Here is a 115,343-nt window from a genome sequence, read left to right as displayed (position 1 = left end):
TCATCCCAACTGGCCTCCCCGTACCCATCCCCTGACGCTTTTGACCGCAACACGCCGGGGTCGCCGGTCAAAACCGTCAGCACAGCGCATCAGTCAACTCCAGCCCGCTCCAGTCCTTGACAGTATTGACCGCAACACGCCGGGGTCGCCGGTCAAAACCGTCAACGCACCACACCAACCAACACCAGCCCGCCCCCACCCCTGACACTTTTGACCGCATAACCCGGCGCGTCGCGACCAAAAACGTCAGCACAACACACCAACCGGCACCAGCCCGGCCCCACCTCTGACAGTATTGACCGCAACACGCCGCAGGCGCCGGCCAAAAACGTCAGCACAGCGCATCAGTCAACTCCAGCCCGCCCCAGTCCTTGACACTTTTGACCGCATAACCCGGCGCGTCGCGACCAAAACCGTCAACACAACACACCAACCGGCACCAGGCCAACCCGACCTCTGACACTTTTGACCGGCGACCGCGGCGTGTTGAGGTCAAAACCGTCAACGCAGCACAGAAAGAGGGACGAGGATGAGAGACGGACAGATAGAACAAACAGACAGGACAACCACCAGGAACAAACAAACAGGAACAAACAAACAGGAACAAACAAACAGGAACAAACAAAGAGACAGAACAAACAGACAGGACAAACAGGCTGGCTGAAGATACGAAAAAGGCCCTCGGAGGGAAATCCGAGGGCCTTTGGTAAAGCCGTAAAGCTTTAGCGCTTCGAGAACTGCGGAGCGCGACGAGCCTTGTGCAGACCAGCCTTCTTGCGTTCCACGACGCGGGCGTCGCGGGTCAGGAAGCCGGCCTTCTTCAGGGCGGCGCGGTTCGCGTCACGATCGATGGCGTTCAGAGCGCGGGCGACACCCAGACGGATGGCGCCGGCCTGTCCGGTGGTGCCGCCACCGTCAACGAGGACGATGGCGTCGAACTTGCCTTCGAGCTTGAGCAGCACGATCGGGGAGTTCACTTCACGCTGCAGCAGCTTGGCCGGGAAGTACTCTTCCAGAGTGCGGCCGTTGATGCTCCACTTGCCGGTGCCCGGAACCAGACGGACACGGGCGACGGCTTCCTTGCGACGGCCGGTGCCGTAGCCCGGAGCGATCGTGGAGGTGCCGGTGCCTGCGCCGGAGTTGGTTTCGGTGGTGTACGAGGTGAGCTCCTCTTCGGTTTCGAGAACCGCGGAGTTGTTGGTGTTTTCAGCCATGTTTCTCTATCTCCCTTCGGTTCACTTACCCTGCTGCGAGACCTGAGTGATCTCGAAGACCTGAGGCTGCTGAGCAATGTGCGGATGTTCGGCGCCGCTGAAGACGCGCAAGCGGCCCAGCTGCACCTTGGACAGACGGTTCTTCGGCATCATGCCCTTGATGGCAGCGGTGATGATGCGTTCCGGCTTGTTCTTCAGCAGCTCGGCGTAGGTATCACGACGCAGGCCACCCGGACGACCGGAGTGCATGTACAGTTCCTTGCCCATCTTGTTGCCGGTCAGAGCGATCTTGTCGGCGTTGATGATGATCACGTGGTTGCCAGAATCAGCGTGCGGAGCGAAGGTCGGCTTGTTCTTGCCGCGCAGCAGAATGGCAGCCTGGCTGGCAAGGCGTCCGAGCACAACGTCGGTGGCGTCGATAATGTACCAGTCGTGAGTCAGATCAGCTGGCTTCGGTGTGAAAGTTTTCACGATGTACCTTTTCTATTCATTGTGTTCCGGGCTTAACAACATGGCCTTCGCGTTGAAAGGGACGCTCAGACGATCTGTAAAGCCTCATTATCCGTGGGCTCCCTGAAAGTCCTCGATGGCGAGTGGGAAAGCGCTTTGAAGGACCCCGTAGGGAAACACAACAATCTATTAGTGTATCGCCTGCCTTGACATTCGGCAAGCCGTGCCGTCCTGCGCGACATGCCGAATGCCCGGGCGATGCGGGGCCCGCAATCAGCCGCGCATGATTCCGGCGATATGCTGCAGACGAGGATTGTCGAACAGTGATTCCAGCGGCACGACATTGCCGTGGCCGTCCGCCAAAGGAATACGCCAGTTGGCGTATTCGTTGTTGGTGCCGGGCTGATTCTGCGCGCGCTTTTCGCCGACCGCGTCGACGATGGAGGCGGCCAGCAGCTTGCAGGACGATCCCTTCAGGCCGCGGTACAGGGCGTCCACGATTTCATCTTCGTTGGCGATTTCATCGTCAAGCATCGACTTGTCGAGATAGCCGTTTTCGACGAGCATGTCGAGCATCGCGTTATGTTCGGCCGTTGCCGAAGCCTGGAATTCCTCGACCGGGCCGGTGAGCAGTCCCAGACGTTCGCGCAGCTTGACGTGCTCATATTCCAGGTAGCCGGCCGCCGGCGGCAGATCATGCGTGTTGACGGATGCCAATGCGTACGGACGCCAATCCTTCGGGGCTCGGAATTCGCCGTCGAACTGTTCGAACCATTCGACGGCGCAGCCCAGGATGCCATGGGACGACAGCGACTTGGCCACATACGACGGCACGACGCCCAGATCCTCGCCGACGACGACGCCGCCCGCACGGCTGGCTTCAATGGCGAGGATGCCGAGCATGACATCGGAATCGTAATGCACGTATGCGCCGTCCGTGGCCTGCTTGCCCGACGGAATCCACCACAGGCGGAACAGGCCAAGAATATGGTCGATGCGCACTGCGCCCGCATTCGAGAACATGCCGTGCACCATATCGCGATACACGCGGTAGCCGGTGCGTTCCAGTTCGATCGGGTTGAGCGGAGGCTGGCTCCAATCCTGCCCCTGCTGGTTGAACATGTCCGGCGGAGCGCCGACCGTGGCGCCCTTGGCGAAACGTTCCGGATACCACCATGCGTCGGCGCCGCACGGATGCACGCCGACCGCCATATCGGCCATGATGCCGATGCGCATGCCGGCGTCGCGCGCGGCCTGCTGCGCGTCATGCAGCTGTTCCACGGCCACCCATTCCATCCAGCGATAGAAGTCAAGCGTATCCGGATACTGTTCGCGCAGACGGGCGACCTCGGGCGAATCCTTCGTCAGACGCTGCGTCCATCCGGCGTTCTCGCCGTCGCCATCGGGGGCGCCGAGCTTGTCGTAGCACAGGCACCAGGTCGCATACGCTTCCAATTCGTCGCCGCACGCCTGCTTGTAATCATCGAATGCCTGCTGGCGTCCCGCGCTGCGGCCGGCCTTGTAGATCGTCCACAATGCGCGCATCTTCGCATGCCACATCGCATCGCGGTCGATGATCTGCGCGTCGCCGTTCAACGGCTCGACGTCGCCGTGCAGCGCGTCGATCTGCGCCTTGTCCCCGTCGGACAGCATCGCATATTCGGCGATATCCTCCGGATGGATGTATGTGAAATTCACGAAACGACGCGACACCGGCAAATACGGCGACGGCGTCAGCGGCGACACCGGTTCGGCCGCGTGCAGCGGATTGATCAGCATGAAATCGGCGCCGGTCTTGCGCTTGGATTCGACCAGCAAAGTCTTCAGATCACGATAATCGCCGACGCCCCAGGAAGCGTCCGAACGAATCGAATAGAGCTGACTCATCCAGCCCCACAGCGAGCCTTCCTTCATCGGATCGAGCAGGTCGATCTTTTCGGGGGCGCTGATCAGCGTCACATCCTGCGTACGCCAGCCGGCGCGGACATGCAGGGTGTGGTAGCCCATCGGCAGGTCGGCGGGAAGATGCACGGCCGCCGTGGCCATGAAGGTGCCGTTCATGTCGAACGCCTGTTCGGCGCTGCCTGGCCCGATCTTGATCGCGCCCGGATATTCCTCGCCGTTTTCCAGCGTGATGCTCGCCGTGGGCACATCCATGATGGCCGTGTTCACCAGAACGGTGTCGTCGTGGCCGACGATATGCAGCGCGGTGGGCGCAAGCAGACGCTCGTGACGCTCTTCATGCAGGGCTTCGAGCGAATCGTCCACCGCTTTGTCGTCGGAGGCGTCGATGCCCAATGCTGCGAGCACGGCAATCAGAACATCATCGTCGATTTCGTGATAGTCGTTGCTCATTCCGACATAGCTGGTTGCGATTCCGGCCATTTTCGCCAGTCGAATCAGCGGCCGGGCGAGTCGCTGCTTGCTTTCGCTCTGCTGTACGTTGTCATTCTTCTCTGTCATACACACCAGTGTATGCCAAACGCGGCCCGTCACGACATTTCGCAACGCTGTGCGGACATCAGAATGACAACGTATGCAGCAATCCGGCGGATTCTGGATATCCGGCGGATTCTGGAAATCCTGAAGATCCAGAGATTCCCGAATATCCACAAAATCCCGAATATCCGGAAAATCCGGAATCTTAAGGAATCCGGAATCTTCTGAAAGCCTGAATATCCAAAAAATCAGCGACGGTTTGCGGCGTGCACCACTTCCGGCGACTGATCGGATTTCAAGCGTTCCAGCGTCTCCTGCGAAGCGTTGGGATTCAACGCGACGGCGCGACGCACCATGGACGACAGCACGACAGGCGCGTCCGGCTCCAGTTCAGCGCCCAATTTCGACAGAAAATCAAGCGTCTCCGCGTCGGTTTCCGTGCTTTGCGCGCCTTCCAGTCGCATCTTCCATGATGTGCGCTTGTTATGCAGTGCGATGGTGCGCGTCTCATGGTCGGAGTCCTTCGTCAGGCGGCCCACCAGCCAGTTCTTGTCGTCCGTGTTGGCGGCCACCGCGCGGCGCACTTCCGGCGATTCGTCGGCCGACAGTTTGACCAGCACATTCGGGAACGGCATGGTCCGGGCCAGGAAAACGCGATCCTCCAGCGGCGTATGCGGATTGCCCGCGACGGCCTCCAGCAATGCGGTGGCGCGCGAGAATCCCGCCTGGTCGGAACGGTCCGGCAGCGGGCGGCGAGCGAATTCGCTGAGCTCCGCAGGATCGGTGGAATGACGCAGCCGCTCATAGGTGGCCGTCAACGGCTCGAACCCTTCGGGGGCCGCATCGGAGGTTTTCGCGTTTTCACTGATTTCGCTGGTATCGCTCATACACTCCACCTTATCCTCTACACCCGCACCGGGCGACTCAGCATGTCGACCGGATCGGGAATCACGGCGGCATTGAATGTCTCGCGTACGCGCATTGCAAAATCAGCGCATCTGTCTTTGGGAACGATCGCGCTCATCACGATGCGGTCGGTATACCGCTCATCGGCCTGCTCGCCGTCGCAACGTGACAGAATCTGCTGGAACGCTCCCAGCTGCGCGTATTCCAAGCGCACACGATACCGTTGGCAGGGCACGATCGCCGCGATCTCTGCGGCCTTCACCGCAATCGACGCGCCGGTCGAATATGCGCGGATCAGACCGCCCGATCCCAGCAGAACGCCGCCGAAATATCGCGTGACGGCCACCACGCAATCCGTCAGGTCATTGGCGCGGATCACGTCAAGAATCGGCTTGCCCGCAGTGCCGGAAGGCTCGCCGTCGTCGCTCATGCGTTCGCTCAGACGCCCGTCCGCGCCGCCGCACACCGCCGCATACGCGACATGACGCGACTTGGGATGCCGTTCGCGAATCGTCTCGACGAACGCGAGCGCCTCATCCAGGGAATCGATGTGGCAGGCGTCGCCGATGAATTCGGATTTCTTTTCGACGAACGCGTCGTGCGCCGGCTGTGCGGCGGCGTTCATGATTGTGCGCATTGGCGGCCTTCCGGGATGTGAGGATTGTGCGGGATGATTTTGGGCCGATCCGGGCGAAGTCGGATCATCGCTGATTGCGTTCCGTTCCGATCCGGTGCAGGTTGATTCAAACCGATGCGGACCGATTCAGATCGGATCGGATTGAAACGGATTGGATCGGAGGACTTGAGGATTATCGCAGACCTCTTCAGACGACGGCGTTGTAGTCGCCGCCCGTGAAGAACGATGCGACCGCTTCGACGACCTGCTTGGTCAGATTCGCATAGGCCCCGTCGGAACGCCATGCGACATGCGGCGTCAGCACAAGCCCGTCGATGGCGCAGAGCGGGTCGTCGGCCGCAAGCGGTTCATGCTCGTACACGTCGAGCGCGGCCGGAATGTCGCCACGCTGCAGACGGGCGAGCAGCGCCCCCGGCTCGATCACTTCGGCGCGGGCCGTGTTGATGAACAGCGTGCCGGGACGCAGCGCTTCCAAATCGGCTGCGGTGATGATGCCGCGCGTCGCCTCCAACAGCGGCATATGCACGGAGACGACATCGGCGCCGGCGATCAGCTCGCGCATATCGTCCACAGGCGTGGCGCCGCATGCTTCGAACGCGCCGGCGGGAACATTGCTGCTCCACGCGGAAACCCGCATGCCATAGGCGCCGGCGATGCGCGCCACCGTCTGCCCGATGCCGCCGAGTCCGATGATCGCAAGCCTTTTGCCGTACAGGTCGAAGCCGTCTTCGCCATCCCAATTGCCGGCCCGCACCTGCGCGTCCAAACGTCCGACGCGGCGCGTCAATTCCATCAGCAGCGCCATCGTATGCTCGGCGACGGCATGGTCGCCGTAATGCACGACATTGCATACGCGAACGCCCATATCGCGCGCCAGATCAAGATTGATGTAGCTGGCGACGCCGGTGCCGCCGAACGCGAAGCATTTCGCATGCGTGCCGAGCGTGCCCAGAACGCGGTCGCCGCAATGGATGCCGATCACGATGATCGCGTCCGCGTCTTCGCAGCGGCGGATGATCTCATCCTCATCCAACGTGTAATCCGTGAACATGCGCAGGCGGGCGACGTTTTCCAGCAGGATCGCCCAACGCCGGAACGGTTCGATCATCGCTTCGAAAACGGCCGGCATCACCACCAGCGGCAGATCGGTGCGTTCCGGCTGCGTTTCGACGATCCGCGGATATGCGGCGGCGCAATCGGACGCCGCCGCGCCACCAGACGTTACGGCGCGATCAGACGTTACGGCGTTATCGGACATGCAGGCCCCCTTCGCAATGCGTGCGGCAAAACGCGCGCAACCACGCCATACGACCGCAGCGCGCGCAAACATACTGTCATTATTGTCGCAGCGGGCAAGACCATGCATGCGACGCACGAACGTCGACATGAACGCGCCGACATCATTCGTCAGCGATATTCCACTCGCGCACGATCGCTTCATCGGCGCCATGAGAATAGATCACGGTGCGAATGCGCTCGCGCACCTGCGCATCATAATCCTGCGACCAGCACACGTCGGCGTCATCCGTCAGAGGGCACCACTGATACTTCCCCTGATGCTCGTTCGCCGTGGCAAGCCAGTCGATACGGCTTACGCGCCATGATCCTTCCACGCCGCGCTTTCCTGCGAACTGCACGCGTGCGGTGACGCCCTGATTATTGACGATGGTCTGCGGCGTGTTCGCCGATTCGGTCACCGCATTGCCAAGACCATAGATGATCCACGTATCGTTGTAATACTCGATCGGCTGCGCGCAATGGCATCCGGCGCCGTAGATCAGGTCGAAAGCGCCGGTATCGGCCAGTTCATGCGCTTCCGTGACCTGCCAGGAATCGGCGTAGTCGATGTATTCCTGCACCGAATGCATGGCGATCGCTACGATGTCGGCGCCCTGCTCGCGCGCAGCCTTCGCCTTCGTGACGGCCTTGTCGATATCGCTCTGATGATTCGGATCGCCCTGCTCGCGCAACCGGTCGACGCGCCATTCGGTGTCGGCTTCCATGCCGTTAAGCGACACCGTGCCTGCGATCAGGCCAAGCTTGCCGCCGCCCGTGGGCGAATCGATGACCAGCGGCTTCCACGAATCCTCTTCCGTCTTATACGAACCGGTTTGGACGATGCCGTTCGCCTCCAACGTGTCCCACAGACGCGCCACGCCTTCCGCGCCCTGATCCCAGGAATGATTGCTGGCATGAGTGCAGGCGTCATAGCCGACATTCGCGGCGGCATCCGCCACTTCGGCGGGAATATTGAAAATCGGATAGGCGGAATACGGGCCGCCACGCTGCGCGATCGGCGTTTCGAATTCGCAGATCGCGATATCGGAAGCGTCGATATATTGGCGCATCGGCTCGAACAGATCCGTGAAATCAAAGGCGGTGCCGTCAGTTGCCGTCGGATTGACCGCATACTGATTCCACAGGCCTTCATGGAACAGCAGATCGCCATTCACAAGAACGGCGATGCAGTCATCATCCGGGCAATCCGGGGAATTTCCAGGATGCTTGACGACGGGATCGGGAGCGGAAGAGGATTTTTCAATATTCTGCGATGATGCCGCGGAATTCGACGACGCGTCATTGGGCGCCGCCGAATCCGGCTGCTTTCCAAACGAAAGCCAAGCCAAAGCCACGGCCAGCACGATCAATATGCCGACAATGATGGCGCCTGCAATGATCGCGGGATTCGCCGTTCCATTATGCAAGACACGCGCAGAGCGGCGTGTCGCATGCTGTGGACGCACCATATCTTCTCCAAATCTCCCTATTTATGCGCAATCGGGTGCGCCGATATATTGGATGCACCGATATTGCACGATGAAATCAGATTACCGCCTTTTCTTGCCATGATTCCAATTGAAGCGCAGGTAAAATGAAACGCAGGAGACGGAGACAACGGCGTCCCCCGCCTCCGCTTAATGTTGCGCCGATTGTTGCGCTGATTGCGCGCCGATTCCGCGGTTTGCCGGCATCCGGCATCTGAATTGGGCAGCCCCCAATTCACATCCGATTGCGCGCGCAATTTTGCGTCCGATTTACGCATTCAAAGAAGGCGCGGCACTGTCAGTGTCACAAATCCGTAGATGAATCATATGATTTGCGACACTGACAGTCGCTCAGTGAAACATTTTCGAAGGCGGGCCTAATAATTTGTGACGCCTGGCCGGGAAGACGGATTATCAGCGATTGGGCCGGCATACGGGCCTTATGGCATGTAAGCAGCATGTAAGCCGCACACGCTGCAGGCATCACCTGTTTCGGCGTTGAACCGTTAGCAGGACGAGGCCTCCGGCCAGCAGGACCATCAGCCCTACGATGAGGCCCGTCACCATCATGCCCGTTTCCGCCATCGTCGTGTCTGCCGGCTTCCAGGAGAGCGCGAACGGGCCATACCCGTCCGTGTCGACATGGAATCTGATTCCCGTCCCCGTGTTTTCCACGTCCACATCCGTAAGCTCAGTGTCAGAGAACGGGGTTATAGGCCAAAATATGTGTCCGGAATGGCTCCCCGTGCCTTGTCCCGGAATGCGTGTCGGGGATTCGAATGTCCGCGGGGGCACTTTCGAGGTCGGCCGGAAAGTGTGTCCGGAACATCGTTCCGCCCTTACTGCCGAAAGGGATCGGGCCGGTTCGAATGCGCCTGCTGCCGTACGGTATGAACACACCACGATGCGGCGCCTGCGGGGCGGACATGAAGAAAAACGGCAGGACCGGCGGCGGGCGGACCCGATGGCGATGCAAGAACCGTGAATGCGGCGCCGGCACCAGCCGCACGTACGACAGGAAGGCGTCCGACCTGAGGGTTGGGCTCGACCGGCCGTTCTCGAAACAGTCCCAGGCCGAGCACCCGCTGCCCGCGCGCACACTGCGGCGCCGCTGCGAGGCGATGTGGAGGATATGGCCGCCGGTGCCCGCGGTCGACGGGATCCATCACGTGGTGCACGTCGACGGCATCCATCTGCGCCGGCTCGCGGCGGTGCTCATCGCCGTCGCCGACGGGCACGTGATCGGCTGGCATGTCGCCAAAAGCGAGCGGAGCGCCTCATGGTCGAGCCTGATGGGCAGGATCGCGCCGCCCGACGTGCTCGTCTGCGACGGCGGCGGCGGGATCCTCAAAGCCGCGGCCGCCGTCTGGCCCGGCACCGGGATCCGGAGGCGCCTGTTCCACGTGCGGTGCGACATCCTCGAGCCGGCCGGCATGAGGCCGCGCCTCGAGGCCGCGAAACGGCCGCGGGGAATCGCGGAACGGCCCGCCGCCGTCACCAACGCGGACGAGGCCGCCGCGTGGCTCGTCGACTGCAACCAGTGGGAACGGGACTTCGCGGCGTTCCTCGACGAGAGGAGCAGGCTCGCCGACGGCGGCGTCGCCGACACGCGCCGCCGCATGGTCAAGGCCAGGAGGATGATCCGCCGGCGGATAGGGGAGGGCCATCTGTTCACGTTCCTCGACGAGACGCTGACGGCGGCCGGCCCGGTGCCCTCGACGAACAGCCTCATCGAATCATGGAACGCGCGGCTGCGCGACATGCTGCGCCGCCACCGGGGGCTGCGGCTGGAACGGCGGCTGAAGGCGGTCTGCTGGTGGCGCCACCAGCACACCGAACGGCCCGGGTCCGACGCGTGGCTCGTCGCGCACGCGCCGGACGACGATCAGGTGAGGGATTTGTACCGCAAGGCGTGGGAACGTTCCCCCGAGGGCGTCCATGAGACGTTCGGCATCCCGATGAGATACGGTACCGGCGTCGACTGGAACGATTTCCATATGCCGGGTAAGTGATCGGAACGGCTGTGTCCGGCCACACCACCGGACACACTTTTTGGCCTATAACCCCGAAACCCCTGCAATTCCAAGGGTTCAGAAACGGCGAAGGGCTTCAAGCAAGCGCTTGAAGCCCTTCGGAAGCGGAGTCAGAGGGATTCGAACCCTCGAGCCGCTAAACACGACTAACACCTTAGCAGGGTGCCCCTATCGGCCACTCAGGCATGACTCCATGTTTCACCGTATACGCGGCGCAACAGCATGTGACTATATCACATATCCAAAGACGAAACACCGGCAAACAATTTTTCCATATTCAATTATCTTTCGACCGCATCGATCCCGCCATCATCGCATCTACATGTCGCCATATGACGCGCAAGCCGCCCGCACCGACTTCGCGCCCGAACGGCGCCGGCATAATCAGCAGGGAAAATGACGCAAAACACTCCAAGATCACAGATTAATTGCAAGACCAGCATCCCCACAAATCTTCGACGGCGACGCCTCTTCCGCTTCAACCCAAAAGCAGATCGGCGACATCAGCGATTTTCCAATCCTCCGGATTCCGTCTCAGCAAATCGTCAACAGCACCACCATCCCTACAGCTATCTTGCAGGATTGGCGTCGCCGGAGAACGTCACGATGACGGCGGCGATCACCAAGGAGACGCCGACGCATTCCCAAATTCCGGGAATCTCGCCGAAAACCAGGCCAATGGCGGTGGCCACGGCCGGATTGACGGATTGCATGACGGAGAACGCGCCGGAAGTGGTGCGCCGCATCACCACTTGGTCGGTCAGATACGGAATGAATGACGCACAGAAGGAAATCACAAACAACAATCCCAGCAATTTCAGCGATCCGCCCGGCTGCAACGCCCATGTCGCGCTTTCCTTCGGATGAATCACATGCGCGATGGCGCCGGGCGCCAAAACCACGGACTGCAGAATCCAGCCGATCGTGATGCCGACGCACAGATTATCCAACGAATTGCCTCTTGCCGCGATACGACGGCCCAACACAATGTAGACGCCCCACATGGAGCCGCCGATAAGAATGGCGATCAGTCCGATCAGGAAACGATCGCCAGCGGTACCGTTCAATGAGACGCCCGCCAACAATACGACACCGCATGCGGCGATGACGATGCCGAGACGCTCGCGCCAACTGCGACCGATCAGCATGGCGACCGTCAACGGGCCGACGAATTCGATGGCGACCGCCATACCCATGTTCATATTGCTGATGGCGACATAGAACATGGTGTTCATCAGCACGACGGCGACGCCGCAACCGGCGACGACAAGCCAGCCGCGGAGGCTCGCCGGAAGGCCTGCACGGCGCGAGGCACGCCATGGGCGGCGCCATAGCAGCATGAGCACGGCCATGAATCCGACGCGATACCACACCGCATACAACGGGTCGAGCTGCTCGAACGCCGCTTTCGCGAACGCCGTCGCAACATACACGGCCAGCGCCTCGCATACGACAACGGCGAACACCGGCATACGATTCATGATTCCTACAATCGCCTTCTTCACGGCGAACACTTTACTCCGCAGGCGGCATGGGCGGCGGGCCAACGACGGGATGGGCGGAGCGAATGGCACGAAGCGCGAAGCCCCTCCTCTTCTGCCCCTCACGGCAACGCCGCAAGAGGCAGTCACGCAACAAACAACCCCGCAACGCAGGTCGCAGATCCCCCGCGCCCCGTCTCAAACTTCACAAACGGCAATGGATTCCGCAATTCGATGCGTCTGATCCGTCAGTGCCGCAAATCCGTAAGCGAATTCTTTTCAGCAGTACACTGACGGGCTCTCAGCGTGCTGCTGAAAAGAATTCGCCTACGGATTTGTTACGCCGAGGAACTTCGGCATCATGGCTGTTAACGCCGGCCGCTCAGCGCAGCGCGTCGTGGAAGAATGCGTCAATGTCTTCAAAGGGGATGCGGTCGACGCGATCGTACAGGTCGATATGTTCGGCATCGTCGACGACCAGCATGCGCTTGGGCTCCTGCGCGGCTTCGAACGCGGCATCGCTGAAGAATCGCGAATGCGCGCGGTCTCCGACGATGAACAGGATCGGACGCGGCGCAATTTCGTCGATATGTTCGAGCAGGCTGAAGTTCATGAACGCCAGTGCACTGGTGGTGGTGAAACCGCCAAGCGCATTCGGATGGTGGCCGCGGGGCACCGCGTAGAAGCGGAACCATTCCGCGTCCGGTTCAGGCATGTCCGCCGGAGGCTCCGCGAGGGGCCGCTCCGGGAAGCTCGGAACGTATTCCGGGTATCCGTTCTCGGCGTCGGCCCAGCGCTGGCGAGCCATCCGCTCCTTGGCTGCGGCTATCTGGTCGGGGCTCATGTTCAGGCGGGCCGCGGCGCTCATGTCGTACATCGAAGCGGTGGCAACGGCTTTGATGCGCGGATCCATCGCGGCGGCGGACAGTGCGAAGCCGCCGGAGCCGCAGATGCCGATGGCGCCGATGCGCTCCCTGTCCACGAAGGATTGGAGCCCGAGATAGTCGACCCCTGCGGAGAAGTTCTCCACGAACAGGTCGGGCGACGAGACGTTGCGCGGGAATCCTTCGGATTCGCCCATATAGCACGGATCGAAGGTGAGTACGACGAAGCCGCGATGCGCCAGTTCGCTGGCATACACGCATGGACCCTGCTCCTTGACGCCGCCGTACGGCGCGCCGATGACGATCGCCGGTTTTTGCTCGCCGGCATCGGATCCTTTCGGCGTATAGAGGTCGCCGGCCAACCGTAGGCCGTACCGGTTCGGATAGAATACGTGACGACGGTCCACGTCGTCCGCCAGCGGCGCGATATAGTGATTCTCGGCCACAGCCATCATGTTGGTTTCCTTTCGTCCGGACGCCGCCGGTCGCGTCATATGCACGCCATCCGTTCGACGCCATTGCCATGCCAGGTCTTGACCATGCCGATCGTAAGATTTGAAGTTAACTTCAAGTCAAAGACAGCGGCGTGTCCCCGATTCGCCCCAGAGCTTCCGAATACACACAAGCACCCACTGAAACATGACGACAGCGTCAGCGATAAAGCCCGCCGCCGGTTCGCGGATACGCATAAGCACCCGTCGCCAACACGACACACATTCGAACATTTGTTCCAAAAATGACCGCCCTTGCGCGTAGGATGATGCCATGAGCACAGCACCACGCGTCGAAGCGGCCAAGCGGGATTGGGGCCATGACGAATCCGGCTGCGTCGTGCTGCATATCGACATGGATGCGTTTTATGCATCGCTGGAAGTGGCGCGGCATCCCGAACTGCAGGGCAAGCCGGTGATCATCGGCACAGGGCCGCGGTCGGTGGTGTCGGCGGCGAATTACGAGGCGCGCAAATACGGCATCAATTCGGCGATGGCGAGCGCCCACGCGCAACGTCTATGCCCGAATGGCGTGTTTCTGCCGGTGGATATGGCGTATTACCGGTCGAAGTCGCATGAGATTTTCCGTGGCGTGCTCTCGCAGATAACCGACCGGATCGAGCAGGTGTCGGTGGATGAATGCTATATGGACGTATCCGGCGCGCTGCTGCGCTGGGGGTCTCCGTCGGCGATTGCGCGTTGGATTCGCCGCGAGGTCGAGTCACGTTTCCATGTGACCTGTTCGGTTGGCATCGCCGGCAACAAGTTGGTGGCGAAGATGGCGTCGACGAATGCGAAGCCGAACGGCATGCTGCTGATCCCTCTTGACAGGCATGCCGAATTCGTGCAGATGATGCCGTTGCGCGGCATTCCAGGAATCGGCCCGTCGCTGGAACGCCGTCTTAACGCGTGGGACGTCGGTTCCGTCGCCGATTTGGCGCAGTTGGATGAGCCGACATTGACGCGGGCGGTGGGCTCCGCCACTGTGGCGCATGACCTGTGGCTGGCCTCGCATGGTGTGGACCATCGCAAGGTGACGCCGTATACGCCGGAGAAGTCGATTGGCGCGGAACGCACGTTTACGGCAGATACGCGTGACATGCGCCAGGTGTGCGACCTGCTGCGGCGATGCTGCGATGAGACGGCGTCTTCGCTGCGTCGCCGCAATCTGATGGCGCGCACGTTGACGGTGAAGCTGCGTTTCGATGATCTGAGCCATCGCACGAAAGCGCATACGATGCCGCGTCCGACGGATGCGGCCAGCATGCTGTACCCGCTTTCGGTCGGTTTGCTGCGTGAAATGCTGATGATTGCCGCCGATACATCCGACGACGTTCCGCTGCCGCGCCCGATCAGGCTTGCCGGCGTCAGCGCAAGCGGCCTGTGCGATGCGAAGGCCGCCGTCGTGCAGCCTTCATTGGATGATCTGCTGGAAGAATCGACGGCGCCGCAAGGCAGTACGCGTTCCGAACGCATGCGCGATGCGGAGGAGGCGTTGGATGCGATACGACGCCGTTTCGGAAAATCCGCCGCAGGATTCGGAACCTAGCCAGTCAAGACCAACCGGTCAAGCCCCATACGATTGGCCCTGACCGCCGATCAAGCCCGATAGGCCTGATGAAAGGAGACAGCCAGCCGACAAAATTGCCGCCGGTAGTATAACAGGTGATACGACCGGCTGCACATTCGGGTACACAGCCGGCTATACGGCCGCCCATAAAACCGGTCACATAACCGGGCATACAGCCGGGCACATCACCAGCCCGCCGAACGGTTCAGCGCGCCAAACGTTCGGCGGCGTCCGCGATCGCCTCGTCGCTGGCGGTGGCGGAAAAACGCAAGTATTCCGGCGCGCCATAGAATTCGCCCGGGCTTGCGATGATGCCGATCCGCGCGAGCGCGGCCATATCCTGCCAGCAGTCGCCGGACTTCGCCTTCACCCACACATACAACGCGCCCGACGGCATGTCGGTGCAGTATCCGTACGCGCGCAAGCCGCCGACCAAAGTGGCGAGGCGCTCGCGGTAGCGGTCATGCTGGTCTCGTACGGCCTGCAAATCCTGCAATCCCGCAGCCATCGCCGCCTGCACCGGTCCCGGAATGATCTGACCGATCTGCTTGCGGTAATCGATCATTTCCCCGATCAGCCTGGCATCGCCGGCGATGAAAGCCGTCCTGTATCCGGCCATATTGGACTGTTTGCTCAACGAATACAATGCGAGGACGCCGTCGGCGCGGCCTTCGCAGATATCGGAACGCAACATGCATGGCGCGTCGGCGATGCCTGTGGCGCTGCGGGCTTCTCCCGCATCCCAATGCATCAGCGCATAGCATTCGTCGGACAGCACCGTTGCGCCGATACGGCGTGCGGCTGCGACGATGCCGGCCATCCGCGCCGCAGTCAGGGTCTCGCCCGTCGGATTGCACGGCGAGTTCACCCACACCGCCTTGACGCCGGGCTCATGCTCCCAGCTTTCCGTATCGGCGACGTCGTCGACCTTCATGACGCGCGCACCGGCCAGCTGCGTGCCGATCTCGTATGTCGGGTAGGAAACGCGCGGCTGCACGACGACGTCGCCCTCCCCCAAATGCAGCAGGGAAGCCATCAACGCGACGGCTTCCTTCGAACCGACCGTCGGAACGACGCCCGCGCCGATCGCGTCAAGGCCGACGCCGCGCGTATCCGCGAACCAGGTGCCGATCGCCTTGCGCAGTTCGGGCGTGCCGATCGTGGCGGGATACCCGTACGCGTTCGCGTCGTCGGAGGCGATTGCCAATGCCTTGCGCACCGAATCCGGTACGGGATCGACCGGAGAGCCGACCGAAAGGTCGATCATGCCGCCGAATGCGGCTTTGGCGGTACGCTTGTAGCGCGCGATGCGAGACCAGTCATACGGGGATGAGAATTCGCGGAATCCCATGATGATCGACCTTTCCACGTTAACGGAAGAACAAACACTATACGGAACAATCGTAATATGGCAAGGCCTCCCGGAATTCGGGAGGCCTTGGCGACAATCGGCAAGCGTCAGGCGCTGCGCGAAGGAAGCGCGGCGACCTGCTCCGGATCCTTGCCGAGCGGGCCGGCTGCGGAAGCGCCGCCCAGGTCGCCGACTTCGGCGAAGAAGCTGACGGCGGCGTCCTTGTACCATGCCCACTCATCCGGCAGATCGTCCTCGTAGAAGATCGCTTCGGTCGGGCACACCGGTTCGCATGCGCCGCAATCGACGCATTCGTTCGGATTGATGTACAGCGAGCGCGCGCCCTCATAAATGCAGTCGACCGGGCATTCGTCCACACAGGCCTTGTCTTTGACGTCCACGCACGGTTCGGCGATCACGTATGGCATGGTTACCTCCTTATATCACGTTCAAGGGTACTCCGAAGCCTTGTCGATTGCGGTTTCGACAAGGCCGGCGCCAGTCGCGGTCCGCGATGGTTCCCGCCTGTCACGGCTTGCTTTGCGTGTTTTGCGCGCTTTCCGCCCCCTGCTTGTCACCGGCGGCATCGACGGCGCCGGCATTGCCGGCTATCCTTCCCAGCAGCGCATGACGATACCCGTAGGCGAAGTAAATGACGAAGCCGACCAGCAGCCATACCACGAAACGAATCCACGTCACCACCGACAGGTTCAGCATCAGCCACAGATTGGCGACGGCGATCAGAATCGGAATCCAAGGATTGCCCGGCATTTTGAAGGTGCGCGGCAGGTCGGGGCGACGCTTGCGCATGATCGGAATCGAAACGGCCACCAACGTGAACGCCGACAACGTACCGATATTCACCATGTCGGACAGCACCGAAATATCGAAGCAGGCGGCGATGATCGCGGTGAACACGCCCATCGCGATCTGCAGGCGGGCGGGAGTGCCGTGCTTGCCGGTATGGCTCAGTCCACGCGGCAGCAGGCCGTCGCGGCTCATCGCGAAGACGACGCGCGTCACGCCGAGCAGCAGCACCATGACAACCGTCGCCAGTCCGAGCACGATGCCGAAGCTGATGATCTTCGCCGCCCAGGTCGCGCCGACCAGTTCGAAGGCTGTGGCCAGCGACGGGTCTTCGACGGCGGCCAGATCCTTATATGACACCATGCCGGTGGTCACGATCGCCACCAGCATGTACAGCACGATCACCAGAATCATGCCGACGCCGATGCCCAACGGCACATTGCGCTTCGGGTCCTTCGTCTCTTCGGAGGTCGTGGCGACCACGTCAAAGCCGATGAACGCGAAGAACACGAGGGCCGCGCCGGAAAGAATGCCGGGAATGCCGTAAATGGATGGGGTCATGCCGGTGACCCACTGCCACAGCGGTTGGTTCATCACCGCTTCGGATGATGCGGCAGGCTCGCTCGGCGGAATGAACGGGGTGAAATTCTCCGCCTTCACGAAGAAGAAGCCGACGATGACGATGAACAGCACGACGGCGATCTTCAGCACGGTCATCGCGCCGTCGACGCGCGCGCCCAGCTTCGTGCCGAACACCAGCAGCGTCGTGAAGAACGCGACCACGACGACCGGCGCCAAATCAACCGTCAGCGGCCCGACATGAACGTTCGTGTCGAAGCCCCAGCCCATCAGACCGAAGAAATCATTCAGATACACGCCCCAATATTTGGAGATCACCGACGAGGCCATCAGCATTTCCAGGATCAGATCCCATCCGATGATCCATGCGACGATTTCGCCGACCGTCGTATACGTGAACGTGTAGGCGGAGCCCGTCACGGGAATCATCGACGCGAATTCCGCATAGCACAGCACGGCGGCGCCGCACACGATGCCTGCGATAAGGAAGCTGATGATCACCGCGGGGCCGGCATGGAAGGCCGCGGCCTGCGCGCCCACCGAAAAGATGCCGGCGCCGACGGCGACGGCCACGCCCATGATCGCCAGATCCCACCATGAAAGGTCGCGTTTGAGCGCATGGCCTTCCTCGCCGGCCTCCGCCAGCGTCTGTTCAACTGATTTCGTGCGAAACAGCTGCATAATGATACCTTCTTCTGCTCTTGACGCTGATCGGGCCTGCTTTCGGATCGCCGTCCGGCGTTCAGCGCCGCTCTTGACCGCGGCCAAGTATAGGCAGATGAGGATATGCGTGCAGGAAAAGTCCACCAATATGGACGGCGTGGCCGGATTGCCGTGCGGCCACGCCGTCCGCAACTGTCCCGTCTACGGCCGTTCCGTCCGCACCCGTTCCGTTTACAGCCGCATGCCGATGACGACGGGCTCCGGGATCAGGCGTACGCCGAATGCCCGTTCGACGCCTTCCTGAATGGCATGGGCCAATGCCGCGATGTCCTCGGCGGTGGCATCGCCGCGATTCGTCAATGCGAGCGTATGCAATGTGGACAGGCCTGCGGCGGCATCCGGCGTGACTTTATATCCTTTATGGAAGCCTGCATGATCGATCAGCCAGGCCGCAGACGTTTTCACGCCCGGCGTGCCGTCCGGCAGCGCCGCCTCGAAACGAGGCGCGTCCTCGGGAAGGTTTTCCGCTTGGTCGATGGTCAGGATCGGATTCATGAAGAAACTGCCGCAGCTGTGACGGTTGAAATCGACCGGGACGCCGCCATCGGCGGCCTCGTCGCCGGCGGCTTCGTTGACGGCGGCTTCGGCGGAGGCGAGGCCGTTGCACTGCGCCTTCAATCCGATTGCGATCTGGCCGTCGCGCTTCGTGCCGCGCATCGCCGGCAGCATGTAACGCGTCGCGTCCTCCAGCATGCCTTTTGACGCGCGCACCCGCAGCACCGCGTTGCGGATATCGGCGACATTCATGCGGTCGCCGACTTCGACGCCGAGCGCTTTGGCGAGCTGCCCGTAGCCGACGACGCCGGTTTCGCTGTGGCGCAGCGCGAACGTCACCGACAACACGATATAGCGGGGCGTCGGGAAGAATTCGTCCGCCGGCACACCGGGCGCCGCATACATGCTGGATTTGAGCGCGCTCGCACGGTAGCCGAAACGCAGCTCTTCATTGCTCAGATCGCAGGTCCGCTTCGTCGCGCGGTCCCACGCCTCCACCGATTCGATGCCGGAGGCGACCTCCTGGCCGTATGCGCCGATATTCTGCACGACCGACGCGCCGACGGTTCCCGGAATGCCGGAAAGCCCTTCGATGCCCTCCAAGCCGAGTTCGACGCAGAATGCGACGAAATCATCCCAATTGCAGCCCGCCTCCGCGTTCACATGCACGATGCGTTCGCCGTTTTCCACCGGGGCGGCCTCGTCGAGCACGCTGATGGTGTGGCGGGCGTCGCGTACGACGACGCCGTTGAACGGCTCGTCGGAGACCAGCATGTTGGAGCCCCCGCCGATCACGCACAGCGGCAGCCCTTTGCGATCGGCTTCCTCAACGGCTTCGATAACGCCCACACGACTGGTCGGCTCAATAAAACGCGCGATTTCGCCGCCTACGGCGATGGTGGTGATGTCGGCAAAACGTGTCATACGCCCCAGCATACACATATGCGAAGGCTGCCCGAAACCATACGAGAAAACAAAAAACCCGACCTGTCGGTCGGGTTTTGAAGCTTATTCAGCGGGTCTCGCGATGCACGGTCTGCTTGCCGCAGCGAGCGCAGAACTTCTTCAGCTCAAGACGATCCGGCGTGTTACGGCGGTTCTTCGTCGTGATGTAGTTGCGTTCCTTGCACTCGGTGCATGCCAGCGTGATGCCCGGACGAATGTCGGCGCTCTTGCTTGCCATTGGGTTCACCTCTTGTGGTTCGTTGTCTACCGACGTATGCCGGCCTTTAGTAGCGAGAAAGAGACTCGAACTCTTGACCTTACGATTATGAGTCGTACGCTCTAGCCAGCTGAGCTATCCCGCCATGAGAGCCTCGAGTGAGAATCGGACTCACGACCTCTTCCTTACCAAGGAAGTGCTCTACCACTGAGCTATCGAGGCGTGGCGGATAGTGGATTCGAACCACTGAAGCACGAAGCGACTGATTTACAGTCAGTTCCCTTTGACCGCTTGGGAAATCCGCCATGCTACCAGTTCTTGGTTGAACCCCGCAACCGGCAACAGGTGATAGTATGCACGAAACGACCGAGCCGCGCAACTTCGGCGTGTCGCGCAAGTCACAGACCTTAAAAACGGCCATTTTCCAATGTTTTCAGCCTTCTTTCATCCGCAAGCGCACATCGGCGAAAAAGAAAACCGCTCTACTCCCCTTTCCACCATGAGGCCGGCCACATGCGGCGCAGGCGGGATATATGCAGGGCCGCCCGCACGCGTTCGACGCGCCGCCATAATCCGCCCGGGCTCTCCGGTCTACCGCCGAATGCGGCTCCGGCGGCCGCGGCGCCGATCAGGCGTATGTCTTCCGCATATTGCGGGATCGACGTGTCCGATGCGGCGTCGGCCGCAGTGTCCGACGCAACGTCCGTCCCGACGGCCGACGCGGCCGCCGTGCGTTTCTCGGCTGCGGCCCGCCCTCGTTCGGCGACTGCCTGCGTCGACTCCCGGTTCCTGCTTGCGCAGTATTCGCCGATCGCACGCGCAATGTCGGCATCGCTGTCGCTTGCGCGCCAGCGCATTCCCGCATCCCACGCGCTGTCCGCGATTTCGCGCCAGGCGGCGCGCCACGCCTCCCCCGCACGTTCCGAGGAAGGCGACGCGGCATCGCAATCCGGCGTGGCATCGTCGAATCCGACCATCACATCACGCCGGCGCCGCCGTTTCCGCCTGCGCGCCATTGCGGGAGTCGACAGAAGCAGCAGCACAAGAGCGGCGCACGATGCCGCGACCGCAATGACGGAAGCGTGTGATTCCAGCAATGCTGACACGATATTCCGCGGTTGCGCCGCATTCGCGACGTCATCGGATTCGGTGATATCCCGCGCATCATCAGCGTTCGCATCATCAGTATTCGCATCATCGGGCGACGTCGCATCCGTGTCGGCCGCATCGGACCGATCCGACGGCGCGTTCCCAGCGGACGCCGCAGACTGCCCGTCCTCATCACCGGCGTCATCGGATTGCGCGGATGCCGCGGCATCGCCCGCATCATCGCCCGCCGACGGCGTCACGTCAAACGGCACCCAACCGACATCGTCGACATACGCCTCCGTCCACGCATGCAACTGGTTCGACGAGACCTGATACCAGCCGTCCGCGTCTTTTACGGGACTCGCGCCGTATCCCAGCACAACGCGCGTCGGCACGTCCATGGCGCGCCCCAATACGGCGAGCGCCGTCGCATAGTGCGTGCAGTATCCGGCGCGGGAGGCGAGGAAATCGTTGATGACTTCCATATTGTCGCGCCCGTTGCCGTCGGGCGAACGCAACGTGTAGGTGAATCCTTCGTCGGGATCGGTGAAGGTCTTCACCAGGTATCGCATTGCCGCGATCTGCCGTGATGTCTCGTCGGATGAGGATGTCGATTCGACGTTCACGCCATCCTGAACGGCCTGGTTGACGAAGGCGCGCACATTGTCCGGCAATGTGTCGGGAAGTTCGAGGTAATGTTCGTGCGCGTATTCGTTCGCACCGCCGATGGCGCGCGTGAACATCGCGTTGTCGTCGCCGTCGACCGCGGCCGTCCGCCCTGGCCACATGCTCATTCCGACGGAATTCGTGACATGTTGCTGGATGATGTCGGTTATTCCTTGCATGCTGACGGCGTCCAGCGTCATGCTTGATGACATGTTGGCGTCGATGCCGGCATCGGCGTCGGATTCGTCGCCCGCGGAAACCGACTGCGACTCCGCCTGCAGCGCCTCCATGGGCAGTACCAGCACGTCGTTCCCGTCAGCGCCGTACACCATGACCCGCCATTCGTCATCGCCGACGTATGCGCGCTGCAGGAAATCGTCCGTGAATTCGTAGTCGTATGTCGTGCGCTCCGTGCCGTCGGCGGCGGTGAACGAGCCGGCCGGCTGCCGCATCAGGGTCGCCGCGATGCTGCCGTCCGACAGTTTTATGAATCCGCCCGGCTCATCCATGGTCACGGGAATCGCCAGCACGCCGTCCCACTGTTCCGCCAGCCCGTCCGCGATCAGCTGCTGGCGCTGCACGGCGCGCTCCTGCCATGTCGCATATTCGCCTTGCTGCTGCGGCATCAATTTCCGGTACGCCTGCAACGCGGCATCCACCTGATCGAAACCGGCATCGTCGCTGATCGGCTGCATGTACAGGCTGTCCATCGAATATGACATGCCGTCAAACGTGCTGGATGTGCGGCTGTATCTGCTGCCGTCCTCATATGGCCGCCAATCCGACAGTGATGCCCCTTTCAGGCTGGCGAGCTCGCTCGATACGCCGAGCATCGGCATGAACCGGGAGACCAGACCGCGGATTTCCACGGTGCCGTTCACATGCAGATTCTGCAGGATGGCTTCATCCTCGCCTTCCCCGTTCAGGCTCGATACGAGGGAGGCGTACAGCGGCCAGGGGTTGCGCAACAGCGTCCTCATGCCCGCGTCGCCCGTATCCGACGATGGGTCGCCGACGGTTCCCAGCCGGAAGCCGGAACCGTAAAGATCGGCGGCCTGCGCGATGGTGTCGTCGAATCGCCATGTGTCGCCGTCGAAATCGCCCAATGTGCCGAGGCGGAGGTATTGCGGCGCGTCCGTTTTGTATCGCAGCGCGATCCGCGACGAGCCGCGCGTCAGCGAGCGCCGCAGATCGACGATCGGATTCACCATATTCGACGAGAACAGGCCCGTCGATTCGCCGAACGACAGCGGGACGCCGTACGCCATTTCCAGCATTGACGGCGTGCAGCATAGGCTCAATGCCGTCACCGAAATGGCAGCGGCACCGCGGATTACGACGCCGGCATCGCATGGCCGCACCGTCCCCAACAGCACGATCCAGGCCGCGATGATGATCGCAAGCCACCACCATGGCGCGTTCTGCCCGACAAGCAGCGCGCCCGCCGGCACGGCCACGGCCGGCAGCATGCCCATAAGCGGTCTCGATATGCGCAATGCCAGCAGGATGCGCAATATGATCGCCGCGCAGGCCACCGCGATGACGAGCACGACGTCTGATTGCCATTCCACCTGTACGGGCGGCAGTTGGCGGTACAGGTCGTCGAATCCCGTATTCACGATCGACGCGGCCTGCGCGAGCCAATCCGTCTGCCGGTTCAGCACGAGGCCCGCCGCCTGCCGTTGGCTTTCGGTGGGCCAGAACATCCACATTCCGGTATGCCGTGCGGACAGGCCGTTTGCCGATACGATCGCGGCGATGATCGCGAGCACTGCGACCAGGACGCAGCGCAATGCGGAAACCAGCGCGTCGCGCATCCGTGCGGATTTTCCGTCGCGTCCGCAATGTGCGGGAATCACGGATTCGACCGCAACGAACGCGAACGTGCCGTATGCGAACGGCGTCCACGTTCCAGGCTGCACAAGCGTTGACGCTGCATGGATCGTGGAGACGAACATGATATACAGCGCGATGGCGGTAACGCCGCAGTTCAGCGGCGTCGCGCACTTGCCACGTGCTGGCGTAGGACGCCGGGACTGCCGCGATGCCGCGGATTGCCGGCCCCGCCGCGTCGCCGCCGGCCGGGATGCGATGTATTCCAATGGGACCGGCGTTGTCGGCTCGGTGACGATATCCGTTGTGATTCTGGATTGCGCGATATGCCATCGCCCGGCCAGTCGCGCGGCGATATCGGGATCGGGACTGATCGCCACGACCACTGTCTGCGGATCGGCGAGCGCGGCCCGCAATGCCGCGGGCATGGACGCGGTGGCCGGCGCGGACGCCCGCGCGACGGCGGAACCATCATTATCGGCGAGGCCGTCATGATTGTCGCGATCGTCCCGCCTGATGCCGCCGGCATCATCGCCATAGCCGGCGCAGGCGAGGAGTCGGATGACGTCGTCGCCGGTCTGCGCGACGGCGACGCCATCGCTGACCATCGGCTGGGATGAGGCCGCATGCCGCCGCCACATCGCAGCGCGCGCCGCCATCACGTCGATGAGGGTGCCGTGATTCCCGTCGTCATGATTCCGACTACCAATTCCTTGGTCGCCGCCGCCTTGGGGGCGTTCATCACGCGTTCGGCCATGCCGGTTTCGCAGTTGCCGACGCCGCACCGCCTCACCGCCTGATGTCGGCGGCGCGTCGTGCAATGCGGCTGCGGCATCCAGCCAGATGATCATGTTCCCGCGCTTTTGCCGGTTCTCGTCGCGGACCATGAGGTCGTCGTAACGGGCGGAATGATGCCAGACGATGTGCCGCATCGGGTCGCCGGCCGCATACTGGCGGATCATGCCGGACTGTTCATCATCATGCCGCAAGGCGTCATGCTGATTGCGCACGCCCGCCTGCACGCATGCCGCGCCGCCGCCATTCGGCTTCGGCACGACACAGGTCGCGGCGTCGCCCGGCATGGCCCGGCGCGCCTGCCACAATCCGAGCGGCCCATGCCAGCGGAACACCGTGTATTCGTGGACGTAGTAGCCGCGTTTTTCCGGAATTCCACGCAGGACGGGGCCGACGGGCCGATCCCGGAAATCGCAGGCGCGGTAATACGGCTTCGCCTGCGCACGACGAGGCCACCATATGCCGCGCCAGCCGGCAGGCCCCGCCATACGCCGTCCGATCCGACCGCCATCATCATCCTGCAATGGCCGCGCCTCATCATACTTGGCCCAAATCCGGCATCCGCAATATTGCACGACGACCATCAGCAATTCCGCGATCATCGCGATGCTTGCCGCCAGGGCCGCGGCGACGACGGCCCGCTCATCCAGCAATAAAGCGGCATACCATAATCCGACCGCACCGGCGGCGACAAGCAGTCCGGGCAAGGTGGGCGCGACCAACGGCCACGCCGAAACAGGGCGACTTGCACCGCACTTCCGCGCCGTCCTATTTTTCCGTCTCATAATGCGCCCGCCTTGCCGTTCCAGCCCAACGCCGACGTCTTCAGCGGCCCGCGGCGCGCGGTACCGGCAGATCGCGCAGAATCGTTTCAATGATCGCAGCGACCTGCGTGCGGGCATGCGACGTCGCATAACGGTCGCGCAGAATCAGACGATGCGACAGCACGGATGCCGCGACCGCGCGAACGTCATCCGGCAGCACGTAATCACGCCGCCGCAGCGCGGCATGCGCGCGCGCCATCGTCGCAAGATGCAGGCCGGCGCGCGGAGAGGCGCCATACACAAGATCGGCGCGATCCCGTGTGGCCGCGGCCAAGGCGACGATATATTCGGCGACGGGCCGCGCGACGGTGATGCCGTCGATCGCATTGCGCAACGCAACGATATCCTGCGTGGAACACACCGGCTTCATGCCAAGCAACGGATCGCGCCATTGCGGATTCATCACCATGTCCGTCTCGGCGTCGGCCGTCGGATACCCCATGGAAACGCAGGTCATGAAACGATCCAACTGCGCTTCAGGAAGCGGATACGTGCCCTCCGTCTCAATCGGATTCTGCGTCGCGATCACCAGCAGCGGATCAGGCAAGGCATGAGTGACGCCGTCCACGCTGACGGCTCCCTCCCCCATCGCCTCCAGCATCGCGGACTGCGTTTTCGGATTCGCTCGATTGATTTCGTCGGCCAACACCACATTCGCGAACAGCGGGCCGGCATGGAAGGAGAACGCGCCCGCGCCCCTGTCGTATATGGACACGCCGGTGACATCGCCCGGCAGCAGATCCGGCGTGAACTGGATGCGACGGGTGACGCCGTCGATGCTCTTGCTCACCGCACGGGCCAACGTCGTCTTGCCCACGCCCGGCACATCATCCAACAGCACATGCCCGCCGGACGCCAACGTCATCACCACGGTTTCACGAACTTCACGGGAGCAGGCCAGCCGACGGCCCAACTCGTCGACCAGCGTGTCCATCAGCGAAAACACTTCCATCGCGTCCCCCGAATCCTTCAACGGATATGCCTTGCCCTTCTTGGCAATATTGTAGGCCCGCGAAGACCCCCGCACGGATCACATGCACGAAAAATGAGCATGAAAACAAAACAAAACCGCCCGCCAACAAACATGTTGACGGGCGGTTCCACGGCTCTTTAGGACCGCAAGGCCCCGGACTCGGCCACCGCCTGCGATCCCTCGCAGACGAGCAGCGGAATCAGCCGATGATGGCCAGGATGTCGCGGGCGGCGACGATCAGGTAATCCTCGCCCTTGTAGTGCACTTCGGTGCCGCCGTACTTGGAATACAGCACCTTGTCGCCGACCTTGACATCCATCGGGATGCGCTCGCCGGCGTCGTTGCGTCGGCCCGGGCCGACGGCCAGGACTTCGCCCTGCTGCGGCTTCTCCTTGGCGTTGTCCGGAATGAACAGACCGGATGCGGTCTGGGTTTCGGCTTCGGCCTGCTTGACGATGATCTTGTCTTCCAACGGTGTGAGTGAGATCGACACTGTGGACCTCCTCTTTCTACAGAGAAATCAATACTTTCCGCGCCGGGACCCGCTTGCAAGAGGCTGACGATCACTTACGGCGTCGTCCTTTCGCGCTGAGACTTATCGTAGCGCGATTATTAGCACTCTGCCAACTCGAGTGCTAACGCTGTGAGAGAAAAATCGGAAAAACGATGGTTTCAGGCCGCAAAACGCCAGCGCAACACCAAGGGCGATGCGTCCGGTCAGGCGACACGGCGAGCCAGAATGGCTTCCAAACCAGTGCCCAACGATTCAGTGGTGACGGCCGGGGCTTCGACGTCCGCTTCCATTTCGGACTCGTGGAACGCCTCGCGGGCGGCTTCACGGGCGGCATCGGCGTCGGCATCCACGTTTTCGCCCTCGCCGGCAGGCGCATCCAGCGCATCGTCTTCGCTTTGCGCGCCTTCGATCAGAGGCTCGACCGGAACCGCCTTCGCGACCTGACGGGACGACTTGATCTCCAGGCTCTGCGGTTCCGCGACGGCAGGCTCGTTATCACCGCGGGAAGCACCGAGCGAGAAGGAGATCAGGTCCTGCGAGTTCGCGCTGTCCAACATGCCCTGTACACGGGTCAGGGTGAGCCGGCTCATTTCAGCGGTCCAATCGCGGTCGTCCTCGGACGACGCGCGTTCATCGCGTTCGTCGTGCACCGACAATCCCGACTCGGCCGCTCCCCGCCGGGTCATATCCGCAGCATCCGCTTCGGGTTGCGCGGCGGATTGCGCCTGGGGCTGCGCGGCAGAGGAGCCATCGTTTCCGGAATTCTCCACCAATTGTTCCACAACTTGTTTCACGTCATACGACTGCTGTTCGCGGCGCACCATCGCCTCCGCCTTCTCCAAGCGGCTCAGCTCGATCGCACGGCGGATCTCGGTCTGTTCCATCACATCGGTCGGATCGTTGTTCACGTTCGACCAGGTCGCGGAATCCGCCCGCGATGCCTGCATTTTGGCGATACGCGCTTCAAGAAGGGCCTTTTCGGCATCCTGAGCGGCATGATCGTTTTCAAAACGCGGACGACGGCTCTTCGCCCCTTGAGCGGCAAGCTCGGCGTCATGCCTACGCCGCGCCGCACGGATACGCGCCACACGCGCCTCCCACCGACGGGCCTGCCGCGCGGCACGGATGCCCAACGCCACCACACACACGGCGGCGGCCGCGGGAATCAGCGCGAACAATGCGCTGAAATGCAAAGCGAACGACAACGCCAGCACCACGATCGTGGCGACCAGCAGCAGAACGACGATGCGACGGCGACGCTGTGTGGCGGCATGACGCTCCGCACGCACCTGAGCGATATGTTCCGAAGACAGCCCTCCCTTGCGTGTCTCGTTAACCGGCATGCCTGCCCCTTTCGCCTGCATCGTATGCGTGTCGGAGAATCGCGTTCCACTGTCCGCATCCACCAGATGCAAGGACGACGAAAGACGATCCCCGCGGTGTTCAGCCACTCGCCTCATGCCGTTGATCGTCTTTTTTGGCAGCCAACAGATCATGAGGATGGCCACAATCACCAGAACGACGATTGCGCTGAGTGACTCGTAACCCATAGTCAACAAGCATAAAAGACATGCCGACAATCATTGCCTATTGGAATAAGGCGTGTCGGCGGCATTGCGGGCGGATGCGCGCAGGCGTGCCGCGCGGGCTGGCATAGCGTCGGAAGCGGCGTTTCATGAATCCCGGCGAACCGAGGCGAGGCCTCGCGCGCGGGCGCGTACGTCGGCGTAACGGCGGGCGAAGCCTTCGCCGGCATCCTCCGCAAGCAACGCGAAGGTCTCATGGTCTTGCCAGCTACCGTCCACATACATATATCCTCGCCGCAGCCCCTCATGGACCGCGCCGATCTTCCGCACGACCCGCAGCGAACGCTTGTTGTGCGGCATAATCGCGATTTCCAGACGATGCAGTCTCGGTCCGACAGGGCTTGCCAACGCCCAATCGGCGAGCATGCACACCGCCATCGGGGCGAAGCCGTTGCCCGCCTGCCCGTGGTCCACCCAATAGCCGACGATGCCCGTGCGCATTGCGCCGTAGCAGATGGCGCCCACCGAGATCTGGCCGACGATACGCCCGTCATGTTCCATCGCGAATACGGCGCCGACGCCTTCACGCTCATTCATACGCATGCAGCGGATCCACTGGGCGTAGGTCATGCCGCCGTCATGCATCGGATCGCCGGATTCCCACGGGCTCAGCCATGCGTCATTGCGCCACCTCACTTCGCTCCATTCCGCTTCGTCGCCCATAGTCAGCGGGCGCAGGATGAAACGCATGCCTGTATCCGGGCAACGCAGGGCGTCCGGCATGCGGATCGCGTTCACACCGGACGACGATGACGATGCGAGCGTGAACAGATTGCGCAGTCGTTCCAGTAGCATGCCTCTATTGTGCGTCAGAATTCGCCTTACGCGGTATTACGACTTACGCAAGTCACAGGACGGGCTAGGATAGTCGAAGCGAATTCATACGTGACGAATGCCGCATACATATGCGACGCATATGGAACGGATAGTTTGAACAGATAAAGAGGAAGAACGTTGCCCACTTATCATTACCGTTGCAAGAACTGCGACTATGATTTCACCATGCAGCAGTCGTTTGCGGACCAGCCGATCACGGTCTGCCCGCAATGCTCCGAGGAGCAGGTGCACAAGGTGTATTCCGCGCCGTCGATTGAATTCAAGGGCAGCGGCTTTTACCGTACGGATGGGGCGAAGTCGTCGAAATAGGATCATGGTATCCACAGTTTTCCACCGACAACACGCCGTAATGTGAATAACTCATTCTCTGCGCCCACAAGCCACGGATTCGATTGCGGCAACCGAGGGCATAGGTCATCATGCTTGCATGGTGACCTTTTTTCATACCCCGCATACGACGTCGAAGCATCGTGCGAGGCCGCCGACATTGCAGGAGCGGCGGCACAGGAATCGCATGCTGCATATCGTCACGTCGTTATGCGCTTTCTTCATGGTGTTTGCGATATGCCAATGCGTGGCGGCCTCGTCGCGGACACAGCCGATTGTGGTCGCCGCGATCGATATCGCAAGAGGCGAAGCCATTGCGGATTCGGACGTGTCGATTGCCTGGATCCCCGCGCATATGGCGTTGCGGTCCGTATGCAAGAGCGAGCAGCAGGCCGTCGGACTGACGGCAAGCATCGATATCGCGCGGGGAGATGCGATATATCCGTCGATGATGACGGACATGCCGGCCGTGCCGTCCGGATACACGGTGCTGAATGTGCGCATCGCCAGTGACGCCGGTGACATTGCGCCCGGTGACATGCTGTCGCTGATGTCGTCGATTGGCTGCGCCGAAGGCGAGACGGCCTGTACGGTAAGCGGCAACAGCATGGCCATGGATATCGCGCGGGAAGACGATTCCGGAATGACGATGCTGCCTTGTGCGATGCCGGCGGACGAAGCGGCCGGCATCCTGGCGATACAGGATGCCGGCGCGATCATCGCCGTGCGTCGGCCGCCTTAAAAGCGGCTGTGACCGGCAAAGGCGAATTGCGGTTTCTTGCGGTAGCGCAAGACGAGAATGCGGCGTTGCCGGTTCGGTCAGCGTTTTTCGTTGAACACGGCCCAATGCGGCGGCAGCTCGCCAAGGATGCGTTTATCGTCGTCAGCCTGACGCTGTTGTTCGGTGAGCACATCGCTGGGTTCGAGCTTGACGCCGTCGGCATCGAAGCGTTCCGTCCCCTGACGGACGACGCGCTTGTGCTTTCTTGGCGTACGACGCTGCGATGAATACTCGCTCACTTGGCCTCCTGGTACAACTCGCCGAGACGGGCCACGATACGGTCCACTTCCTTATCGGGGTTCACGAACGCACCCACGCTCCAGACCGTCATCACGGCCCAACCAAGGGATTCCAGGTTCTGCATCAGCATGCGGTGACGGCTGCGGGTGGATTGCATTCCCATGAAGCGGGCATCGTCCGTCAGCACCGCCAAAGCGAACGGCCTGTCGTTGACGCCGACCACCAAAGGAAGCCGCATGCCGTTGTCGAAACCGTAGTCGACCGCAACGTTCAGGCCGCGGGCGCGAATGCGATCGGCCAGGTCGTTGAACAGAACGTTATCCGACGTGTCGCGGGGTTCGGGGCGTACCGCATCGTCAGACAGGCCTTCCGCCCAGGTCAGCATCTTCTTCAGCAGCTGCGGGCCGGACTGGTGCAGACGCTCGTCGTCCATATCGGATGACGTGAACGAGGAGACGATGTCAAGGTGTCGCTCGGGCAAAGCCAGGGCGTCAAGCAGCATGCCGCGTCCGCCTTCGCCTTCCAAAGCGCCGAACTGCTGCAGCAGACGACCGTGCATGGTCTTCGCATAGCAGGTTGCGATTATCACGTCCGTGGCCTGGGCTCCGGCCACGTCGACGATATCCACCAAACGGACATGGCGCAGGAACTGATTCATCGACTTGCTCTTGAGCGACAGCGACTTCAGTTCGGCGCCCAGACGTGTGCGGAAGCTGGATGTCAGGGTCACCACGGTCAACGTGTAGGAAGGCGGCACAATCGTGAATGTGGCGGCACGCTGCATGATCAGGTTGACTACCGTTTCGATTTCCTGCTGGCTGCTTTCCACCAATCCGGTGGACATCACCGGCACGCCGCTGGCCTCGTCGACATGATGGTAGCGCACCTCGCCCTGCATATTCGCGCGGGCGATATCGCACGATACTTCGCCGTACCCTTGCTCGTTCAGCAATGCGGCAAGCTGCGGCGCACGACGCACCGGGCGATCCGCGATGCGCACGCTCGGCAGCATGCCGATCAGCAGCCGCAGGCTTTCGCAGGTCACCGTCTCGCTATGCGCGATCACCACGACCTGCTTGGCCCGGCAGACGATGCTCATCAGCTGGATCGCGGGCATATGGGCGCCGGCGTCGATGATGGCGACGTCGGCAAGCGGAGCCGGATTCGTCACTGCGGCCAGAGTGGCCGGGGTGGCGATCAGGATCGGTTTGGCCGCGGACAGAATCTGACCGTGTTCGCGCCGCAGCCGGTCCAGCGTCATGTTGCCGCCGCCTGCAAGCATGGTATGCAGCAGGTTCGCCTCCTGCGTGCGGGAGAACAGCATGTCGCACAAGCGACGCATGGATTCCTGGGCGACCATCGGGCCGACGGAACGAACATGCTCGATATCGACCTGTGCGAAACGGTCCGCCGCAGCCTGCATGGCCGAACCGTCCTGGTTCGAGATGATCGCCGACGAACGCACGATGTCCTCGAACACCGTGGTCCACCATGCCAGCTGCAATTCCCCGGACACGGCTTCGGTGTCCACGCGCCGATTACGCAGATCGTCGATCAGCCCGGTCAGGCCGGCCGTGGCGAATTCACGTTCCAGACGGCTGCGCTCCGGCAACGTATCCAACGCCTTGTGGTCGTCGTACAGCGCCTTCAGACGGTCTTCGAAGTGGTTGAAGTCAACCGCTTCCAGATTGCCGCCCTGCGGAGTCGTGGCCAGAACGACGTCCAAGGCGGTGATGCTCCGGGTCATCGCCTCCTGGGTTTCCAGGATGTCGTCCAGCTTCGCCGGAAGCACGGGCCATCCGCCATGCGGCACGAACATATGCCATTGGTCGGCCTGCTTCGACACGACCTTCAACGCCTCGTGCAGGTTTTCGACCTGTGCGCCGACACGCAGCAGACTCTTCGCTTCCTTTATGTGACGGCGCCGCTCCCAGAAGCCCATCGACGAGCCTTCGGCCTTGCGTTCCGCCTTCGGCTTGGTCGCTTCAATCATCGATGCGATATCGCGTTCGAAGATCTCCGGCTGGAATACGTCAAGCACTCGACGCAGATTCTTCAGCACCGTCACCTGACGAGACCACTCCTGGGCGGTGTTCGGCACGGGGAATCCGCAGCTCTGCACCGTATTGGCCACCTGTTCACGAGTGGTCGGCAGCAGCTTGCGCAGCATATCGACCACATGCTGGTAGGAGCTGACCGCTTCATCCTCGGTGAAAATGGAAGCCTTGAACCAGGCGGTGTCGTCAGGGCCAACCGTATATTCGCCCAATTCACCGGCGCGTTGCAGCTTTTCCGCCCACTTGTCAAGCTGACCGGCGATATTGTGCGCGGCGTCATTGCTCAGGCGCACGCGCGTGGCCGGATGGGTCGGCATAACCGTGATCTGCGCCAGGTTCTGAATGGTCTGGTATGCGGAAACGCCCCACTGCTGGTTCACGCCATGCAGGTCGCCCAAATATCGTGTCAGGCGGGAGCGCACGCCCACCAACTCATCAGCCAACTGGTCGAAACGCGACGTGGCCACGCCGGATTGGAAGCCGACCGCGGCGATCAGCTGGCGATCGATCGCCTGGTTGATGCCGTCGTCGGAGATATCCAGCATCTGGCCGTTAAGCTCATTGGCGTTGATGTGCTGCACGAAACGACGCTTCTGGTCGGCCACGCATGGCACATACAGCACGGATCGGCCGCTCATCACACAGCGCGACGCGATAGCCGCCGCCTGTTCGGCCGTATCGTTGCAGGCCGCGCTATCGACGAACAGCGAATGGCCCGCCGCCGCGATATTCGCTGCGTAACGCACGGTATTGTCGACATCGCCGATTTCATATTCGGTATGAGGATCGCTGTCGAACGGACTGAACTGATTGACGTCCGCACTTGCGATCGCATTGATCGCGGCCTCGTCGCCGACCAACGCATCCAGCACGGTATTGCCGGTGGCGCCGTTCTCCAATTGGTCGATGATCTGGCGGCTCTCCACCAGCATCTGCGATGCGGGATCCATAAAACACCCGAGCACGATATGACGCTCGATATCAAAATCCGTGAACTCACGCGACGCCTGTTCGCCGATCGCATGGAACACCGCAGAGGTGTCGGGCACGCCGCTGGCGTAATGCGAGCCGTCGAACAGCTCATCTTCGTGCAAGAAGACGCCATGTTCGCGCATGGCGCTGACGAACGCGGCATTCAAACGCACATGGCCCGTGAAGGCGATGACAGTATCGCCGTCAATCACCGAACGGTCGTTACGCACTTCCACCGGGTACAGCAGCACGGGCACCTGATTGCCGGTCCATGTGGCGACGCCCACCACCAGCGACAGTTCGGCTACGCCGCTGACGCGCCCCTTGTTGGTTTTGTCTTCGATAACGCGTTCCAGACGGCGACCTGCGGCACGCAGCATGCCGTTGTCGCGGAACAGCGAATTCAACGTCACATGACCGCTGGCGAACAATTGGGCGATGCCGGACGGATGCGCATGCGTAAGGTCGAGTTCGGCGGCAAGCTGCGTCACGTCCTCCAGGGGGGAAGGCGCCAGCCCTGCACGATATTGCTCACGCCAATTCCGAACGCGATCCAACGAACCGGAGACACGCTGGGTGCTTTCGCTCATCTCTAGGCTCACTTCCCTACCGCTTTACGGTATTCCTGATATCCCTCATTATTCGCGAGTGCCGCATCGACATCCTGATTGCCCTGTGCCGCCAACCACGCGTACAAATCATCGTACAGCGACGGGTTCATCGCCAGGAACGGCAGCAGCTGCGGATGACGGGCCATTTCGAACTGCACGGTGAAATCGGTGGTCCGCTTCGCATCGTCGGAGGTGTATCCGTCGACCTTGATCACCGGCTCGGGCTGCGCGAAACCGCCCTTGGACACGCGTTCGAATACCGAGCCGGGCTCGAAAGCCGGGGAATACCGGGATTGCGCGTCGTCTCCGGTTACCGATGCGGACTGGCTGTCGTTCTGCGAGGCCGGGAACGACCACTGGTCGGATGCATTCACGAGCGGCTGTTCGGCGCGGGCCGACCGTTCGATAGGCACGGTGCTTTCTTCGGCCGGCCAGGCATCCGCCTCCGGTTCGGCATTCAATGGTTCTTCAACCGGCTGTTGGGCGGACAGCGGACCGTTCTGCCCCGACTGACGGTGCACACTGCCACCGAACAACGCCGAAACCGGGATGACGTCATCCTTCGGCTTCGCGAATTGTTCCGGCTGGGCCTGCGCGTCCGATCGCGCCGGCTGCGCCTGTTCGTCCTCGATATCGGCGCCAACGGCAGACATCGCATCCGCTTGGGCCACGGCGGCGGTGAGTTCGGCATCGGCCTGATCCATTTGAGACTGGATATCGGCCTGCGACTGGGCATCGGCGAACAGATCACGTGGGGAAGGCTCTTCATGAACGGTCTCCTGCGTGAAATTCAACGGCATGGAATGATGGTCTTCCTCGTGCTTCTCCTCACGAGCAGGCTCAAAGGACTGCACTTCCGCGGCCCTGAGCGCATTGACGCGATGGGCGACGTTACCGGCGCTGAACAATGCCGTCGGCTCGCCGGCGCGCAGATCGAGAATGTCATCAACCGACATATCGGCGGCATCCGGCTCCTGCTTGGCTTCGACAATGGCGTAGTCGAACAGGTCCGCAATGGCCTCCTGCGAATCGGTCTCATGCTCCACTCGAATACAATCAATGGGGACATCGCCGAATTGCATACGAATCGCAGTGCCCGGCAATGTGAAATCCACATCCGCCGGCAGACGCATCAAGTCACCGTTCGGACGAACGATATAGGTTCCGTTCGTGGAATTCAAATCGTGTATGATCGCGTCACCCTGCTCGTTGACAGTGAACAATGCGTGACGCTTCGACATGGAACGCTGCGGATCCGAGATATCCAATCGTTCGTAACCATCATCAATCAACGGTCTGAGTGGTTTGCGACCGATTTCGACCGCCTGGCCCGGGTCGATGCTTGCGATGTCGATTCCATCGACCTTCAGGACCCATTGCGATGAGATTCGCTGCCCCTCGTTCACCGTCTCAGCCTTCCTTTCATGACTGGATACGCGATACCTGCCATTGTGTCATGATTCCGCGCAATTGCCGGGATTGTACCGGACTTTCGCCGGTCGTCGTCCCATTTTCGCCCTATCGTGCACCATAGCACGATTCATGTTCAGATGCCCGTGCAAAGGAAAATCTACATATTTGCCTGCATGCATGATATGCGCGAAACCGCCCGAATACAGCGGAACCCCGCCGCTCGACGAGCGACGGGGTTTCCGGGTTAAGTTCAGTGATGCGGCCTATGCCGCGCAAATCACTTGAGCTCGACGGTGGCGCCAGCTTCTTCCAGCTGAGCCTTGGCCTTCTCGGCGTCTTCCTTCTTGGCGTGCTCGAGAACCGGCTTCGGAGCGCCGTCGACCAGAGCCTTGGCTTCGGCCAGGCCCAGGGAGGTGATGCCACGGACGGCCTTGATGACCTGGATCTTCTTGTCGCCAACGGCGGACAGGATGACGTCGAACTCATCCTTCTCTTCCTCGGCGGCAGCGGCGGCGGCCGGAGCGGCGGCGACGGCGGCAACCGGAGCGGCGGCTTCGACGTCGAACTTCTCTTCGAAGGCCTTGACGAACTCGGAGAGCTCGACGAGGGTCATTTCACCGAAAGCTTCCAGCAGCTCTTCGTTGGTGAACTTAGCCATGATGGCTTCCTTTCTTTTGTGGCGGCGGACGTTGTGATGTTCCCGCTGCCTAACATGTGTTTTCTATTGTTCCGAATTGATTTTATGCGGCAAGCCGCACGGCAATCAGGCGGCCTTTTCCTGCTTCTCGCGCAGAGCGTCGATGGTGCGCACGGCCTTGGTCGGCAGAGCGTTGAGCAGGTAAGCGGCCTTGGACATGGTGCCCTTGAGGGCGCCAGCCATTTCGGCGAGCAGTTCCGGACGAGACTTGAGGTCTGCCAGCTGCTGAGCACCCGCAGCGTCGTAAACGGTTCCGTCTGCGTAACCGCCCTTGACGATGAGGGCCTTGTTGGTCTTAGCGAAGTCACGCAGGGTCTTGGCAGCCTCAATGAAGTCGCCCTTCACGAAGGTGACGGCGGTCGGGCCGGCGAGGATCTCATCGAGACCTTCGATGCCCGCTTCCTTTGCGGCAATGCGGATCAGCGTGTTCTTCGCCACGGTGTAGGAAGTATCGCGGCCTAGCTTTTCGCGCAGATCGGAGATCTGCGGAACGGTAAGCCCGCGGTACTCGGTCAGGTAGATAGCATCAGCGTTACGGAATTGCTCCGTAAGCTGAGCGACCACCACTTCCTTTTCGGGCCTCTTCATGGCGTTCCTTCCTTACTGGGCCGTTGAGAAATTCAGTAAGGACAAGCTTGCTTCAGGGCAATAAAAAAGCCCTGCGCACAGGCAGAGCAACATTCGACCGCTAAGCGGCATACCCTTGACGGGCGTATGTTCTTCAACCTGCGCTGGCTTGGCGAACCAAACTTCGAAAGCCTTCCGGCTTTAACCAACGGTCTGTGGTTTACGAGGGAACAATCTACGCGAAACACTGGACTGATTCAATCCGGGCGTGTCGCGATATTGCGACCACCCCGAATATATGTTATTGATAATCATTATCAATTTAAAACGGATATCACGCCAGTCAGGAACACAGGTATTCATAAATGCCCATCTGACTGAAACGGCGTCACATTGGCGGCGGACGATACGGGACGGCCGCCAGACATCAGCACGACCAAGGAGCCTCATCATGCGCAAGACCGCCCTGACCGCCGCCGCAACCATCACGGCCGTAGCAGCCCTGAGCGCCTGCACGCCGGACGGCACCGCAACCGAAAACGCGGCGTCATCCGACGGCATCACCGTCGTCGCGTCCATCAACCAATGGGGCACGCTCGCCGAACAGATCGGCGGCGACGCGATCGACGCGACCAGCATCATCACATCGACCAGCGCGGAAGCCCACGACTACGAGCCCACCACCGCCGACATCGCCGGCATCCAGCAGGCCGACATCGTCATCGTCAACGGCGCCGGCTACGACGAATGGGCCGTCAAAGCGGCGGAATCATCATCGGCGGCGATCATCAACGTCGCGGAGCTGTGCGACGTGGAGCATGGCGACAATCCGCATATCTGGTTTTCCTCGAATTGCCGTGAAACGGCCGCCGACGCCATTCTTGACGCGTATCGGCGCCTCAGCCCCGGCGACGTCGACGTTTTCGAACAAGGATTCGCGGCATGGCGGAGGGAAGAAAACGACCTGTCCGGCATCATCGCCGACGCCAAGGCCCTTCTTGGCGGCACGACATATGCCGCGACCGAATCCGTCGCAGAATACCTGGCCGACGAACTCGGCCTTGCCGACGCCACGCCGACCGGTTATAGGCAGGCAAGCGCGAACGAAAGCGAGCCGACACCCGCGGATCTGGCGCAATTCACGGATGCGCTGCGCTCCGGCGGCATCGATGTGCTGGCATACAACCTGCAGGCGCATGGCTCGCTGACGGAAAGCATCGTGCAGGCGGCCGAGGACGCCGACGTGCCGGTCATCGCCCTGACCGAGCAGACGCCGCGGGAATACGCGAGCCTCGCCGAATGGATGGGCGCCCTGGTCGCGCAATTCACCGGCAAAGGCGACGGTTTCCACGCCGACGCCGTCCGGGATCATGAGACCCATGACGATCACGACCACGACCACTGATCAGTGAGGCCTATTTCGAAAATCCGTCCTCTTAAACGGCATCCAAAACGGAAGACAAGTGCGAGGATCACGGCTTTTGGGGAAGGTGCGGATACGGCAAAGGGCGCCGCCTGATGAGACGACGCCCTTTTAGCTGATTACGGCGTGGATTCGCCGATCATGTCAGCGTCCGGAATGGCGGCGACGAATGACCAACACCACCACGCCCACTGCAACGAGCACAAGCACGACCACAGCGGCGCCGGCGACCGCCACGCCGGTGTCGGACAGCGATTCAAGTACGTTCTTGATGTCGTCGGAATCTGCTTTCTGACCGGACGGGCCCGTATTCGAATCATCGCCGTTCTGGCCTCCTGCGGAACCGTCACCTTGACCGCCCGTGGAACCGCCGTTCTGGCCGCCGCCGGAACCATCACCGGAACCATCACCGGAACCTCCGTCAGACGAATCCTTCAGGGTCACCGTCACACCGGCCGGCAGACCGGCATCACCCTGCTGCATGTCAGCCACAAAGCCATAGCCGGCATCCGTGACCTGCAGGGAGGTGACGCTGACCGTCATTTCAACGCCTTCGGCGGCATCCTCAGCGGCGACGCCGTCAACGCTCAGCACGCCGACATCGACTGTGCCGTCTTCGGCGATCGCGGTATCGCCGCCGGAGAGCACGACATCCGTCGCGACGGAGCCGTCGGCGGCGTCGGCCGCAACTGCGATGGCCTGTCGAACGGCCGCCTTCTCCGTCATCGCATCGGAAAACGTCATCGTCGGATTGGACAGCGCGTAATCCGGGCCGGCGGACACTGCGATGCGAGCGCGCACCGTATGCGCCTCGCCGACGCCCGTCAGCTTCACCGACATGGACGAGGCGGAGACGGATGCGACCTCCAATCCGGGCGACAGCGCCTCCTCGGCCGCGGCGCCGGACGCGCCCATAACCGCCAAAGGCAGCACGGACGCGGCCAGCAGGGTCAGGCAGCGGCGAGCGATACGGCCAATACGCTCCCCGACACGCGCACTGTCATGCACGGTATCATGCGCGGCAATTCGATGCACAGGAGTTCCTTTCATGGTCTTAACGTTTCCGTTGTCCGTTTTCACTGTGAGATTCACCGTGTTGTCCATTGCGCCGCTCACTTCGTTTCGACTTCGATTTGCGGCAGGGACTCAGGCAACGCCACCGGCAGCGTGTCGGCCACCAGACGTTCGCCCCTGAGTGTTTCGGCATCATCCACGCGGTACAGCTCCGCACGTACCGAAGTCGGCAGGTTGAAGCCTTCCAGCCGATCCGGCTCGATGTAATACACCCAGCGTCCGTCGGCGGTTTCGCCCAGCTCGCCGTGTTCGGGGACCTGCGCGAAGATCACCTGCGTGCCTTCGATGATGTTGCCGTCCTGGTCGTACAGCTTGATGGCGTTGTATGCGGGGTTGCCCTTATACGCACCGGTGAACACCAGCGAGCCGGCGGGGATCTTCTCCCCCGCCTCTTCATCAAGCAGCAGGTCTTCCTTCAGATAGCCGATTCCGTTATCGATGAATTCGATGTCGTCGCCGGTGGCGCCGAGCACATCAAGTTCGGCGATGGATACGGCCTTCTGCGCAGTGGCGACCACACGCAGATAGCCCACGTCGTAGGTGTACAGCCAATCGTCGCCGTCCTTGCTGAAGTGGACGGTGACGCTGCCGCCGTCCTTCAGCTCGTCCTGGTCGAAGGTGCCGGTCTTGACGGTCTGCCACTGCGTGCCGTCTTCGCTGACCTGGATTTCATAATCGCGAATCGGATTGCCGCCGCCTGCGCGATACTTCAACGCGGTCACAGACAGCACATCGTTGAACGACAGGGTCACCTGCGCCTGCTCGCCTGCGGCGGAGGACGACAGCTCGCCCTCATAGACGGAGTCGTTGTCGCCGTCGATGACCTTGGCCACGGCCTTGGACGGAACCGGCTCGCACGGATCGTGTTCGTCGCCCACCATGGCGTCCTCTTCCGACGTCATATTCGTGGAAGCGGCCCAAGCGGCCTTGTCAAGCGAACCGTCGGTGGAGATCTTGACCGCGTCGAGCGTCGCCGTTTCGGTGCGGGCCAGGGTCTTGTCGACGCCGGTGACCGTATAGGTGAACACGCGGTTGTTGATCGTGGCGATCGTGTCGGTGAACACCGTGGCGCCGGACCGGTCTGCGGTCACGAAGCCCACGACCTGGCCGTTGCGGCTCACCTCATAGCCGAGCATGCCCTGCTGGGCGGCCGCATCATTCGTGATGGTGATGTCGACCTGTGAGGAATTGTCGGCATGGGAGAGTTCCGCCTTCACCTGCGCGTCCGCCGCGACGGAAGCGCCGTTTTCGATGCGGTATACGCGGGCGTTGTCCGTGATGTACTGAATCGGACGGGTTTCCGGCTCGAACTGCGCGACGTACGCCTTGGTGGCTTCGTCCGGCGTCATGCCCCATGCCTTGAAGAAGGAGGTCAGGTCCTTCTGCGTGGCGGCTGCGATCAGACGCATCAGATTGTTGTCGGTGTCGCCGTCCAGAGTCAGCTTGACGCCGCCCGGCGCAGGGGCGTTGCCCGTATTGCGGGCGTAGGCGTCGACGCGGGCGAAGACCAGGTTCTCCATCTGTTCGGCGTACGTGTCGTACGTCTTGTAGTTGTAGCCGTTGTCGTAGGCCAGGTGCAGCTGCCAGTACATGGCCAGCTGGGTGAACACGTCGGACGAGGCGCCCTTCGTGCCGCTGGTCACCTTGTTGTAGACCTCGTCGTAGCTCCAGCGCACGGAATCGTCGGAATCCTGGGCCAAGGACAGCTGGGAGAAGTAATTGTTCGTCACTTCCGCCACCGTGTACTGGCTTTGGTTGATTTCGTGGCCGATCTCATGGGCGATGCCCCAGCCGAAGTAGGAACCGGACTCGTACTTGCCGCCGGCGTCCGCGATCACGCCCGGAGACGTGACGACGGCCTTGGTCTGGTCCCATTCGACGCCGATGTGCTTGCCGCCGGCGTACATGAAGGCTCCGGCGAACATGCGCATGTAGCGGATGTTCTGGCGGGAGGTCGGCAGCGCGTTCCTCGAACCGTACGCGGCCGTGTCGGCGGAGGTCGGATTCGAGCCCAGGCCCTTGTGCTGGTAGAACAGCGTCATCATGTCGTCGGCGGAATCCAGCGAAGCGACCAGCTTGGCGGCGCGCTCCTCGACGGAGCCGTCGCCCAAGCCCGACAGCACCTGCGAGGCGGGCACCGAATGCATCATGTATCGAGTGACAAGATCGGTGGCGTTGAAGACGCAGTTCCGCTCGTCATACTCGTCGAAGTCATCGCCGTGCGCGTCCTCATGGGACGCCTGCAAAGCGTCGACATAGGCATCCAGCTTCTTGACGTATGCCGTGGCTCGAGCGAGCTTTTCGGCATCATCGGTGACGTTGTGCACGTCAAGCACGGGAATCTCGGTGCCGCCGACGACGCGGACGGCATACTGCTGACCGGACTTGTTGCCCTTGTATTCCACGTACAGGGCGCCGCCCCTTTCGACACCAAGCGAAGTCAGCGAAGGGATCGTCACTTCGTTCGCGCCGACCTTCAGCGTCTCCACAACGGTCTTGCTCCAAGCCGAGGATTCGGCATGGTACTGGGTGGCGATCAGACGCAGTTCGGAATTGCCGCCGGGTGTCTTGCCGGACCCACCGACATACACCTTCAGCTCATCGCCTGCATTGGCGGCGATGCCCAACGGCTGCCAGGCATTCAGACCCTGCGAGCCGACGTGGCCGTCATATGCGGAGGACACCGCGGTATCGATCTCCACCTGTTCGCGCAGCCCCTGCTGGTTCAACACCTTTTCGGCGTTGTCGAGGTCGGCGAGCAGCAGCGTCCTTTTCGGCGTGGTCTCGCCGGAAATCCCTTCCGGAGTGTTCACGGCCTCGCGCAGGCCGTCGATGTCGGACTGCTTGATGCCGTCCCTGAGCGTGACGTGCATGTCGTCCGCCCACAGCGCTTCGATATCGTCTTCCAGCGGGTCATGCTCATAGAACGCGAGTTCGGACATGCTGACGGTGTCGGAATAGTATCGGGCGAAGGTGACCTTGATCTTCTTGACTTCGGTCGCTTCGAACGTGGCCTTGAAGGTGTTGGCCGCACCGGAGACGCCGGCGACGCCGGCCGTGCCCGCACGGGATTCGAAGAAACGCTCGTTGCCGTCGGCATCCCATGTGGTGATCTGCACACCGGACTGGCTGGACCAGCCGTCGCCCAGATACGTGGTGACGGCCACGCCGTCCATCAGATATTCCCGATCGAATTCCACGGTGGCGCCCCTGAACTGGGCGTTCGCGGAGGAATACCACACCGTGTTGTAGTCGCCGTCCACGACCCACATCGGATCCATGACGCCGTCCGGATACTGGTCGGCCTTCCAATTGTCGACGGAAACGCCGGTGATATGCGATTCAAGATCCTTGGACTGCACCGTACGGTTGATCAGCCTATACCACGGGACCTTCACGTTCTTCGCGACGGTTGCGCCCTGATACACCGCGGAGTTCGGCGAGGTACCGACCGCGTTGGTGCCGGTCATGTACACGTCGTACGTGGTGGTGTCGGCCAGGCCTTCCAACGTGTACGACGTGCCGGTGATCCGCGCGTCGACTTTCCGGTATTCGGTTTCGCCCTGCGCGCGGTAATACAGCGTGTAGAAGTCGGTGTCGTCCATCTTCTTCCAGCTGACGGCCAGCGCACGGTAGCGGCCGTTGACCGTGATGCCTTCCGGCGCCGCCGGGGCCTTGGAGGCCTGCGGCGTCACGGTGATGGCGTCGCTGTATGGGCTAGACCATTCGCCGTTGACGGAACGCACCGAAACGGTGTATTCGGTGCCGTTGGCGAGCTTCCTGCCGTTCAACGTGGTGATGGTGATCGTCGGCAGCACGCTCGGCACGGTCTGTTCGGCTTCGCCGTCGGAAATCCTCACCTCATAGCCGGTGATATTCGTCTGCGCCTTCCAACGCAGGGTGAACTCCTTGTCGCCGACGGTGCCGGTCACATCCGTCGGCACGTTCAGATCAGGTGCCGGAACGCGGTTCTCCATATCGTTCAGGAACACCACCGAAGCGATATCGGCAAGCTTGGTGGACGACGTGCCGGTCACGCGGATCGTGATCTTCTTCACCGCGATCTGGCCGCCGAAGTCCACCTTCACCGTGCCGTCGGGCGCAATGGTGGCCTGCGCGGTATCCAGAGCGCGCGCCGCGTGGGCGTTCCCGTCGGAGAACGCGATCTCCTGCGTGGCGCCGTCTTCCGGTTCGACGATGATCACGCCGGCGGTCGGCTTGTTCTGCGAGTCTTCCGGAACGGCGATGACCATATCGCTGATTCCCGCACCGCCGGTGACGATGCTGATTTCCACAGGCGACTGTTCGGAAATGACTTCCGCCCCGGCCGGCTTCAACGTGATGGTTTCGCCGTTCTGCAGCATGTCATCGACGGTGACGCCGCCTTCCGCCGCCGTGCTTTGCGGCATTTCCGCAGTCATGCCGGCGGTGTCGATGGGCTTGATGATTTCGGCCTGCGCCTGCACGCGTTCGGCGGCGACGGTCGTCGCGAACACCTGCACATCGCGGATATCGACGGTGCCGTCTTCCGACATGTCGTATTCGGAAACATTGTCATCGGCGTCGTTCACAATCGTCTGCGCCAGCAAAGCGGCATCGGCGTCGTTCATCGCGCCGTCGCCGTCGAAATCGCCGTATGCCATCAATCCGTTGACGCCGCCCGCGGCCGCGCCTCCGGCATTGTCGGCAAGACGAATGGTCGCCGACGAGAATGCCGGCAAATCAATGGTCTGCGTATAGGTCTCATAGCGCGATCCGCGCACGGCAATCGTGCGTCGGCCCGACTTCCGTGACGTCACGACGGCCTGCCAGGTGCGTCCGTTGTCCGTCGTGGTCATATCCTGCGCGGCCTCGCCGTCGAATGCGACGGTCAGTCCAGCGTCGCCGGCGCGCCGCTCGGTGGTGGTCAGCTTCACGGTAACGCTGACGTCGCCGGACACGGCATCGTTCGACGGATCCGCATCAGCGTCGCCGTCGCTGTTGTTTTCGGCGGCGTCGCCGTTATCGGCGGCACCTTCGTCAGAGGCATCCTTGCCAGCGACGTTTTCGTCGGCGGCTTCGCCTTCCGGGCCGGCGTCATCCGCGCCTTGGGCATCGGGCTGCACGTCTTCCGACATGCCGTTCCCGTTGTCCGATTCCGTGGCGGATTCATCCGCCGCCCCATCCGACGTGGCGTCTGCATTCGAATTGCTTTGGCTCTCCTGCGCTTGCTCTGTCACATATTCGACGGTCCGGTCATCGACGGTCAACGCCGTCGCCGTCGCACACGGTGCCACAAGGAAGGCGAGAGCGACGCACCACATAATGGCCCGCGTCAGTCGTCCTCGGTGCTGCACTGGTATCTCTCCTTGTTCAGCCTGCGAAAATCCGTTCGCAGAGGTGTTGAAAATGCCAACGCAAAAGGACGGCATCACCGTCCGGCGTTGTCATACTGTCATCGCGTAGTCTACCGAAGAAAGGACGCTAAAAATCGTAGTTCATCGAAGAGCGCATAATTTCTTGACAACCCATTACGAATCCGCTGCAGTCTTCCCGTCGGAAGCATGGACGGCAGCGTCGGCTTCACGAAAGGCCGCGATGCAAAAGGGCCGGCCGATTCGCGAATACGGAATCGGCCGGCCCGGTCGGGATCAGCACGGCTGCAGCGTCGCACGTATTGCATCGGCATGCGCGCCGCAGGCCCGCGTGCCACTACAGCAGCGCGTTCAGCACAAAGTCGAGGATGAACAGCACCGCGACGATCCAGATGATCGGGTGCACTTCCTTGGCCTTGCCCTTGCAGGTCTTCACCAGGCAGTACATGATGAAGCCGCCGGCGATGCCGTAGGAGATCGAGTAGGAGAACGCCATGAACACGGCGGCGAAGAAGGCCGGGATGGCTTCTTCGATGTCGTTCCATGCGACTTCCTTCAGCGAAGCGGCCATCATGCAGCCGACGACCACCAGCACGCCCGCGGTGGCGGCGGACGGAATCGCGGAAATGAACGGGGACAGGAACGCGGACAGCGCGAAGCAGATCGCCACGACCACGGAGGTCAGACCGGTGCGGCCGCCGGCGGCGATGCCTGCGGAGGATTCCACATACGTGGTGGTGTTCGACGTACCGCAGATGGCGCCGATGGAGGTGGCGACGGAATCGGCGAACAGCGCGCGGTCCATCTTCGAGCTGAAGCCGGAGCCGTTCTCCAGGCTCTTCTCGTCCTCTTCGGAGAAGATGCCGGTGCGACGGCCGGTGCCGATGAAGGTGCCGATCGTGTCGAAGGTGTCGGACATGGAGAACGCGAAGATCGTCACCAGCACCAGCGGGATGCGGGAGGCGTCGGAGAACAGCGACGGGAAGCCTTCAGCGGAGAAGATCGCGCCGAAGGTCTGCGGCAGCTGCGAGAAGGTTTCGCCGATGGACAGCGAGTTGGCCATCGTGGTCTGGCCCATCGGGATGCCGATCACCGCGGTGATGGCGATGGCCAGCAGCATGCCGCCCTTGATGTTGAGCACGGTGAAGGCGACGGCCAGCACGAGGCCGATGAGGAACAGCCACAGCACGGGATTGTTGAAGGTGGCCAGGCCCGGGGTGGCGCCGACGGCGGACGTGGTTTCCTTATCCGGGGTGAAGGTGATCAGGTCGACGTTCAGCATGCCGACATAGGCGACGAACAGGCCGATGCCGCCGCCGATGGCGTGCTGCAGCATTTCCGGGATCGCCTTGATGATCATCTTGCGAATCTTGGTGACGGTGATGAGAATGTTGATCAGGCCGCACAGGAACACCATGCACAGCGTTTCCTGCCAGGTGAAGCCCAGACCGAAGCACACCGTATACGTGAAGAATGCGTTAAGGCCCATGCCGGCGGCCTGAGCGTACGGCACGTTCGCGAACAGGCCCATGATCAGCGTGCCGACGATGGCCGCGATGATGGTCGCGAGGAAGACGCCGCCCCACGGCATGCCGGTGGACGACAGGATCTGCGGATTGACGACGATGATATAGGCCATCGCGAAGAACGTCGTCAGACCGGCGAGGATTTCAGTGGAGACGGTGGTGCCGTTCTCCTTCAAATGGAAAAACTTCTCCATGCTCTTCTTTCCTTGGGTTTTGCGAGGCCGTGCGCGGATTGCGCGGTCGGCCTCAACGAGAATTGCGACTCGTTGCCGAAAGCCTTTTCGGACGTTGGACACCTTACCATCCGCACGTCATATCGGCTTGGGGTTCGGATTCGGCGTCGGCCGGGATGCACATGCGGCGCCGCCGTCGCGGCATTGCCGTCATGTCCGGCGCATAACGAAAACCCCGCCGTGGGGCGGGGTTTTCGCTGCCGATCAGCCGAAGCGGCCGGAGATGTAGCGCTCGGCCTCTTCGTTCTGCGGATTGTTGAACATGGTGGTCGTATCCGCGAAATATTCGAGGTGGCCGGGCTGCCCGACGGCCTTCAGATTGAAGAAGGCGGTGTAGTCGGCGATGCGGGCGGCCTGCTGCATGTTGTGCGTCACGATGACGATCGTGTACTCGTTCTTCAGCTCGTTGATCAGATCCTCGACGGCCAGCGTCGAAATCGGGTCAAGGGCGGAGCACGGTTCGTCCATCAGCAGCACCTGCGGGTGGACTGCGACGGCGCGGGCGATGCACAGACGCTGCTGCTGGCCGCCGGAAAGGCCGATGCCCGGATTGTCGAGACGGTCCTTGACCTCGTTCCACAGGTTGGCGCCGCGCAGGGCCCATTCGACCAGGTCGTCGGCGTCGGACTTGCTGATCTTGCGGTTGTTCAGGCGGACGCCGGCGAGCACGTTCTCTCGGATGGACATCGTCGGGAACGGGTTCGGGCGCTGGAACACCATGCCGACATCGCGGCGCACGGCCACGGGGTCGATGTCCTTCGCATACAGGTTGCGGCCTTCCAGCAGCACCTCGCCTTCGCAGTGGGCGCCCGGAATGATCTCGTGCATGCGGTCGAGCGTGCGCAGCACGGTGGACTTGCCGCAGCCGGACGGGCCGATGAAGGCGGTGACCTTGTTGGCCTCGATGTTGATGTTCACGTCTTCCACGGCGAGGAAGTCGCCGTAGTAGATGTTCAGATGGTTGACGTCAATACGCTGTCCCATTGGTTTTCCTTACAGTTTTCTGATGATCGTCGTCTTGCTGGTTTGCCGGGCCTCTCAGCGCTCCGTCTTGACGGCGAAGACCTTCGCCACCAGACGTCCGATGAGGTTGAGGATAAGCACGATGAGAATAAGCACCAAGGCCGCCGCCCAAGAGCGTTCCATCGGGATGGTGGTCACGCAGGAGGCGTCGGCGTTGGCCGGGCAGTTGGCGCGCAGCTTCGAATACTCCTGGTACACGTACACAGGCAAGGTGGTCATGCGGCCCGCGAACAGGTTGAAGTTCGTGGAGGCGATGTAGCCTGCGGTCATCAGCAGCGGTGCGGTTTCGCCGATGACGCGGGCGATTGCAAGGATGCAGCCGGAAACGATGCCGGGCAGTGCGGTGCGCAGCACGATCTTCGTGATGGTGCGCTGCTTGGTGACGCCAAGGGCGTAGGAGGCTTCGCGCAGATCGTGAGGCACGATCTTAAGCATTTCCTCGGATGATTTGACCACGGTCGGCAGCATCAGCAGAGACAGTGCGACGGAGCCTTCGATGCCGCTGATGGTGCCGGGGCCGAACACGATGGTGAACATCGAGTAGGCGAACAGGCCTGCGACGATGGACGGGATGCCGCTCATCACGTCGACCAGCAGCGTGATGCTCTGGGCGAGCTTGCTGCGATTGGAGTATTCCACCAGATAGACGGCGCACATCAGGCCGATCGGGATGGAGATGACCATGGCGCCGAGCGTGATCTCCAGCGTGCCGATGACGGCATGCAGGATGCCGCCGTAGCCGCCGGACGGAGTCGGGTTGCCGCCGACGACGCCGGTCATGTTGTAGCTCAGGAAGTTGAGGTTCAGACGCTTGATGCCGTTGGAGATGACGGTCCACAGCACGGAGATCAGCGGGATCAGCGCGACGATGAAGGCGACCACGACCAGGACGCGCATCGCCATTTCCTTGCGCTTGCGCGCGGCGATGAAAGAGCGGGTCGGCTTGAACTTATCGAAGTCGATGACGGGAGCGTTATCCATGGGGCTTTGTTCTGTACTAGTCATCATGCGGCCACTTTCTGGGTGATCTTACGTGCGATGAAGTTCACCACGAAGGTGATCAGGAACAGCACCAGACCGGTACCGATCAGAACGCTGACGCCAAGGTCGTTCGCTTCCGGATACTGTGCGGCGATGTTCGCCGCGATCGTCTGGTTCTGCGAAGCCTGCAGCAGCTTGATCGAATAGTTGAGGCCCGGGGAAAGAATCATCAGCACCGCCATCGTCTCGCCCAAGGCACGGCCCAGGCCCAGCATGGAGGCGGAAACGACGCCGGAGCGGCCGAACGGCAGCACGGCGAGTTTGATCATCTCCCACTTGGTGGCGCCCAAGGCGAGGGCCGCCTCTTCCTGAAGGCGCGGGGTCTGCAGGAAGATGTCACGCGACATGGAGGTGATGATCGGCAGGATCATCACCGCCAGCACCACGGCGACGGTGGCGACGGTGCGGGACGGATTCGAGGCGGGGCCGGCAAACAGCGGAATCCAGCCCAGATACGTGGCCACCCAATTCCAGAACGGATAGATGGCGGGCACCAGCACCAGACCGCCCCACAGACCGTAGACGACGGACGGGATGGCTGCGAGCAGGTCGATGACGTAGCTCAGCGCGGTGGACAGCTTCTTCGGCGCGTAATGCGAGATGAACAGCGCGATGCCGACGGAAACGAAGAAGGAAATCAGCAGTGCGAGCGCGGCGACCAGGATGGTGCCGAACAGCATCGGGCCTACGTAGCCCCAGAACGTGTCGGTTTTGCCGCCGGCGAAGCTGGAGATGGTTTCGGCGTTGGCCGTCTGATCGCCGCCGATCAGCGGCCATGCGCGAAACAGCAGGAACAGTGTTACTGCGGCAAGCACGACAAGAATCAGGATGCCGCAGCCGTAAGCGATGCCCTTGAACACCTTGTCGGCATGTTTGCCGCCGACCGGCCGGGCAACCGTATTGTCTTGCGAACTCACAGGTTCTCCTTGGATATTGTTTGCGTGTAGGCGATATGTCGACGCCGTGTCGGGAACGGACGTGCCAGGAGCGGCATGCCGGCTGACATATCGACGGTTCTAACGGTAGCAGGTGCAGACCCGATTCAAGCCGCAGCCGCGATAATGGCGACTGCGGCTTGAATTCACGAGCCTCATGATTTCATGAGCGGGCTATCACTCGGTTTCGATGGCGTCGATGGAGGCGGTGACCTTCTCGACCAGGCTGCTCGGCAGCGGGGCGGTGCCGGCTGCGGACTGGGCGGCCTGCTGGCCTGCATCGCTGGTGACGTAGGTGAGCCAGGACTTGACGAACTTGGCGGTGTCGGCGTCCTTGTAGGCCGGGCATGCGATGTCGTAGGAGACCAGCACGATCGGGTAGGCGCCTTCGGCTTCGGTGTTGTGGTTGATGGTCACGTTCACGCGGTTGCCGTCGGTGACGACTTCGGAATCGTCGATGACTTCGGAACCGGCTTCGGCGGAGATCTCATTGTAGGTGTCGCCGACCTTGACGGCCACGGTGCCCAGGTCGCCGACCTGTGAGAAGTCGGCGTAGCCGATGGTGCCGTTGGCCTGCTGGACGGTGGAGACCACGCCGGAGGTGCCCTTGGCGCCCTGGCCGACCTCGTTCGGCCAGTTCTCGGACAGCTCATAGGTCCAGTCGTTCGGGGCGGCGTCCTTGAAGTAGCTCACGAAGTTCTGCGTGGTGCCGGACTTGTCGGAACGGTGCACGACGGTGATGTCGAGGTCGGGCAGTTCGATGTCCGGGTTCTGATCCTGGATGGCCGGATCGTTCCACTTGGTGATCTTGCCGTCGAACACCTTGGCGATGGTGGAGGCGTCCATGTTCACATGTTCGCCCGCGTCGGAGATGCCTTCGAGGTTGAAGATGACGGCGATCGGGGAGATGTAGACCGGGATGTCGAAGGCGGTGCCGGAAGCGCACACGCTTTCGGACTGCGCGACCTCGTCATCGCTCAGGGTCTTGTCGGAGCCGGCCCAGGCGGTGGCGCCGGTCAGGAAGGTGCTCACGCCGGCGCCGGAGCCGGACGGATCATAGGAGATGGCGGCATCCGGGTTGTTCTCCTGGAAACCGGCGATCCAGGCTTCGACGGCGGCCTGCTGGGAGGAGGCGCCCGCACCGGCGAAGTCGCCGGAAATCGCATCAGCGGTGTTAGTGGTCGCGTTGTCATCGGCGGTGGTGGCGGTGTTGTCGCCGCAGGCTGCGACGGAAGCCAGCATCGCAATGCCGGAGATGGCGGCGAACGAACGAATGAGAAGATCCTTACGCATGATTGTTTCTTTATCCCTCTTAATCACCGGCGACCCGTCCTATCCGAGCCGCCGCTTTCAATGACATTTCCAAGCGTATTGGTGTTTGCGCCATGCGATGACCAAATATGGTGAACGGAAGATGAACAATTGCTGATCAATCCCACCCTTCCAAGGACGCGCAGGCCGCGGGCCTTACGACATGAAGGCCAGAAGACGGCAAAACCGTAAAACCCGGGGGCTTTACGGTTTTGAGGCTTGACGAGGCGGACCGTCCTATTCGGCCGGGGTATCGATCTTGTAGCCCAGGCCTCGCACGGTGGTCAGATACTTCGGATGTGCTGGGTCTTCTTCGATTTTGGAGCGCACGCGCTTGACATGCACATCCAGCGTCTTCGTGTCGCCCACATAATCGGAGCCCCAAATGCGATCGATCAGCTGATGACGCGTCATCACACGACCCTTGTTCTGCATCAGATATTCCAGCAGTTCGAATTCCTTCAGCGGGAAGAACACGTCCTCACCGCGCACGCTGACCTGATGCTGGCCGACCTTCATCGAAATATCGCCGCACACCAGCGGCACATCGTCATCGGCGCCGGCGGCGGCATCGCCCATCCCCTGGTTGCGGCGCAGCACCGCCCGGATGCGCGCCAGCAATTCGCGGAAGGAATACGGCTTCGTCACATAATCGTCGGCACCGATCTCCAAACCGACGACCTTGTCGATTTCCGCGCTTTTCGCAGTCAGCATGATGATCGGCACACGGCTCTGCTCGCGAATGCGGCGGCACAGCGCAGTGCCGTCGATGCCGGGCAGCATCAGGTCGAGCAGCACCAGATCGACGCCGCCTTTGGTGAACAGCTCCAGGCCGTCCTCGCCGGTGGCGGCGGCGGATACGTCGTATCCTTCGCGCGTCAGCTGGTAGACCAGCGGCTCGCGATACGATTCCTCATCCTCCACAATAAGAATGCGTGTCATTTCAGCCTTCCTCGCCCCGGACAGCAAGTCCGCGCGCTCTCGTTTCCAATATCAAATCGTAGCGTTTACGCAACCGAATCGTCAGCAGCCGTCAGGATTCCCGCGGCATCGACTGCGGCAACGGCATCGTCGGCGACAGCGCTCCCGGTGCCGACGCCGTCGCTGTCGGCACCGTCGCTTCCGGCACCGTCACCGTCATCTCCGTCATCGTGGTAGGCGGGCAGCTCGATCGTGAACGTGGAGCCTTCGCCTTCGCGCGACCACACGGAAATCGTGCCGCCGCAATCCTGCACGCAATGCTTCGTGATGGCAAGCCCCAATCCCGTACCGCCCGTCGCACGCGAGCGAGCCGGATCGACGCGGTAGAAGCGTTCGAAAATGCGGTCAATCGACGCCGCGGGGATGCCGATGCCCTGATCGACGACGCGGATGACGACCTTGCCGCCTTTCACTGCGATGCCGACCGCGACCGTCGTATGTTTGGGCGAATAGTGGATCGCGTTTTCGACCAGATTCTTGACGGCCGTTTTCATCGAGGATTCGTCGGCCATGATCGCAGCATCGCATGCGGCGATGTTTCCGTTGCCGTTTACGCCACCATTCGCAGCGTCATCATTCGCGACGCCGCCGTTCAAGGCGGCCTTCGCCGACCGCACGCCGCCATCAGGTCCCGCATCGCCTGCGGCATCGCCGGCATCCGGCGCGTCGTCCGAATCCGTCTCCAACGGCAGCGCCATACCGTTGAACGACAATTTGATCGCGATATCATGATCCTTCGCCTGCACCATGTTCTCGCCGATCGCCTCACGCACGACTCCGACCACCGACAATCTGCGCGCATTCAGCATCGCCTCGGCGCTCTGCGCCTTCTGCAGGTCGATCAGACGATGCAGCAGTTCGGTCAAACGGGCGCTTTCCTTCAAAATGCGACCCGAAAAATACTTCACCGCATCAGGATCGTCGGGCGCGTCCGAAATCGTTTCGGCAAGCAGCGAAATCGCGCCGGCCGGCGTCTTCAGCTCATGCGACACATTGGTCACGAAATCGCGGCGCATCGCCTCGAAACGCCGCTGCTCGCTCATGTCCTTGATGAACATCGCATACAGATCGTCGGTGAGCTGTCCGATGCGCACACGAAGATAACGCAGCGAGGACGGCGCATGCTGCCCCGCCTCCACGCCCCTGCCGTTGCTGTGCACGGCGGGGACGCGTTGCGTGCGGTCAATCGGCAGCACCACCTCGCGCTCGCGCACAACACCATCGGACGCCACCAGCGACAGCGTGTCGATGATGTCGGGCGCCGTCACCGCACCGCCTTCCGCCAGGCCAAGCTGTTTGGCTCCGGGACTGCAATAACCGATCACGCCATCGGCATCGGTGACCATCAAAGCGTCCGGCATGACGGCGATCAGCTGCTGTTCGGCCACCCGCACCGGCACATCATCACCGAAAATGGAACGACAGTCATCGGAATTCCGATCCGCCGGAATCACACGATTCCCGACGCGACGCCCGCAAACATAGGCGACGGCCAGCAAAGCGACGGCCGATACGATCGCCGCAGCCGACAGCATAACGATCTGCCACCACTCCATAAGTGTTCACCTTCCGATAATCCGCAGGTCAGATACCACACTAGCGGCTCGGCGCAACGCCACCCGGCGCATCGGCATACTGGTAACCACTTGTTTGCCTAGCGTTCATCCAATGGCGGCGCCGACATTGCGGAAGCGTCGCATGCCGCGCGCTCACACGCGACGCTCACATACCGCACTCACATACGGCCGACGATGCCGACCGCGATCTTCGCCGCGGTATCGGCGTATTCGGAGATGTCGAAATCCTTGAATTCCTCGTAATCCGTGTCGGCGTTGTCGCTCATCGCGCGAATCACCAGCGCGGGCACGTCGTTGCGGGCGGCGACATGCGCGACGGCCGCGCCTTCCATTTCGACGGCGTCCGCCTGCGTTTCGGCGATGACCTGCGCGACCTTTTCGGCGCCGTCGACGAAATAGTTGCCGGATGCGATGACGCCGGTGATATGCGCGATGCCCATGTCGTTCAGCGTTTCGTCGGCGATGGCCAGCAGCTGCGGATCGGAATGGAACTCCTCAGTGCCGGGCTTCCACTGGCCGACCAGTCGCATGTCGGTATCGAGATAGCGCAGCGTACCGCCGAGCACGACGTCATTGATGTGCAGCGCTTTGTTGAGATTGCCTGCGATGCCGGAGAAGATGACGGCATCCGGCCGGTATACGTCGATCAGATGCTGCGTTGTTGCGGCGGCGTTGACCAGTCCCATGCCTCCTACGGTGGCGACGACGGTGATGGCCTCGCCGTTGCGCGTCGTCATTGTGCCACGGCTGACGGTGAGGCTGGCCGCTTCGTTGACGGTGACGTCGATGAGCGAGGCGACGATGTGCGCGATTTCCTCGTCAAGGGCGCCGATGATTGCGATGGTGGACATGGTTGGCCGTTCCTTCCTGCGTTTGTGCCGCTGCCGTTGGCGGTTTCTCGTTGGCCGGTCTGCCGGCTGGCTGTTTCCTGCCGGCTGCCGCCGATTGGCCGCCCAAAAATCAGCCTTCATTGTACGGTGAGCCCCATGATTGGCACTGTGCCGCCTTGTCGGTGATTATTTGCGGCGGGCGGCGACGGCGTCGGCCAGCTCGCGCAGGAGCGTGGCCGTGTCATGCCAGCCGATGCAGCGATCGGTGATGGACTGGCCGTACACGAGGTCCGCCAGCGGCGCTTCCGGCTGGTTGCCGTTTTCGATGAAGCTTTCCATCATCACGCCGGTGACGCCCCGCTCCCCCGCCGCGATGCGACGCGCGATGTCACGCACCACTTCGATCTGGCGACGCTCGTCCTTGCCGGAATTGCCGTGCGAACAATCGATGATGAGGCCATGCGCGGCGGCGGAATCGGACGGCATCGCCGCATTGATGGCCGTCATCGCCTCACGCACGGAGACCTCATCATAATTCGGTCCGTGCGAGGATCCGCGCAATACGACATGGCAGTCGGGATTGCCCAGCGTTTCGACGGCGCAGGCGCGTCCCATATGATCGATGCCGAAGAAAGTGTGACGCTGTTCGGCGGCGACACAGCTGTTGACGGCCGCCTTGACCGATCCGTCGGTCGCGTTTTTGAAGCCGATCGGCATGGACATGCCGGATGCGAGCTGCCTGTGGACCTGGCTTTCGGTATTGCGAGCGCCGATCGCGCCCCAGCTGACGGCGTCGGCGATGAATTGCGGGCTGGTCGGTTCCAGGAATTCCGTCGCCGCCGGCAGTCCTTCATTCAGTACGCCCAACAGTGTGCGGCGCGCCAGCAGCAGGCCTTTTCGGATGTTGTGGCTTCCGTCGATGTCGGGATCGTTGATAAGGCCTTTCCATCCGACGGTGGTGCGCGGCTTTTCGAAATACACGCGCATGACGATGAGCAGTTCGCCGGCGGTCTCCTTTGCGATTGCCGCAAGGCGATGCGCATAGTCGAGCGCCGCGTCGGGATCGTGCACGGAGCAGGGGCCGACGATGACGAGCAGACGATCGTCCTGCCCGTACAGGCATGCGCGGATCGCGTCGCGCGATCCGGCGACGAGATCCTGCATCCGCTGTGTGAGCGGCTGCTGCTGCAGGACTTGTGCAGGCGTCGGCAGCGGCTCCAATTCAACGATGCGACGGTTGATGATGCGGTCGACGCCGACCTGATCCTCCCAACGCGGCACGTCGGTGGTCAGCAGCGGATTGCGTCCTTCGCTCATCGCCTTGCGGATCGTCGCAAGATCTTCCGGCGTGTTCAGCGGCTTCGGCTCGGCGCAGTGTACGTCCTGCTCGTTCATGTCCCTCTCCTTGGCTTTACTCCCCAAGAATACATAAGAGGCGTGGAGAGGCAAGACATCGCTACAGCGCGCGGCGGACGGCGACGGCGTCGGCAAGCGCGTGCAGCAGTTCTTCGGTGCGGTCCCACGGCACGCAGGCGTCGGTGATCGACTTGCCGTATTCCAGCTGTTCCAAAGGCGCCGGCTTCTGATGTCCGCCTTTCAGGAAGCTTTCCATCATCACGCCGAGAATGCCCGGTTCGCCGCCTGCGATGCGCGCGGCGATCTCTTCGACCACTTCGGCCTCGCGCACTTCGTCTTTGCCGCAGTTGCCGTGCGCGGCATCGATAATCAGACCATGTTCGCTGGGCCCGCTCGCCTTGGAGGCCTTCAGATCGCGCAGGGCCGCCGCCACGGATTCGGCGTCGTAGTTCGGCCCCGAGCTGGAGCCGCGCAGCACCAGATGGCAGTCCGGATTGCCTTTGGTTTCGGCGGAGATCACACGGCCGTCCAGATTGATCGACAGGAAATGATGTTCGAAAGCGGCGGCGAAGCAGGAATCGGCGGCGGGCTTGACCGAACCGTCGGTCGCGTTCTTGAAGCCGACCGGCATCGACAGGCCGGATGCCAGCTCGCGATGCACCTGGCTTTCCGTATTGCGAGCGCCGATCGCGCCCCAGCTGATCAGATCGCAGATATATTGCGGCGTGATCGGATCGAGCCATTCGGTGGCCGTCGGCAATCCCAGCGACAGCACGTCGGTGAGCACTTTGCGCGCCAGCCACATGCCTTTACGGATATTGAAGCGCCCGTCCAGATCGGGATCGTTGATCAGGCCTTTCCAGCCGATCGTCGTGCGCGGCTTTTCGAAATACACGCGCATGACGATGACCAGCCGGTCCTCCAGCTCACGTTTGAGCGCGGCGAGACGTTCGGCGTATTCGTGGGCGGCCTTCGGATCATGGATCGAGCACGGGCCGACGATGACGAGCAGTCGGTCGTCGCGACCGTGCAGGATATCGCGGATCTCCTGGCGCGAGCGCAGCACCAGGTCGCTCATTTCGTCGGTGAGGGGCAGTTCTTTGAGGAAATATCGCGGTGCGGGGATCGGGTCGAGCTGACGGATGTTGACGTCGACGGTTTCCGGGAACACTGCGCGATCGTCCAGGAGACGTGCGTCATTCGAACTATCCGGGCCACGCAGACCTGCCATGTCGTTCCTTCTTCCTCTCGTTCGTTCCCTATCGGTTACACCGGTCGTCAAGACGATGAGCTCCCCGTACTATAAATGATGCCATCCCTCCCTGAGGCGGGATGTATCATCCATTGGTATTCCGGCATCGGCGTCTCCCGTTCATTGACGGATTGCGCCCGTGCCGCCTTATGAAAACGGGAGGCCGGCCCGAAGGCCGCCCTCCCGTCATTCATATCATCATCACGTCACGCCATACGTGTCGTCTCAGGCGAGAGCGCCCATCGGATCCCACGCCGGCAGCATCGTGGCCGGCTCTTCCAGAGCGGCCTGGTATTCGGCCGGCAGCATCGCCTTCGGGACGGCGACTTCGTAGACGTATTCGGTGAACCAGTCGTCGCTCATCGTGAAGTAGCCCTTGTCGGCGATCTGACCGCCCCAAGAGTTCTCGACGCGCCAACGACGGGTGGTGGTGCCGTCTTCGGCGGTGTCGACGCCGACGAAGGCCATCGCGTGGTTCATCGCGGAATCGGCGAAACGCACGCGCTGTTCCTTATCCATATCGAAGTCGACGTCGTACACCTTGCCGTATTCGAACAGGTCGGTGGCCCAAGCGCCGTTCACACGGTCCATCATCGGATGGCAGTCGGCGCCGAACCAGACCGGAATGCCCTGCTCTTCGAGGATCTGACGCACGCAGTCCTTCATGAACTGGTTCGGCACGTTCAGGTATTCGGTCGGATCGCCGCCTGCGACGTTGCCCAGATGCTCGATGCCGATCTTCTTGCCCTTGACATGCTCGGTGCGAGGATCGTCGACCAGGCAGACATAGCTTTCCAGATCGGCGGAACCGACGTACTTGTTCCAGAATTCGACCGGCGTGATCTCGCCGTCGCGATGGAACACGTCATCCTTGTCGGTCCACTCCCAGTCGAAGCTCTTCGGCGGCTCGCCCAGGTGGATCGTCAGAATGCGATGGCCGGCCGCGGTGGCGTCGGCGATGATCTCGTCGATCTTGGACGGATCGGCATACATGTGGGCCACGGCGGTGTGCAGCATGCGGCGCAGCTGGGTGTTCATCTCGCCGGTGTTCTTGGAGGATTCGGTTTCCGGGAACAGGTCCTTCGGAACGGCGCCGTACTTCTTGTACACGTTCATCGCCATCGTCCACTGGCCGCCGTCGCCCATCACATCGTTCAGCAGGTGCTGCACGAGACGGGAATCGGACGGTTCGCCGGCCTCGATCAGGGAGGCGATGTCCTTCAGGAAGTAGTTGACGCGCTCCAGCTTGTCGAAGTACATCGCATAGTTCTGGGAGAACTCGAATTCCTTCAGGCCCATGTTCTTCTTGGCCACGAAACGGGCCACGTTCAGCGAGCTGAACAGCCAGCAACGGCCGGAACGGTTCTGATTGGTCACGTCGCCGTTGTCGACCGTAGTGGAGAATCGGCGCTGCAGCAGACGGGCGCGGTCGTAGTTGCGGGCGACCTTGTCGATGCCGGCGGCGGTGACGGCGTTCATCGCCATACGGTTTGTGGCGCTGGCATTGAAATCGTCGCACAGCTTGTTCAGATCCTGCGCGCCCAACGGCGTGATTTCAGTCATGGTGCTCCTTTTGGTTGCAATCGATCATGATGGTCGGACGTCGGTCACGCCGGCCATGCAACGACGCCCCGCCAATGACGGGGCGTCGTGCGGTTTCAAACAGATACGAGTCTAGTCAGCGTGTTGACTCGCCACGCCCTGACTCAGTCGTTGTTCCCTTCTCCGTCATCGGGGAATTCGAAGTCCACGGAAACCGGCATGCCGGCCTCCGTAGACTCCGCCCGCTCGGATTCCTCCTGCGGGGATTCTTCAGACAAGCTTTCGCCGTCGACGGAATCAGCGGTTTCGCCGGCAGCATCATCGGAGTCCTCCGCGTCATCGGATGCCTCAGTCTCGGCTTCCTCTTCAACGTCACCGTTCTCGATGACGGCATCCGTGACATCAGCGGCGGCATCCACAGGAGCATCCGCAGCGTCTGCAGCGGCATCGGCGACGCCGTCGACGACATCAGCGGCGGCGACATCATCGATGGCGGCGAAGAGATCGGCCGCCGCATCGTGTTCCGGCAGCAGCGCCTCGACCGGCGCGGCTTCAGCCTGCGGCGCTTCAACGACCGCGTTCATCACCGGCAAAGCCGCAGGCGCGCCGAATCCGGCGAAGGCGCGCGAGAACATTTCGCGCAGTTCCGCAACACGCTGCGTGATCTGCGCCTCACGCGTCTGCAATTCGGCGATGCGGGCTTCCAGACCGTCCAATTCGCTCTTCGCCGCGGCACGACGCTTCTCCACCTGCGCATCAGCCTCTTCGGTGGCCTTGCGCAGCACTTCGACGGCCTGGCCGTCGGCTTCGGCGCGTTTCGCGTCGGCATACGCATCCGCATCCGCGCGGACCTGGTTCGCTTCGGCGACCAGTTCGTCATACTCATGCTTCGCGTTCTCTCGGCTGGCCGCCAGCTGGGCGAGCAGCTCGTTCACCTTCTTGGTGGCCTCATCCTGCTGGGCGGCGATGTCGGCGCGGATCTGCTCGACTTCGGCGTTCACCTGGCTCATCGTCTTCGTGCGATACACGTCGGCCTCATCGGTGATCTCCTGCGCCTTCGACTTCGCCGCATCCGTGATCTCACCGGCCTGACGCTGCGCGTCGGTCATCATCTTCGACACCTGTTCGCGCACTTCGGCCAGCTTGCGATTCGCATCCTCCAGCGCCTTCGCGATCTGATCGGCGGATTCGCTCTTCAGACGGGCAAGCTCCTCGTTCGTCGCCTTGCGCTGCTGCGCGATCTGTTCCGTGGCTTCGGCGCGCCACTGCGAAATCTCACGATCCTGCGTCGCCTTTTCGGAGGCCAGACGCTTGCCCTGCTCTTCGCGGGCGTTGGTCAGTTCCAATTCGACGCTCTGACGCTGCGCTGCGACATCCCGGGAGGTCTTTTCACGAAGCTGACGTGCATCGTCCTCCGCACGCTGCGTCACGGAGGCGGCGCGCGCGTTCGCATCACGCAAAATCACGTCGCTTTTGCCATTGGCATCCTCAACGATGTGATCGGCATCCAGCTTCGCGTTATTCAGCAGCGTTTCGGCCTGCAGACGAGCGTCGGCCAGCACGGCCTGCGCGTCCTTCTTCGCACGGTCAAGCAATTCGGTGCTGGTCTGCTCCGCGGAAACCAGCATCTGCTGCGCGTTCGCGCCCAGCGACGCGAACGGCGTCTTCTCTTCGACCTTGCGTGCCTTCTCCTCGCGCAATTCGGTCTGCAACCGCAGAATATTCGCATCGCCCTTCGCCACCTGCTCGCGCAGACGCCCCAACGTCTCCTGTGCGGCGGCGAACGCCTCATCGACCTTGTCCTTGTCGTATCCACGCAGTACGACCGGGAATTGATCCACCATGACTTTTCCTTTCAACACCCCTGCGCCTTCGCCGACCCACCGGCGCAAGACCCTGCCGCTTTGCGGCCTAGCGCAACTTTATCGCATCGGTGCGGTAAAAGCGCGCGGGAAACGGGCATTCTTACACAGCTCACATGAGTCGGAGCGCGGGCGGGGCAGGCCGCACCGGCGTGGATACCGCGGTCCGTGCGCCGGACGCCGCCTCAGCCCAGCAGGATGTCGCCCGACGATGGCTGCAGATAGTAACGCACCGCCTCGCGTACGACGTCGCGGCCGGCGATGATCTGCTGTTCCAACGGCAGGCCGCGCTGCGGATGAGGCGTCTCATTGATCAGCGGGAAGCTCACGAAACCCGACAATACGCAGGTTTGAGCCGACGACCAATTGAGCAGGCTGTAGAACAGCGAATTGCATACGAACGTACCCGCGTCGGAGCTCAGCGTCGCGGGCACGCCGTGCGCGGCGAAATCGCGCAGGATCGAGCGCAGCGGCAGGCGCGTCCAATACGCGGCCGGGCCGTTGACGTCGATCGGCTCGCGGCGAGGCAACGCATTGTCGGCATCCGGTTTGACGGCATCCATGACATTGGTGGCGCAGCGTTCCAACAGGATGCCGCGCGCGGCGCGCTTGAGGCCGGTGGCGATGACGATATCGGGATGATGCCGTTCGATTGTCTGCAGCAGCGTCGGCCATGCGTTGGCGAAGCTCACCGGCAGCGTCACCACGCTGATCGACGTTTCCACGTTGCGCAGCGGATCGTCGAAATCGATGTCGTCGCCCAGAAGTCCACGCTCGGCCAAGGCCTTAGGCACTTCCACGGCAGGATTGACGTCCACGCCGTCGTATGGGGCGAAGCCGGAGATGACGATGTTCACATGCTGCATGATTCCAGTGTACGGCAGCCGCGGCTTCGCAGACGGATTCAGGAATGCGTGATCGCATCGCCGGACATGGCGCGGACGCGGGCTCGGGCGTCGTTTTTGACACGTTCGCGGCGGATGGATTCGGCGATGCGTTCGGCGGTCGGCATGTCGGATTGCGTGGTGATTTTCAGATTGCTTTCGGAGCCCTGCACGATCGCCACGGGCTCGTTCGGCAGGTAGTCGACGACGACGCGGGTGTCGTCGGTGGGGTGAAAATCCGGATCTTCGGCGGCCAATGCGTATGCGCGCCGGATGGTGTCGAAACGGAAGGCCTGCGGCGTCTGCGCGCGGTAGGTGTTCACCCGCTCCGGCACGCGGCGCACCACCTTGCAGGCGACCTGTTCGCCGGCGACGCCACCGGCATAATCCTCAGTCAGCAAAATCGTATCGGTCGAAGCATAGGCCACCGTCGCGGCGGTGAAATCGTCAAGCGCGTCAATGCAGCCGTCAATGGAATGGCGTTCGACGAATGGGCGCACCGCATCATGGATCAGGATTTTCGCGTTTCCCGGAATTCCGGCCTCGGCCAGCATGCGCAACGCCGCCATCGTGCTGTCGACACGCTCCGCGCCGCCGTCGATGATCGCGCGCACCTTCATGTAGTCATGCCCATCGATCAGACGGTTGACCTCATCGCGCACCTGCGGATTGACGACGATGACGATATCGCTGACGCGCGGATCGGATTCGAACGCGTCGACGCTCCAACACACGATGGGCTCGCCGCCGACCGACACCAGCTGCTTGGGATTCTTCGGGTCGAAACGTGTGCCGAATCCGGCCGCCAACACCACTGCCACCACAGGCACGCTCATCTTGTTCCCTCTCTATTTGTCCCTTAGCGCCGTCTCCGCAAGGCTGCGCGCATGCGGCTGCATGCACGCGTTTTACGCTACTCCTCTTATTCGCGCACGATCAGCGCAAGCATGCGTCCTTCACGTTTCTTGCCCGCGAGCGCGGCGCGCCGGTGCGAGAACCAGAGAGGATTCTCCAATGTGCACATGCTGCGGCGGATCTTGCCGAAACGTTCGGACAGCCGGCTGTCGCCTTCGCCGTCTTCCCGGCACAGCTGCGCCAGTTCCTCGTCTTGCGACAGGTATTGCGTGGCCGCGTTGACGCGCGGGCGTGAGGAGACCACGTTGTCCTGCGGGATTCCCGCCTTGACGAGCTCCTGCAGCGCTGCCCGGGCGATGTCGATGCCGGGCTGGCCGAAGCGGCTCAGGGTGAAGGTGCCGGGGAATCGCGCGTCGAATTCGTCGGCCATGTCGCCGCCGACCTCATAGCAGTCGCCGCAGATGCAGGGGCCGAGCGTGGCGACGATGCGTTCGCGTGCCGCTCCTTTTGCGACCATCAGGTCGATGGTGGCGCCGATGACGCCGGATTGCAGGCCTTTGCGGCCGCAGTGCGCCGCGCCGATGACGCCGGCTTCCGGATCGGCCATCAGTACCGGCAGGCAGTCGGCGGCGAACATGCCCAAAGCGACGCCCGCACGGGAGGTCACCTGTCCGTCGGCCGCGATGACGATGCGGTTTCCCGCCGCCGCGACCGCTTCGTCGGACGGTTCGCTTTCGGTGTGCGTGCCGGATGCGTCGAAGCCGAACTCGGCATTGTCGGCGTACACATCGTCGATATCGATGGCGTCGCCGGAATGCACCTGGTTGACCAGCGACAGGCGCGCGCCGATTTCGTTGGCGAGCGCGACGCGGTTGGCGGCGACATGCGCCGGATGGTCGCCGCTTTTGCCGCCCAGATTGAAGTGGGCGTAGTCGCCGCTGCTGGCGCCGCCGAGTCGGGTGGTGTAGATGACTTTGATGCCCGGCGCGAGCGCGATCGGAATGGTGACGGGAATCGGATTTCCGGCTTTGTCGGTGGGGTTGATGGCGGTGCTGTTCAAAATGGCATCGTCATATTGAGGATTGCTCATTGTCGGTCTTTCTATGATTGATTGACGCTGTTTCAGGCCGCTTTCGGGGTCGGCTTTTTCGTACGCGACCGGATGGCGGCGTTGGCGGGCACGTCATGCGGGCATGGGAACGAGAAGACATGGGCCGGATTGTTGATCAGTTCGACCGGTCCGTCGTTTTCATCGCGGAATCCGCCCGCCGGCACGGTGTAGGCCAATGGGGCCTGGCCGGCCAGCAGGAATTCGATGTCCTGCCCCGCTTCGATCTTGTTGCGGCTCATGATGGTCAGACGGCCGCCGTCCTCCGGGCTCCAGCCCAGCACTTCGCCGACGACCAGCCATTCGCGGAAGTATGCGGACCGGTCGGTGTTCTGCGTGACCTTCTGCTCCGGATAATAGAAGCCTGTGCTGTAGTCGCGATGCGCCACCTTATACGGCTCCTCATGCAGCCATTCGGGGAATACGACCTTCGGCGCGGGCGCGATGCGCGCATGCCGCCAAGTGTCGGCGTCATTGTTTGCGACGTCATCGTTTGCGACGGCATCGTTTGCGACGGCATCGTTGGCATCATCCTGCTTGCATTTGCCGCAGCAGGTGCCGTCATTGTCGGCATTGTCGACGTCACCAATGTTGGCGCTGCCGTTATCGCGCACATCATTGCCGGCCTTGTTCTTGCAGGTGCCGTCGCAGCCGCGATCATCATCGATACTGATCGCGCTATCGAAATCAGGCACGCCGCAGAAGGCCTCATCGGCGTGAATCGTAATCGAATCAGGGCCTTCGGTGTGCCGCAAATCCTTGTATTCAGACAGCAAAGCGGCATCCGAATCATCGCCGCGCAGCACGCGGTCGTGGAACGGCTTGAGCATGTTGCCGTCCTCATCCTCGAATCCGCGCTGCACCATGTATTCGTTGACGGCTGTCTTGTAGGCGTTCGTCATCGCGGCGATGTAATACGCGCTCTTCGAACGGCCTTCGATCTTCAGGCTCGTCGAACCGGAGTCGATCAGATCGTCGATATGCTCCATCATGCACATATCCTGCGAATTGAAGATGTACGTGCCTTCCTTCGTCTCCTCCAAGGGGAAGACCTGGCCGGGGCGCTTCTCCTCGACCAGTGAATACTTCCAGCGGCAAGGCTGCGCGCATTCGCCGTGGTTGCCGTCGCGGCCGGTCAGATAATTCGAGATCAGGCAGCGGCCGGAGAACGCCATGCACATCGAGCCGTGCACGAACGTTTCGATATCCATGTCGTCGGGAATGTTCGCGCGGATATCACGGACGGCCTGCAGATCCATTTCGCGGGCGAGCACGACGCGGCGGACGCCAAGCTCATAGAGCGCGTTCGCCGCCATGTAGTTCGTGACGCCGGCCTGCGTGGACACATGCAATTCCAGTTCCGGCGCGATGCGGCGGGCCGCCATGAGCACGCCGATGTCGGTGACGATCAGCGCGTCGATGCCGGTGTCCTTCAACTGGCCGATGTATTCGCGGATCGGCTCGACCTCGTTGTTGCGCGGAAGGATATTGCAGGTCACATACACACGGGCGCCGCGCTCATGCGCGTAACGGGCGCCCTCTTCGAAATCTTCAAGGCTCAGGTTCTTCGGCGCGCTGCGCATGCCGAACGCCTTGCCGCCGCAGTATACGGCGTCCGCGCCGTAGTCGACGGCGGTTTTCAGGCCGCGCAGGTTGCCGGCCGGAGCCAGCACTTCCGGCTTGCGGCGCATATGGTTCTCGATCTTCGCATTCATCACCCAACCAGTGTAAAAGAGGGGGTGGTTCGCCGGCGGCCCAGCCGACTCGCCGTCCGCCGAGCGTGCAATCGCCGACTTACCTTCCCCTGAAGCCGGAAAACGGCACGAGGGTCACGGAATCAGACCCGTCGAACGGGGAGAGCCGTGTGGCGCCGACGAGCGGGAAACGGTTCAGAGAATGGTGGTGACGAAGTCGAAGAGGAGCTTCACGCCATAGATGATGATGACGGTGCCGCACACCTTGTTCAGCATTTCCAGGATCTTCGGGCTGAACTTGTGACGGAAGGCGGAGACCAGCAGCGTGACGCCGAAGAACCACAGCAACGACGCGGTTTCCACACCTGTGATGAACGGGGTGGACTGGGACGCGCTCAACGTGGCGCTGAACGCGCCGAGCATCAGCGTGCCGTCGACGATGGCCTGCGGATTGAACCATGTGACCACGCATGCCGTGCCGATGGTGCGCAGCACGCCCTGTCTGCCGGAATCCGAATCCGTTCGGGCGATGGCATGATCCCTCTCCCCCGCGCCGTCCTTGCCGCGCTTCGGCAACACCAATCCCAGACCGATGCGGATGACGATGGCGCCGCCGACGGCGAGCACGCCCAAACGCAGCCATTCATTGTTCTGTATCAGCGCGCCCACGCCGAAGAAGCACGCCAAAGACAGAATCACGTCGAACACACTGACGGCGAGCGCGGTCAGCAACGCGCGGCGACGCGTCTTGGTCAACGCCGAATTGATCACGAACAGATTCTGCATGCCGATCGGAGCCACGTACGCCAATCCCATGGTCAGGCCCTGCAAATAGAACCCCATATTCACATCCTCCACTCAACCAAATACATTTGGCTGGCTTAAACACACCCAACCAAACCAACCAAATTTCAGCTGCCTATACAACAAAAAGCCGCGCCTTTCAACGCGACCTTTCTATCTATGGTTCAATTGTAGAAATTAAAGAATCAGCAGCAACCAGCCAAAAAACTCCCCCACCCAACCAATCACCCCAACCAATCCCACGTCGTCCGACACAAACGGCGCATCACAACCACAGAAAGCGCACATCATGGCACGCATCGAAGCAATCGACATCATCTGGAAGCCAGACCGCGCATCCGACGTCCCCGTCACCGAACAGATCGTCGACTACATGTGCCGCCAAGTCTCCGACGGCGCATGGCCGATCGGATCGCGCCTGCCCTCGCAGCGCGCGATGGCCGAAGCGTTCGGCGTCAACCGCTCCACCATCATCGCCGCGATCAGCGAACTCGCCGACTACGGCATCGTCGAGGGACGGCACGGCGCCGGCACCACCATCATCAGCAACACATGGTCGCTGATGCTGCCCGGCGCCCCGCAATGGGCGGATTACGTGTCATCCGGCTTCTTCAAAGCCAACAACGACACCATCCAATCCATCAATCACCTCGAATTCGCCCCCGACATCACGCGCATCGGCACAGGCGAGCTCGACCCGCGCCTGTTCCCCAAAAGAATGTGGCATCGCGTGCTCACCGAAGCCGCCGACGAAATCGATTCCCTCGGATACCCGCCGCCGGAAGGCATGCCGGCCCTGCGCGAAGCGATCGCCGCGCACATGTGCGCCACCGGCATCCAATGCACGCCATCGCAAGTGCTCGTCACCAGCGGCGCGCTGCAGGCGCTGCAGATGATCTCCGTCAGCCTCCTGCCGGACGGATCCACCGTCTACGCGGAAGCGCCAAGCTACATCAAATCATTGCAGGTGTTCCAATCGGCAGGCATGAAACTGCAAGGCGTGCCGATGGACGGCGAAGGCATCCGCATCGACGCATTGCAACGGCTGCTGGGCGAACAGACGCCCGCACGCGACACACGACGGCAGACAGGCGGCGCGGTCCTCTACACCATCCCCACCAATCACAATCCCACCGGCATCACCATGTCGGCGCAACGACGACGCGACCTCATCACATGCTGCGTCGCCAACCGACTGCCCATCATCGAAGACGGCGCATACCGCGACCTGTGCTTCGACGGCGAAGCGCCGCTGCCGCTCAAAGCATTGGACGAAACCGGCATGGTCATCACGTTGGGCAGCGCATCGAAAGCGCTTGCCCCAGGCCTGCGCATCGGATGGATCGTGGCCGGCGAGCCGATCGTGCAACGCCTCGCCGATGTGAAAATGCAGATGGACTACGGTGCCAGCGTCTTGAGCCAGTGGGCGTTCACACGATTCCTCGCATCGGGCCTGTACGACGAATATCTGGCGTCGCTGAAAGACGAACTGCGTCGCCGACGCAATTGCGCACTGCGGACTTTGCAGGACACGCTATCCGGTCTCGCGCAATGGACGACGCCGATCGGCGGCTTCTATATCTGGCTCACCTTCAAGCGTCCGATGCGCATGGGACGCGTCTTCCAACTGGCGGCCGAACGCGGGGTGCTGCTCAATCCGGGCGACATCTACGATTTCGAAGCCAACAACTCACTGCGGCTGAGCTATTCGTACACCACGCCGGAGGAATTCCGCCGCGCCGTCGGGACGTTGGCCGAAGTGGTGCGCGAAATGGAGGATTGAGTCTGCGGGGTAAAGGACCTACGGCATCCGAGCGCGGCCCACGTTCAACCATACAAAACATTAAACGGTGTGTCATTGGAATTCCGGAATTCCAATGACACACCGCCAATCTCTCCGATAAACGTCAGGCATCAGCCTTTTGCGACTCAGCCAATGCTGTCAACCGCTTTATGAGGAAGTCGGAAAGACTCAGGCCCTCTTACGAAGCTTCAGGAACAAACCGCCCGCAAGCAGAACGACTGCAAAAGCGGCAAATCCCAAAACCGCGGAGCCTGTCTCACCCAGAATAGCACCATCTTTATGCGTATCCTTTGCATCAGAAACGGAGGCACCGTTCGTGTCTGAGGAATCCGCATCCGACGGAACCTCACCTGAATCATCGGGATCGGACGTCGCCGCATCATCCTCATACAGCGGATACACGGTCCAGTCGCCGGTCACCTTCGTGTCCAAGGCCAACGGCTCGGCATCCTCGCCGTAACCGGTCGTCCAGCCGACGAACACCTTGCCGTCGATCGCCTGCGGAACCGCGTTCGCGGCGTAATCGCCGAACGTCACGTTCTGATCCTCGTAGAAACCCACGACCACGTTGAGCGTGTTGTCCGCATTCATGAACGACACCTTATGCTCCACACGCGGGGCATCCACATCCTCGTACATCGGATACACAAACCAGTCGCCGGTCACCTTCGTGTCCAAGGCCAACGGCTCGGCATCCTCGCCGTAACCGGTCGTCCAGCCGACGAACACCTTGCCGTCGATCGCCTGCGGAACCGCGTTCGCGGCGTAATCGCCGAACGTCACGTTCTGATCCTCGTAGAAACCCACGACCACGTTGAGCGTGTTGTCCGCATTCATGAACGACACCTTATGCTCCACACGCGGGGCATCCACATCCTCGTACATCGGATACACAGTCCAATTACCGGTCACCTTCGTATCAGCCGACAGAGGCGTCGCATCCTCACCATAACCGGTCGTCCAGCCGACGAACACCTTGCCGTCGATCGCCTGCGGAACCGCGTTCGCGGCGTAATCGCCGAACGTCACGTTCTGATCCTCGTAGAAACCCACGATCGTATTGAGCGTGTTGTCCGCATTCATGAACGACACCTCATACAGCGCGTTCACAGGACCAGCCTGCTGAACGCTCGCATCGTTTACAGTGTTGTCGTCTGCCATGACTGCGACTGGTGAAAACGCAACCAGAGAGGCAACCGCAGCGATGCAAGCAATCGTCTTCTTACCAATTTTCATGATAAACCTTAAACTCTCAATCTACATATCGCTTGAACGGCAGTCGCAAGCCATCCAAACCTTCGTTGTAGCCCCTCCTCATTAGAACCACGATGACAGGGATACCCCCCCCCCGGACATTTCCCGCAAAGACGGGTTCTAGCGAACGTCGCAACACCATGACACGGGAGGAAAACCTGATATGGCGTACGAGTTCGTCGGGAAGGACCATTGCATATACACGAAGGACAGGTGCGAAAGAGACCTGGGACAGGGCAGGAACGAACTGTGCATCCAGTGCGAGAAGGAATTGCGCTGCGGCGTGGCCCGAGCCGACGGACCATTCGTTTTGACCGTTGAACGTAATTCCAGGGGAACGGAAGACAATGCCTCCCGCAAAAACGTATCCAGCGACCATATGTTCGACGAACGACGAACCGCCGGATCTCATCACTCCCCTAGTAGGCCGTGCGATATGGACATCTGCCACCAATGTAATTACGTCAGAAAAGACCACTTCGTCATCGGTCATAATCCGAGCGAAAACTTGCATCAAGCAATCCCATGTCCGATTCAATTACATTGCCAGGGGTCTTCCTTGTTCGGAAAATAGCGGTTCCTGGATGCGTCCATGCCAAACGCCGCCGGTATCTATGGAAGGCAAGAAGCATCAGATCGAGGTCGAAACAGCAGGCGAGGCGAATACACGCATACTCGCCATGGCCGCATCCTCCATGAGCATTTGCACATAAGAATGTGCTATCTACCGCTCAGACGCGTTCCGGAAAAACGGAACTTACGAAAATGATCGCAAAAAGGCGCCCGACGCAGACATTGGTCGGACGCCTTTGCAATGACGCGGATGACGCAGATATGACACCGCGAATTCCGCGCGACGAACGGCGGAAAGGGGTCAGCCGAGCTTGGCCAGCTCCTCCGGGCTCAGCTGCAGCCGGTCGGCCTTCAGGCTGTCAAGAATCGTCTCCGGACGGTGAGCGCCCGGAATCACGAACATGTGGTCGCCCTTCGCCAGCTCCCATGCCAGCACGACCTGCTGATAACTGACGCCGTGCGCGGCGGCGACTTCGCGGAACGGGTCGAATTTCGACTCGTCATACGGATGGCGGTAGCCGCCGAGGGGGCTCCAGCAGACGAACGCCAGGCCAAGCTCGCGGCAGTAATCCAGCGTATCCTGCGTTTCCAAATGAATCGGCGAATACTGATTCTGCACGGCGACCAGCTTGTCGCCAAGAATGCCACGCGCGATATCAAGCTGCTCGATCGTCACATTGGACACGCCCGCCCATTTGGCGACGCCCTGGTCGAGCAACGCCTTGATGCCTTCGCAGGATTCGTTGTACGGCACTTCGGGATCGTGACGGTGCAGATACAGCAGGTCGATTTCGTCGACGCCAAGCGCCATCGCCGACTGCTTGCCGTATTCGATCAGATGCTCCGGCTTGCCGTCGCGCGGCCACACCGGCTTGTCGCCATCCCACGCGCGGCGCAGGCCGACCTTTGTGGCGACCGTCACCTCATCGCGAGGGCCGTTCCAGGTTTCCAAGGCCTCACGCACCAGCTTTTCGCCGGTCTGCTCCTCCTCACCCGGCGTGTAATACGCCCATGCCGTGTCGATATGGCGGCATCCTGCGTCCAGCGACGCGTGCAGCGTTTCGATCCCCTTGTCGTGGCCGAGATTGTTTTCGATGGTCAGCGGCATTTCGCCGTGGCCGATGGCGGTCGTGCTGTACGGGCCGAGATTGCGCAACAATGCCATGGTGTCTCCTTTGCACGGAATCGGTTGGCAGCGGTTTTCTGCTGTCTCCAGCGTAGATTCGACGTTTGACCGCTACAAGTCGCATAACGATATCCCTGATTCCAGCAAACACAGCCGCAATTCGAGAGATGCCCGACCGGCGCGCCGCAACGACGTCTATTCTCTGATATATGAGCACATTATCTCCAGACATCTCCCACACGCGCATCGGCATCATCGACAACGACCAATGCGCCTTGGAATTCATGGTCTCGCTGCTCCACTCATGGTATGGGAACAACATAACCATATGGTCTACCACTCAGGTCGCCAAAGCGATACAACAATGCAGGCACGAGACGTCGCCCACGAATCTGATCATCCTGGACATGGCGCTCGATGGCATCACAGGCCCGCAGATCGCACGCATCATACGTAAACACGTTCCCGACATCGGCATCATAGGCATAACGTCATATCAATTGGAAACATACCGAACGGCATGCATCGATTCCGGAATGCAGACCCTATTGGCGAAAAAGGATATGCGACGCAGTCTGCAGAGCGCTATATCCGCTGTCCTGCAAGGACAGCGGTATCCGGCCGACAGTGATTTTCATACCACAGAGCAGTCAGCGGCTTTGCTTGATGCTCCCGATGGGCGCATTCCGCTGAGCGATACGGAGCGAACCATCATTACACTGACATTGTCCGGAAAAGTCCCATCGCAAATCGCGGCACAACTCGGCATTGCGCAGGAAACCGTATACTCGCATCATAGAAACATCAACCGGAAATTACATACAGACAATTGGAGTGCCTCGCTGCAATGGTGCAAGGAGAACCATATTGTCTAATGCTCTCAGGCAGAGTACCTGTTCCCCGTCTCATCCATGGATGCTCTGCATGATCGCCGTCGCATTGCTTTGCGCTACCGGAGAAACCATGTATTGGATTACGCAGACGAATGCCGCAATCATGCAGACGTTATGGCTGCTGTGTCTATGGATCGCATACGTTTGCTGCTTCCACACAATACGAATCGGCATATGGGCGATGTTTGCGGTGTCCCTCACCGCCGATTTCCTTCCTTTCGCCACTCCGTTCACTGCATTGTTCATAATCTTTCTGGCAATCGGTCTGCTGACATACCTACACATCATTCAAGGTATGCTCGCAGCGGTTCTGGCATGCATCGGACAGCTGGGAATGGCATTGCAGTCCAACGACGCCGCGTTCCTCAAAGGAGGCATATGGTCGTTCCTTGCCGCCATCATTCTGACGTCGACGGGCGGAATCGCGTTACGCTGGAAATTCCAGAGGGACGACAGCCGGCAATGCAATATAATCATGACACGAAACGCCGCGACTGCAGCCAACCTTCACGATTATACGTGCAATGAATTAAGCGACATCATACTGCTCGCCGAACACTTGTCGCAACAGCATCTCCCAGACGATCTGCAGCCGTATGTGAAAACCATCAGAGATACGGCCGACGATGCGTTGCAGCACGCTCATGCCATCATCCGAAAGTTACGCTTCCCCTCTATTCCCCATCAATCGAATCGTTCAGGAAACGAACAATACGAGCGACAAATCACTCGAATCATCGATAGGCAAAAGAAACTCCTCCAAGTATTGAACTGTTACGGCGACGTACTCACTTCCCCCGGCATATTGCAGGAAACAACCGAAGAAAAGGCGATTCTGACCTGCAGCCTGATACGAGAGATCTTCGGCAATATCAGCAAACATGCCCAACTCGATCAAGGATTTACGCTTATCATCGCCCGCAGATTCGACACAATACACATTTCGTTATGCGATACGCCACGGCACGATATCGCAAATCCGCATTTTAAGCATGGCACGGGTCTTACGCGATATAAAGAACTAATCGATTCTTTAGGCGGAACATGGCGGGAAGAGCAATCCGACGACGTCTGGCTGCTCACCATCACCTATCCGCTATACGATTAACTGCCGCATATCCACTCCATCCATGGAGGACAAACTGGAACATAAGGCATCCCAGAGTCCAGAACGGAATATTCCATTAAAATATCACCCGACAGTTCAATGATGAGATCTGTTTGATTCGATAAAACCAACATCGCCAAACACGGTAATACCCAAAATCTTGCACGCATAAAACCTCACCTTACGGTTTGGCCACTTCTTCGAATAACCGACACTACCGGCGTCCGCATCTTGCTGTATATCGCGTTTGCAGTTTTCTGCAACCGAAATAGATAGTGATTTGACACAAATATACCAATGTGTGCATCGGAGATGCCGATGTCGTGCAATGGGGCACGAATCCTAATGAAAGGAGAATCGAGATGAAAAGATGGAGATTTCTCGTGGCTTCGATAGCCGCGCTGGTCATGTTTTCCATGAACGCCAATGTAGCGTTCGCAGAAGGGACTGCACCGCTACGCGCTTGTCCTGAGGTCGGGAATGTGTACACGACGGCCACCATAACCAACAGCAACTATCACATCCCCACAGGCCAGATCTTTCGGTCCGGCCCGGTGGCACAGTGACAGCCAATACGGCCATATCATACACAGTCAATGCTTCTCTTTCTATATCCGGCACAGTCGGAGTGAGCGTCGCCGAAGTCGTCAATGCCTCCGTCTCAGCCGGGGCAAGTCTGGCTACGGTGACCTCCCGATCCGTCTCGTATATTTACTCGCACGACGTATCCCCCGGACGCTATGGCAATCTTCAATATGGCAATTTTGGCTGGCAGGTCAATGTCCGGAAGACCACGATCGTGGCGCCGTGCAACACGGTACAGGTCGCTTCCGGAAGCGCAATAGTGCCGTCCAGCAATATCTGGGGATACAAATATTGGGAGACCTGACATGACGCACACATCATTTCGAACATTATGCACGGGAATCGTAGTCGCAATGCTGCTGTGCACACAGGCGGCCTGTGATTCATCCTCGTCGGAGACTTTGAACGGGCATGTCCTTGACAAAGCACAGGTTGCGATGCTGTCCGAAGCGGTTGAAGCCAAGGGAGAAGCCGACGCTTTGGCCTCGCCTCGTCCCAGTTACCTCGTCAATGACGATGGACAACGTCAAATCATGACGATTCTGGATACCGACGAGACCGAGCAGTCGGCGGGGGTTCACGAACTAACGGTATTCTGCATCGGCAGCGGAACTTTAGACATCAGCCTCACCATAGGCGACTCTACGGAAACCGCCGCTATGCAATGCGGGACAGACGTTACATCCGAAACGGTGACCGTCAGTATTCCGCAAGCCGTCGTTGGCCGTACAGTACAAATTGCGCCGTCGTCCGACGCGGAATGCGAAATCGCATATCGCATCGACACCACAAAATAATAATATGTGAAGCCCGCAAGCGCACGCCTGCGGGCTTCACATTGCCAGTCGTCTAATCATGCGGCCGATGTCACGATCATGGCATCACATATGTCGCATCAGTCCTCGAACGGGTCGAAGTCGCGGCGCACGCGGCGGCGAGGACGCTCGGAACGCTCTTCGCGTTCGGAACGGTACTCGTCATAGTTCTCGTCGGCGGCATAGCGCGGATTGCGGTCGAAACGACGGCCGCCGCGGCCACCACGGCGATCGTCACGATTATCGCGATCGTCACGGGCCTGGCGGGACGGACGACGATCGTAGTCGCGGTCGTCACGGTCATCACGGTCCATGCGGCGGCGACGCGGACGATCGTCATAATCACGGTCGTCACGGTCATCGTAATCGCGTTCGACACGGCGGCGACGCGGACGATCGTCATAATCACGATCGTCACGGTCATCGCGGTCCATGCGGCGGCGACGCGGACGATCGTCGAAGTCACGATCGTCGCGATCGGAACGACGGTCATCGCGACGGCCACGGGCCGGGCGACGGTCGTCACGATCGGAACGACGGTCATCGCGACGTGCCGGAGCGGATTCCTCGTTTTCGAAGCCCGGAATGGCGAGACTGATCTTGCCGCGGTCGTCGACGCCTTGCACGACGACTTCGACGTTGTCGCCTTCCTTCAGCACGTCTTCGACGGCGTCGATGCGTTCGCCGTTGGCCAGGTTGCGGATCTGCGAAATGTGCAGCAGACCGTCGGTGCCCGGGGTCAGGTTCACGAAAGCGCCGAAGCTGGTGGTCTTGACGACCTTGCCGTTGTAGGTTTCGCCGGCTTCCGGAACATGCGGGTTGGCGATCTGGTCGATGATGGCCTTCGCCTTTTCGGCGGCTTCTCCGCCTTCGGAGGAGATGTAGACGGTACCGTCATCTTCGATGGCGATTTCGGCGCCGGTCTCCTCCTGGATCTGGTTGATCATCTTGCCCTTCGGACCGATGACTTCGCCGATCTTGTCCACCGGGATGGTGGTGGTGATGATGCGCGGAGCGTTCTCGCTCATTTCGGCCGGACCGTCGATGCACTCGTTGATGACCTCGAGGATCGTGGTGCGTGCCTCGTGAGCCTGCTGCAGGGCGGAGGCCAGGATGTCGGCCGGAATGCCGTCCAGCTTGGTGTCCAGCTGCAGGGCGGTGATGAATTCGGACGTGCCGGCGACCTTGAAGTCCATGTCGCCGAAGGCGTCTTCGGCACCCAGAATGTCGGTCAGGGTCTTGAAGATGTGCTGGCCGTCAACATCACCGGAGACCAGGCCCATGGCGATGCCGGCGACCGGTGCCTTCAGCGGAACGCCTGCCGCCAGCAGCGACAGCGTGGAGGCGCACACGGAACCCATCGAGGTGGAGCCGTTGGAGCCGATGGCTTCGGACACCTGACGGATGGCGTACGGGAACTCTTCACGGCTCGGCAGCACCGGCACCAAAGCCTTCTCGGCGAGGGCGCCGTGGCCGATTTCACGGCGCTTCGGGGAGCCGACGCGGCCGGTTTCACCGGTGGAGTACGGCGGCATCTCATAGTTGTGCATGTAGCGCTTGGTCTGCGGACCGCTCAAAGCGTCGATCTGCTGCTCCATCTTGAGCATGTTCAGCGTGGTGACGCCCAGGATCTGGGTTTCGCCGCGCTGGAACAGGGCGGAGCCGTGCACGCGGGGAACGATGTCGACTTCGGCGCTCAGCGTGCGGATGTCGCGCAGGCCACGGCCGTCGATGCGGTAGTCCTCGGTCAGGATGCGGCGACGCACGATCTGACGCTGCAGCTCCTTGAACGCGTTGCCGATTTCCTTTTCCTTCTCGGCCTCGTCCATGTCTTCGAATTCGTTGGCAAGCGTCTCCTTGACGCCGGCCTTGATCTGGGCGATACGATCCTGACGCGGCAGCTTCTCCGCGATGGACAGCGCCTCATCCAGATCGGCATGGGCGATTTCGTCGATGCGGGCGTACAGTTCGTCGGTGTACTCCGGGAACAGCTGGAATTCCTTGGTTTCCTTCGCGGCCAAGGCCTTCAGCTCGTTCTGCGCCTCGCAGATGACCTTGATGAACGGCTTTGCGGCTTCCAGACCGCCGGCGACGACTTCCTCGTCCGGCTTGATCTGGCCCTCATCGTAGATCAGCGTCCAGGCGTTCTTGCCGGCGCCGGCTTCGATCATGGCGATGGCGACATCGCCGTTTTCGACCACGCGTCCGGCGACGACGATTTCGAACACGGCGCGTTCGCGTTCGCTCCAACGCGGGAAGGCGACCCACTGGCCGTCGATCAGGGCCAGGCGCACACCGGAAACCGGACCGGAGAACGGCAGGCCGGAGATCATGGTGGAGGCGGAAGCGGCGTTCAGCGCGATGACGTCATAGGCATCGTCCGGATTCACCGCGAGCACGGTTTCCACGACCTGCACCTCGTTGCGCAGCGTGTGCGGGAACAACGGACGCAGCGGGCGGTCGATGATGCGGCAGGCGAGAATGGCTTCGGAGCTCGGACGGCCTTCACGGCGGAAGAACGAGCCCGGAATCTTGCCGGCGGCGTACATCTTCTCTTCAACGTCAACGGTCAGCGGGAAGAAATCATAGTTTTCCTTCGGGCTGGAACCGGCGGTGGTGGTCGAAAGGACCATCGAATCATCATCAAGATAGGCGGCTACCGCACCATCCGCCTGCTGGGCGAGACGACCCGTCTCGAAGCGCAGCGTGCGCTTGCCAAATGAACCATTGTCGATAACGGCTTCAACGGCCTTGATTTCGGGACCCTCCATAGGGTTCCTCCTTTTATTTATTGCTATTTCCTACTATCAATCCAACATTCCAAAATACCGGACCGGCGTCCGGCAGCTGCTCTTGTCTGCCAGCTGTGCGGCATACCTGGCCGCGTGCTCCTCGTAGTTCCAGATTCCAGACTTCTCGTGCCCATTCCCCGGGCGCTTGCATTTCATCCCTCGTCAGAAAGCTGACAACCAAAAGCGCCCGGACACAATCGTGTCCGGGCGGAAAGTCTTATCGGCGCAGACCCAAGCGCTCGATCAGGGAGCGGTAACGGTTGATGTCGACACGCTTGAGGTAATCAAGCAGACGACGGCGGTCACCGACCATCAGCAGCAGACCACGACGGGAGTGGTGATCGTGCTTGTGCTCCTTGAGGTGCTCGGTCAGATCAGCGATACGCTTGCTCAGCAGAGCAACCTGGACCTCCGGAGAGCCGGTGTCACCTTCATGGGTCGCGTACTTAGCGATGATTTCCTGCTTTTCTTCAGCCGTCAGTGCCACGGCATCCTCCTTATATTGCTGCGCGGTGCTACCGGCCCGATGCCGATGCGCTCTCTATCCGCGGGCGAAACACGCCGAAGGTCAATTATACACAGACGCCCGACACCGCGAATCAGCTTCGAAATCAGGCGACGCCGATCCCATCGAACAATCAGATCAGATCAAATCAAATCGCAATACCGTCACACAATCGTCAGCAGGCCGCCGAACAGCACAATCAGCAAAGCGATCGTTTCTATCACGAAAAACATGATGAACGACGCCCAACTGCGCGTCAGCACATTCAACGGCGAATCCTTGCGGATCGTCACCAATAGGCCCACCCACAGCACGGCGAACACGGCGACGCCCAAGCCGGCGGCGATGATGCCCAGGTTCGCGGCATTCGCCAGCGTCGACGAATCACCGTATACCACGTATGTCGAATACCAGAAATTCAGCTTCAACATGCACAGGCCCGCAATGAACTGCTCCGCCGCCAAGCCGACCACGAACACCGTTCCCCATAGTCGGCGACGCGCGTCGACGACCAGCAGGGCAAGGCCGGTGATGGCGACCAGGGTCACCGTCCAGGCCACAAACGCCGCGCCTTTGGGATCCAGCAAGCTCAAATGATCGAGCATCCACTGCGTCTGCCGCACGGCGGTCGTACGCCCCCACCAATACGGCACCACAATGGCCACGACGACCAGCAGCGCATACGCCAGCCACCGCATGGGATGGGAACGGCTACGCTCCATATCGGCCAGCGACAGCGACGAATCGGGAATGGACGCCTCCGGATGCTTCGATACGATGTTGTCCGGCTGTGCGGAGGATGTTTGCACAGCACCGGATCGCATGCCGCCGGGCTGAGTATCGCCGCCCATCTGCCGATTGACGCATTCCCCCACGCTGGGTCCTCCCGCCATCTACGTATACCTCGCGATCATAGTTCAGGCCATGCCTGCCGTCACGGCAGCCGACATGACAATAGGCGCTCATATCTACGACGGTATTCTACAAGGACTATGCGGCCGCGAATGAAGGCTCCACCCATGGAAATCGTCCATTTTTGACACATTTGACGAAGCCATATGGCAGAAATGGACGCTGCTTCGGGCGTGTCTCGACCAATCGTGCCATATCACTCCGTTAAAAATGGCGGAAATGGACGCTGCAGAGCAGAATTCAGGCGAAACAGGACAAGGCAGGACACGACAAAATGAAACATGCGGGTGACGGGCGGCCTTCCGTTTCATGACGGCCGCTCCGGCGGAATGAACACCGCAATCGACAACCTTCGGCATCAAATCAGTATGCCGGGCCTGTCGTCGCGTTCCCGCCGAGTGGCTCTCGCTAAGGTCATGACCGGTTTCGGCAAGCGCGCCATAAGTCAATTCAGGAAACTCCCTGACAAGCGCTTGGATATGACGAGATCGGCATGCCGCACGCCCTGGTGTCGCGCGTGAAAACGAAAAGGCCGCGAACCTTTGGAAATCCTTGGGTTTCGCGGCCTTTCGAATGGAGCGGATGACGGGAATCGAACCCGCGTAATCAGTTTGGAAGACTGAGGCTCTACCATTGAGCTACATCCGCGTGCCGTCCTGCAAGCAAGACGACTCGTGCCATTATACACACATCCGATACAAAAGCAATCGGCGCGCCCGAACATGCGATATCGCCTACTCCAATATGACGATGGCGGAGGCGATGCCGCCGTCGTGGCTGAGGGAGACGTGGAAGTCGGATGGCGACGCCGCCGCTGATGATGCGAGTCGCCGCGCGACGTCGGGCGCGAGCGCGACATGGGGGCAGCCGTGGGAATCGTCGATGATTTCAATGCGATTCCATGGCGTATCGTCCAGTGAATACGGATATGACGCAGGAGCAGATGATGACGAAGATGGCGACGATGCGGCGTCGCCACTGCGTCCGATCGCCTCGCACCATGCTTTGATGACGGCTTCCTTGCCCGCCCATCGGGCCGCCAGATGGATGGCCTCGCCGTCGCCTTTCACCTGTCCGCGCATCGCGGCCTGCCGCAATTCGCGCGGCGAAAAAAGGCTTTTCATGCGGGTGCCGGATTCGTTCAGCTGCGCCGCGAACGCTTCGACGTCGACGATGTCGTGACCTAGACCGCGCATATCGCAGCACCTTTCGTTTTGCTGATTCGCCGCGCCGACTTGTTGCAACGGCGCTTCTTCGCCGGCGTGTTCCGCCGAAAAGACGAGGGCCGGCCTCGCACCGTTTTCATACTAATGCGAGACCGGCCCTTGTCGGTTTATCCGGAGGTCGGATCCGGAGGTCGGATCCGACGTACGCATCAGGCTTCGAAGTAGCCGGATGCGCCGAGGCGCGCCTGCGGGTCGAGCAGCATGGCCTTTTCGACCTCGTGGGCGTTGTAGCCGCGGCCGTCCTCATGGAAACGGCGGTTGTCGATCGGCTCATACAGCGCCGCGTGGCCCATCATGCCTTCCTCGAAGCGACGGCGGCCTGCCGCCAGACGCTCGTTCGCACGCTCGCGCCAGCCTTCCAGCGCCTCCATGCCGGCGGTGTTCGCCACGGCCGCTTCGAAGGCGCCCGGGTTGACGATCGCCGCGAAGCCGGAGACATGGCCGAAGCCGAGCGAGGTGACCAGGCCGGCCTTGACGGTGCGGCCGGTGGCGCCGATGTTCAGCGGCTTGCGCAGCCACACCATATGGTCGTCGCGTTCCAGCTTCGGGTCGACGCAGTCGAGCGCCGCGTTGGCCGGAATGATGCCGGAGCGGAACAGCTGCGTCAGGCCGTTGACCTGGAAGATGCAGGCGCCGCCCTTGGCATGGCCGGTGAGTGTCTTCTGCGAGATCACGAACAGCGGGTTGCCGTCGGTGCGGCCGATGGCGTGCGCCAGCGTGTTGTGCAGTTCGGATTCGTTCGGATCGTTCGCGTTGGTGGACGTGTCGTGTTTGGAGACGACGGCGATTTCATCCGCCGTGACGCCGAGCGCGGCCAGGTCGCGCACGAGCTTCGAGTCACGTCCGCCGCGTCCCGCCGCGAGCGCGCCCAGTCCCGGCGCCGGGATGGAGGTGTGCGCGCCGTCCGCGTAGGAGTGGACGAATCCGACCACGCCTGCGACCGGCAGTCCGAGCTTCAGCGCGATGTCGCCACGGGTCAGCAGGATCGTGCCGCCGCCCTGCGATTCGACGAAGCCTCCGCGACGGCGGTCGTTCGCACGGGAGAAGAAGCGCGCGTCGATGCCCTTCGCGTACATCTCCTCGGAATTGGCGGTGGCGTTCATGTTGCCGAAGCCGATCACCGATTCCACGCCGATGTCGTCGATCGCGCCGGTGACCACGAAGTCGGCCTTGCCGAGCGCGATCTTGTCGGCGCCCTCTTCGAGGGAGACCGCGGCGGTGGCGCAGGCGGAGACGGGCTGGATCATGTTGCCGTAGCCGCCGATGTAGGACTGCATCACGTGTGCGGCGACGACGTTCGGCAGCGCTTCCTGCAGGATGTCGGTCGGGATCTCATGGTTGAGGAACCGGTCAAGGTACAGCTTGCGCATCGAGGCCATGCCGCCGAAGCCGGTGCCCTGCGTGGAGGCGACCATCGAGGGGTGCACGGCCTGCAGGATCTCCGTCGGCGTGAAGCCTGCGGACAGGTAGGCGTCCACGGTGGTGACGATGTTCCACAGCGCGATCTTGTCGACGTCGCCGACCATCGAAGCCGGGATGCCCCACTTGACCGGATCGAAGCCCTTCGGGAACTGGCCGCCGACGGTACGGGTCATGGCGGCGCGGCGCGGCACGCGGATCATCGAGCCGGCATGGCGGGTGACGGCCCATTCGCCGGTTTCCGCGTCTTCAGCGATGCTGGTGTGCGCTTCGTCCATCGTGACGTATTCTTCGGCGATCTCACGGGTGGGCACGCCGAAGGTGACGTCGTGGTCGAGGTAGATTTCCGCTTCCTCTTCGTCGGCGCCGTCCTTGTAGTCGTTGCCCATGCCCTCCTCGAAGGGGCGCACGCCGGAGCGGGCCACGACCTCGTCGTGGTAGCGTTCGGCGATGTCCTCTTCGGGCACGAGGTTGCCGTCGACGTCATACCAGCCCGGCTTCGGGCTGTCCGCCCAAGCGAGCAGGCCCATGTTCCACGCCAGTTCGAGCACGGCGCCTGCGGACAGGTCGACGGTGCCGTCGGAGTGGATGCCGAGTTCCGCCTCGAAGCGGGTACGGCCGGAGCCCCACGGGCCGAGCTCGCCGACGGAGACGATGACGATCTCGTCTTCCGGACGGGCGGTGACGCCCTTCCAATCGTTGAGGTCGACGTGCGCCTGACGAGTCACATGCGGGCTCGGCAGCGCCTTGAGGCTTGCGCCTTTGGTGATGTCGGCCGCGTCGTCGCCGGCGGCGGCGTTTGCGTTTTCGGCGGCCGCGGCGTCGGCCATGGCTTCGGCGCGCAACGCCTTGATATCGATCGGCTCGGAGCCCAGGCCGCCGGTCAGGTCGACGTCGAGCGGATGGCTCTTGGCTTCTTCGCGGGCTTCGCGGGTGGCCAGTTCGAGCAGCTTGACGGAGATCTGTTCGGTGGAGTAGGTCTTCAGACCGTGGCGTTCGACGACCTCGACCAGCGGATCGTTGCCGCCCATCAGGCCGGTGCCGCGCACCCAGCCGATCTTCGGATGGGCGAAGGTGACGCGGCCGGACCACACCTTTTCGGCGCGGGCGCGGTTGACGATGGCGTCGAAGGCGCTCTTGACCTCGCCGTACGCGCCGTCGCCGCCGAAGATGCCGCGGTTCGGGGAGCCCGGCAGGATCACATGCAGCCTGTGCTGCACGTCGGTGTCGGCGCCGATGGCGGCGAGTCCCGCGATGGCGCGTTCCACGCCCCACAGCATCAGACGCGCCTGCGATTCGAACAGTTCGCCGGAGTCGGCCAGCGTGCCGCGGACCGGCGGGGCCGCGAACGGGAAGAACAGGCTCGGTTCGTACGCTTCCTTCAGGATCGTGGTGCTGGCGCCGGAGGTCTTCTTCTGCACGTTGCCGACCCAGTCGACCAGCGCGTCGACGTCACGGTAGCTGGACAGGTTCGCCGGGACGAGCCACAGCTTCGCGTCGCCCGCCGCATGCTCACGGTAGGTCTGCTTGGCCCATGCCTTGACGGACGGGCGGAAGCTGTGCGACGTGGCGATGACGGTCGCGCCGCCGGCGAGCAGGCCGTTGACGACCTGGGCCGCGATGGAGTTCGGCGCGACGCCCGTCACGACGGCGACATCGCCTGCGAAGCGGGATGCGTCGGCGTTCGACGTGACCGGGGCAAGCGCCTGTTCGGCGATGGCCTTGAATGCGTCGGCGAGTTCGGCGTCGTCGGTATGTTCGGCATACCATGCGGCTTCGTCGGCGACGGCCTTGCCCAGTCCGATGAAGCTGCCGCCCAACGCGGCGGCGCCTGCGCCGTAGAAGGCGCGGGCGAGGTCTTCGCGGGCGGAGGCCCACCGGTCGTCGAACAGGATGGCCTTGTCGGCGTCGAAGCGCGGCTCGACCTGATTCGGCCAGTCGGAGCCGAGTTCGGCTTCGACGGCGGCCACCACCGCGGCGTTGTCGTCGCTTTCGTCGCCGGCGGCCGGAGCGGTGACGCCCAGCTGGTTCAGCACGAAGCGCGCGGTGGAGGCGAGCACGCCGTCGGAGCCGGTGACCTTGGCAGCGAATGCGTCCAGGGCGGCGGAGTCGACGACCGCGCCACCTGCCGTGCCGCCTGCGCTGGGCAGCGCGACGGAGACGCCGTTATCGGATGCGACCTTCTGCACGGCGGCGTCGATGATGGCGTTGGCGGCCGCGGCGTTGGACGCCGCGTCGGTGGCGAGCGATGCGAGATCGCCGCCGCGGGAGCTGGCGCCGTCACGGGTTTCGAGCACGATGGCGGCCACCACGTGGCTGGCCCAGCCTTCGCCGAGCTGCCAGGTTTCGGTGACGCGCTTTTCGATCTGCGGCAGTTTCACGCCGGCGGCTCCGAACATGCCGCGCACGCGGTCGCGCACGATGTCGGACAGCACCGGGCCGAAGGCCTTGTAGTTCGGGGCGACCTTGTTGACGAGGGCGTTCAATGCGCCGATCGTCGCTTCTGCCGCGCCGTCGACGCTGGCCACGCCCAGTTCGGAGCTGATGTCCATGAGCAGCTGATTACGACGGGAGGATACGCCGTTGGTCAGCGTGTCGGTGGTGTCGTTGTCGCCGATCTGATCGGGACGCACCTTGGCCGAGTAGGCCAGCAGCATGGCGATGGCGTCGGACGCCTTGAACGGGATGTCCGCGACGGATGCGCCGGATACCGCGCCGGCGGCCGGAGCCGGGGCGACGGCCGGAGCCGGGGCGGCAGGCGCGACGGGCAGGGCCGCAGGAGCGGCGGAAACGGAGGCCGCCGGCGTCGGCTCATCGTCGTCTTCGAGGTCGGGCACCAGCGAATCGGAATCGGTCATGTAGACGCGGCCTTCGTCGCGGCCCACGTTGTACACGGTCACATCGCGTCCGGAGAAGTCCGGCAGGCGCAGCGTCTTGGAACCGAGGTTCGCCAGGGTCGGGGAATTGCCCAGACCGACCTCCACGTATTCCTCCACGCCAAGGCCGCCCTGTTCGGCGGAGCCGAACATCAGGGCCTGCGTCTCGATCCAACGCACCGGGGATGCGAACTGCCACGACAGCAGTTCGGTGAGCAGCAGGCGTCCGAGCTTCTGGTCGTCTTCGGCGTAGGAATCCCACACCTTCGGATCGTCCAAAGCGGCCTTGATGCGTTCGGACGGCACGACTTCGAGGATCTTCGCCGCGAATTCCCTCGTCATTTCGAACGGGGCCGCCACCAGGTTCGGGATATAGCGTCCGACGAGGCGTCCGCGATAGTCGATGCGGGCGGGCAGCAGCGCGTCGAGCTTGTCGCGGAATTCCGGGACGCCCTTGCGCAGCAGCGTGGAATGGAACGGCACGTCGATGCCCGGGATGAGCATGAACGCACGTTTGCCGCCGTATTCGGCGACGCGCTTGGCGGAGTCGGCGGACAGGGCCTTCAGGCCGGCGATCGTGCCGGCGATGGCGTACTGCTGGCCGGCCAGGTTGTAGTTGACGATCTCCAGGAATTCGCCGGAGGCCTTGGCCACGGATTCCACGTATTCGCGCACATGCGCGTCGTCCACGCCGAACTGGTTCGGACGGAGGGCGCCCATGCGGTAGTTGGAACGGCCCTGCTCGTCGCGGTCGATGAGGTGATGCATGGTCGATCCGCGGTGGAACACGAGTTCCAGCACGGTTTCCAGCGGGATCACGTCGGCGAAGGAGCTCAGCGCGTTGTATTCGCCCAGCGAATGGCCTGCGAAGTAGGACGGCCAGATGTCGGCTCCGGCTTCGCGCATGCGTGCGGTCTGCGCGAACGCCACAGTGGCCAGAGCCACCTGCGTGAACTGGGTGAGGTTGAGCAGGCCTTCCGGATGGCGGTAGGTCACGCCGTTGGCGGTCAGTTCCTTCGGATTATCGCGTACGACGGCGAGGATCGAGAAGCCGAGGCGTTCGCGGGTGAGCCTGTCGGCACGTTCCCACACGTCGCGGGCCGCCGGGGACTTGGCGCGCTCGTCGAGCACCATGCCCTGGGCCTGGATGCCCTGGCCCGGATAGACGAACGCGGACTTGGGGGCACGCACGATGGCGGTGGCGCGGGAGACGATCTGGCCGTCGATGCGGCTGGTCACTTCGAGCACCATGCCGGCGTGGCGTACGCGGCCGACGCGTTCGATGGAGATCTCCACTTCGTCGTCGAGCTGCACCATGCCGTACATGTTGTAGGTCCAGCCGGCGATCTCGTAATGAGCGCCCTTGTCGTCCAGCGCCTGCACGGCGTGCTGGGCGGTGGCGGACAGCCACATGCCATGGACCAGCGGGGCCTTCAGACCGCTGACCGCGGCGCCGCGATGCGACGTGTGGATCGGGTTGAAGTCGCCGGAGGTGCGGGCGAATGCGGTCATCTCATGAGGCGCGGTCACGGTGACGCGGCGCAGCATGCGGCGCGGGGTATCGGCGATGTCGGCTTCGAGGCCGCCGTAGTCGGGCGCTTCCGCCGGCAGCGCGTCGGAATAGGCGCGTCCGCGGATGGCGAAGCGTTCGGTCTCGCGGGCGAGCAGCGTGCCGTCGGCTGCGGCGTGTTCGACATGGATGGTGACGACGCGGCCGGAGGCGGATTCGAAGTAGTCTTCGGCCCAGCTGGTCAGCGTGATGGTTTCGCCGGTGTGGGCGAGCAGCTCGTCTTCGGTGACCTCCAGTTCGATCAGATGATCGAGATGGACCGCGTTGAGCAGGCCTTCGATGACCGGGAAGCCGTGGACGTACACGGAGCCGAGCGCGGCGTAGATCGCCGGCCATGCCGGCCCGACCAGCGCGTCCGGGGCGATGCGGGACGGCACCAGGTTGTGCGGCAGCGCGCCGCCGGTGGCGGCCTCATGGTCGAAGCCGAGGTTCGCGGACAACGTATAAGAGGCGTGGGCGAGGCCGAACGGATAGGCGGCCTTGTCGTCGTCCTGCTCGATCTGCGGCATTGCGGTCAGTTTGTCGCCGGTGATGGCGGTGTTGCCGATGCCTGCGGTGTCGGCCAGCATGCGGTAGACGTGCTTCGGCAGACGTTCGCGGTCGACGACCGGGGACAGGCCCGGCTTGGTGCCGTCGACGTTGAGCGGGATGACGATGCTGCGCACGGCGTGTTTGGAGGCGCCGCCGTCCGGATCGTTGTCCCAGTAGGTGTCGAGATGAATGTTCAGATCGTACTGTTCGACGTTGCCGTCCTGGCCGACCTTGGTGATTTCGTATGCGGCGTCGCCGTTGGCTGTGCCGTATGCCGGATTGGCCATCAGGTGGCCGACCCAGGAGATGTTCGGGCAGGAGCGGATGAAGGCTTCGGCGTCGGCTGCGGCGTTGAGCTGCGCGAACGCCGCGGCGGAGTCGGCCGTGGTGCGTTCGATCATCGCCTGTTCGAAGCGTCCGAGGATGTCGGCGACCGGCTCGTCCATCGTGGTGATGCCGGCCACGGAGATCGGGCCGGGGATGACGCGTACGGAGTCGGCGCAATAGCGCGGGTCTTCGGACTGCCACAGCTGGTCCTGGCCCCACCAACGCAACAGGTCGTTGTCGATGACCGGAACGAACGGCATCGGCTTGGGGTATTCGCGCACAAGGGTCGGGAACCACGCCTCGTCCATCGGCACGACGTGCAGTTCGGCGGCCTGCGGATAGGCTTCGCGCAGCCTGGCGATCGCGGCGACCGGGTCGGATTCGACGTCGGCGCGGGAGGAGAACAGCGAAGTGAATTCGCCGCTTTCCTGGTCGACGACGCGGGCTTCGATGCGCTGCAGCAGGTGCAGGAAACGGTCTGCGTAGGTTTCGTCCACCCACGGGAAGGAGAGTTTGGCGAAACGTTCCGCCCACTCGATGTAGGTCATCGTCTTCAGATCGCCGAAATACGGCTTGGCCGTGGCGTTCAGCGCTTCGATGATCTCTTCGCGGCGGCTTTCCAGCTCTTCCGGATGCTTCATCACGCGCACCAGCAGTCGCCCGCAGCGGGCAGAGGAATTCTCCAGCTCATAGATGTCGGCATGCAGATGGCTCAGACCGGAGGTCACGCCGCCCAAGGCCTTGCCGCTCGGCACCCACTGCTCGCCCAACGGAGCGAACGGGTCGGCGTCGCCCGGCTTGGCTTCGATGCCGGGGGTTTCGACCAGCATGCGCTTGACGTCCGGGCTGGTATGCGCTTCCTTTGCGGTCATGACGGCGGTGCCGACGAGCACGCCGTCGACCGGCATCAGCGGGCGGCCGTATTCACGGGACCATTCGCCGGTGATGTAGTCGGCCGCGCGCTCCGGCGTGCCGATGCCGCCGCCTGCGACCAGCACGAGGTTGTCCTGCTCGCGCACTTCGGCATAGGTGGTCAGCAGCAGATCGTCGAGGGATTCCCAGGAATGGTGGCCACCGGCGGAACCGCCTTCGACTTCGATAAGGACCTTCGTCGGGGCGACGGCCTTGGCGATGCGCACGACCTGACGGATCTGGTCGACGGTGCCCGGCTTGAAGCTCACATACGGGAAGCCGTCGGCGTTCAGCGTATGGATCAGACCAACGGCCTCGTCCAATTCCGGAATGCCCGCGGAAACGACGACGCCGTCGATCGGCGTGCCGCTCGCGCGCTTCTTCGGCACGATGCGCTGGGAGCCGAACTGCAGATTCCACAGATAACGGTCCATGAACATCGCGTTGAATTCGACGGTGCGGCCTTCTTCGAGCTCTTCCTCCAGCTTGGCCACATGACGGTCGAACACGTCGGCGGTCACCTGGCCGCCGCCTGCGAGTTCGGCCCAGTAGCCGGCGTTGGCGGCCGCGGCCACGATTTCCGGATCGACGGTGGTCGGGGTCATGCCCGCCAGCAGAACCGGCGGCTTGCCGGTCAGCTCGCTGAAGGCGGTGCGCATCCTGCGTCCGGCCGGAGTGTCGATGACGCGCGGCGCGAAACGCTTCCAATCCTGCATGCGCTCCGGATCGCCGTCCATTGTGGCGAGTCCGGCGCGCGCCGCGCCGGTGGAGGCTTCCACCACGCCGGCGCCGGTGCCCTGGGCGACGGTGGAGAACAGCTTGCCGACGGTGTTGCCCGGGCCGAAGTCCAGCACCCACAGCGTGCTCGGGTCGACGGATTCCATCATCTCGTTGACGCGCGCGGACCAGTCGACATGGTTGAGCAGCACTTCCGCGGCGAGCTCACGGGCGTGTTCGCCGTCGATGCCGCAGGCCTCGGCCCAGGCGACGGCCTGGGACACTGCGTCGGCCATCAGCGGGCTGTGGAACGGCAGCGTCACGTCCAGGTATTCGAGCGTCGGGTCGAACACGCGGCCGCCGCGCACCTTTTCCTCACGCAGCTTGGCCTGATGCCTGTGCTCCTTGGCGACTTCGACGCCGAAGGCGGCCAGGTCCTCCGGATAGCCGGACAGCACGTAATTCGTCGAGGAGTTGGCGACGGCCACCGCGATCGGGCCGCGGGTGCCGGCGACGCGTCCGATCAGCGCGTCGATCTGCGCGCGGGTGATGTCTTTGACTGACAGCATCGGGGTGGCGTCTCCATGGCGGGCGGCCAGTCCGAGCTGCCGGGCCTGACGGGTGCCGGCCACGCCGATCAGCGTCGCGATGGCGAGGATCTCGTCGATCGCCGGAGCCGCGGCTTCCACGGAGCCGGCCTGTTCGATGGCCTGGACCATGTGAACGGCGAGCACGCCCTGCGAGTGGCCGAGTACGGCGACCGGACGGGCTTCGGCGGGATTGTAGCCGAGCTGGGCGGCGTCGAGCAGCGCGGCCAGCTGGGCCAGTGCGATGCCCGGGACGCTTGCGGCGGCGGCCGCCGCGGCGCCGAGTCGTGCCGGATTCGGCTCGTAGCCGTACAGGTCGATCGGGCGTCCGGTGGTCGCCAGCAGTTCGGCGGACACCGGATACAGCATGTTCCGTGCGACGTCGGTGTGCCGGTGCAGCGCATCGGCGAGCGCGGGATCGGTCAGGGCGTCCGCGAGCGCGGCCGGCCACGGGGTGGACTGGCCGGCGAAGGCGAGCGCGTGGGGCTCGTTGGCCAGTCGGTTCAGGAAGAATTCGTTCATGTTGGTCCTTCTGTTTGTGGTTGGAATCTTGTCGGTTGCCGTCATCGTCTACAGCGGCTGGTTGCCGTGGTGCCTTCCCGTTGCGCGCACGCGGCGTTTGCCGGCGAGCAATGCAAGGCCTTGGATGATGGTTTCGCGGGTTTGCTCGGGGTCGATCATCGCGTCGATTTCGCCGGTTTCGAGCGACAGATTCGCATTGACGGTGGTCTGCTCGTATTCGGTGATGAGTTTGGCGCGCAATGCGTCGACGTCCTTGCCCATGTCTTTGGCTTTGGCGAGGTCTTTGCGGTGGATGATGTTGACCGCCCCGGCCGCTCCGAGCACTGCGATCTGGCTGCTGGGCCAGGCGTAGTTGAGGTCCGCGCCGATGGATTTGGATCCCATGACGATGTAGGCGCCGCCGAATGCCTTGCGCAGGATCACGGTGATCAGCGGGACCTGTGCGTTGGCGTAGGCGTAGATGACTTTGGCGCCGCGTCGGATGATGCCCGCATGCTCCTGTTCGGAGCCCGGCTTGTAGCCGGGGGTGTCCACCAGCGTGATGACCGGCAGGTTGAACGCGTCGCACAGGCGAACGAAGCGCGCGACCTTTTCGGACGAGTCGACGTCGAGGATGCCGGCGTTCACGTTCGGCTGGTTTGCGACGACGCCGACCGGATGCCCGTCGACGCATGCGAAGCCGACGACCGCGGAGCAGGCGAAGAGTTCATGCACCTGCACGAATTCGCCGTAGTCGACGATGCAGCGGATGACGTCGAGCATGTCGTAGGGCTGGCGGTCGTTGTCGGGCACGATGCCGCCCAGCCGACGCGCCACGTCATGGTCGGCGCGGGTCGCCGCATAGGCGTAGGTCGGCGGATCGCTTTCGCAGTTCGACGGCAGGTATGCCAGCACGGTTCGCGCATAGTCGATCGCGTCCGCTTCGTCTTCGCCCAGGTAGTGCGCCACGCCGGATACGGCGTTGTGCACGTATCCGCCGCCGAGATCGGCCATGCTGATCGTTTCGCCGGTCGCCGCTTTGACGACGTCGGGACCGGTGACGAACATGTTGGAGTTTTCGCGGGTCATGACGATCAGATCGGTCAGTGCCGGGCAGTAGACGGCGCCGCCCGCGCAGGGGCCGAGGATCAGCGAGATCTGCGGGACGAAGCCGCTGGCGTCGCAGGTTTTCGTGAAGATGCGGCCGTATTGGGTCAATGCGGCGACGCCTTCCTGGATGCGGGCGCCGCCGGAGTCGATGACCGCGATGATCGGCGTTTTCAGGCTGATCGCCTGATCCATGAGACGGCAGATCTTCCGGCCTTCGGCCACGCCGAGCGTGCCGCCTTTGACGGAGAAGTCCTGCGCGTAGACGGCGACTTTGCGGCCGTGTATTTCGCCGAATCCGGTGATGACCGCGGAGCCTGCGACGCCCGCATTGATGTCGCCGCCGCGGAAGCGTCCGATTTCCTCGAACGATCCGGTGTCGAGCAGCAGGTCGAGGCGTTCGCGTGCGGTGAGCTTGCCTTTGACATGCTGACGGTCGCGCGCATGCGCTTCGGCGTCGCGCGCCAGTTCGGCGGCGCGCAGCACGGATGCGCGAATCGGCTGGTGTTCGCCGTCGACGGCTTCGCCGTTTCCGGATGCGGCCATGACGGCCGGCGATTGCATGATATCCGTCATCCTCATCCCTTCTTCGTCTGGGTCACGTCGATGGTCATCAGCGTTTCGCCCGCTTCGACGCCGACCGCCGGTGAGACGAAGATCTTGGTGACGACGCCGCCGGCCGGCGCGTACACGTAGTTCTCCATCTTCATCGATTCGAGCACGACCAGCAGGTCGCCTTTGGCGACTTCCTGGCCTTCGGCGACGTTGATGCGCGTGATGACGGCCTGCATCGGGGAGGCGATGACGCCGGGCTGGCCTTCGCTCTGCGCGTTCTCCTTCTGCACATGGTGCAGGCCCTGGCCGCGCAGCGGCTGGGTCGGGCGCTTCGCGCCGCGGGCGCGGGCTGAGCCGGTGAGGTTTTCGACGATGTCGGTCGGCACGGTCAGTTCGACGCGTTTGCCGTTGACTTCGATGCAGAAGCTTTCGCTGGACGGGCGTTCCGCGGCCTCATCGCCCTTGCCGCTCATCGAGGTCGGCTGGCCGCCGCGCGTGGCCTGCGGATCGCGGTTGAGATACTTGCGTTCGAGCCATTTGGTGCTCACGTCGAAGGCATGGCCGTGTTCGGCGGTGAATTCGTCGTCGTTGAAGATCCGTTCGTACAGGCTCGCCGGGGTCGGCACGCCTTCGATATGCAGCTCGCCCAAGGCGCGACGCACGCGTGCGACCGCGGTTTCACGGCTTTGCGCGGTGACGATGAGCTTGCCCATCATCGAATCGAATTTCGGCGAGATGGTGTCGCCCGCCACCACGCCGGAGTCGACGCGGATGCCGGGGCCCGCCGGCCAGCGCACTTCGGTCAGCGTGCCGGAGCTGGGGGCCAGGTTGGTCGCCGGATCCTCGCAGGTGATGCGCAGTTCGAAGCTGTGCCCGCGTACGGGGGCGTCGGCGGTCAGTTCGCCGCCGGAGGCGATGGTCAGCTGTTCGCGCACCAGGTCGACGCCGCTGACCTCTTCGCTGACGGTATGCTCCACCTGCAGGCGCGGATTGACTTCGAGGAAGTAGACCTTGCCCAGATCGGTGACCATGAATTCGCAGGTTCCCAGGCCCACATAGCCGACCGCTTCGAACAGGTTGCGCGAGTAGCGGTGCAGCTGTTCGACGACGTCGTCGTCCAGGAACGGCGCCGGGGCCTCTTCGATGAGCTTCTGGTTGCGGCGCTGCACGGAGCAGTCACGCGTCGAATACACGGTGAAGTTGCCGTGCGAATCACGGCCGCATTGCGTCTCGACATGACGGCCCTTGTCGATGAATCGTTCGACGAAGTATTCGTTCAGGTCGCCGCCCTGCAGCGCGTCATGGTTCATATAGAAGCCACGCAGCTCGTCGTCGTCGTGCACGAGGGTGATGCCGCGTCCGCCGCCGCCGTCGGTGCGCTTGAGCATCAGCGGATAGCCGTGGGTGTGCGCGAAGTCGAGCAGGGGGCGGATGTCGTCGATGGACTGGGAGATGCCGGGGACCGGCGGCACCTTGGCGCGTGTGGCGACCCGACGTGCGGTGATCTTGTCGCCCAGATCGGTCAGCGCCTGCGGCGAGGGGCCCACCCAGATCGCGCCGGCGTCGAGGACCCGCTGTGCGAACGACGAGACTTCGGACAGGAATCCGTATCCGGGGTGCACGGCGTTCGCGCCGCTGCGTTCGAGGATGTCGAGCATCAGGTCCTCGTTCAGATACGTGTCCTTGTAGGTGTCGCCGGACAGCAGGTACGCCTCGTCGGCCATGCTCACATACTGCGCATGACGGTCCTGCTCGGCGTAGACGACCACCGTGGGGATGCCCATCTCCTGTGCGGTGCGAACGACGCGAAGCGCGATTTCGCCTCGATTCGCGACCAGCAATTTATTGACATTTAAAGACATGCCGTCAAGTATGCAACGCGTTCCCGCCGCACGAAAACTCGTTTTCAAACAAAACCGCAAACGAGTTTTTGTACAACCGCACAAACGCGACAGTAGGTTTGCCGCATCTACCATGAGGGACACCGCAAAACATCCATCACGCAAGGAGCATCATCATGGCCAGCACCATCGCACTGCTGCGTTCCGCCATCGACCGCCGCACCGTCGCCGCCGTCGGCAAGCCCATCGTCTTCGCACTGCTGCTATGGGGCTCCGCCGCCGCGGGCGCCGTCCCGATTCCGGGCACTCCCGTGCCGATCACGCTGCAGACCTTCGTCGTCATGACAGCGGCGCTGACCATGTCCTGGCGTCAGGCCGCATCATCCATCGCGCTGTATCTGGCCGCGGGCGCCGCCGGACTGCCGGTATTCGCAGGCGGCATGTCCAGTGCGGCCTTCCTCGGCCCCAACGCCGGCTTCCTGATCGGCTTCCTGCCGGCCGTCATCATCACCGCATCGCTGAAAGGCGACGCGCATCGCATCACCGACGCAAGCCCCGAATCCGACAAGCGTTCCGCCGTACGCGCCATGATGCGCGCCGCACGCTACCTCGCGGCCTGCATCACCGGCTGCATCATCGTCGAATACATCTTCGGCATCGCCGCGCAAAGCCTCATCACCGGCGTCGACATCCCCACCGTCGCCCTCGCCTCGACCGGTTTCATCATGGGCGACCTCGCCAAGGCGGCGATCGCATCGCTGGCCATCGCCGGCGTCCGATCGCTGCGCTGACCTCGATCGGGCGCCGCTACAGCACGCCGACGTCGGCGGTGCGCACGATCGTCGTCGTACCGTCGTCCAACGTCAGCGTCAACGACGCGTCCGCATTCAACGAGGTCGCCTCGCCGACCAGCGTATCGCCATTGACGAAATTCGCCTGCACGCGGCGCCCCAGCATGCAGCAGTGACGCAGCATCTCGGAATGCAGCTTCTTCGCGGTTTCCGCCGGATCCTTCTCGAACGCCATGATGCGCGTACGCAATGATGGAATCAGATACGCCGCGATCAGATCGCGCATCTTGCCGGCGGAAGGCAGCTCCTCCGCGATCCTGTCCAGCGATGTGGCGTTTTCAGGCAGATCCTCATCGGACAGCGCCAGATTCAGGCCCACGCCGAGGATCAACGCATAGCGCTCCTCCTCGCCAGGCTGACGCTGGTCGGCCGGAAGCGGCATCACCTGCGCCAGAATACCGCCCAGCTTGCGACCGTCATAGTAGATGTCGTTCGGCCACTTCAGGCTCGGAGCGGTCTTCAGGTCGATCCAGCGGCCTTCGGCGTCGCGGACGGCGTCATTGATCGCATCCAACGTGACCAGGCCGGCGATCATCTGCAGCCAGCCGTTCAGCGACTCGTCCACGACAAGGCTTTTCGGCACGGCCACGACAAAGGAAATCGTAAACGATGCGCCCGGAACGCTCACCCACGCATGGTCCAGACGACCGCGGCCGGCCGTCTGCGCATCCGCCGCGACGACGACCACCGCGTCCTTGCGCTTGCCCAACACCGGCAGATTGCCGGAAGCGACCATATCGGCGGCCAACGCATTCGTCGACTCGGTCTCCTTCACCGTCACCAGCTCGTCAGCGATCGCCTCCGTGCGGAAAAAAGAAACGTCGGATAGCATCATCATGATTTTCCCTTCCATCAGGCACGGCTTCATCGGGCATACAGCATCCCAGCCCCATGCCCGAATCACTCTGCTTTATCTGGACGCGACCGTCATCGCGTTAAGCCAATACTCGCGTCGAACGCCGTGCGCGTCACGCGCCGCATGCCGTTCAGGTCAAAAGACCGACGTCGCTGATATGCAGCACACGGACCTCGCCGCTGGAGGCGCGCACCGTCACCGAAGCGTCGTCGTTCAACGCCACGACCTCTCCGCGGCAAACGCTGCCGTCCGTCAGCTTCTCGCAGATCGTGCGGCCCATCATCCAGCACACGTGGCGTGTTTCCGAGCGCAGACGACTGCTCTGCCGCGCGGGATCGGCGATGAACGACTTCAAACGCTCACGCAGCGATTCCACCAGATGAGCGGCGACCATGTCGCGCAGCACCGTTCCCGGCGGCAGCGACTTCACGTGCATGCTCAGCGACGTGGACTGCGGCGTCGGCAGACGATCGGCGGGCACCGTGAGATTCACGCAGACGCTGAAAATGACCGCGGCCTTGTCCGCATACGCGCTGTCCTGCGGCAGCGGCGCGATCTCCGAAAACGTGCTGCCCAGCTTCAGGCCATGGCAGTAGACATCGTTCGGCCACCTGAGCATGAAACCGTAATCGTAATCCAGCGGGCGGGCGTCGCAGTCGTCCAGCGCCCCCTCCAGCGCATCAAGCGTGGCCAGGCCCGCGATCATCGACAGCCAGCCGTTCATCGTTGAATCATGCACGACGGCGTTCGGCATCGTCGCGATGAACGACATCGTAAAGGAACCGCCGGGGACGCTCATCCAGTTGCGGTCGAAGCGCATGCGGACATCCGTCTGCACGTCGGCGGCCACCACGGTGACGGCGATATCCTCATCGTCGTCGTTGCCGTTCCACGCGATCGATCCCTCGTCGACCAGACGATGCGCCTGCTTGTGGGTCGAGTCCATTTGCGCGCGCGCGACTACTTTGTCGGCCACTCTTTCCGTCCTGGTCAACCGCGGCGGTGCGGCCCTTAACGATAACATCATAAAATTCACATTAGACGGATTGCATGTGAACGTCAAATATGATTACAAAGTGCGGAAGCGGCACGTCAGAATCGTCGGAACCATGAGGTTTTGACGGAAAACGGGACCTTGCGGACACCGCTTCGCAGGGGCCGGCAGGGCCGGGGACGGATTGAAACCGGGATGAACAGGCAAGGCTCAGCCGGACCGGATTGGAACCGGACCGGATCGGCGCCGGCCCCGACCGGGGACGAGCCGAATCAAAGCAGGGGTCTGAGGCAGAGGCAAGAAGCAAGGCCGACGCGAGGTTCGCTTGGCACGGTACAATCGCTGCCATGACCGGCATTTCCTCCTCCCCCGCCACTGCGCCCAAGGCGACGGCCGCGCCCGCAGCGGCCAAGGCACAGCCAGGCCGCGCGCTCAACATCTTCGGCTGGACGCTGGGCGTCCTCGCATGCCTGTGGATCGCGTGGTGCGTCGCCATCGGACCGCTGTACTGGCAGGATATCGGACTGGCCGGTTTCGGATGGGCCAATGCGGCCTACCTGATAATCGCATTCCTCATCTGCTTCATGCTGCTCGCCGCTCTTGTACGTCTCGGCCGCGGGCGACGCGTGCTTCCCGCATTCATCCGCTTGCCGCGCGCCGTCAGACATCGGGGCCTGCGCATTGCGGCGTCAAAGCCCGGTCGCGCGATCACCGCCTTCGGCGCCTGGGCCGGCCGCGGCCTCGTCGGCATCACCGACCGCTGGTGGAAGCTGTTTCTCGTATTCATCATCGGCTGGCTATGGGCGCCGACCACGCTGCTCGCCGCGTTCGGCGCCGACATCCGCTCGCAGATCCGCGAATTCGCATGGGCCCTCAACCAGTGGACAGGCCTCGAACAGGCGTATATCGGATTCTTCTCATTCGTACCGATGGACATCTACCCCACCGCGCATTACCTGTGGCCCGACGATCCCACATATCTCACCGACCAGCACAATATCGCGCTCACCATCATCTACGGCGCGGTCGCCGCGATATCGCGCTATTTCACCTCATCCAACGATCCCGGCATCATCGTGCTCGCCGCCTGCCAATGGCTGTTCGCCGCATTCTGCTGCGCCGCGACCGCCAATCGTTTCTTCAATCTGCCATGGCGCCGCCTTGGCGAAGGCGCCTTCGATTTCTCTCATCCCGAATGCCATGACTGCTGGCTGCAACGCGACCTGCGGCATCCGGAAAAGGGCGTCGTCGCCCGCCCCTCACGCCACCGCGCGGGGCCGGTTTCGCGTCTGCTGATCCTCATGTTCTTCCTGTGCTGCCCGCTGGCGGTGTTTTCGACGATCTCCCTGACCAAATCGCCGCTGTTCGCCTTCGCGTTCGTCTGGTGGTTCGGCGTTTTCTATGAACTTCACGCCACGCATATCGCCGTCGAGCCCACCATCAACGGCAAGCCGCATCGTCTGCGCAAACGCTCCTGGATGGCGCTCACCGTCGCCTCCTGCATCATGCTGGTCTCCGCGAAATACGCGTGGTACATCATTCTGTTCGCCTTCGTCATGATGCTGCTCGCCGACCGCAAACGCTGGCCCGTCTACATGTCGGCGCTGCTGCTGCCGGCGCTGCTCATCCACGGCGGCACCATGCTGGCGATCAATACCGGCGTCATCATCTCCGGCGATCCGATCGAAGGCAAATCCATTCAATTGCAGCAGATCGCACGCGTCGCCAAATACGATCCCGACAGCATTCCGCAAAGCGCGAAGGACAAGCTCTCCCCCATCTTCAATCTCGATCAGATGGCCGCCGCCTATTACAGGCAGGACGCCGATCCGGTGAAATCCTCCGGCATCCAGTCGAAGAAGGTCAGCTACAAATGGCGTTCAGTCACCGAAAAGGATCTCGACGATTTCAATTCGGCATGGCTTGAAATCGTCAAAGCCAGCCCGTTGGTGGCCGCCGACGCGCTGTTCGCGGAATATTACGGCTATTTCGACGTCACCGACCTGCCATATGTGTCGATGGACTATTACATCAACAGCAGCTATGTGCAGGACAACAACGACATGATCCAGTACTACAACCATGACTGGCGCGACGCGGTGGCCGGTTTCGCCAAGGCGTGGGGCGCCGTTCCCGTGATCGGCTGGGTGACGCACGGCAACCTGTATGTGACGCTGACGCTGCTGATAGGCGCTGCCGAAGTGATTCTGCGCCGCTGGCGCGCGCTGGCCTGGCATCTGCCGCTGCTGCTGCTGATGGGCGTGATGATCACCGCGCCGGCCAACAATTTCGAGCGGCATATGCTGCCGGTGGCGTTCGTCTTCGGATTCCTGTGCCTGCAGTTCGCACGTGAATCGTGGGCGGCGCGCAGGAAAAAAGCAGCACGCCGCATCTGATTCGGACGGCTACACTATGCAATATGACCACATCCGATTCCAGCGACATTCTTGACCTTCTGGCAGGCCGCACCGATGACACGACCATCGAGCGGCTGGCGTTCGAATGCCTGATCACCGGCCTGACCGATGGCCGAGTGGCTTCGCTGATGAATGTGCTGGGCTGGCGTGGCGTTTTCGACTGCTTTGCGATCGGCGGCGTTCCGTTGGACAATCCGATGGCCACGTCGCTGGCCGTGCGCGGGGTCGTGCGCGATTTGGGCGGCGACGGCATCATCGTCGGCACATACGGCGATTTTCTGATCATGCTGGCGCGTCCTTTGGGCGCGGCGACGCCTGCGGTGACCTGCACGAACGTCGATTCCGCTTTCGACGGCGCGTCGCCGCTGTATGTCAGCCCCGTCCGGCAGGGCGTATCCGGCGCTTCGCACGTGATTCGCGAAACGCTGTTTTCCTTGCAGGCGGCGCCTTCGCTGGTCGATCCGCCACGTCCGCTGCGCGCCGACGAGCTGCTGCCGGAGCGCGCCCTGCTGGGGGACGACAGTGCGCGCGATGAATTGTATGAGAACGTGTACCGCGTGCTGCACGGCGACAATCCCGACGATCCGACCTATATCACGGTGACGACGTTCCTCGGATTCGGCAGTTCGCTGGAAAATACGGCGAAAGCGCTTAATGTGCATCCCAATACGGTGCGGTATCGTTTGAAGCGCGCCGCGGAGACGACGGGCTGGGATGCGACGGATCCGCGCGACGCTTTCGTGTTGAACACGGCGATCGCGATCGGGCGTATGCGCGATGCCGCGAAGCGGTGACGCGGCGGCGGGGTCGCGGGTTTGATGGCGAGATTCCACAGGATTCCGCAGGATTCCACAGAATCACCGCAATGGCTTGTGATATGTGCGCATTGTGATATGTGCGCATTGTGATGCGTGTGCTACGGCAAGCGCAATATGACTGCGATACACGATATATGCCGCGCGATGCGGCACGCGATGCAGCTTGGTGCGGCACGCAACTTGACGCGCGATATGAAAGGTCCCCGACGCCGTTCACCGGCATCGGGGACCTTGAAGCCTTTCGGCTACATGCCTTGGTCAGGCATCAACTCACATGAGGGTGGCGGTATCGACCGGCACGCCCGGGTTCATGGTGGAGGTGATGGTGGCCTTGGTGATGTAACGGCCCTTGACGGTGGACGGCTTCAGACGCTTGACTTCGTCGGCGACGGCCTTGAAGTTTTCGTCCAGAGCAGCCTCATCGAAGGACAGCTTGCCGATCATGAAGCTCAGGTTGCCGTTCTTGTCGACACGGAACTCGATCTTGCCGCCCTTGATGTCGGCGACGGCCTTGGCGACGTCCATGGTGACGGTGCCGACCTTCGGGTTCGGCATCAGACCACGCGGACCGAGCACGCGGCCCAGACGGCCGACCTTGCCCATCATGTCCGGGGTGGCGACGACGGCATCGAAGTCGAGGAAGCCGCCGGCGACCTTCTCGACGAGCTCGTCATCACCGACGATGTCGGCGCCGGCCTCGGTGGCTTCGGTGGCCTTCGGGCCACGAGCGAACACGAGGACCTTGGCGGTCTTACCAGTGCCGTGAGGCAGGTTCACGGTGCCGCGGACCAGCTGGTCGGCCTTGCGCGGGTCGACGTTCAGACGCAGCACGGCTTCGACGGACTGGTCGAAGTTGTAGGACGGCATGCTCTTGAGAAGAGCGATGGCCTCGTTGGCGGTGTAAAGGTTGTTACGATCGACCTTCTCAGCCGCTTCGCGATACTTCTTGGAATGCTTAGCCATGTTTCCTTCTCCTCTCTCAGTCGGTGACCGTGATGCCCATGGAGCGAGCGGTGCCCGCGATGATCTTCATGCCGGCTTCGACGTCACGTGCGGAAAGATCAGGCATCTTGATTTCGGCGATTTCGCGAACCTGAGCCTTGGTGACGGAGCCGACCTTGTGGGTCAGCGGGTTTTCGGTACCCTTCTGGATGCCGGCGGCCTTCTTCAGCAGAGCCGCTGCCGGCGGGGTCTTCAGGATGAAGGTGAAGGAACGGTCCTCGTAAACGGTGATCTCGACCGGGACGACCTGGCCCATCTTGTCCTGCGTGGCCGCATTGTAGGCCTTGCAGAAGTCCATGATGTTCACACCGTGGGAACCCAGAGCCGGGCCCAGCGGCGGGGCCGGATTGGCCTTGCCAGCTTCGATCTGGAGCTTGATCAGCGCCGAGACTTTCTTCTTAGGAGCCATGTTATGGTTCTTCTTTCTATGAAGCGGTGATGGCGGCGCGCACTTTGGTCTCCCGCGGCGCGCTCCTCCCGCAACGTATATTGCTGTGCTGTGCTAGCGGGAAATCCCTCCAGACACAAGCTTTCCCATTATGGCGACACGCCGAGACATCCGACAGCCCTGCTGTCCCCGCCCCCGCCCCGCCTTTCCCCTTGACACTTTTGACCGCAACACGCCGAAGACCGCAACCAAAAGTGTCAGCAGACAACCACACCCACCGCCCTGATGGCCTTCCTTCTGACACTATTGACCGCACACACCGGCGTGTCGCGACCAAAACCGTCAACGAAAGACAACCCCGGCCACACTGCGACCTTTCCCCTGACACTATTGACCGCAACACGCCGAAGACCGCGACCAAAAGTGTCAAGAGGATGAGAACGTCGGGATGAAGACGAAGACGGGATGAAGACGAAGACAAGGATGGGGAGAATACAAAAAAGGCGATTCCACCGGGAGGATGGAATCGCCTTGAACGTTGTGTTGAGGGCTACTGCAGCTTTTCAACCTGATTGAAGCCCAATTCGACCGGCGTATCGCGACCGAAGATGGACACCAGAACGGTGAGCTTCTGCGTGGTCGGCTCCACGTCGGAAACCACGGCAGCCATCGTTGCGAACGGGCCGTCGGTGACGGTGACCTGATCGCCGACCGCGTAGGAGACCTCGACGGTACGCTTCTTGGCTGCGGCGGGCTTGTCGCCGGCCTTCTTCAGAGCTTCGGAAGCGATCATCGGAGCCATCATGGCCACGACTTCCTTACGGCTCAACGGAGCCGGTTCCTTGGTCGGCCCGACGAAGCCGGTGACGCCTTCGGTTTCACGCACGATACGTCGGGCGTTCTCGTCCGGATACATACGAATCAGCACATAGCCGGGAACACGGACTCGGGTGATGACCTTCTTGCCCTTGTCGGTGTGCTTCTCGACCTCTTCCATCGGAACTTCGATCTGGAAGATCTTGTCTTCAAGGCCGAAGCTGGCGACACGGGATTCCACGTTGGTCTTCACGCGCTTCTCATAGCCGGAATAGGTATGCAGCACATACCACTTGCCTTCCAGCGTGCGCAGGCTCTTGGAGAATTCCGCAACGGCCTTCGCGCCGGCATCCATCGTGTCGTCTTCATCCTCGGAAGCGCCGTCTTCAACGGATTCTTCAGAAGCATCAGCATCTTCGGACGCTACGGCATCCTCGGACGCTTCGACCGCTTCGGAGGAATCGGATTCGACGTCTTCAACGGAATCCGCAATGAAATCAGCATCGGCGTCTTGAACGTCCTGCACTTCGACGTCGGTTTCTTCAACGTCCGGCAAAGCGTCGAGGTTTTCGAAATTCACTTCGTCAGTCATTCACAATCACCTTATATGTCTTTTATCAGCCGAACAGGAACAGCGTGAGCTTGCCCAGGCCGAAGTCCATGGCGGTAACCAGCAGCATCAGGAACAGCACGAAAATGAGAACGGCCAGAGACCAGAAGAACAATTCCTTACCGGTCGGGGTGACGACCTTGCGCAGTTCGTCGATAATCTGCTTGATGAACAGGCCGATGCGCACGAAGATATTCGGCTTAACGACCTTTTCCTTAGCGTTTGTCTTCGCCATCATACCCTCCGCTGGCTTTTAAAAAACAAGAACTTGGCAGGGACGGCGGGACTCGAACCCACAACCTACGGTTTTGGAGACCGTTGCGCTACCAATTGCGCCACATCCCTAGGTGAACTTTGCCCATGCTACATGGAGGCGCGGAACTTTGCAAGCCACGGCTCGAACATGCGGCAAAACCGCCAAGTGGAAATAATAGCGGCATTTTTTGCATCCGTCCAATCGAGTCATGATAGAAAATTCAAAAATGGCGGAATTCCAACAGAAATTGGCGATGCTTCTCGGCATGTCACCGAGTCGCACCGCCAATCAATACGCACAGAACAAATCGATTGTTTCGATTGTTCAATCAGCGAATGATCAGTTCCTCACTTGGCCCATGCGGCGAAGCGACGCATGCCTTCAGCGATCTGATCGTCCGCGACCGCATAGGAGAAGCGCAGATATCCGGGAGCGCCGAACGCCTCGCCCGGAACGGCCGCGACATGCGCCTCATCCAGCAGAGCCGCCGCCAGTTCGGACGACGTCGCGCACACCGTGCCGTTTTCGCCCAGCGGACGGTTCAGCAGCCCCGTCACATCGGCGAATGCGTAGAACGCTCCGGACGGGGTCGGGCAGTACACGCCTTCGATCTCGTTCAATGCGGCGACGATGGCCTTGCGGCGCGCGTCGAAGGCCTCGCGCATCTCATAGACGGCGTCCAAAGAGCCGGAGACGGCGGCCAATGCGGCGCGCTGCGAAACATTGGCGACGTTCGACGTCATATGGCCCTGCAGCTTGGATGCGGCCTTGGCGACCTCCGCCGGCGCCACCATCCAGCCGACGCGCCAGCCCGGCATCGCATACGTTTTCGCAACGCCGTTCAGCACGAGCAGCTGGTCGCGGATTTCCGGCACAACGGCGCCGATATACGAGGTCTTTGCGCCGTCATAGTTGAGATGCTCGTAGATTTCGTCGGAAATGACCCAGATATGATGCTCGATGGCCCATTCGCCGATCGCCTTCACCGTTTCCTCGGACCAGACGGCACCTGTCGGATTGTTCGGCGTCGTGATGATGATGGCCTTCGTACGCTCGGTGCGGGCGGCCTTGATGGCTTCCACATCCGGTTCGAAGGCGCGGTCGGCGCCGGCGAATACGGTGACCGGCACGCCGCCGGCCAGTTTCACGGCTTCCGGATAGCTCGTCCAATACGGCGTCGGAATGATGACTTCGTCGCCATCGTTGAGCAGCAGCTGGAACGCTTCATACACGGCCTGCTTGCCGCCGTTGGTCACCACGACCTGATCCGCGGCGACTTCATAGCCGGAGTCGCGCTTCACTTTCCGGGCGATCGCCTCGCGCAGTTCGGGCAGGCCCGGGGTCGGCGTGTAACGGTAGTTCTTCGGATCCTGGACCGCTTCGGCGGCGGCCGCCACGATCGGGGCCGGCGTCGGGAAATTCGGCTCGCCTGCGCCGAATCCGACGACATCGATGCCGGCGGCCTTCATCGCCTTCGCTTTGGAGTCGACGGCCAGCGTCGCGCTGGGAGCTACCTGCTGGATACGGGTGGAAAGAGTCTGCCATTGTGCCATAGTCATGCGCTTCATGCTAGTCCCAGGCAATCCCAACGCCAACCGCGCAGAGAGGCGCGCAGGGCATGCGCGCGAAGGAAGCGCCGACCGGGCAGGCTAGATCAGGACGAGGTTGTCGCGATGCACCACGGGATGCGCGTATTCCTCGCCGAGGAACCGCTTGAGCTGCACCGACGTACGGCCCAGCATCTGCGGGATTTCCTCGGAGTCGAAACCGGAAAGCCCTCGCGCGATATGTTCGCCGTTTTCGCCGTCGATCCATACCGGGTCGCCGGCCGAAAAGTCGCCGTGCACTTCCAGTACGCCGGCCGCAAGCAGGCTGGCCAGGCCTCCACGCACCGCTTCGGCGGCGCCGGCGTCCACGACGAGCGTGCCGCGCGGGTCGGCGGCGAAGCCGATCCACAGGCGACGCGTCGAATCCCGCTCGTTCACGGGCGCGAATACGGTGCCGACGGGGTCGCCCATCAATGCGGGCCCGGCGTTCGTCGCACGCGTCAGCACGGTCGGGATTCCGGAGATCGCCGCCACGCGCGCCGCCTCCAGTTTCGTGACCATGCCGCCTGTGCCGACGCCGGATGTGCTGCCGCCCACGGTCACGTTTTCCATCGCGTCCACGACGTTCTCCACAAAGTCGATGCGTTTCGAGCCCGGCTGCGACGGCGGCGCCGTATACAGCGCGTCCACGTCGGTGAGCAGCACCAAGGCGTCGGCGTGTACGAGATTCGCCACGAGCGCGCTGAGACGGTCGTTGTCGCCGAAACGGATTTCGCTGCTGGCCAATGCGTCGTTTTCATTGACGATCGGCACTACGCCCAAATCAAGCAGTCGCAGCAGCGTGCGCTGCGCATTGCGGTACTGCGTGGCGCGAATCGTGTCTTCGGCCGTGATCAGAATCTGCCCGACGCGCACGCCGTATCGGGAGAACGCCATCTCATATTGCGCCATCAGCAGGCCTTGTCCGACCGATGCCGTGGCCTGCTGCGTGACGACGTCGCCCGGGCGGGCGTTGAAGCCGAGCGGCCCGAAGCCCGCTGCGATCGCTCCGGAGGACACGAGCACGACGCGGCCGCCCATCAGTGAGACCTGTACCAATGCCGCGACCAATGCGTTCAGTTTGCCGACGTCAAGATGGCCGGAAGGCTGGGTGAGCGAGCTGGATCCGACTTTGACCACGACGGTGCGCGCCTGCGCGATCGCCGCGCGCACGTCGGCTTGCGACGGTGTGCCCATATGTTTTCTCCTGATATGCGCCGCAATATGCCGCCGCAGCGTGGCGGGGCGGCATATTGCGGCAGTGCTTATTGGATCATCCGTTCGGCGGTCCGCTATTCGACGATTTCGCCGGTCTCGTCGATCTCCTTGCCGCGTCCGAACAGGCTGGTTTCGTCGTGACGGTCGTCGTCGACGCTCGGATCGGCCCAGTGGCCGGCCTTGCGTTCGGCGGCCATCGCCTCGCGGACGGCCTGTCGCGCATCCATCATTTCGTGATACTGGCGACGGCGTTCCGCGTTGGTCCGCCGCTGCGTGCGGCCGGACTGCTCTTCCAGACGCAGGTCGACGCCGCGGGCGCCCAGCTGCGTGCCGTCCAGCATCTCCGCGCCGGCGGCGATGGTCGGATCCCAGTCGAATTCGACCGCGCGATCGCCGCGTCCGATGCGCACTTCGTCGCCCGGACGCGCGCCCTTGCGGCGCAGTTCGTCTTCGACGCCCAGCTTGGCAAGACGGTCGGCCAGATAGCCGACGGCTTCGTCATTGTCGAAATTCGTCTGCATGACCCAGCGTTCAGGCTTGCGGCCGGTCACTTCGAACCAGAATTCGCCATTGGCCTCTTCCTTGCGTTCGACGGTGAAGTCGGCCGTCTTGCCGCCTTGGCGGCGACGCGCCTGCGGCTGCTCCAGCAGCTTGATCAGCACACGGGCCTCGTCTTCGGCCTGTTCGCGCTTGGCGACTTCCTTGCGCATGTCGGTGACCATGGAGGCCAGCGCGAAGGTCAGTTCCTTCAGGCCTTCATGGGAGGCGGTGGAGACGATGAAGACCTTGAAGCCCATCTTTTCGAATTCCGGCTTCACGAATTGCGCCAATTCCTGCGCTTCCGGCACATCGACCTTGTTGAGGATGATGATGCGCGGACGTTCCGGGATCGGGATGGCGCCCAGCGGCAGTTCCAGCTTGGCGGCGTATTCGCCCAGCTCGCGTTCAAGCGCATGGTAATCGCTGATCGGATCGCGGTCCGGTTCCAACGTCGCGCAATCGATGACATGCGCGATGATTTCGGTGCGTTCGATATGCCGCAGGAATTCAAGGCCGAGGCCCTTGCCTTCGGATGCGCCCGGAATCAGGCCCGGCACGTCGGCGATGGTGTATCGGTTGTCGCCGGCCATGACGACGCCCAGATTCGGCACCAATGTGGTGAACGGATAATCGGCGATCTTCGGCTTGGCGGCGCTCATCGCGGCGATCAGGCTGGATTTGCCGGCAGACGGGAATCCCACCAACGCCACGTCGGCGATGGATTTCAGTTCCAGAATCACATCGCGTTCCTCGCCCGGCTCGCCGAGCAGCGCGAAGCCCGGAGCGCGGCGGGTGCGGTTCGCCAACGCGGCGTTGCCCAGGCCGCCGGCGCCGCCGGCAGCGACGACGTAACGGTCGCCTGCATGGCGCAGGTCGGCAAGCTGCTCACCAGGATGCTTCGGCTCGCCCTGCGGGCCTTTGGCTTCGAACACGACCGTGCCGACGGGCACCGGCAGAATCAGATCGTCGCCCTTGGAGCCGTCTTTCGTGTCGCCCAGGCCCATGGTGCCGTTGCCGGCCGCACGATGCGGCATGAAACGATAGTCAAGCAGGCTGTTGGCGTTGACGTCGGCGACGAAAACCACCGAACCGCCATCGCCGCCGTTGCCGCCGTTCGGGCCGGCCAGCGGCTTGTACTTCTCTCGACGGATACCGGCAGAACCGTTGCCGCCGTCACCGCCCTTGACGTGGACGGTCACTCTATCCACAAAATCACTCATGTATTTACCTTACGAGGGGGAATCGATATAAACGTGATAAAGACGTGATATAGGAAAAGCCGCGTCCCAGTAGGGGGCGCGGCTTATCAAGCGTTATAGTGCGCGTGCTCAGGCGGTGACCACGTCGACGACCTTGCGGTCACGACGGACACCGAACTTCACGTTGCCGTCGGTCAGAGCGAACAGGGTGTGATCCTTGCCCATGCCGACATTCTGGCCCGGGTGGAACTTGGTTCCACGCTGGCGAACGATGATGTTGCCGGCCACGACAGCTTCGCCGCCGAACTTCTTCACACCGAGGTATTGCGCGTTTGAATCGCGACCGTTGCGCGAGCTGGAAGCGCCCTTCTTATGTGCCATGTCTGTTCCTTTCGGTACTTGACTTCGCTACCGTTGCGATCAGGCGATAGCCGTGATCTTGACAGCGGTGAGCTGCTGGCGATGGCCCTTACGACGAGCAACGCCGGTCTTGTTCTTATACTTCATGATGTTGATCTTCGGGCCCTTGGCTTCGTCATTGACCACTTCAGCCTTGACGCTGACATTGGCCAGATCCTTGGCGCTCAGGGTGACCTTGGAACCGTCGACAACGAGGGCGACCGGGAATTCCACGGTTTCGCCCTGCTTGGCTGCGAGACGGTTGACGTAGATCACGTCACCGACCTCGACCTTTTCCTGATGGCCGCCGGCCTTCACAATAGCGTACATATCCGTTCCTTTATTAACTTGGAAAGCTTACTGCCCGGCACGTTCGAGCCTCGCGGCCAGACACCAGCAATCCAATGTACACTGACCCGCGTACAAACGCAAGTCAAGCGGCAGCGTGTCAAGTTCGACACACCGCCGCCATACCGTTTTCCTATGCTTCGTCCAGTTCGGCGTTGTTGGCGGCCACTGCCGCCGCCGCGATCTGGGCGAGTTTGGCCTTCACGTCCGGCGAGGAGCCTTGCGGCGCCTGCACGTCCGTGCCATGGCCATGCTTGTTGGTTTTGACGAACGGATCGCCGCCCTTCAGGGCATACGGATCGTCGTAATCCGCGGACACGGTCGGCTCGTCATGGAGGATGAAGCCACGCCCCTTGCAGGTCGGGCATTCTTCGGAGAACGCCTCGACCAATCCCTGGCCGATGCGCTTGCGCGTCATCTGGACCAGGCCCAGGCTGGTGACTTCCGCCACCTGATGCTTCGTGCGGTCACGCGCCAGGCATTCGACCAAGCGACGCAGCACCAAATCACGATTGGCGGGCATCACCATGTCGACGAAGTCGATCATGACCATGCCGCCGATGTCACGCAGACGCAGCTGGCGCGCGATTTCCTCGCTCGCCTCGAGATTGCATCGCGTCACCGTCTCTTCAAGACTCTTGCCCTTGCCGATGAAACGGCCGGTGTTCACGTCGATCGTCGTCATCGCTTCGGTACGGTCGATGACGATGGAGCCGCCGGAAGGCAGGTAGACCTGACGTTCCATGCCCTTGCGCAGCTGGGCGTCGATCTGCCACTTGTCGAACACGTCCTTGCCCTCATGCTCGGCCGGGTCCCACTTCTCCAGCTTCTCCTTCAGATCCGACGCCATCGTATCAAGATATTCCTCGATGCGGCCGTATACGCGGTCGCCTTCGACGATCATCTTGGTGAAGTCGTCGTTGAAGATGTCGCGCACGACGCGGATCGCGACGTCCGGCTCGCCCTGCAGCAGCTTCGGTCGCTTGCCGTGCCAGAACTCCTCGCGCTTGGCGTTGATGTGCTCCCATTGGCGCACAAGGCTTTCCAGATCCTTGACGATCGCTTCTTCGGAAGCGCCTTCGGCGGCCGTACGGATGATCACGCCCATATCCTTCGGCGCGATCTTCGAAACGATCGACTTCAGCCTGCTGCGTTCACGCTCCGACAGCTTGCGGCTTACGCCGGTCATGCCGCCGGACGGCACCAGCACCAGGAAACGGCCGGCAAGCGTGACCTGCGAGGTCAGGCGCGCCCCCTTGTGTCCGATCGGATCCTTGGTGACCTGCACCAACACCGGATCGCCCGATTTGAAGGCCAGTTCGATGCGTCGCGGCTGGCCTTCCAGCCGTGCGGCGTCCCAGTTGACTTCGCCGGCGTAAAGCACGCCGTTGCGGGCCTGTCCGATGTCGACGAACGCGGCCTCCATGCTCGGCAGCACGTTCTGCACGCGCCCCAGATACACGTTGCCGACCGTTGCGACTTCCTGGATGTCGGAAACATAATGCTCGACGAGCACATTGTCTTCGATGACGGAAATCTGCGTATGGCGTTCGCGTTCGCGCACCACCAACAGGCGTTCGACGTTTTCGCGGCGTGCGAGGAAATCCTGTTCCATCAACTGATTCTGACGGCTGCGCTCACGCCGATTGTCACGGCGACGCTGCTTCTTGGCCTCCAGTCGGGTGGAGCCTTCGACGTCGGTGATTTCGTCGATGTACTGCTGCTTGCGCGAACGGCGGACCAGCGGCTGCTCTTCCTCTTCGTTCGCCTTCGCGGCACCGCGTCGACGGCGACGGCGACGGGTGACCGTCGTCTCCTCATCGTCTTCGTCGTCGCGGACGCGGCGGCGTGTGCTTTCCTCTTCGTCGGCGGTCTCCTCGACCTGCGCGGCCTCGTCTCGGGTCACGCGGGAACGACGGCGACGGCGTGTGCGGGTCGGCTGCTCGTCGTCGGAATTCCGCCCGTCATTGGTATGCGTTTCGTCATCGATCGGCGCGTATGTGATGTCGTCGAGGATGAGGTCCTCTTCGATCTGCTCGACTTCGGCGGCGGCGCGGCGCTCCTGCGCATTCAGACGGCGGGAACGACGGGAACGCGCGGTATCGTCCAATTCGTCGACGATTTCTTCGATATCGCGGGTGATGTCGCGCGAGGCATTGCGGTTGTCGTCCGCATCACCGCGACTGTCGCGGTTCTTGCGATTGTCGCGCTCTTCGCGGGCGGAACGCTCGCTGCGATCCGAGGCGTCGGCATTGTCGCGGGAGCGACGACGCGCACGGGTGCGACGCGATGCGCGACCGGCCGTTGCGGCTCCATCATCATGCGTTTCCGATTCGTCTTCGTCATCAAGCGGCTCTTGCGTGCGAGCGCGGGACACCGGCAGCACCGGCTCCTGGAACAGCAACGACGTCATCGGGCGCGGTGCCGCGCTGCGAGGCATTTCGCGCACTTCCGGCAAAGCTTCCACGGCGTCCAATGCGCGTTCGGCGCTTTCGGCATCGTCGTGCGTCGAGGGGGCGGCGAAGCCGGCAGCGCCGCGACGGATACGAGTGCGACGGGAACGGGTCTCGTTATCGTCGACGGCCGCCTCGGCGGCGCGTAAAGACCGTTTGCGGGGCGTGCGCTCCGATTCCGCGTTGTTCGCCTCATCGGCGTCGGATGTTCTGCCCGTCGCGGCATTCGCCTTCTTCGACGGCAATACCGGCTCTTCGAACAACGGCATGGAATGGTCTTCGACCTTCAAGGCAAGGGCGGCTCCGGCTGCACCGGAGTCGCGCACCACGCGGCGGCCGCCGCGGCGGCGGCGAGGCGTGGCCGGCGCGGCATCGGACGCCGCGGCCGAATTGGATACGGTTTCAACGGTGGCGTCGGCGTTGCCGAGCCCCTCATTAGTCATCCTGGGCACAATGCTCCTTGGCAATGCGCTGCAATCGCACGGCCTTATATCTCACAACCCCATACGGCTGTCACACCACGCTCTCACCGTGGCCGCGCATCATGGCGCCCGTAGGAGGTAACTCCGTCAAAAGTCATAGCTCACGCGACGGCGGACGCCAACGCTCGCGCAAACTCATGCGAGGGGATCAACGCCATCGACTGCTCAGGTGATTTGCAGAATCACCATCCTTAAGTATTGCACATAAAATCCCCAACCGCGACCAAGGGGGTTCCGCAACGGATCAGATTGCCGTCAACGCACATGTCGGATGCCTGCAAGACGACCTTAAGACGCCTCCTCAAGCACTCTCACAACACCTCCGAAGCTCTCCCTCTGCCGAAGCGGCGCCCCGTATACACGAAAAGGGCGCGGGAACCTTACGGTCCCGCGCCCTGGGCGGTTATCGACGGCATATTCCGAAGGTCACTGCTCGACCACGATCCGAGCCGACTTGCGACGCCTGTGCGCGACACCAGATATTTCTACGATGCCGGCCTGCTGCCGTTCCGTCTGCTGTTCTATGCGGCAATATACGCGACCGTCTGGCTATGTACGGCGCGACGATTCGTGATCGACAGCGAAAAGGTCAGACTGGCCTTGATGCGCGTGGCTGTCAGCATTGCGCTGCTGTTGCTGGTCATCATTTTCAACCTTGCCGTGCAGGTGTTGGTATACACCGAACACGTCACGCCGCGGACGCAGCTGCTGCTGTACACCTACGACGCGATCTGCAGCCTGTTGGCGCTGGCGCTGATTGTGACGACGACGAAGCTGGATCGCGCCGCAGTCGACCTGGATCTGCTGCGCAAGATAGAGGCGTTGAAGGAACAGCATTATGAAACCAGTCGGGAAAGCATCGAGCTGATCAACACGAAGTTTCATGATGTACGCAAAAGCCTTGCCGATTTGCGCGCCACGGCGCATCGCATACAGCAGGTCAACGCGCAGCAGGCGACGTCGGAGCATCCTCTGGTGGCGTTGGACACACAGGCGCTTGAGCAGATGGAAAACGCGATCCACGTGTACGATTCGGTCTACCATACCGGCGATTCCGCGCTTGATACGCTGCTGACCGAGAAGAGCCTGTATTGCGGGGCCCATGATATCGCGTTCACGGCGATGGTGGACGGAACGGCATTGTCTTTTATGGACCGGTCCGATATCTACGCTTTGTTCGGCAATATTCTGGATAACGCCATTGAAGCGTCGATGCGGCTGCCCGCCGAAAACCGGCATATCGATTTGACGGTGAGGCGCGCCGAGCATCTGCTGTACATCGAGGAGCAGAATTATTACACGGGGGACATCAGACTGGTAAACGGCCTGCCGATCACATCAAAGGCGGACCATAGATTCCATGGTTTCGGCGTGCAGTCCATCATCCGTCAGGTCGCGAAATACAACGGCGAATGGTCGATCGACACCGCGCACGGCATTTTCCGCCTGTCCATCGTGCTGCCGTGCGCCGAGACGGATGACGTCTCCGTCTCGGCGCGATGAAGCGACGCATTCGACGGCGAATGATCCGGCCGACCGTCGAAGGCGAATCGACCCGGCCGATCAGCCAAGCCGATCAATCCAATACCGGCCGATCAGCCAAGCCAATCAATCAGAATGCCGGCCATCAGCGTCAGGTCGCTTCCCGGCAGCTGCTCGTCCTGCTTGTGGGCCAGCAAAGGGCTTCCCGCACCGAAATTGACGGCGGGAATGCCGAGCTGCGAGAATCGCGCGACATCCGTCCAGCCGAGCTTCGGCTTGGGCTCGAATCCGGTGCGCTCCTTCACCAATCCGGCCAGCGACTGCGCCAACGGCGCATCCATGCCGGGGCGGGCGCTCGGCGACTCGTCCTTCATCTCGATGCCGAATCCTTCGAACACGCCGCCGGTGGCGACATGCTCGCCGTTGCCCATTTCAGCGCCGGCGTCGGCGCCCATCATCAGCGCCTTCGCCTCAGGCAGCGTCTTGTCCGGCGCAAAACGGTAGTTCACATGCACGCGGCATTCGTCGGGAATCACATTCGTGCCTTTGCCGCCCGAAATCATCGTCGCGTTCAGGCCTTCCCGATAGGCGAGGCCGTCGACGTCGATCGTGCGATTCTCATACGCCACCAGACGCGACAGGATCTCGCCTGCCTTGTGGATGGCGTTCTCCCCCATCCATGCGCGGGCGGAATGCGCGGCGACGCCGTGCGCGACCACGTCGAAGCGCATCGTGCCGTTGCAGCCGCCTTCGATGCCGCAATCGGTGGGCTCGCCGATAATGGCGAAATCGCCGACGATCCAGTCGGGATGGTCCTGCACGACCTTGCGAAGGCCGTTCTTTTCCGCGACGACCTCCTCATGGTCGTAGAACACGTAGGTCAGGTCATAGCGCGGCTCGGTCAGCGTCGCGGCCAAATACAGCATCACCGCGTCGGAGCCCTTCATGTCGGTGGCGCCACGCCCCCACATCACGCGGTCGGACGGATGCGCGGCGGCGATCTCCTCGCGGATCGCGGGATCACCCGCCTCCAGCCAGCGCGGCGGGAAATTGTCGATCACCGGAACCGTGTCGAGATGTCCGCACAAGATGACGCGTTTCCCGCGATTCAGCGACGTCGACGCCACCAACGTGTCGCCATGTCGACGCACCGTCAAATGCTGCCGCTTCCTCAAAAAGCGCTCGACCAGGTCGGTCAGTGGCCCCTCTTCGTCGCTCACCGAATAGACGGCCATGATCTGTTCCATCAGATCGTTCAACGCCTGCCCCATGCCGGCCGCGGCGTCGAAGCCGATCTCCTTCATTTCCGGCTCTTTCGATGCCGCAAATGCTCCGTTGTTCTGTTCGCTCATGCGTCCCATTATCCGCTACGGGGCGTCAGGCATGTCACACGCCGCGCCATTTGGTGAGACGCGCCGCGCACTGCGGCCGCCGAATGGCGGACACTGAAATGCGGGCGCCCGTCACAAAGCGAGCGACGAAGAAGGATCCAAGGAGGACACATGCCGGGCCTGATCAGCGCATTGCAAGGCTTCTGCGTAATCGGCATCGTCATTGCTGCCGGCTATGTCGCCGCGCGTATGCGCATCGGCGGCCCCAGCGCGCAGATGGTGCTCAATCGTTTCAGCTTCTTCGTATCCAGCCCCTGCCTGATGTTCGCGATCCTTGCGAAGGAGCCGATCTTCGACATCTTCCATTCGTCGATCATCGTCGCCTTCCTTTCGGCGATGCTGGTGGGCGTCGCCTTTCTGATCCTGAATCGGCTGTTCTTCCATATGAAGGCCGCCGACGCCGCAATCGGCGCGTTGGGATCGCTGTATCTGAATTCGAATAACATCGGCCTGCCGATCGCCACCTATATTCTCGGCAACGGCGCGCTGGTGGCGCCGATTCTGGTGATGCAGCAGGCGCTGTTCACGCCGATCGGCCTGACCGTGCTGGACGTGACCACCAAAGGCAAGGTGTCTGTGAAGGAGATCCTGAAGCAGCCCCTGCATCAGCCGCTGCTGATCGGATCGCTGCTCGGCATCGTCGTTTCCGCGGTCGACGCGTCGACCGGCGTGTTCATCGTGCCGAATTTCATTTTCGACCCGATCGACATGATCGGCGATTCCGCGGTGCCGATGATTCTGATGGCGTTCGGCATGTCGCTGCATGGCACGAAGCCGCTGCAGAACGCGGGAGACAGGCCTGCGATCTTCACTGTCGCGGCATTGAAGAATATCGTGATGCCGGTTTTCGCCTTCCTGCTGGCGTATTTCGTGATGGGATTCCGCGGCGCGACCTTGTATGCCTGCGTGGTGTTGGCGGCGCTGCCGACCGGGCAGAACGTCTACAATTATGCGGCCCGATACGAGGTCGGCATGACGTTCGCACGCGACAGCATTCTGATGAGCACGATGACGTCGCCGATGTTCATCGCTTTGATCGCCGTGCTGCTGGGTTGAGACGCGGCGCACGGCGCGTCTCACGCCCGCCGCTTCGGGAGCGGGACGGGCGTGAGGCGACGGGCGCGACGCGCCCGTCGCGCCGTCAGTCGTCGGCGCGCCAATCGGTCAGGTTCAGCGAGGCGGCCACGCGATTGGACGCGAAGGCGCCGACGGCGACCAGCGCATAGCATGATGCCACGCCGCCGGCGAAGCTCAGCAATGTCGCGGGCTGGGACATCATCATGGCGAACAGCGGCAGCATCAGCAGCATCGAGCAGCCGCCCGCCACCACGACGACCGTGTTGAGCGGCGTCATCACTTCCACGAATCGCGCCCGATTCAACGTGCGCAGGTCGGTGCCTTCGAGCACGAGCATGCGGTATTCGCCGACCTGGTCGTACACGTTGCCGGCCTGCATGACGCCCGAACTGACTGCGGCGAGGACGGCGGCGAATCCCAGCGTCAGCAGGCCTCCGGTGCCGATGTCGCGCATCATCACCAGGGCGGGGTCGTCCAGAGAAGTCCCCGAGGCCGACGCGCCGCTCGCCAGATAGCCGCATACCGAGGTGACGCCTGCGATGAACACCGCGAGCGCGATGCCCGACACGTTGCGCCATGCGCGCTTGGGATTGTCGAGGATGCGGCGCATGGCGATCATGGTGGCCGCGTCCTTCGGGTGGCGCGCCTTCGTTTTGGCGCGTACTGTCACGATCCATGAGCCGATGAGGTTGACGAGGGCGAAGCAGATGAAGAAGAAGCCGAAGACCACCGCGTAGACGGCCATGTCGCCGAAGTCGGTGAACATGACGGGATTCTTGAATGCGATGATCGCGGCCGCCATGACGATGACGAAGATGACGATGCGCCATCGCGCCGGCAGCGGCTCGCTGGTACGGGCGCTGACGCCCAGCGGGGTGATGGCCACGCGGCGCAATGTGATCAGCGATGAGATGAGCGCCAGCACGGTGACGCAGACGAGCACGGCAAGCAGCGCCCATGGGCCGACCCACAGCTGTTCGAAGGTGAAACGCTGGTTTTGGAAGTTGAGCAGCATGATGGCCGGCATCAGCGCGAAGTAGCCGACGATGCCGATGATCGCGCCGGTCAGGGCCTGGCCTGCCGCATCCAATGCGGTGAGCTTGGTGACCTGCATGGTCGTCGCGCCGGCCAGTCGCAGGGCAGCGAGCCGGCTGTCGCGGCGTGCCGCGGCCAGTCGTGCAGCGGAACCTGCGAGCGCGACGAATGGCACGATGAGCAGCAGGCATGCGAATACCGCGAAGATCACGTAGGTGCCGGCGAAGGTCGCCGGGTCGTCGGGGTCGCCGATCCGCGCCGTCCATTCGTCCAGTGCGCCCGGAGCGCAGCGCCGCGTGTCGAGCATGCACCCGAGGGTGTGGTCGGGTGAGGCCCGCCAGAGGAAGCCGTGCAGTCCGCCCAATACGGTGAGGAAGATCGCGGTGGCCGAGGCGAAGGCGATGACGGCGAGCGTGGACGTGTGCCCGCCGCCGCGCATTCCGGGCCTGTGGAACAGCCGCCAGAGGGAGAAGGTGCTCATTGGTTGGCCTCGTTTCCGAAGCTGACGATCCGGCCGTCGCGCAGCAGTATGGTGCGGTCGCAGAATGCGGCGACGTTCGGATCGTGGGTGACGACGACGACCGAGGCGCCGTTCGCCCGTGACGCCTCCATGAGGATGGCCATGACGTCGCGGCCCGTGTTTTGGTCGAGCGCGCCGGTCGGCTCGTCGGCGAAGACGATGGCCGGGCGGATGGCGAGCGCGCGTGCGATGGCGACGCGTTGCATCTGTCCGCCGCTCATTTCGCCCGGACGCTGCGAGGCGAGTTGGCGCAGGCCCAGCCGTTCCAGCCAGAGCATCGCGGTGTCGGTGGCCTGCCGGTATCCGATTCCGGCCAGCATCATCGGCAATGCGATGTTTTCGATGGCCGGCAGTTCGGGCAGAAGCTGTCCGGATTGGAAGACGAATCCGAATGCGGTGCGGCGCAGCGCGGTTCGCGCCGCGTCCGGCATGGTGCTCAGGTCCGCTCCATGGAAGATGACGCTTCCCGACGTGGGGCGGATGATGCCTGCGATGGCGTGCAGGAGCGTCGATTTGCCTGAGCCGGACGGGCCCATGACGGCGACGCTTTCGCCTTTGTGCAGGATGAAGTCGACGTGGTTGAGCGCCGGCGCGTATCCTGTGGCCGGGATGACGCCGGTGACCGCGTGGGCGCC

81 protein-coding genes, 6 tRNA genes and 2 pseudogenes (1 of these 89 only partly in view) are annotated in these 115,343 nt (G+C 62.2%); 15 read left to right on the top strand and 74 right to left on the bottom strand.

Annotation, left to right across the window (positions count from 1 at the left end; translation table 11 throughout):
- Positions 1 to 722 precede the first annotated feature (722 nt).
- From rpsI to AC1AX7_RS03985, 7 genes are all read right to left on the bottom strand, one after another.
- Positions 723 to 1,214, bottom strand: coding sequence for a 30S ribosomal protein S9 (rpsI, locus tag AC1AX7_RS04015; RefSeq protein ID WP_476508806.1), 492 nt, complete (start codon positions 1,212 to 1,214; stop codon positions 723 to 725).
- A gap of 21 nt (positions 1,215 to 1,235) precedes the next feature.
- A complete protein-coding gene (gene rplM / locus AC1AX7_RS04010; protein WP_476508805.1) occupies positions 1,236 to 1,685 on the bottom strand; it encodes a 50S ribosomal protein L13 in 450 nt (149 codons plus the stop codon).
- Positions 1,686 to 1,937: 252 nt separating this feature from the next.
- Positions 1,938 to 4,127, bottom strand: a complete 2,190-nt coding sequence (gene malQ / locus AC1AX7_RS04005; protein WP_476508804.1) for a 4-alpha-glucanotransferase — start codon at positions 4,125 to 4,127, stop codon at positions 1,938 to 1,940.
- A gap of 224 nt (positions 4,128 to 4,351) precedes the next feature.
- Entirely contained in the window at positions 4,352 to 4,990 is a 639-nt protein-coding gene (locus tag AC1AX7_RS04000; protein WP_476508803.1) for an AbrB family transcriptional regulator, read from the bottom strand.
- Positions 4,991 to 5,007: 17 nt separating this feature from the next.
- Positions 5,008 to 5,646 carry an IMPACT family protein gene (locus AC1AX7_RS03995; RefSeq protein WP_476508802.1) on the bottom strand — a complete coding sequence of 213 codons (639 nt, stop codon included), beginning with the start codon at positions 5,644 to 5,646 and terminating at the stop codon, positions 5,008 to 5,010.
- 187 nt (positions 5,647 to 5,833) lie between these two features.
- The gene (locus AC1AX7_RS03990; RefSeq protein WP_476508882.1) at positions 5,834 to 6,775 is read right to left on the bottom strand and encodes a D-2-hydroxyacid dehydrogenase family protein; all 942 of its coding nucleotides are present in this window, start codon (positions 6,773 to 6,775) and stop codon (positions 5,834 to 5,836) included.
- A gap of 271 nt (positions 6,776 to 7,046) precedes the next feature.
- Positions 7,047 to 8,393 (bottom strand): CapA family protein, encoded by a 1,347-nt coding sequence (locus AC1AX7_RS03985; RefSeq protein ID WP_476508801.1) that lies wholly within the window; start codon positions 8,391 to 8,393, stop codon positions 7,047 to 7,049.
- 908 nt (positions 8,394 to 9,301) lie between these two features.
- On the opposite strand from AC1AX7_RS03985, the gene AC1AX7_RS03980 reads away from it, so the two are divergent.
- Complete coding sequence (locus AC1AX7_RS03980) at positions 9,302 to 10,423, top strand: IS1249 family transposase (protein ID WP_476508881.1); 1,122 nt, start codon at positions 9,302 to 9,304, stop codon at positions 10,421 to 10,423.
- 126 nt (positions 10,424 to 10,549) lie between these two features.
- On the opposite strand, the gene AC1AX7_RS03975 is transcribed toward AC1AX7_RS03980, so the two are convergent.
- The 3 genes from AC1AX7_RS03975 to AC1AX7_RS03965 all read right to left on the bottom strand — a co-directional run bounded on the left by AC1AX7_RS03975 (position 10,550) and on the right by AC1AX7_RS03965 (position 13,264).
- A tRNA-Ser gene (locus AC1AX7_RS03975) sits at positions 10,550 to 10,637 on the bottom strand.
- 376 nt (positions 10,638 to 11,013) lie between these two features.
- On the bottom strand, positions 11,014 to 11,949 hold the full coding sequence (locus tag AC1AX7_RS03970) for an EamA family transporter (protein WP_476508800.1): 936 nt from the start codon (positions 11,947 to 11,949) through the stop codon (positions 11,014 to 11,016).
- A 358-nt stretch (positions 11,950 to 12,307) separates the two neighbouring features.
- Positions 12,308 to 13,264: an alpha/beta hydrolase gene (locus tag AC1AX7_RS03965; protein ID WP_476508799.1), complete on the bottom strand. Its 957-nt coding sequence runs from the start codon at positions 13,262 to 13,264 to the stop codon at positions 12,308 to 12,310.
- A 310-nt stretch (positions 13,265 to 13,574) separates the two neighbouring features.
- Between AC1AX7_RS03965 and dinB the strand changes: the two genes are divergently transcribed.
- On the top strand, positions 13,575 to 14,849 hold the full coding sequence (gene dinB, locus AC1AX7_RS03960) for a DNA polymerase IV (RefSeq protein ID WP_476508798.1): 1,275 nt from the start codon (positions 13,575 to 13,577) through the stop codon (positions 14,847 to 14,849).
- A gap of 226 nt (positions 14,850 to 15,075) precedes the next feature.
- Here dinB and dapC read toward each other — a convergent pair whose 3' ends face one another.
- The 8 genes from dapC to AC1AX7_RS03920 form a co-directional block, all read right to left on the bottom strand.
- A complete protein-coding gene (gene dapC, locus AC1AX7_RS03955) occupies positions 15,076 to 16,221 on the bottom strand; it encodes a succinyldiaminopimelate transaminase (protein ID WP_476508797.1) in 1,146 nt (381 codons plus the stop codon).
- A gap of 107 nt (positions 16,222 to 16,328) precedes the next feature.
- Positions 16,329 to 16,649: a ferredoxin gene (fdxA, locus tag AC1AX7_RS03950; RefSeq protein ID WP_476508796.1), complete on the bottom strand. Its 321-nt coding sequence runs from the start codon at positions 16,647 to 16,649 to the stop codon at positions 16,329 to 16,331.
- Between the two features lie 100 nt (positions 16,650 to 16,749).
- The gene (locus AC1AX7_RS03945; RefSeq protein WP_476508795.1) at positions 16,750 to 18,288 is read right to left on the bottom strand and encodes an amino acid permease; all 1,539 of its coding nucleotides are present in this window, start codon (positions 18,286 to 18,288) and stop codon (positions 16,750 to 16,752) included.
- A 213-nt stretch (positions 18,289 to 18,501) separates the two neighbouring features.
- On the bottom strand, positions 18,502 to 19,749 hold the full coding sequence (locus AC1AX7_RS03940) for an FAD-binding protein (protein ID WP_476508794.1): 1,248 nt from the start codon (positions 19,747 to 19,749) through the stop codon (positions 18,502 to 18,504).
- An 88-nt stretch (positions 19,750 to 19,837) separates the two neighbouring features.
- Positions 19,838 to 20,008 (bottom strand): 50S ribosomal protein L33, encoded by a 171-nt coding sequence (gene rpmG / locus AC1AX7_RS03935; protein ID WP_163227216.1) that lies wholly within the window; start codon positions 20,006 to 20,008, stop codon positions 19,838 to 19,840.
- 50 nt (positions 20,009 to 20,058) lie between these two features.
- A tRNA-Met gene (locus tag AC1AX7_RS03930) sits at positions 20,059 to 20,132 on the bottom strand.
- 5 nt (positions 20,133 to 20,137) lie between these two features.
- Positions 20,138 to 20,209 (bottom strand) — tRNA-Thr (locus AC1AX7_RS03925).
- Between the two features lies 1 nt (position 20,210).
- Positions 20,211 to 20,292, bottom strand: a tRNA-Tyr gene (locus AC1AX7_RS03920).
- Between the two features lie 48 nt (positions 20,293 to 20,340).
- Between AC1AX7_RS03920 and AC1AX7_RS03915 the strand changes: the two genes are divergently transcribed.
- Complete coding sequence (locus AC1AX7_RS03915) at positions 20,341 to 20,490, top strand: hypothetical protein (protein WP_476508793.1); 150 nt, start codon at positions 20,341 to 20,343, stop codon at positions 20,488 to 20,490.
- On the opposite strand, the gene AC1AX7_RS03910 is transcribed toward AC1AX7_RS03915, so the two are convergent.
- From AC1AX7_RS03910 to AC1AX7_RS03890, 5 genes are all read right to left on the bottom strand, one after another.
- Positions 20,470 to 25,092 (bottom strand): transglutaminaseTgpA domain-containing protein, encoded by a 4,623-nt coding sequence (locus AC1AX7_RS03910; RefSeq protein ID WP_476508792.1) that lies wholly within the window; start codon positions 25,090 to 25,092, stop codon positions 20,470 to 20,472. The two genes, AC1AX7_RS03915 and AC1AX7_RS03910, sit on opposite strands and share 21 nt — an antisense overlap.
- A 103-nt stretch (positions 25,093 to 25,195) precedes the next feature.
- Entirely contained in the window at positions 25,196 to 26,167 is a 972-nt protein-coding gene (locus tag AC1AX7_RS03905) for an AAA family ATPase (RefSeq protein ID WP_476508791.1), read from the bottom strand.
- Positions 26,168 to 26,366: 199 nt separating this feature from the next.
- Positions 26,367 to 26,660: a co-chaperone GroES gene (groES, locus tag AC1AX7_RS03900; protein WP_476508790.1), complete on the bottom strand. Its 294-nt coding sequence runs from the start codon at positions 26,658 to 26,660 to the stop codon at positions 26,367 to 26,369.
- Between the two features lie 224 nt (positions 26,661 to 26,884).
- Positions 26,885 to 28,024, bottom strand: coding sequence for a hypothetical protein (locus AC1AX7_RS03895; protein WP_476508789.1), 1,140 nt, complete (start codon positions 28,022 to 28,024; stop codon positions 26,885 to 26,887).
- Between the two features lie 330 nt (positions 28,025 to 28,354).
- A complete protein-coding gene (locus AC1AX7_RS03890; protein WP_476508880.1) occupies positions 28,355 to 28,990 on the bottom strand; it encodes a GNAT family N-acetyltransferase in 636 nt (211 codons plus the stop codon).
- Positions 28,991 to 29,221: 231 nt separating this feature from the next.
- Here AC1AX7_RS03890 and AC1AX7_RS03885 point away from each other — a divergent pair, with 231 nt between their 5' ends.
- Complete coding sequence (locus AC1AX7_RS03885; RefSeq protein ID WP_476508788.1) at positions 29,222 to 29,413, top strand: FmdB family zinc ribbon protein; 192 nt, start codon at positions 29,222 to 29,224, stop codon at positions 29,411 to 29,413.
- A 205-nt stretch (positions 29,414 to 29,618) separates the two neighbouring features.
- Positions 29,619 to 30,173 (top strand): SAF domain-containing protein, encoded by a 555-nt coding sequence (locus tag AC1AX7_RS03880; RefSeq protein ID WP_476508787.1) that lies wholly within the window; start codon positions 29,619 to 29,621, stop codon positions 30,171 to 30,173.
- Positions 30,174 to 30,250: 77 nt separating this feature from the next.
- On the opposite strand, the gene AC1AX7_RS03875 is transcribed toward AC1AX7_RS03880, so the two are convergent.
- The 5 genes from AC1AX7_RS03875 to rplJ all read right to left on the bottom strand — a co-directional run bounded on the left by AC1AX7_RS03875 (position 30,251) and on the right by rplJ (position 36,790).
- Positions 30,251 to 30,451 carry a hypothetical protein gene (locus AC1AX7_RS03875; RefSeq protein ID WP_476508786.1) on the bottom strand — a complete coding sequence of 67 codons (201 nt, stop codon included), beginning with the start codon at positions 30,449 to 30,451 and terminating at the stop codon, positions 30,251 to 30,253.
- Positions 30,448 to 34,071: a helicase gene (locus AC1AX7_RS03870; protein WP_476508785.1), complete on the bottom strand. Its 3,624-nt coding sequence runs from the start codon at positions 34,069 to 34,071 to the stop codon at positions 30,448 to 30,450. Before AC1AX7_RS03870 ends, AC1AX7_RS03875 begins: the two co-directional genes overlap by 4 nt.
- A gap of 8 nt (positions 34,072 to 34,079) precedes the next feature.
- Complete coding sequence (locus AC1AX7_RS03865; protein ID WP_476508784.1) at positions 34,080 to 35,498, bottom strand: variant leucine-rich repeat-containing protein; 1,419 nt, start codon at positions 35,496 to 35,498, stop codon at positions 34,080 to 34,082.
- Between the two features lie 284 nt (positions 35,499 to 35,782).
- The gene (rplL, locus tag AC1AX7_RS03860) at positions 35,783 to 36,163 is read right to left on the bottom strand and encodes a 50S ribosomal protein L7/L12 (protein ID WP_476508783.1); all 381 of its coding nucleotides are present in this window, start codon (positions 36,161 to 36,163) and stop codon (positions 35,783 to 35,785) included.
- 105 nt (positions 36,164 to 36,268) lie between these two features.
- Positions 36,269 to 36,790 (bottom strand): 50S ribosomal protein L10, encoded by a 522-nt coding sequence (gene rplJ / locus AC1AX7_RS03855; protein WP_476508782.1) that lies wholly within the window; start codon positions 36,788 to 36,790, stop codon positions 36,269 to 36,271.
- 430 nt (positions 36,791 to 37,220) lie between these two features.
- Between rplJ and AC1AX7_RS03850 the strand changes: the two genes are divergently transcribed.
- On the top strand, positions 37,221 to 38,174 hold the full coding sequence (locus AC1AX7_RS03850) for a metal ABC transporter solute-binding protein, Zn/Mn family (RefSeq protein WP_476508781.1): 954 nt from the start codon (positions 37,221 to 37,223) through the stop codon (positions 38,172 to 38,174).
- A gap of 162 nt (positions 38,175 to 38,336) precedes the next feature.
- On the opposite strand, the gene AC1AX7_RS03845 is transcribed toward AC1AX7_RS03850, so the two are convergent.
- The 19 genes from AC1AX7_RS03845 to AC1AX7_RS03755 all read right to left on the bottom strand — a co-directional run bounded on the left by AC1AX7_RS03845 (position 38,337) and on the right by AC1AX7_RS03755 (position 65,473).
- Positions 38,337 to 39,227 carry a hypothetical protein gene (locus AC1AX7_RS03845; protein WP_476508780.1) on the bottom strand — a complete coding sequence of 297 codons (891 nt, stop codon included), beginning with the start codon at positions 39,225 to 39,227 and terminating at the stop codon, positions 38,337 to 38,339.
- Between the two features lie 77 nt (positions 39,228 to 39,304).
- Positions 39,305 to 44,602 carry a fibronectin type III domain-containing protein gene (locus AC1AX7_RS03840; RefSeq protein WP_476508779.1) on the bottom strand — a complete coding sequence of 1,766 codons (5,298 nt, stop codon included), beginning with the start codon at positions 44,600 to 44,602 and terminating at the stop codon, positions 39,305 to 39,307.
- Between the two features lie 355 nt (positions 44,603 to 44,957).
- Positions 44,958 to 46,340, bottom strand: coding sequence for an NCS2 family permease (locus AC1AX7_RS03835; RefSeq protein WP_476508778.1), 1,383 nt, complete (start codon positions 46,338 to 46,340; stop codon positions 44,958 to 44,960).
- 243 nt (positions 46,341 to 46,583) lie between these two features.
- The gene (gene pstB / locus AC1AX7_RS03830; RefSeq protein ID WP_476508777.1) at positions 46,584 to 47,363 is read right to left on the bottom strand and encodes a phosphate ABC transporter ATP-binding protein PstB; all 780 of its coding nucleotides are present in this window, start codon (positions 47,361 to 47,363) and stop codon (positions 46,584 to 46,586) included.
- 54 nt (positions 47,364 to 47,417) lie between these two features.
- Positions 47,418 to 48,410 carry a phosphate ABC transporter permease PstA gene (gene pstA / locus AC1AX7_RS03825; RefSeq protein WP_476508776.1) on the bottom strand — a complete coding sequence of 331 codons (993 nt, stop codon included), beginning with the start codon at positions 48,408 to 48,410 and terminating at the stop codon, positions 47,418 to 47,420.
- The gene (pstC, locus tag AC1AX7_RS03820; protein ID WP_476508775.1) at positions 48,407 to 49,360 is read right to left on the bottom strand and encodes a phosphate ABC transporter permease subunit PstC; all 954 of its coding nucleotides are present in this window, start codon (positions 49,358 to 49,360) and stop codon (positions 48,407 to 48,409) included. The genes pstA and pstC overlap by 4 nt, the downstream gene beginning before the upstream one ends.
- Before the next feature lie 195 nt (positions 49,361 to 49,555).
- Entirely contained in the window at positions 49,556 to 50,671 is a 1,116-nt protein-coding gene (gene pstS, locus AC1AX7_RS03815; protein WP_476508774.1) for a phosphate ABC transporter substrate-binding protein PstS, read from the bottom strand.
- 255 nt (positions 50,672 to 50,926) lie between these two features.
- The gene (locus tag AC1AX7_RS03810; protein WP_476508773.1) at positions 50,927 to 51,631 is read right to left on the bottom strand and encodes a response regulator transcription factor; all 705 of its coding nucleotides are present in this window, start codon (positions 51,629 to 51,631) and stop codon (positions 50,927 to 50,929) included.
- Positions 51,632 to 51,696: 65 nt separating this feature from the next.
- On the bottom strand, positions 51,697 to 53,226 hold the full coding sequence (locus tag AC1AX7_RS03805; RefSeq protein ID WP_476508772.1) for a sensor histidine kinase: 1,530 nt from the start codon (positions 53,224 to 53,226) through the stop codon (positions 51,697 to 51,699).
- Positions 53,227 to 53,405: 179 nt separating this feature from the next.
- A complete protein-coding gene (gene mtnN, locus AC1AX7_RS03800) occupies positions 53,406 to 54,098 on the bottom strand; it encodes a 5'-methylthioadenosine/S-adenosylhomocysteine nucleosidase (protein ID WP_476508771.1) in 693 nt (230 codons plus the stop codon).
- A gap of 165 nt (positions 54,099 to 54,263) precedes the next feature.
- Positions 54,264 to 55,472 (bottom strand): 3-deoxy-7-phosphoheptulonate synthase, encoded by a 1,209-nt coding sequence (locus AC1AX7_RS03795; RefSeq protein ID WP_476508770.1) that lies wholly within the window; start codon positions 55,470 to 55,472, stop codon positions 54,264 to 54,266.
- A gap of 61 nt (positions 55,473 to 55,533) precedes the next feature.
- Entirely contained in the window at positions 55,534 to 56,664 is a 1,131-nt protein-coding gene (locus AC1AX7_RS03790) for a 3-deoxy-7-phosphoheptulonate synthase (protein WP_476508769.1), read from the bottom strand.
- A gap of 246 nt (positions 56,665 to 56,910) precedes the next feature.
- The gene (locus AC1AX7_RS03785) at positions 56,911 to 58,248 is read right to left on the bottom strand and encodes a C1 family peptidase (RefSeq protein WP_476508768.1); all 1,338 of its coding nucleotides are present in this window, start codon (positions 58,246 to 58,248) and stop codon (positions 56,911 to 56,913) included.
- Between the two features lie 143 nt (positions 58,249 to 58,391).
- On the bottom strand, positions 58,392 to 60,071 hold the full coding sequence (locus AC1AX7_RS03780) for a DivIVA domain-containing protein (RefSeq protein WP_476508767.1): 1,680 nt from the start codon (positions 60,069 to 60,071) through the stop codon (positions 58,392 to 58,394).
- 203 nt (positions 60,072 to 60,274) lie between these two features.
- Positions 60,275 to 60,955: a pyroglutamyl-peptidase I gene (locus AC1AX7_RS03775; protein WP_476508766.1), complete on the bottom strand. Its 681-nt coding sequence runs from the start codon at positions 60,953 to 60,955 to the stop codon at positions 60,275 to 60,277.
- 38 nt (positions 60,956 to 60,993) lie between these two features.
- On the bottom strand, positions 60,994 to 61,809 hold the full coding sequence (locus AC1AX7_RS03770) for an IspD/TarI family cytidylyltransferase (protein ID WP_476508765.1): 816 nt from the start codon (positions 61,807 to 61,809) through the stop codon (positions 60,994 to 60,996).
- 86 nt (positions 61,810 to 61,895) lie between these two features.
- Positions 61,896 to 62,918, bottom strand: a complete 1,023-nt coding sequence (locus AC1AX7_RS03765; protein WP_476508764.1) for a purine nucleoside phosphorylase YfiH/LACC1 family protein — start codon at positions 62,916 to 62,918, stop codon at positions 61,896 to 61,898.
- A gap of 32 nt (positions 62,919 to 62,950) precedes the next feature.
- Positions 62,951 to 64,651, bottom strand: coding sequence for a peptidase U32 family protein (locus tag AC1AX7_RS03760; protein WP_476508763.1), 1,701 nt, complete (start codon positions 64,649 to 64,651; stop codon positions 62,951 to 62,953).
- A gap of 174 nt (positions 64,652 to 64,825) precedes the next feature.
- Complete coding sequence (locus AC1AX7_RS03755) at positions 64,826 to 65,473, bottom strand: LysE/ArgO family amino acid transporter (RefSeq protein ID WP_476508762.1); 648 nt, start codon at positions 65,471 to 65,473, stop codon at positions 64,826 to 64,828.
- Between the two features lie 250 nt (positions 65,474 to 65,723).
- On the opposite strand from AC1AX7_RS03755, the gene AC1AX7_RS03750 reads away from it, so the two are divergent.
- Positions 65,724 to 67,217 carry an aminotransferase-like domain-containing protein gene (locus tag AC1AX7_RS03750; protein ID WP_476508761.1) on the top strand — a complete coding sequence of 498 codons (1,494 nt, stop codon included), beginning with the start codon at positions 65,724 to 65,726 and terminating at the stop codon, positions 67,215 to 67,217.
- Positions 67,218 to 67,406: 189 nt separating this feature from the next.
- Here the strand turns inward: AC1AX7_RS03750 and AC1AX7_RS03745 are convergent, their stop codons facing one another.
- Positions 67,407 to 68,399 (bottom strand): hypothetical protein, encoded by a 993-nt coding sequence (locus AC1AX7_RS03745; RefSeq protein WP_476508760.1) that lies wholly within the window; start codon positions 68,397 to 68,399, stop codon positions 67,407 to 67,409.
- A 967-nt stretch (positions 68,400 to 69,366) separates the two neighbouring features.
- Complete coding sequence (locus AC1AX7_RS03740) at positions 69,367 to 70,230, bottom strand: aldo/keto reductase (protein ID WP_476508759.1); 864 nt, start codon at positions 70,228 to 70,230, stop codon at positions 69,367 to 69,369.
- Positions 70,231 to 70,400: 170 nt separating this feature from the next.
- Here AC1AX7_RS03740 and AC1AX7_RS03735 point away from each other — a divergent pair, with 170 nt between their 5' ends.
- The 3 genes from AC1AX7_RS03735 to AC1AX7_RS03725 all read left to right on the top strand — a co-directional run bounded on the left by AC1AX7_RS03735 (position 70,401) and on the right by AC1AX7_RS03725 (position 73,574).
- On the top strand, positions 70,401 to 71,066 hold the full coding sequence (locus tag AC1AX7_RS03735; protein ID WP_476508758.1) for a response regulator: 666 nt from the start codon (positions 70,401 to 70,403) through the stop codon (positions 71,064 to 71,066).
- 49 nt (positions 71,067 to 71,115) lie between these two features.
- Complete coding sequence (locus tag AC1AX7_RS03730; protein WP_476508757.1) at positions 71,116 to 72,192, top strand: sensor histidine kinase; 1,077 nt, start codon at positions 71,116 to 71,118, stop codon at positions 72,190 to 72,192.
- 938 nt (positions 72,193 to 73,130) lie between these two features.
- Positions 73,131 to 73,574 carry a hypothetical protein gene (locus AC1AX7_RS03725; protein ID WP_476508756.1) on the top strand — a complete coding sequence of 148 codons (444 nt, stop codon included), beginning with the start codon at positions 73,131 to 73,133 and terminating at the stop codon, positions 73,572 to 73,574.
- Between the two features lie 98 nt (positions 73,575 to 73,672).
- On the opposite strand, the gene AC1AX7_RS03720 is transcribed toward AC1AX7_RS03725, so the two are convergent.
- The 9 genes and pseudogenes from AC1AX7_RS03720 to AC1AX7_RS03680 form a co-directional block, all read right to left on the bottom strand.
- A complete protein-coding gene (locus AC1AX7_RS03720; protein WP_476508755.1) occupies positions 73,673 to 76,363 on the bottom strand; it encodes a polyribonucleotide nucleotidyltransferase in 2,691 nt (896 codons plus the stop codon).
- A gap of 238 nt (positions 76,364 to 76,601) precedes the next feature.
- Positions 76,602 to 76,871, bottom strand: a complete 270-nt coding sequence (gene rpsO / locus AC1AX7_RS03715) for a 30S ribosomal protein S15 (RefSeq protein WP_476508754.1) — start codon at positions 76,869 to 76,871, stop codon at positions 76,602 to 76,604.
- A 182-nt stretch (positions 76,872 to 77,053) separates the two neighbouring features.
- Positions 77,054 to 77,713 (bottom strand): teichoic acid transporter, encoded by a 660-nt coding sequence (locus tag AC1AX7_RS03710; RefSeq protein WP_476508879.1) that lies wholly within the window; start codon positions 77,711 to 77,713, stop codon positions 77,054 to 77,056.
- 662 nt (positions 77,714 to 78,375) lie between these two features.
- Positions 78,376 to 78,449 (bottom strand) — tRNA-Gly (locus tag AC1AX7_RS03705).
- 86 nt (positions 78,450 to 78,535) lie between these two features.
- On the bottom strand, positions 78,536 to 78,997 hold the full coding sequence (locus AC1AX7_RS03700) for a holo-ACP synthase (RefSeq protein ID WP_476508753.1): 462 nt from the start codon (positions 78,995 to 78,997) through the stop codon (positions 78,536 to 78,538).
- Positions 78,998 to 79,176: 179 nt separating this feature from the next.
- Positions 79,177 to 82,107 (bottom strand): annotated as a pseudogene (locus AC1AX7_RS03695) (beta-ketoacyl synthase N-terminal-like domain-containing protein); the annotation flags it as partial.
- 1,160 nt (positions 82,108 to 83,267) lie between these two features.
- Positions 83,268 to 88,488: pseudogene (locus AC1AX7_RS03690) on the bottom strand (fatty acid synthase subunit beta domain-containing protein); the annotation flags it as partial.
- A 48-nt stretch (positions 88,489 to 88,536) separates the two neighbouring features.
- Positions 88,537 to 90,150, bottom strand: coding sequence for an acyl-CoA carboxylase subunit beta (locus AC1AX7_RS03685; protein WP_476508752.1), 1,614 nt, complete (start codon positions 90,148 to 90,150; stop codon positions 88,537 to 88,539).
- A 2-nt stretch (positions 90,151 to 90,152) separates the two neighbouring features.
- A complete protein-coding gene (locus AC1AX7_RS03680; RefSeq protein ID WP_476508751.1) occupies positions 90,153 to 91,991 on the bottom strand; it encodes an acetyl/propionyl/methylcrotonyl-CoA carboxylase subunit alpha in 1,839 nt (612 codons plus the stop codon).
- A 155-nt stretch (positions 91,992 to 92,146) separates the two neighbouring features.
- On the opposite strand from AC1AX7_RS03680, the gene AC1AX7_RS03675 reads away from it, so the two are divergent.
- On the top strand, positions 92,147 to 92,761 hold the full coding sequence (locus tag AC1AX7_RS03675; RefSeq protein ID WP_476508750.1) for a biotin transporter BioY: 615 nt from the start codon (positions 92,147 to 92,149) through the stop codon (positions 92,759 to 92,761).
- Positions 92,762 to 92,777: 16 nt separating this feature from the next.
- On the opposite strand, the gene AC1AX7_RS03670 is transcribed toward AC1AX7_RS03675, so the two are convergent.
- Positions 92,778 to 93,659, bottom strand: coding sequence for a biotin--[acetyl-CoA-carboxylase] ligase (locus AC1AX7_RS03670; RefSeq protein WP_476508749.1), 882 nt, complete (start codon positions 93,657 to 93,659; stop codon positions 92,778 to 92,780).
- A 148-nt stretch (positions 93,660 to 93,807) separates the two neighbouring features.
- Positions 93,808 to 94,653 carry a biotin--[acetyl-CoA-carboxylase] ligase gene (locus AC1AX7_RS03665; RefSeq protein ID WP_476508748.1) on the bottom strand — a complete coding sequence of 282 codons (846 nt, stop codon included), beginning with the start codon at positions 94,651 to 94,653 and terminating at the stop codon, positions 93,808 to 93,810.
- A gap of 365 nt (positions 94,654 to 95,018) precedes the next feature.
- On the opposite strand from AC1AX7_RS03665, the gene AC1AX7_RS03660 reads away from it, so the two are divergent.
- Positions 95,019 to 97,067, top strand: a complete 2,049-nt coding sequence (locus AC1AX7_RS03660; protein ID WP_476508747.1) for a DUF6020 family protein — start codon at positions 95,019 to 95,021, stop codon at positions 97,065 to 97,067.
- Positions 97,068 to 97,090: 23 nt separating this feature from the next.
- Positions 97,091 to 97,882 carry a PucR family transcriptional regulator gene (locus AC1AX7_RS03655; protein ID WP_476508746.1) on the top strand — a complete coding sequence of 264 codons (792 nt, stop codon included), beginning with the start codon at positions 97,091 to 97,093 and terminating at the stop codon, positions 97,880 to 97,882.
- 294 nt (positions 97,883 to 98,176) lie between these two features.
- Here the strand turns inward: AC1AX7_RS03655 and rplA are convergent, their stop codons facing one another.
- The 11 genes from rplA to AC1AX7_RS03600 all read right to left on the bottom strand — a co-directional run bounded on the left by rplA (position 98,177) and on the right by AC1AX7_RS03600 (position 109,164).
- Positions 98,177 to 98,869 (bottom strand): 50S ribosomal protein L1, encoded by a 693-nt coding sequence (rplA, locus tag AC1AX7_RS03650; RefSeq protein WP_476508745.1) that lies wholly within the window; start codon positions 98,867 to 98,869, stop codon positions 98,177 to 98,179.
- Positions 98,870 to 98,885: 16 nt separating this feature from the next.
- Complete coding sequence (gene rplK, locus AC1AX7_RS03645; protein WP_476508744.1) at positions 98,886 to 99,317, bottom strand: 50S ribosomal protein L11; 432 nt, start codon at positions 99,315 to 99,317, stop codon at positions 98,886 to 98,888.
- 529 nt (positions 99,318 to 99,846) lie between these two features.
- The gene (gene nusG / locus AC1AX7_RS03640; protein ID WP_476508743.1) at positions 99,847 to 100,704 is read right to left on the bottom strand and encodes a transcription termination/antitermination protein NusG; all 858 of its coding nucleotides are present in this window, start codon (positions 100,702 to 100,704) and stop codon (positions 99,847 to 99,849) included.
- A 25-nt stretch (positions 100,705 to 100,729) separates the two neighbouring features.
- Complete coding sequence (secE, locus tag AC1AX7_RS03635) at positions 100,730 to 100,957, bottom strand: preprotein translocase subunit SecE (protein WP_476508878.1); 228 nt, start codon at positions 100,955 to 100,957, stop codon at positions 100,730 to 100,732.
- A 34-nt stretch (positions 100,958 to 100,991) separates the two neighbouring features.
- Positions 100,992 to 101,067 (bottom strand) — tRNA-Trp (locus AC1AX7_RS03630).
- Between the two features lie 258 nt (positions 101,068 to 101,325).
- Positions 101,326 to 102,531: a pyridoxal phosphate-dependent aminotransferase gene (locus AC1AX7_RS03625; protein ID WP_476508877.1), complete on the bottom strand. Its 1,206-nt coding sequence runs from the start codon at positions 102,529 to 102,531 to the stop codon at positions 101,326 to 101,328.
- Positions 102,532 to 102,627: 96 nt separating this feature from the next.
- The gene (gene proB, locus AC1AX7_RS03620) at positions 102,628 to 103,761 is read right to left on the bottom strand and encodes a glutamate 5-kinase (RefSeq protein WP_476508742.1); all 1,134 of its coding nucleotides are present in this window, start codon (positions 103,759 to 103,761) and stop codon (positions 102,628 to 102,630) included.
- 95 nt (positions 103,762 to 103,856) lie between these two features.
- Entirely contained in the window at positions 103,857 to 105,542 is a 1,686-nt protein-coding gene (obgE, locus tag AC1AX7_RS03615; protein ID WP_476508741.1) for a GTPase ObgE, read from the bottom strand.
- 108 nt (positions 105,543 to 105,650) lie between these two features.
- Entirely contained in the window at positions 105,651 to 105,902 is a 252-nt protein-coding gene (rpmA, locus tag AC1AX7_RS03610) for a 50S ribosomal protein L27 (protein ID WP_476508740.1), read from the bottom strand.
- A gap of 39 nt (positions 105,903 to 105,941) precedes the next feature.
- Positions 105,942 to 106,250, bottom strand: coding sequence for a 50S ribosomal protein L21 (rplU, locus tag AC1AX7_RS03605; protein WP_476508739.1), 309 nt, complete (start codon positions 106,248 to 106,250; stop codon positions 105,942 to 105,944).
- 151 nt (positions 106,251 to 106,401) lie between these two features.
- The gene (locus AC1AX7_RS03600; protein ID WP_476508876.1) at positions 106,402 to 109,164 is read right to left on the bottom strand and encodes an Rne/Rng family ribonuclease; all 2,763 of its coding nucleotides are present in this window, start codon (positions 109,162 to 109,164) and stop codon (positions 106,402 to 106,404) included.
- A gap of 504 nt (positions 109,165 to 109,668) precedes the next feature.
- Here AC1AX7_RS03600 and AC1AX7_RS03595 point away from each other — a divergent pair.
- On the top strand, positions 109,669 to 110,706 hold the full coding sequence (locus tag AC1AX7_RS03595) for an ATP-binding protein (protein ID WP_476508738.1): 1,038 nt from the start codon (positions 109,669 to 109,671) through the stop codon (positions 110,704 to 110,706).
- 92 nt (positions 110,707 to 110,798) lie between these two features.
- On the opposite strand, the gene dapE is transcribed toward AC1AX7_RS03595, so the two are convergent.
- Entirely contained in the window at positions 110,799 to 111,989 is a 1,191-nt protein-coding gene (dapE, locus tag AC1AX7_RS03590) for a succinyl-diaminopimelate desuccinylase (RefSeq protein WP_476508875.1), read from the bottom strand.
- 198 nt (positions 111,990 to 112,187) lie between these two features.
- On the opposite strand from dapE, the gene AC1AX7_RS03585 reads away from it, so the two are divergent.
- A complete protein-coding gene (locus AC1AX7_RS03585) occupies positions 112,188 to 113,132 on the top strand; it encodes an AEC family transporter (RefSeq protein ID WP_476508737.1) in 945 nt (314 codons plus the stop codon).
- Between the two features lie 85 nt (positions 113,133 to 113,217).
- Here AC1AX7_RS03585 and AC1AX7_RS03580 read toward each other — a convergent pair whose 3' ends face one another.
- On the bottom strand, positions 113,218 to 114,669 hold the full coding sequence (locus AC1AX7_RS03580; RefSeq protein WP_476508736.1) for an FtsX-like permease family protein: 1,452 nt from the start codon (positions 114,667 to 114,669) through the stop codon (positions 113,218 to 113,220).
- Positions 114,666 to 115,343, bottom strand: partial view of an ABC transporter ATP-binding protein gene (locus AC1AX7_RS03575; protein ID WP_476508735.1) — the 3' portion only. Its footprint extends 204 nt past the window's final position; 678 of the gene's 882 nt are visible here — the last part of the coding sequence; its start codon lies beyond the right edge, outside the window; its stop codon occupies positions 114,666 to 114,668. Before AC1AX7_RS03575 ends, AC1AX7_RS03580 begins: the two co-directional genes overlap by 4 nt.

Source organism: Bifidobacterium sp. LH_449, assembly GCF_056356755.1.
The sequence above is the reverse complement of the archived record's forward strand: the minus strand, read 5'-3'. Positions and strand labels throughout refer to the sequence as shown.

Coding starts and splice junctions, on each gene's coding strand:
- AC1AX7_RS03890 (WP_476508880.1), bottom strand. CDS start 28,990: ATGCCGGACGCCCTGCGTTGCCCGGATACAGGCATGCGTTTCATCCTG.
- AC1AX7_RS03810 (WP_476508773.1), bottom strand. CDS start 51,631: ATGACACGCATTCTTATTGTGGAGGATGAGGAATCGTATCGCGAGCCG.
- AC1AX7_RS04000 (WP_476508803.1), bottom strand. CDS start 4,990: ATGAGCGATACCAGCGAAATCAGTGAAAACGCGAAAACCTCCGATGCG.
- AC1AX7_RS03740 (WP_476508759.1), bottom strand. CDS start 70,230: ATGGCATTGTTGCGCAATCTCGGCCCGTACAGCACGACCGCCATCGGC.
- AC1AX7_RS03730 (WP_476508757.1), top strand. CDS start 71,116: ATGATCGCCGTCGCATTGCTTTGCGCTACCGGAGAAACCATGTATTGG.
- rplA (WP_476508745.1), bottom strand. CDS start 98,869: ATGGCTAAGCATTCCAAGAAGTATCGCGAAGCGGCTGAGAAGGTCGAT.
- AC1AX7_RS03945 (WP_476508795.1), bottom strand. CDS start 18,288: ATGCAGCTGTTTCGCACGAAATCAGTTGAACAGACGCTGGCGGAGGCC.
- AC1AX7_RS03980 (WP_476508881.1), top strand. CDS start 9,302: ATGAACACACCACGATGCGGCGCCTGCGGGGCGGACATGAAGAAAAAC.
- AC1AX7_RS03870 (WP_476508785.1), bottom strand. CDS start 34,071: ATGAGCGAAAGCACCCAGCGTGTCTCCGGTTCGTTGGATCGCGTTCGG.
- AC1AX7_RS03720 (WP_476508755.1), bottom strand. CDS start 76,363: ATGGAGGGTCCCGAAATCAAGGCCGTTGAAGCCGTTATCGACAATGGT.
- AC1AX7_RS03750 (WP_476508761.1), top strand. CDS start 65,724: ATGGCACGCATCGAAGCAATCGACATCATCTGGAAGCCAGACCGCGCA.
- rplL (WP_476508783.1), bottom strand. CDS start 36,163: ATGGCTAAGTTCACCAACGAAGAGCTGCTGGAAGCTTTCGGTGAAATG.
- pstS (WP_476508774.1), bottom strand. CDS start 50,671: ATGCGTAAGGATCTTCTCATTCGTTCGTTCGCCGCCATCTCCGGCATT.
- AC1AX7_RS03745 (WP_476508760.1), bottom strand. CDS start 68,399: ATGGCAGACGACAACACTGTAAACGATGCGAGCGTTCAGCAGGCTGGT.
- AC1AX7_RS03785 (WP_476508768.1), bottom strand. CDS start 58,248: ATGACTGAAATCACGCCGTTGGGCGCGCAGGATCTGAACAAGCTGTGC.
- pstB (WP_476508777.1), bottom strand. CDS start 47,363: ATGGGACAGCGTATTGACGTCAACCATCTGAACATCTACTACGGCGAC.
- obgE (WP_476508741.1), bottom strand. CDS start 105,542: ATGAGTGATTTTGTGGATAGAGTGACCGTCCACGTCAAGGGCGGTGAC.
- AC1AX7_RS03880 (WP_476508787.1), top strand. CDS start 29,619: ATGCTGCATATCGTCACGTCGTTATGCGCTTTCTTCATGGTGTTTGCG.
- AC1AX7_RS03940 (WP_476508794.1), bottom strand. CDS start 19,749: ATGACACGTTTTGCCGACATCACCACCATCGCCGTAGGCGGCGAAATC.
- nusG (WP_476508743.1), bottom strand. CDS start 100,704: ATGACTGACGAAGTGAATTTCGAAAACCTCGACGCTTTGCCGGACGTT.
- AC1AX7_RS03625 (WP_476508877.1), bottom strand. CDS start 102,531: ATGGCACAATGGCAGACTCTTTCCACCCGTATCCAGCAGGTAGCTCCC.
- AC1AX7_RS03765 (WP_476508764.1), bottom strand. CDS start 62,918: ATGAGCAATCCTCAATATGACGATGCCATTTTGAACAGCACCGCCATC.
- AC1AX7_RS03585 (WP_476508737.1), top strand. CDS start 112,188: ATGCCGGGCCTGATCAGCGCATTGCAAGGCTTCTGCGTAATCGGCATC.
- AC1AX7_RS03680 (WP_476508751.1), bottom strand. CDS start 91,991: ATGTCTTTAAATGTCAATAAATTGCTGGTCGCGAATCGAGGCGAAATC.
- AC1AX7_RS03805 (WP_476508772.1), bottom strand. CDS start 53,226: ATGGAGTGGTGGCAGATCGTTATGCTGTCGGCTGCGGCGATCGTATCG.
- proB (WP_476508742.1), bottom strand. CDS start 103,761: ATGGGCACACCGTCGCAAGCCGACGTGCGCGCGGCGATCGCGCAGGCG.
- AC1AX7_RS03915 (WP_476508793.1), top strand. CDS start 20,341: ATGCACGAAACGACCGAGCCGCGCAACTTCGGCGTGTCGCGCAAGTCA.
- AC1AX7_RS03755 (WP_476508762.1), bottom strand. CDS start 65,473: ATGGGGTTCTATTTGCAGGGCCTGACCATGGGATTGGCGTACGTGGCT.
- AC1AX7_RS03580 (WP_476508736.1), bottom strand. CDS start 114,669: ATGAGCACCTTCTCCCTCTGGCGGCTGTTCCACAGGCCCGGAATGCGC.
- AC1AX7_RS03660 (WP_476508747.1), top strand. CDS start 95,019: ATGACCGGCATTTCCTCCTCCCCCGCCACTGCGCCCAAGGCGACGGCC.
- dapC (WP_476508797.1), bottom strand. CDS start 16,221: ATGGGATTCCGCGAATTCTCATCCCCGTATGACTGGTCTCGCATCGCG.
- AC1AX7_RS03990 (WP_476508882.1), bottom strand. CDS start 6,775: ATGCCGGCCGTTTTCGAAGCGATGATCGAACCGTTCCGGCGTTGGGCG.
- rplJ (WP_476508782.1), bottom strand. CDS start 36,790: ATGAAGAGGCCCGAAAAGGAAGTGGTGGTCGCTCAGCTTACGGAGCAA.
- pstA (WP_476508776.1), bottom strand. CDS start 48,410: ATGATGACTAGTACAGAACAAAGCCCCATGGATAACGCTCCCGTCATC.
- AC1AX7_RS03795 (WP_476508770.1), bottom strand. CDS start 55,472: ATGAACGAGCAGGACGTACACTGCGCCGAGCCGAAGCCGCTGAACACG.
- AC1AX7_RS03790 (WP_476508769.1), bottom strand. CDS start 56,664: ATGGCAGGTCTGCGTGGCCCGGATAGTTCGAATGACGCACGTCTCCTG.
- mtnN (WP_476508771.1), bottom strand. CDS start 54,098: ATGTCCACCATCGCAATCATCGGCGCCCTTGACGAGGAAATCGCGCAC.
- AC1AX7_RS03985 (WP_476508801.1), bottom strand. CDS start 8,393: ATGGTGCGTCCACAGCATGCGACACGCCGCTCTGCGCGTGTCTTGCAT.
- AC1AX7_RS03710 (WP_476508879.1), bottom strand. CDS start 77,713: ATGCGATCCGGTGCTGTGCAAACATCCTCCGCACAGCCGGACAACATC.
- AC1AX7_RS03725 (WP_476508756.1), top strand. CDS start 73,131: ATGCTGCTGTGCACACAGGCGGCCTGTGATTCATCCTCGTCGGAGACT.
- AC1AX7_RS03770 (WP_476508765.1), bottom strand. CDS start 61,809: ATGAGCGTGCCTGTGGTGGCAGTGGTGTTGGCGGCCGGATTCGGCACA.
- AC1AX7_RS03895 (WP_476508789.1), bottom strand. CDS start 28,024: ATGCCGGTTAACGAGACACGCAAGGGAGGGCTGTCTTCGGAACATATC.
- secE (WP_476508878.1), bottom strand. CDS start 100,957: ATGGCGAAGACAAACGCTAAGGAAAAGGTCGTTAAGCCGAATATCTTC.
- rplK (WP_476508744.1), bottom strand. CDS start 99,317: ATGGCTCCTAAGAAGAAAGTCTCGGCGCTGATCAAGCTCCAGATCGAA.
- AC1AX7_RS03655 (WP_476508746.1), top strand. CDS start 97,091: ATGACCACATCCGATTCCAGCGACATTCTTGACCTTCTGGCAGGCCGC.
- rpmA (WP_476508740.1), bottom strand. CDS start 105,902: ATGGCACATAAGAAGGGCGCTTCCAGCTCGCGCAACGGTCGCGATTCA.
- dinB (WP_476508798.1), top strand. CDS start 13,575: ATGAGCACAGCACCACGCGTCGAAGCGGCCAAGCGGGATTGGGGCCAT.
- AC1AX7_RS03685 (WP_476508752.1), bottom strand. CDS start 90,150: ATGACGGATATCATGCAATCGCCGGCCGTCATGGCCGCATCCGGAAAC.
- fdxA (WP_476508796.1), bottom strand. CDS start 16,649: ATGCCATACGTGATCGCCGAACCGTGCGTGGACGTCAAAGACAAGGCC.
- rplU (WP_476508739.1), bottom strand. CDS start 106,250: ATGTACGCTATTGTGAAGGCCGGCGGCCATCAGGAAAAGGTCGAGGTC.
- AC1AX7_RS03835 (WP_476508778.1), bottom strand. CDS start 46,340: ATGGAGAAGTTTTTCCATTTGAAGGAGAACGGCACCACCGTCTCCACT.
- AC1AX7_RS03780 (WP_476508767.1), bottom strand. CDS start 60,071: ATGGTGGATCAATTCCCGGTCGTACTGCGTGGATACGACAAGGACAAG.
- AC1AX7_RS03760 (WP_476508763.1), bottom strand. CDS start 64,651: ATGAATGCGAAGATCGAGAACCATATGCGCCGCAAGCCGGAAGTGCTG.
- AC1AX7_RS03670 (WP_476508749.1), bottom strand. CDS start 93,659: ATGATGATGCTATCCGACGTTTCTTTTTTCCGCACGGAGGCGATCGCT.
- rpsI (WP_476508806.1), bottom strand. CDS start 1,214: ATGGCTGAAAACACCAACAACTCCGCGGTTCTCGAAACCGAAGAGGAG.
- AC1AX7_RS03700 (WP_476508753.1), bottom strand. CDS start 78,997: ATGCGCGGTCTAGGTCACGACATCGTCGACGTCGAAGCGTTCGCGGCG.
- AC1AX7_RS03995 (WP_476508802.1), bottom strand. CDS start 5,646: ATGCGCACAATCATGAACGCCGCCGCACAGCCGGCGCACGACGCGTTC.
- AC1AX7_RS03775 (WP_476508766.1), bottom strand. CDS start 60,955: ATGCAGCATGTGAACATCGTCATCTCCGGCTTCGCCCCATACGACGGC.
- AC1AX7_RS03675 (WP_476508750.1), top strand. CDS start 92,147: ATGGCCAGCACCATCGCACTGCTGCGTTCCGCCATCGACCGCCGCACC.
- AC1AX7_RS03735 (WP_476508758.1), top strand. CDS start 70,401: ATGAGCACATTATCTCCAGACATCTCCCACACGCGCATCGGCATCATC.
- malQ (WP_476508804.1), bottom strand. CDS start 4,127: ATGACAGAGAAGAATGACAACGTACAGCAGAGCGAAAGCAAGCAGCGA.
- dapE (WP_476508875.1), bottom strand. CDS start 111,989: ATGAAGGAGATCGGCTTCGACGCCGCGGCCGGCATGGGGCAGGCGTTG.
- AC1AX7_RS03965 (WP_476508799.1), bottom strand. CDS start 13,264: ATGATGGCTGTGGCCGAGAATCACTATATCGCGCCGCTGGCGGACGAC.
- AC1AX7_RS03600 (WP_476508876.1), bottom strand. CDS start 109,164: ATGACTAATGAGGGGCTCGGCAACGCCGACGCCACCGTTGAAACCGTA.
- rpmG (WP_163227216.1), bottom strand. CDS start 20,008: ATGGCAAGCAAGAGCGCCGACATTCGTCCGGGCATCACGCTGGCATGC.
- AC1AX7_RS03850 (WP_476508781.1), top strand. CDS start 37,221: ATGCGCAAGACCGCCCTGACCGCCGCCGCAACCATCACGGCCGTAGCA.